Below are 101,568 nucleotides of genomic sequence, written 5' to 3'. Positions count from 1 at the left end.
TGCACTGCTTACACTTGTAGCATTGTCTCCCTCGACGATGCCCGTTCTTAGCGACTTGAGTTGAATTACATTGAGGACATTTCATTCTTCTATCATGCCAAACCAAGCATTACCCTTGCAGCAACGCCAAGTAGGAAAGAGGGTTTACTTAACTTTCCAAGGATAACTGAGCAAAGATAACTTGCGATCGCTAGTTAGCAGGAAATAGGGATTAATCCAAAGCTTGAACAGCCACAAAATGAGTAGTGTAAACACAACTGCCAGCGCAGTCATTCAAAAAAAGCAGACAAAATACTGCTGTCAGACACTAGTACGACCAAAAGCCCAAAGGGATTTGAGTCAACCGAATTAGAACATACTAACGTCAGTTGGAAAAAGCCGGAATAGATGAGGTGGTAATTCTTAATCTTGTGTAGAACGTACGCACAAAGTATTTCCTCCACGACATATCAAGTGAAATAAAATTTCAAGAGCTTGTTGAGACAAAGAACTAGAATTATATCAAAAACTTCCTCGAAAAATACTTAGAGAAGTAGAACTCAAACCATTAGCTTCATAAAGCTAATTGCCTACAGCATTTCAACCTAGTTCTTTCAGCTTGGTCTTGAGATTCTGATTTTTTGAGATGCAATTCTTCAGACTCCAACTCAGCCACGTGGCTGATATTGCGAGTTTCCTATTGTAATTAGATGAATTTTTAGAAATAAACCAGTCAAGCAACTAGTTCTTGATCTACCAGCGCTGCTGTTGAAGGTTAGTGTGATTGATACTAACCCTTACCCAGGAAACAAAACGGTTTCAAAATGTTTTCAACTCTTGTTGAATTTCTCATTCGATTAACTTTTATAGTCAAGTTTTTCTTTAACGAGAAGTTACTGCAAAAAACAACGAGCTTAGCGTAACCTTTTCTCTCTTGGATCAGCATATTTACGTAAGCAACTATGCTAAATGCTTCCTTTCATCAGTCATTTCACTTGATGAAAAACTGACTTGCTAGGGAACAATAATCGTAAATAACCAAAAATTAAGTAAAAGGCTTAAGCCTATGGCAATAAAAGATTTTCCAACTTCATTGCTTGCCTAAAAAGATATTTGAGCATCTAAATCTATTCAAACTACTTCAGATATCTAAACAGCAATTACCTCAGAAACAAGCTTCAACATCTTTTTCAACATTTATTTCAATAAGTCTTATGGGACAAGCAGAGTACTCTACTTGCCTCACAAAGTAATGTATCCGCTGCTGAAAAGAGACCGAGTTTCAGTTAACCTAATCAGCCATCCAGAGTAACCTTCAGGAAGCTACAATGCTCAACTCATCCATCCTCTTCATCGATGCTACGGTTAAAAACTACCAAGATCTTCTCTTTGGTATTGAACCATCAACACAGGTCTTTGTCCTAAATTCTGAAGAAGATGGGGTTCGACAAATCACTGATTTGTTTGCAAAGAATCCTGGGTGCAGCAACGTCCACATCGTCTCCCACGGTTCTCCAGGTTGCCTTTATCTTGGGCAGACACAACTCACCCTGGATACTCTCGATCGCTATGCTTGGGATCTAAAGACCTGGTTTACCTCCTTCCCTCTTCTCCCTTCCCCTCCCTCACTCCTGCTATATGGTTGTAACGTTGCGGTTGGAAATGCTGGGGCTGAGTTCATTGAGAAGTTGCACCAGTTCACTGGCGCGCAGATTGCAGCTTCTACGTCTCCCGTTGGTCATGCTTCGCTGGGTGGCACTTGGCAGCTTGACCACAAACTAGGACAAGTTCAAGCAACCCTCCCGATCGCCCCCTCCACGTTGGCTACCTATGAAGGAGTGTTAGCAGCACCTGTGATTAGTGACAGTATCACAATCACTCGCGCTGTTGATGAAGATAAAACTCTATCCATTACAGGAATTTCGGTTAGTGATGCGGATGCAGCAGACATCCAGACCATCACCCTCTCTGTTGCCCAAGGTCTCTTGAACCTCGCTTCAACCAGTGAACTAAGGGGAATTACAGGTAACAGCACAGGCAGCATTAGCTTCTCAGGTACGCTGTCTGCTGTTAATGCAGCATTAGCTGGGATGTCATACAAGCCGGGGCTAAACTACAGCGGTAATGAAACATTAGCCATTATAGTCAACGACGGAACTCAATCGGTCCTACGTAACGTGGCGATCGCTGTCACTCCAGTTAACGACACCCCAACCATTGCTCCATCCGGCATCAGTGTTGCAGAGGGAGGTAATAATTCCTTCAACGCTAGCAACTTTGGTATTGCCGACGTTGACAATGAAAATGTACAAATTATTGTCAAACTCGATAGCTTGCCTAGCAAAGGCTATTTAACATTCAACGGTAACTTTCTCGTAGTTGGTTCTACCTTTTCCTATGATCAGGTCGCTCAGTTACGATACGTGCATAGTAGTATCCAGACAACAGTACCAGGTGGAACGAGTGACGTTTTTACAATAACGGTTGACGATGGTGCAGGCGGAACTATTGGTGTAACGACCATTCCTGTCACGATTACTCCAGTTAACCAACTGCCCACAGTCAGCGGTACAAATACCCTATTTGAAGGAGAAACTAATCACCCGATCGCAATTTCCATTAGCGACTCAGACCAGACGGCTAGCAACTATACAGTTGAAATTCTCACTCTGCCTGTTGATGGCGTTTTGAAACTGGGGAGCAATCCCGTCATTGCTGGGCAAACGCTAAGTTCTGCGGATCTAGCAAATCTCACTTACAGCCACGATAGCAACGACGATAACTTTGGTAACCCTCCTCCCGATGGCTTTACTATCCGAGTGATAGACGACGGCGGTGGCACTGGCACTCCAGGTTCTACCACATCCACCGTTAGCCTCAATATTCAGCCCAACAACGATGACCCCGTTCTTGTTAGAAACACGGGACTACGTCTGAACACACTTTCAGAAGGTTTGATTAAAGTTATTACTCCTGCTGATCTAAGTGTCACCGATCCGGACTCACCAACTACCCAACTCACCTACACTCTCACTGCCGCACCTGACGCGGCGATCGGGGGACTAGAACGGTTTAACGGCACCAGTTGGGTAAGAATTGGTGTTGGTGCCAGTTTTACGCAGGATGATTTGAACAACAGTCGAGTTCGCTACGCATTCCACAAATCGTCTTCAGGTAATGAGGGTTTTGCCGATAGCTTTAGCTTTCAGGTTCGCGATGGGGAAATTCGTGAGTATCCCTCGACACGAGAAGGCGGCATTTGGAAATCAGATGGTTCTGCTCTACAAACCCTCACCTTCAACATTAATATTGATGTTCCAGCTACTGGAAGCGGTGGTACTGGTGGCACTCAAAACCCAACTGTTGTGGGTAATACCCCTCCAGTGATTGAGCTAAATAAGGGTCTTGCTAGTTTAAGTGAAGGTACCTCGACACTTATCACGAGTGCCCTTTTACGCGCAACAGATACAGATAACATCCCCAGTGCAATTGTTTACCGTATCACCGGTTTACCCAGCAGCGGTTCAATTCAACTCAATGGCACGTCACTTGGTTTATATGGCTCATTCACCCAGGATGATATCAACAAGAATCGAGTTACCTTTAATCATGCAGGCAACGAAGACTTTGATGATAACTTCCGCTTCACCGTTAGCGATGGTACTAATGTCACCTTTGAGCAAACCTTCACGATTGATATCACCCCAGTAAACGATGCGCCTACGGTTGCGACCAGTGGTTCGCCTTTTCTAGTTGAAGCAGGCACGCTAGTCATCAATAATTCCTATCTTTCACTCAGTGATGTTGATGGTACAGGTGAAAAATCAGGAATAGACTTTGCTACACCAAACTCGCTCACGTTTCGAGTTGTCACGCTGCCGACGTATGGGTCGCTGCAAGTTGATCAGGGCAGCGGTTTCGTGACAGTCACATCCGGCACAATCATCACCAAAGCGCAGCTAGACGGTGGAAAGCTGCTCTACATCCATAATGGAACTGAGAATTTTACAGATAGTTTCGCTGTCCAAGCAGACGACAACACAGGCACACCCAACAAACTCAGCACAATTCAAACAGTCAATCTCACCATTGCCTCCCTTAATGATAATCCTGCCTTCGCCTCCTCCACTTCATTAACAGTTGCAGAAGCGGGAAGCGGTATAATTAAAGGCTCAAATAGGGTGGCAGATAATGAGCCTCACCTGCTTTACACTGACCCTGACAATACCACAGTTCAGCGGCAGTATCGCATCACTGACGCGACTGATAATGGTACTTTGTTCCGCAACGGACAAGCGCTATCAGTAGGGAGTGTCTTTACCCAAGCTGATTTAGACAATAACCGTATCACCTATACTCACAATGGGTCAGAAAACTACACTGATGCATTTAAATTTACGGTGAGTGATGGTGGTGGTGCAGCAGTTCCTGGCAACTACACGATCGCTATTACGCCAACCAACGATGCACCTCAACTGGCTGTCCCCACTGCTCAGATTTTCAATACCGATACCCCACTGACGTTTAGCAATGCTAATGGCAATCGTATTACCGCCATCGACGTAGATTTGGATACGCTCAGTCCTGGCGAAACCGATGTTCTAAAGGTCACTGTTGACTTGCAAGCGGGTGGAACAACTTACACTGCCAGCACTTTGACCTTGGGTTCCATCTCTGGCTTAACGGTTACGGGCAGCAATGGTACTTTAGGTGGCACTGTAACATTTGAAGGAACAAAGGCAAGTATTCAGGCAGCTCTAGACGGCTTACAAGTACAGGTGCCAACGGATGAAGACCGAGTATTATCACTGGTGGTGACTGTTGATGACTTAAATAATGGCGGGCCTAATCCATCTCCATCTCCATCTGGATATAGCACGACCGTCACAAAGACCATTGCTCTCTTTACCAGTAATGATAACGATGCTCCAACTATTGCCTCTCCTGCAAGCGTTATAGCAACTGAAGATGTAGCGTTTGGCTTTACGGGTGGAAATGTTATTGCGATCGCCGATGTAGATGCCTTTACTTCCACAGTCAACACGGTCACGTTGAACGTGACGAAGGGTACTCTTACCCTTACAAATTCCAGTTTGATTACATCTGGCGCAAACAACAGTAGCACGATTACCTTAACTGGAAGCTTAAGCGCAATCAACTCGGCACTGATAGGTTTATCGTATAAGGGAAATAGCAATGTTAACGGTAGCGATACGCTAACAATCGTTGCCAACGACCAGGGCAACACGGGACTAAATGGTGGCGCAACCGATCCAAAATCAACGACTCAAACGGTCAACATAACTCTTGCCCCAGTCAATGATCAGCCTACTCTGGCAGCACCTACCGCAGTCCAGACAATTTCTGATACCAGCCCAAAAATCTTTAGTACTGCCAACGGCAACGCTATCACCATTGATGACATTGCTGATCTGCCACCTTACGGTTTAGATAACTTCACAGTTACTCTAAATGCGATCGACAGCACAACCAGTTCAGCCTATGGCATCCTCACAGCTGCTACTGGTTCCGGGGCAACCGTGAGTGGAGATGGCACAGCCAGTGTCACTATCACAGGAACAAAAGCTCAGGTAAATGCAACGTTAAATGGATTGGGCTACGCTCCTACCAACTATAACTCAGAGGCAACGGTCACTCTGGCAGTTGTCGTCAATGATACGGCGAACGGTGGACCCGGTGCATTAACCGACACCAAGAACATCACGATTCAGGTTAGCGATTTTAATGACCCACCTGTCATCACCAACCCGAATACCATAACCGCTACCGAAGAGCAATCATTTAGCTTTACAGGGACAAATCTCATTTCCTTGAGTGACCCGGATGATTTTGGCAAAACCCTAAGTATGACTCTGACAGTCGGTAAGGGAACTCTGGCATTCGGCACAATTACGGGACTAACCTTCACTAATGGCACCAACGGCAGTGCGAGCGTGACCGTGACCGGCACCAAAGCTGCACTCAACACGGCTTTATCTACACTGACCTATCAAAGCACTGTTAATGTCAATGGTTCTGATGCATTGAGTATCCTGGTGAATGACCTGGGCAATACTGGTGCAGGAGGAGCGAAAGCTGACAGCGAAACGGTCAACATCACAATTAATCCAATCAACGATGCTCCCACTCGAACCATCGGCGGTTCCGTTCCCTTTGGTACTGTCCCTGAAGATGCAGCACTGACTGGTACTTTAGTCTCATCCCTATTTGGCAGCAAGTTTGTTGACAACGTTGATCAGGTCACAGGGGGATCTTCCGCAAACAACTTTGCTGGAATTGCAATCACTAATAATTTGGCTACATCAGGCACTCAAGGTAGATGGCAATGGTCAACAGATGGCACCACTTGGAACAACGTTGGCACTGGAGTATCTACAACTGAGGCTCTTGTGGTAGCGGCAAACTCCTATTTGCGATTCCTTCCTAAGGCAAACTACAACGGAGCCGTTGGAAATCTATCTGTTCGCTTAATTGATGATTCTCAAGGATCTGTTGCATCAGGGAATATAGTCAATGTTGGATCTGGTGGCGGTACAACTCCCTATAGCAACAGCAATAATGCAATCAGCTTGACCACCAGTGTCACAGCAGTGAATGATGCTCCGATCGCCACTGGGTCGTCTACCTTAGCGGCTGTTAATGAAGATGCGGCATCTCCAGCCGGAGATACTATCACCAACCTGTTTACTACCAAATTTAGTGACAGTACCGACCAAGCTACGAACGGCTCTACTGCCAATACTCTGGTAGGGATAGCGATCGTCGGTAACACAGCAACAACTGAAGGTATTTGGCAATACTTTAATGGCACAACTTGGCAGGCTGTAGGTAATCCCAGTGCAACAAATGCTTTGATAGTATCAGCTTCAGATAAACTTCGATTCGTTCCGGCGGCTAACTATAATGGTGCAGTTCCTGCACTCAACGTGCATTTAATTGACAGTTCCACTGGAACTGTGACAACTGGAACGATCGTTAACCTAAGCGGAGGTGGCGCAATTGGAGGTACAACCCGCTATAGCGCCAGCACTGTGCCATTAACCAGCATCATCAACCCGGTTAATGATGCACCCACGTTTAATAATCTCGGTGGTTCTGTTTCGTTCACCGAAAACGGCACGGCGGTGATTTTAGATGCAGATGCGATCGCTAATGATATAGAACTTGGAGGACTAGATAATTGGAACGGTGCTAGCCTAACCTTGCATCGTCAAGGCGGGGTCAACAGTCAGGATGCATTTGGTAATAGTGGTACGCTCGGCACGTTGGCTCAAGGGTCTAGCTTCGTGGTAAACGGAGTCACCATTGGTACAGTTACGGCAAACAGCGGTGGCACTCTTGTTCTAACTTTTAATGCCAATGCGACTACTGTCCTAGTCAATAGCGCCCTTCAGCAAGTTACCTACCGCAATATAAGTGAAGGTCCATCCTCTTCGGTGGCGATCGCCTATACCCTCAATGACGACAACACAGGTGCCCAAGGCAGTGGTGGAGCATTGACTGCCACCGGAACAGTGATAGTCAACATCACTCCCCTTAGTGATGCTCCAGTAATTAGTGCTGGGGCAACGCTAGCTTACACCGAAAACCAAACAGCCCGAGTAGTTGACAATACTGTGACCGTGGCTGACGTAGATGACACCCAAATCAGGTCAGCAACCGTCACCATCAGCAATGGCTTCACTACAGGAGATGTGTTGGCTGCCGTTACTGGTGGCACTAACATCACAGCAAGTTACAACAGCAACACAGGTGTCTTAACGCTCTCTGGTACAGATACATTGGCGCGTTACCAGCAGGTTATGCGTTCAGTGACCTATCTCAACACCAGTGAAACTCCGACTCAAACAACAAACACTCGTACTGTCAGTTGGCAAGTTACAGATGCTAATTCCGATGGTGCTGGCGCTGCAACTAGTACACCTGTCACTAGCACAATTACCATCAATGCTTTGCCTGATTCAGTCAACGACACGTTCAGTACCAATGAAGATACACTACTAAGCGCTAGCGTTGCTGATGCAGATATCGGGGATGGCCCAGCTACCTATGCAGTAAGCAGCGCTCCTAGCCACGGTGTCCTCAACTTTAACCCGAACGGCAGTTTCACGTACACACCTAGCCCCGATTACAACGGTTCCGATAGCTTTACTTATCGGGTAACGGATGCAAATGGAGATATCGGAACGGCGATCGCCACCATCACGGTTAATCCAGTAGCAGACATTACCAATGACAACAGCACTACCAACGAGGATACTCCAGTCACAATTTCCGTGCTGGACAATGACACCTTTGCATCAGGAGCAACCGTTACAAGTGCCACCAACGGTAGCAATGGCAATGTAGTAATTAACTCTAATGGCACTGTCACCTATACGCCTAAGCCCAATTTCTTTGGGGCTGACAGCTTCACATACACCGTTATCTCCGGAGGTATGACCGAAACTACAACTGTCAATGTTACCGTGGATGCGGTTCCTGACCCCGTTAACGATACGTTTAGCACCAGTGAAGATACTCTTTTGAGTGGTAGTGTCGCTGATGCTGATGCAGGTGATGGACCAGCCACCTATGTGATAACAGGCGCACCTAATCACGGGGCTCTTAACTTCAATCTAGATGGCAGCTTTACCTACACGCCGAATCCGGATTTCAACGGTACAGATGCCTTCACTTATCAGGTAACGGATGCGAATGGGGATGTCGGAACAGCGATCGCCACTATCACGGTTAATCCTGTCACAGACATCCTCAATGACAGCAGCACTACTAACGAAGATACTCCAGTTAAGATTCCGGTACTGGGCAATGACAGCTTGGCATCAGGAGCCGCAGTCACAAGTGCCACCAACGGCAGTAATGGTAGTGTGGTCATTAACCCTGATGGTACTGTCACCTATACTCCTAAACCTGACTTCAATGGCAACGATAACTTTACCTACACCGTTTCCTCGGGTGGTGTGACTGAAACTGCAACTGTTAATGTCATAGTCAATCCTGTTGCAGACATCCTCAATGACAGCAGCACTACTGACGAAGACACTCCAGTCACAATTTCTGTTCTTGATAACAACAGCTTTGCATCAGGAGCAACCGTAACCGCAGTCACTAACGGCAGCAACGGCAGTGTGGTCATCAATCCCGATGGCACTGTCACTTACACTCCTAGACCCGACTTCAACGGCAAGGATAGCTTTACTTACACCGTCACGACCGTAGCAGGTAACACTGAAACTGCAACTGTTAACGTCACAGTGAGTCCTGTTGCAGATGTCCTCAACAACAGCAGCGCTACTAACGAAGATACTTCGGTCACAATTCCTGTTCTTGATAACGACAGCTTTGCATCAGGAGCAACAGTAACCGCAGTCACTAACGGCAGCAACGGCAGTGTAGTCATCAACCCGAATGGCGCTGTCACCTACACTCCTAAACCTGACTTCAACGGCAACGATAGCTTCACCTACACCGTTTCCTCGGATGGTGTGACAGAAACTGCAACTGTTAACGTCACGGTCAATCCTGCCACAGATATCCTCAACGACAGCAGCACTACTGACGAAGACACTCCAGTCACCATTCCGGTACTAGGCAATGACAGCTTTGCATCAGGAGCAACGGTAACTGCAGTCACCAACGGCAGCAACGGCAGTGTAGTCATCAACCCTGATGGTACTGTCACTTACACTCCTAAACTTGACTTCAACGGCAACGATAGCTTCACCTACACCGTTTCCTCGGGTGGCGTGACTGAAACTGCAACTGTCAATGTCACAGTCAATCCTGCTGGAGATATCCTCAACGACAGCAGCAGCACCGACGAGGATACTCCGGTTAAGATTTCGTTGCTAGGCAACGATAGCTTTACATCAGGAGCAACAGTCACAAGTGTCACCAACGGCAGCAACGGCACGGTTGTAATTAACTCTGATGGTACTGTCACCTATACGCCTAAACCTGACTTCAACGGCAACGATAGCTTCACCTACACCGTTTCCTCGGGTGGCGTGGCTGAAACTGCAACTGTTAACGTCACAGTCAATCCTGCTGTAGATATCTTCAACGACAGCAGCATTACTAACGAAGACACTCCGGTCACAATTCCTGTTCTTGATAACGACAGCTTTGCATCAGGAGCAACAGTCACAAGTGTCACCAACAGCAGCAACGGCAGTGTGGTCATCAACCCGGATGGCACTGTCACCTATACTCCTAAACCTGACTTCAACGGCAACGATAGCTTCACTTACACCGTCACAACCGTAGCAGGTAACACTGAAACTGCAACTGTCAATGTCACAGTCAATCCTATTGTAGATATCATCAGCGACAGCAGCAGCACCAACGAAGATACTCCAGTCATCATTCCCGTACTGGACAACGATAGCTTTGCATCAGGAGCCACGGTCACGAGCGTCACCAACGGTAGCAACGGCAGTGTGGTCATCAATCCTGATGGTACTGTCACCTATACGCCTAAACTTGACTTCAATGGCAACGATAGCTTCACTTACACCGTCACAACCGTAGCAGGTAACACTGAAACTGCAACTGTCAATGTCACAGTCAATCCTGCTGTAGACAGCATCAACGACAGCAGCAGCACTAACGAAGATACTCCAATCACCATTCCCGTACTGGGCAATGATACCTTTGCATCAGGGGCAACGGTAACCGCAGCCACCAACGGCAGCAACGGCACAGTTGTAATTAACTCTGATGGCACTGTCACCTATACGCCTAAACCTGACTTCAGCGGCAATGACAGCTTTACCTACACCGCCACAACCGTGACAGGTGACACTGAAACTGCAACTGTTAATGTCATAGTCAATCCTGTTGCAGATATCATCAGCGACAACAGCAGCACCGACGAGGATACTCCAGTTGTTATCCCTGTCCTTACTAACGACAGTTTTGCGTCAGGAGCCACAGTCACAAGCGTCACCAACGGTAGTAATGGTAACGTGGTCATCAACCCTGATGGTACTGTTACCTACGCCCCTAAGCCGAATTTTAACGGCAGCGATAGCTTTACCTACACCGTTACCTCCGGCGGTGTCACTGAAACTGCCACCGTTAATATTGCAGTGGATGCAGTTCCTGATCCCGCTAATGATGCATTCATAACCAGTGAAGATGTTTTAGTGAGTGACAGTGTCGCCGATGTAGATATGGGAGATGAACCAGCTACCTATACCGTAACGAGTGCACCTAGCAACGGAACTCTCAGTTTTAATTCTGACGGCACTTTCATCTACACACCGAACCCTGACTTCAATGGCACTGATGCTTTCACATACCAGGTAACAGATGCGGATGGAGATGCAGCAACGGCGATCGCCACTATCCTGGTCAAGCCCGTTGCTGACGCAGTTGGCGATAGTGGAGTTACTCAAAAAGGAAAGCCTGTCGTTATCAATGCTTCAGGAAACGATAGTTTCGAAAACAGTAATGCACTAATCCAAAGCATCACCCAAGGAAGAAATGGAACTGTTAGCATTAACCCAGATGGCACTGTCACCTACACTCCCAATGCAAGTTTCGTAGGCACGGATCGTTTTACCTACACTGTGAGCTCGGGAGGAGTAAACGAAACTGCAACCATCAGCATTCAAGTTTCCCCACCTCCAGGACCTATTCCCAACAACGGTTCATCTGGTCCAGATATCGTTATTGGGACTAATGGAGACGACATTCTCAACGGCTTTAGCGATATTGACATTCTTCGAGGACTTGGTGGTAACGACATTATTAATGGTGGTAGTAGCAGGGATGTCATGCGTGGAGATGATGGCAATGACATCCTCAATGGCGGTAGTGGCAATGATGATATGAGAGCAGGTACAGGAAAGGATATTCTCAATGGTGGTAGCGGTCAGGACTTGATGCTCGGTGGAACAGAGAATGATATCCTCAACGGTGGGCTCGGCAACGATCGCATCTATGGAGAAGCGGGTCAAGATACCTTAGATGGTGGAGATGGGCGCGATCGCCTCCATGGTGGACTTGGTAATGATACCTTGAGAGGTGGTCGTGGTGATGATCTGCTGACAGGTGGAGTGGGTAAAGATACCCTGACAGGTGGCCAAGGTCGTGATCAGTTTATCTATACCTCCGTCGGTGATTTTGGTGATGTCATCACCGATTTTGAAATTGTCAAAGATCGGATTAACTTCCGACCAATCCAAGGCATTCAATCCATGCGTGATCTTCGGTTTACTCAGAAAGGTGACGATACTTTACTGAAAGCCAACATCAACGGCAGCCTTAAAACTGTTGCAGTGCTTGAGGATGTCAACGCAAGTACACTCTCTCAAAGACATTTCATCTTCTAAACCGTTTTCTAGCGCTACACGCCTTGGCAAGGCGTTTATGTGAAAGTTCCTGTATCGCGAAAACTTCATACAAGAACGAGTTCCAAGTATGTGTAGCACCATACAAGTGTAGACCATACAAATTAGATAGAAAGGAAGGGAGAACTAAAGTCCTCCTTCCCTTTCTGTCTAGGTTTAAGGCGAGTTTATAGCGCAAGTGACAAATTTATCCATGTTCGTCGAACTGCATTCGTTCTGGTATAGGTCTAATTGCGCTGGGAACACTCAGGAAATGAGTGATATTCGTTATTACTCATCCCCTACCTCCTAAGCGAACTCCATCTACTGCAAATACACAGTCATGACACTCACAGACTATCTGTTTCTCACAGGACTTCTAGCCTCCGTTGCTGTTTCATTTCCAGCGATCGCCCAGACTCCAGAAACAGATATCTCTGAACCCGAAAGTGCCCCTCTGAGTGAAACAGGCTCTGCTGTGGATTTGATTATCCCATCTCGATTAGGGGTTGAACATTCGACATCGGGTGGAGGTTTTGACGGAGTGACTCAATTTGAGGGATTCATTCCGCTCAGACAAGATCCGGGGCAAAATATCACCTTTTTTGTTCCTCAGCTTCTGCTGGATAATGACGGCAATATCGGCGGTAGTTTATTGCTAGGGCATCGGTTTTACTCACAATCCCGCGATCGCATCTTTGGTGGCTATGTAGCATTCGATAGTCGTGAAACTCATAACAACACCTTTCATCAACTGGGATTAGGGTTAGAGAGTTTAGGTGAAACTTGGGATTTTCATATCAACGGTTATCTTCCGCTGGGAAACTCTCGTCAGTTGGCGGATGAACGGCGCTTCGACACAGGATTTGATATTTCAAGCGGGTTTGAGGAAAATCTTCTCGTATTATCAAGCCGCCGTGAACAACAAATTAACCGTCTGTATGAAGCAGCACTGTTTGGGCTGGATGCTGAGGCAGGGGTGAAATTGGCAGAGTGGGACGAGGGCAACGGTGACCTGCGCGCCTTTGGGGGAGTATATTTCTATGACGTTATAGGTACAGACAGCACATTAGGATGGCGTTTGCGCTTGGAAGCAAGACCCACTCAAAATCTCACGCTGGGTCTTGCACTGCAGAATGATGATATTTTTGGTACCAATATTGTTCTCTCTACCGGCTTGACCTGGCCCAGGGTTCGCCCCAGGGGTCCAATCACTGAAGTGGAAGATGTCCCAGCACGGCTGGGTGAAACGATCGTTCGCCTTCCTACCATTCCCATTGATGCTCAACAAGAATCAGAAACAATCGTTGATGAGTTCACCGAGCCATTGATGAATCCTGAAGAGGAACAACCCTATCGATTTGTGCATGTGACATTAGGGCGGCAAGCTCAAGGAGATGGGACTTTTGAGAATCCATTTGGCACGGTTGAGGAAGCATTAGAGGATACTCTCTCGGATGGAAACAACATTGTATACATCGAGGGAGGGAACAATCCAGATATTCCGGCGTTTACGATTCCAGATCGGGTTCGGGTACTTTCTCAAGGTCCAGTTCAGTTATTGGCTGGCCTACCCTTTCCGGGTTTCCCAGAAGCTCCTGCCCGGTTGCCTTTTTCTCCCGTCGTGAATTATGAGGATGGCATTTTAGTGCGTCTGCCATTTTCAGGAGATGGTAACTTTCCACGAATTCAAGATGCTGGAGCGACCGATTTAGTTGCGATGAGCGATCGCACCGTACTATCAGGTTTTAGAATTGCGAACGCCAGAGGCAATGCTGTTATCAGCAACCAAGCCGAGAATATTGAAATTCGGGACAATGCAATAACGAACGCAGGAGAGCGAGGCATTTTCCTAAATGAGGTGACAGGAAGTGTTGTCTTGTTTAATAACAGCATTACCGGATCACGGGGAGGCGCTGGTTCAGGACAAGGAATTCTGATTCGGAACTCAACTGATGGTGATGTGGAAGCCACCATCCAAAGCCATCAAATTGTAGATAATCGAGTTGCTATTGAAATTTCAGCCCTGGGAAATTTAACTCAAGGATTCGATCCACAGCAAATCGTTAACATTACGGACACGAATTTGCGTAATAGCGGAGAACAAGCACTGCTTGCGACAGCTAGCAATTCGGGGAATCAGCAAATTTTATTTAGAGATGGCAATATCTTGAACAGCGGTGCAGAGGGACTGCTGATTCAGGCAACTAACATAGGCTCTCAAGAGCTCATTCTGGAAAATAGCACTGTCAGAGGTAGTGGAGGAGATGGGATTCGCACACAGTCGGGTACACCTAATGGATTTTCTACAGCAGCTCAAGAAGTATTTATTCGTAGAAATCAAATCATCAACAATGGTGGAGACGGTATTTCCATTGAAAGTAACGAAGTTGCTGCTCAAGAACTAGCAATTGATGCCAACGTGATTCAGGGTAACGGAGGCGCTGGAATTCGTGGAGTAGCCAACAATCTCAGCTTTCAGGAATACGTTACTGATGCTGCCAATAGTTCTTTGGGGATCAGCAACAACGTCATATTGGGTAACGGAGATCAAGGAATTATCCTAACCGCTAATGACTCTGCAACATTAATTACTGATATTCAAGAAAATAGTGTGTCAGACAACATAACTGACGGCAATCCAGAAGTGGAAGTTACTGCTAGCTCAAGTACTACGGACGTATGTGTTGTCTTCAACAACAATACCAGTGCAACTGGCATCCGCTTAGATAACAATAGCTTGGGCGCTCCTGGACTTTTTGAGGTTGGCGATTTGCCTACTGTTTCATCTAGAAATATTGGAGAAGTGTTGGTGGAACCTAATTCATCAGTCTTTACCAACAAGGCTGGGGCTCCATCTTGCTTCAGAAACTAGCGCCTCAAAATTAAGCCAATCAGAACTAGTAGTACCTACCCCGCTTTAGCTGAAACAAAATTGCCATGTTTCTATTCTGGAATTAGTAGCGCTGAAAAAGTAGTTATTACTGTTGCAGTTTATGCAAGTTTTAGCTCATAGGAATAGTTGTCCCTCACACCATACCTATTACACCGGCTCGTTATTATAGATTTACTTTTCTGTTACGAGGGATAACTGACTCAAATGTGCCCGAAGTTGAAGCCCTAGTTAAGGGGGTAGGCAGAGCACGAAATGAAAGCTAGTGTATAAGAGGGCTATCAGGGTAAACGACCTAAGTCTTTGTATAGATGTTGGGTTCGTTGTTCTACCCGATACTTTATGAGTTCAAAGGGTTAGGTAGGCTAAGATAGCACAGATGTAAGAGTGGGCTGATTCTTTCAATATCTGTTTATTCCGGTTCTTTTAATTCTTGTACGGAATTCATCATTAGCTCTGAGTCCGTAGGATCGAAATCTTAAAAAAATCTTAAAAAGCCTTAAAATTAAGTGTGGTGTAGGTGACAGGAGGTTCAACGTGTTTCTAAGACTTGCGGAGCAGCATCGACAATTTGTCAAGGATTTGGTCATGAATCTTCAAGCTCTTGCGATTGTGCTTGAGCGACGGGGTTATTTGGCTTCCTGCTACACCTGTGGTGGGCAAATGAATAGTGCTTCTTTCATGGTTAGCTTAGGCAACGATCATTTGATTCGATTCCTAGTATCTGACTATGGGATCACTTGGACTGAGATGCGGGATGACCGGGAGCTCATGAAGCTAGAAGGTGCTGAAGCGATTAGCCAACTTCAAGAGCTAGCTAACCTTGTTAAGTATCAGATTGCCCCATCTGAGTACCGTCCGGCGATCGCCCAACCTTCTTAACTGAGCTTTCCCTGCCTACGATAGGTTTAGTCTAGCTGCGAGTTCGCCTCGTTTTAGATGATGGCGGGTAGATGATAACAACAGAGTTGCGTTGGTTCTACCCTGGTTCCTTACCCACAACGGTCGGAAACTGGTTTCAAGCCACCTGGGATCAGGCTATAGCGCCAATTGAGGTTCGTGAAGATCGATACTTGCAACTGCCCAAGTGTGAATACCTCAACTTAAAGTTGCGGCATGGGAGCCTGGAGCTAAAACTTCGACTCAAGCAACTTAGAACTTTACAGGTTGGGGATCGCTGGGTTGGTCAGGTCGAGGTTTGGCAGAAGTGGAGCTTGCAAGATTCTTCTGAACCCCTAGATTTAGCCAATGTAGAAGCAGAGGCGACCTGGATTAGCGTCGAGAAGGTGCGATCGCAACAGCAATATCAAACCTTTCCGACTCAGTCACCCAAAGCAATTTCCTTTGAGCAGCAGTCTGAGCAAGGCTGTAGGGTTGAATTAACGGAATTGAAGGCACAAGACGCAACTTGGTGGAGTCTGGCATTTGAGGCATTTGGCAATCCCAGCCAGCAATTCAACCAGCTTCAGGCTGTTGCTGAGCAGATTAACAATCCGCTTGCACCAACTCTAGACTTGCACCACTCTTATGCTTATCCTAAGTGGCTATTCAATATTCGTTAGTGATCCCTTAACCGAAGCTTAATGCTTCACTTACAATTTATCTACTGAACATTGATAAATTTGATACAAAATTGTGGGACTTTCAGAAACTAGCCTATTACTTCCAGCCGATGGAGCAGGGATTGTGCTCAGGCTGGGTCTAGCTATATTTGCGGGTGCTCTAATTGGGTGGGAACGAGAAGCCGCCGAAAAACCTGCTGGTTTAAGGACTCATATGCTAGTGAGCTTTGGCTCTGCTATGTTTGTGCTGACAAGCATTCAGACAGGAGCCGTTGAGCAAAGTGCTGACGTTCTTAGTCGAGTAATGCAAGGGGTGATTGCTGGAATAGGATTCTTGGGGGCCGGAGAAATTTTCTCAACGACTCGCTCTGACTCAGATCAAATTAGGGTTAAAGGGTTGACTTCTGCTGCTGCCATTTGGGTTTCAGCTTCTTTAGGAGTGGTAATGGGCTGTGGGTTGTGGCAGCTTGGGCTGTTAGGGGCAGGAATGACCTTTTTAATTCTTTGGGGTGTGAAGAAATTTGAGCGCTGATTTGCGACGCTATTAAATCTGAAAGAACAAATCATAGAGCGACAGCAGAATTTCTACGACGATCAGGACTACGACATACCATTCCACCCGAAGTCCAGTGTTGTGTTGGAGTAAATCTAGTACGGTTTCTGCGGTTCGAGAAATTAGCTCTAGCTTTCGCTCTAGGGCTAAATGGCGTTCTCGAATCTCGTATTCATTCTCTAAACGTAGATAGAGGCGCTCTAACTCTGGTGCATCCCAAAGCAGTTCTGGCTTATCAATAATTTCGACGCGACCAACAATTTTGTGCTGAATAGAGAGAGTTCTACCCAGTTGCCTGAGTAGTTCTTTGCCCCAGCGTTCGTTTCGGGTTGTACGTTGTAGGCTTTCAGCAAAAGGTTCAATCTGGTCAAAGACGCTAGCAGTGCCGACTTCATACTGAGCTAACACAACGCTTTTAGCCAAGATGTCAGCGACAATTTGCAGACGTTCGATCCCAAACTCTTGTAGCCAAATCATTCCATTTTCTACCCGTTCGGCTCCAACCTGCTCTAGGTGAAGGGTAGCTTCTTCGGTTTCGGGAGAGGAGAAGGGCTCAATGATAAAGGGTTGAAGCTGCGTGAGGAAGAAAGCTTCTTCGAGAGGGTCAAGCCCAAATAACACAACCGCTCCATAGCGGAATAAAGCAGCACAGCCGTGATCCCCGGCAGTTACGACTAGAGGGACGGTTGCGAGAGAGTCGGTGTTCTCTAAAGCTTTTAGCTCTAGACGTTCGCCTACAAATATGGCACGACCTTGAACGGATTCTCTATCGGTAAAGAGTACTTTTTGCATATAGGTTATAGTAAGCCTGCTGTTTATAGAAAGATGCAAGCCACTACTCACTTTAAGGAGGGGAAATCAGAAGCGATCGCCCATTTGTTCTGCGTTTCGCCTCAGATCAAGGTTCAGATTGGTAGTAGTCTCCAGGCTTAATTTCCCCGATCGTATCCTGATTTTTGTTGATACAGCCAGGTTTACGGGCATATTGACAGACTCTGGCCCATAAAGTCGCTCTACTGCCTGGTGAACCTGAAGAAAATAGCACTCTGTCTCCGCCAACGGCTGGCACTATTTTCACTCCGCAGACAGGGCAAGCTTGAGCTGTTTTTTCAGACATGGCTGCTGAATTAGGTCAACTTCAGAGACATTAAACGGTTTTGTATACCTTACAACAGCTTTTCAATCAATCCAAGCTTCAGGGATCTATTTGTTAATGTCCGATTATTAATCTCCGATCGCCTGACCTGCAATCCAGGCGGTTGTCCAGGCGCTTTGAAAATTGAACCCCCCGGTGACGCCGTCAACATCTAGTATTTCTCCAGCAAAGTAAAGCCCCGGGCAGCAGCGGCTTTCCATCGTCTTGAAGTCTACGTCCTTGAGGCGAATTCCTCCACAAGTGACAAATTCTTCTTTAAAGACGCCCTTTCCCCGAATTGGGTAGCGATTTTGAGTTAGTTCTTGAATAAGCTGGTTGAGCGATTTTTTTGACAGGTCTGTCCATCGAGCATCAGGCGCAATGTCTACAGTTGCAGTGAGATACTGCCATAGCCGCCGGGGAAGAGGGAGAGGACAGTTGGAGGCGATCGCCCGTCGAGGTTGCTCTGCCTTAGCTTTCAATAATTCTTGGCGCAACTGATCAGGATTGTGTTGCGGTAGCCAGTTGACCTGAAGGGTTGCCTGATATTGATGTTCGTACAAAGCTCTTGCTCCCCAGGCAGAAAGTTTTAGTACGGCGGGACCGCTCAATCCCCAGTGGGTGATTAAGAGCGCTCCGCTTTGCTCTAGGGGTTTGCTGTCTGGAATCAGTAGCTTTGTCTGGACAGGCTCGACCGATACGCCTGCCAGTTCTCGCAGGTGGAGATCAGGAATGTTGAAGGTAAAGAGAGAAGGGACTGGAGATTCGATTTTATGCCCTAAAGCCTTTGCAAGCTGATAGCCTTGGGGATTGCTGCCTGTTGTCAGGAGGAGGCGATCGCTGTGTAATCTTTCACCTGATTTTAGTTCCAGCTCAAACCCCGTCTCAGAGCGTGTAACAGCAACAGTAGAGACGCCTGTGTAGATTTCTACCCCAGACTGGCGAGCCGCTTGAGTTAAGCAGTCTACGACCGTAGCAGAATCGTCTGTTACTGGAAACATTCGCCCATCTGATTCAGTTTTAAGCTTGACCCCCCGTTTGGCAAACCAATCTACGGTATGGCGTGGCTGAAAGCGGCTAAACGCACCCCGTAGGGCTTTACCGCCCCTGGGATAATACTGCACTAGTAGTGCGGGATCAAAGCAGGCATGGGTAACGTTACACCGCCCACCTCCAGAAATGCGGACTTTGGTGAGCGTTTTACGACTGGCTTCTAGCAGCGTTACGCGAGCATGGGGATGGGCTTCAGCAGCGGCGATCGCTCCAAAAAAACCTGCTGCGCCACCGCCAATCACCGCAATTTTGAGAGAGGATGCCAAACCGTAGTTACCCGTTCATCTGACTTTCAAACCTAACCCCGAGATTCTAACGTTTGCGTAAGCCGGTCTAGTGCGGTCGTTAGTCTTTCTTGAGATACCACTACGGGATCAGTAGGAGTTGCTTCTGCTTCGGCAACTTCCTCTTGCCGCTTGAATTTTGCCAAAGCACGAATTGCTAGATAAATCACCAAGGCAATAATGATGAAGTCAACGATTGAACCTAAAAAACTTCCAATCAGAATCGCCTTCTCAGACCCTTCGACTCCAGGGGTACCCGGTACTAAAACAATTCTAGAGGTTCTCCAGTCTCCTCCTGGAATAGCGAGACTGATGATCGGCATGATTAAATCTTGCACAAAGGATGTGACAATCTTTCCGAACGCGCCACCGATGATTACAGCGATCGCTAAATCCATCACATTCCCTTTCAAAGCAAATTCCCGAAAATCTCTCAGGAATCCCCCAGCAGCACCTCTGCCTCTTCTAATTCCCATAGCTTTGCTACATTTACTTAAAAATTTGTAAATTCTCGTGCTTCTACGTACAATCTTCTCTGGACGAGTAAATTGAAGATCCTGTACAACAGGACATGCTACCAGCCTCATCTCAGCCAGAAACAAAATTTCCTCAATTCTTGATAAATTTCCCCTAAGGCGAAAGGAAGCCCATATTTGAGGGAATCCTGGTGAGGATATGGTGTCCAAAATGCTGTATTCTAATCACTCTCTCAGCTCTCGCGCTAGAGCGACGGTTAAACTTCCCAAGCGATTGAGCTTCCCAATCAACGAAAACTCAGGAAGATTTGAGCATGTCTATCGAGCAACTTCAGCCTGCTAATCCCCGTGATGTCAATGTGTATATGCCCTACTATCAGGGCAACAAGCGAGGTGCGTTGCCTCTAGCGATCAGCCTCTATCAGAGAGGGAGCTTAGAGGGATCACGCAAAATAGAAGGCGGTGAAAGTATTCCGTTTGTAGTCAGTTGGAATGTCTCGTCCTTGCCTGCTGATTTAACACGTTGTCGAATGCAGTTTGACGGTAATGCAGAGTTGAGCTACGAGTTGACCTTAGCAAACTTTGAGTTTGTCGATTTTTTAATTGATGTCATCATTAATTTCAAACGTTCTCGCTTAGCGGACTTTTCGCAGTCGTTCTACCGTAAGCTGTTGCGCTTAGACGATTAGCTAGCGATCGCAAATTCAGCAAACCCTTGATTTTGAGGGTGAGAAGTTCGATGATGTCGTGCCTCTCACCCTCAAAAATTGTGAGACTTGTGAAATAAGCACTGACTTCTTGTGATGTAATAGCTTGAAGTCCCTTCTATAGGCAGTTGGTTGAGAGCAGGTAGAGTGGGGCAAGCAAAACTGCCACTTAGAATGGAATCACAAAAGTCTGAATTTGAATAGGTTTTTAGAGGAGCGAGGGCGTGCCAAAGTCCACAAAATTTTTACTAGTTGGTTCAACAGAGGCTTATAGCGGCAAGTCAGCCACAATTTTAGGAATGGCTTATGGACTGCAAAGCAAAGGACTGGATGTCGCCTACGGTAAACCGCTAGGAACCTGCTTAAGTGAATCTCAAACCGATTCAATGGACGAGGATGTCCGGTTCATCAGCCAAACGCTGAATTTGCCGGAAAATCGCCTCCGCTCAACTCTGCTTACGCTAGACGAAGTCACAATTACCAAAAGAGTTTGTGCAGAAGACACGACCGACTACCAGTCAATATTGCAACGGTATTCTCAGTCTCAGGAAGAAGATTTGGTGTTGCTGGAGGGACCAGGAACTCTGGAAGAAGGCAGGCTATTTGATCTGTCCTTACCTCAAATTGCTCAAGCAATAGATGCAGCTGTTGTTTTGGTGGTTCGGTTTAACTCGATGCTGGCGGTAGATGCTTTGATTGCAGCCAAAGATCGGTTGGGCGATCGCCTCATTGGTACCCTGATTAACGACGTTGCTGCTGATCAGCTAGAAATTGTACAGACTGAGATTCAACCATTTTTAGAAGATCAAGGAATTGCAGTTCTAGGGGTGCTACCTCGTAACACTCTGCTAAAGAGCGTCAGCGTAGGGGAATTGGTGCATCAACTGAAAGCAGAAGTGCTGTGTCGTCCTGACCGAATGGACTTGATGGTGGAGAGCCTGACGATCGGGGCAATGAATGTTAATTCGGCACTCAAGTATTTCCGTAAAGCCCGAAACATGGCGGTGGTGACAGGAGGCGATCGCACAGATATTCAACTTGCAGCCCTGGAAACCTCCACACAATGCCTAATTTTGACCGGACATTTACCTCCTTCTGCAACCATTCTTAGTCGGGCTGACGACCTGGAAATTCCAATTCTCTCTGTAGATCTCGACACTTTGACGACTGTAGAAATCATTGATCGCGCTTTTGGACAGGTGAGATTGCAAGAACCGATCAAAGTGCAATGCATTCGGCACCTGATGGAAGAGCATTTTGATGTCGATCGCCTGATTGCAAAGCTAGGGCTGAAAACGGCTACAAGCATACAACCCTTAGCTCCCAGCTCTTGAAACTTGCTTAACGTTAAGGAAAAACAGGACTCAATTTGCCTGATCTAGAATAGAGATATTCGGTCTAGACTTGATCCCCAGGCAGTTTTTCTTGTTTTGTCTTGTCTTGTTGTCTGTGGTTTTGGGTTTTGACGGACTCAGCAGCAGATTCTAGAGGTATTGGCATGGGAGAGTTTTCTGGAGCGTTACGCCAGCAGGTTCTAAATTGGCTGGCAGACCACGTTCCTGAATCTCGACTGATTCACGTTTTGGCAGTAGAGCAAACGGCGATCGCTCTGGCCCAACAGCATGGATTGGATGTCAATAAAGCAGCCCAGGCAGGATTGATGCACGACCTAGCGAAATATTTCAAGCCACAAAAGCTGCTACAGATGGCGCAAACTGAAGGCTTATCGTTAGATCCAGTGGATCGGGCAAATCCTCACTTACTGCATGCAGACGTGGGGGCGATCGTAGCGCGGGATCAATTTGGCATTCAGGATGAGGAAGTGTTGCAGGCGATCGCCAACCACACGCTCGGCAAACCAGGAATGAGTCCGTTGAGCTGCATTGTTTTTCTGGCAGACAGTCTAGAACCTAGGCGAGGAAACACATCAGAACTCAACGCCTTGAGGCAAATCAGCCAGCAAGACCTGCCTCAAGCAGTTTGGATGACCTGTGATGCTTCTATCCAAGACTTGGTTGCTAAACATCGCCTAATTCATCCCCGTACAGTGCTGACTCGCAACTGGTTTTTATACAACGTTAAGCCAACTCAGTCTAAGCAACAGAGCTCAAGCACAGAGCCTATTCCACAGGTTTTAAGTGAATGAACCCTTGTACTTTTAGATGGAAGCTTAGTCAAAATAGATGTAATAGTGCTGATTGAATGACCTCAAAATTCCCGATTTATCCCTCTGTTCGTTTCACTATGATTTGACCAATAGAGACGAACCTTAAACAATTTACCTGTTCAACCATTTTTACGGAGTCGATCCAGTGAATCAGTCAACAGAGATGAAGTGCTATGGAGCCAAACGCAACGGTTTATTGACTTCCTTTGATGTAACACCACTCACGTTTTAACGAGTTGAGGAACCTAATTTTTAATGACAAATTACTCTAACGCCCGTCCAGTTTCGCCCGCTGTAGCAAATCCCGGTGCCGTCTACCAGCCTGTCACTGACGATTCTAGCCGAGAGCTAGCCCTGACAATCGCTCAAGCTGCCGATGATCGCAAAGGAGGCGATATCGTACTGCTAAAGGTTTCAGAGGTTTCTTATCTGGCAGATTATTTTGTAGTGGCTACAGGTTTTTCTAGCGCACAAGTAAGGGCGATCGCTCGTTCGATTGAGGATGAAGTCTCAGAAAAGTGGCACCGCTACCCCACCCAAACAGAGGGACAGACAGAAGGTTCCTGGGTGTTGTTGGACTACGGTGACGTTATTGCTCATATCTTCATGCCTGACGAGCGCGAATTTTACAACCTGGAGGCGTTTTGGGGACATGCAGAGCGAATCGATTTTGCACCGAATGGAGCGATGACCGATCAAGTAGAGGGCTGAGCACGAGTTAAAACTTTTCAGCAAAACTTAATTCATTCGTGCGTCTGTCCACTGACTCAGGTAGATTAAAAGCACAACTGCTTTTCAGTTTTGACTGCCCATCATCATGAAGTCTTCTGCTCCAGTCTGTCCGGTTCCTTTTGAACAGCAGCCGATTAACGAGTACCAGGATCTCAAAGAGTCCTGGTTCTTTCGGTGGGCAACACTCGACCTACGGAGCTATCTCCTTCCGATCGCCATTTTGTGGGGTTTGAGCTGGCTGTTCTCGGCTCCCGTTGCAGCAGTCAGCTTTCCGCTGGCAAAGTATCCGCTCCAGTTTGGGCTGAGCGGTGCAGCAGGGGCTAGCGTTCTTCCAGCGCTAGCTTTGCTGCGCCTTTACTTAGGCTGGATTTATGTGCGCGATCGCCTCTTAAAAGAAACGATCTTTTATGAGGAATCGGGCTGGTACGACGGGCAAACCTGGACAAAACCAGAAGAAGTGCTAAAGCGCGATCGCCTGATTGTGACCTACCAGATCCAACCTATTCTGCAACGGCTCAAGCGTACCTTTGGTTTATTGGCACTAGTCTTCCTCAGCGGCAGTTTCGTTTGGAACTTCCTGTAAATCAATTACATCCTCTTCCTCTGTGAAGTTTCCCCAAGCTGAAGCCGTTTCGGCTGCTCGTGGTACGGGACGAGTACTGATTTCGTAAACGGGACGAGATTCATCAGGAACTAATTCTAACTGGTGAGATGGAGGGCGACGCTGAGAGCGACGGCGACGCGAGACGTTCTCTTCGCTGGTTTCCTCTGCTACCACTTCATAAAGTCTTGCAAATTTTTGCGATTTTCCCTTTCGCAGCACTCGTCCCAAGCGCTGAATGTATTCGCGGGCTGATCCAGTGCCCGATAACAAAATGGCGACGCTAGCTTCTGGCACGTCTACCCCTTCGTTTAGGACATGAGATGCGACCAGGGTCTTATATTTGCCTTCGCGAAACTGCTGCAAAATCTCGTGGCGCTCCTTCACGGGTGTTTGGTGGGTCAGCGCCGGAATTAGAAACTCCTGGGAGATCCGATAAACTGTAGCGTTGTCGTTAGTAAAAATTAGCGTTTGGGCAGGATGGTGTTCTGCCAGCAGGTCGGCCAGAATTCGCAGTTTGCCTTCCGTACCCAGAGCGATCGCCTTTGCTTCTCGATGTGCCAGCATCGCCCTTCGTCCTGCCTGCGATTGGGCGCTTGCCCGAACAAACCGCTGCCAACCCTGAACGCTGCCCAGCCAAATATTCGAGTCCTGCAAAAAGGTGTTGCGGGTTTGAATTAAATGCTCATATCGATCGCGCTCTTGCTGCGACAGTTTCACCTTAACCTGAATAATTTCGTGATCCGCCAGTGCTTTACCTGCCAGATCTTCAGCAGTGCGATAGTAAATGACTGATCCCAGCAGTGTATCCAGGTCAGCGTGTCTGCCATCGGCGCGGTCGGGGGTCGCCGTTAAACCTAGCCGATACGGGGCGATCGCATACTCAGCAATCACCCGATTAAAGTCGCTCGGCAGGTGATGGCACTCATCACAAATCAGTAAGGCATAGCGATTGCCTAGGCTTTCGGCATGGATAGCGGCACTGTCATAAGTGGCAACAAGAATGGGAGTGCGATCGCGAGAACCACCCCCTAACAGCCCGACCTCGGCATCTGGAAACGCTGCAACCAGGTGAGCATACCACTGGTGCATTAAATCTAACGTTGGCACCGTGATCAAGGTTGTGCGAGGCGTTGCCTGCATCACCATTTGAGCCAGGTAGGTCTTTCCAGCCGCCGTGGGCAAAACTACAACACCCCGCCGTCCTGCAGCAACCCAGGCATCTAAAGCTTCTTGCTGGTGGGGGTAGGGCTCCATTTCCAGGCTAGGGGTAAGGGCGATCGCCGCAAATTCCTTTGCCTGGTCAGTAAATGGCGTACCCTCTGCCTGTAAGGTTTCTATCAAATCACGATATTGAATTGCCGGGAGACGAAACCGCTCAATCCGGTCATCCCACGTTGCGAAATCTACCCAGGCTTTGCCTCTGGGTGGGGGATGTAAAATCAGCGTTCCCCGGTCAAACTTAAGCGTAGGGGTACGAGCCATTTCACCTCTGTCTGCACCATTCCTCGCTATTGTATAGCTGTTGCTACTGTATAGCTGTCGCTACCAGGGTTACACCGTTTCTATATAAGCTGCATATTTTGAAGTGTGTCCCGCGTACGCGGACACACTTCAAAATATGCAGTCTTGAAGACATAACAAAATCAAAAGCGGTAAACGGGCAACGTGAAGTGAAAACAACTGCCCTGATTGGGTACAGAGTCTACCCAAATTTGCCCGTAGTGGGCTCGAATCACTCGTTGACAAAGCGATAGACCAATCCCATATCCATCCTTTGCCTCGTCCCGCTCTAGACGAAACCGGTCTTCAAAAATTCGTTCGCAGTTTTCATTCGGAATGCCTAAACCCGTATCACACACGCTGACTTGGATTTTTTGGGTAGTTCGATGCAAGATCGAAAGCTCGATTGAGCCGCCAGTTGGCGTATATTTGCTGGCATTGTCTAGCAGATTGATTAATACCTGTTGAATGCGATCGCGATCAGCATAAACTTTAGGCAAATCACTCGGAATATCCGTCGTAAGCTGCTGAGATTTAGCTTGAAACTGTCCCTTCAAATAATTCAAGACCTCCAGGCAAAGCGCCCCTAGATCTAGCTGCTGAGGCTGAATCTGAAACTCGCCACCCGTCCCTTTTGCTGCCTGAAGCACATCTGTAATCATCCGATCGATCGCCTTCGTTTGAGTCCGGGCGTGTCTGATGAGTTGAGCCGTAAGGGCAGGGGTTAGTCGGGGTGAAGCATGACCATTCTCCTTCGCTTCATTACCTAGCTCCAGCGTTTCCAGGGCAATTGAAGCGGCGGTTAGCGGATTTCGCAGATCGTGGGCCAACATCGCAATGAGTCGATCTTTGAACTGAAGTTGATCCCGCAGTTCTTCTTTTTCTTGCTTTAGTCGAAAAATCTCATCCGAAAGCTGAATAAACTCTGCTGAGTAAGCCACCGAGTCCAAAGTTTCGGATGCATTGGTTGGATTTAGATCATCTGATTCGCTCTGCTGAGGAATTGATTGGAAATCTGCAGCTTCTTCTACCGATCGTTGCCATCGCATCCACCAATGCTCTAACTGGGCTACAAGATTTGTTCCCGCTAAAGTTTGGCGGGGTTCAGGATGAATCTTGATTAGCGCTGGGGTCGCAACGAGCTTGAAATGCTCAGCCATGTGGGGTTGCTCTCCAACGTCTATGATTTGCAAATCAAACGCGTAGTTAGCTCGTAAATCCTTGAGATAGTGGCGAATCTGGCGGATCTTCTGATGAGAGCTAGGACGTTTGTCTACAAACAGCAAAAGCTGCAAAGACGTTTCAGGGCTAATAGGCTGTTTTGGCAATGCCTCCATGCAGTCTTGCTCAACAGTCAGGACAATAGAACAGTCAGTCGGGGCTAAAAATGCCAAATCGGTAGAAACCAGGTGTATTTCTACCCTGTACTTCTCCAAAGTAGCTATCTTTACTATATTTACAGATTATCTCTTTCTCAGCGCTGCTCAAGACAAAGGATTTAGGCGATCGGGCTGTACTACAGTAAATTTGCAGGCAAATAGGGACTTTGAACCGCCTTAGATAGCCCCTCCTGAATCTAGCAGAGTTCAACCAGGTCTTCCGTACTGGGTCTTCCGTACTGACGCAGAGAATAAGGTAAGTAAAACTATTAGAACTTATGTAACGGCTCTGAGGGGGCAAGGGCAATGAGAATCTTGGTTTTGGCGTGGGAATTTCCGCCCCGAATCGTTGGAGGCATTGCTCGCCACGTTGCTGAACTATATCCCGAACTGGTCAAGCTAGGACATGATATTCATTTACTGACTGTAGAGTTTGGTCAGGCTCCCCATTATGAAGTAGTCGATGGAATTAAAGTACATCGCGTTCCAGTAGCCCAAAGCAACGACTTTTTTCATTGGGTTGCCAACATGAATCAGAGCATGGGGCAACAGGGTGGAAAATTGCTTTTAGAAGAAGGAAAGTTTGAGATTATTCATGCCCACGACTGGTTGGTGGGAGATGCAGCGATCGCCCTCAAACACTGCTTCAAAGTTCCTTTGGTTGCCACAATTCACGCAACAGAGTTTGGTCGTCACAATGGCATCCACAACGATATCCAGCGCTACATTAGCACCAAGGAAAAGCTACTTGCCTACAACGCTTGGCGAGTCATTGTTTGCACGGACTACATGCGGCGTGAGGTCGAACGGGCATTAGAAACCCCTTGGGACAAAATCGATGTTGTCTACAACGGCATTTATCCAGAGAAAAAGCATCGACATCCCGATTTTAATTTTTGGCAGTTTCGCCGCCGCTTTGCCCGAGATGACGAAAAAATTGTCTATTATGTGGGTCGTATGACCTATGAAAAGGGCATCAGTGTGCTACTTAATGCTGCTCCTGAAGTCATTCACGCAATGGGAGGTGGCGTCAAAATCGTGATTGTTGGCGGCGGCAATACAGACAGCCTCAAGCAGCAAGCCTGGAACCTGGGCATCTCAAACAAATGCTACTTCACGGGCTTCATGTCAGAGGATGACCTGAACAAGTTTCAAACAGTTGCTGACTGCGCAGTTTTTCCTAGCCTCTACGAGCCATTTGGAATTGTCGCGTTAGAGAGTTTTGCTGCTCGTGTTCCGGTAGTCGTCTCTGATACAGGTGGGCTGCCAGAAGTCGTTCGCCACACCAGAACGGGAATCGTCACCTGGACAAACAATCCTGCTTCTCTGGCTTGGGGCATTCTGACAGTCCTGAAAAATCCAGATTATGCTCAGTGGCTAGTTGATAATGCTTACAAAGATTTAGCACAGCGGTTTAACTGGGCCAAGTTGGCAAAACAAACTGAAGCTGTTTATGGCAGGGTCTTACATGAGCGATCGCAAGTCACTTGGGCTTAAGCAAATCGACCTGGAGAAAGCTGAGCAATGAGTTCATCTTGCTTCTCGGTCATACAGTTAGCAAACCGCTTTGCCAGGGGTGGCAGAATTGCGAAAGGATTGCTGAAGCCAGCAAAGATATGCAAATGATTGTGTTCAGGAACGGGACCAATCAGTGGCAGGCGATCGCCACTAAAGGCAACCAAACAGCGGTGCCAGTTACCTGGTAAATCTTTTAACGCTGGCAAAAATTGACCAACTGCAGCCCGAATATCCGCTTCACTTTGAGCTGCATCAACCTGCGCCTGAGGATTCGTTAACGTGCGGCTGATTTGCCCGATCCTAATTCTGCCATCCACAAACTGAATCGCACCGGGATCAAGAATCGGGGGAGCAACCTCCTGGGTTTGTTGCTCCCACAGCGGAGCCTTTTCTAACTTGCCAGCCTCAGCCTCCATCTGAAACCGTTGGGTTTCGGCAGGCATGACCAGTGCCTGTAACTTGACATCAACAGATGGGGTCTCAATCAGTTCCGCATGGGTGAAATAGCAGGGTACGGTAACATGGGCAGTTTTGAGCAGGTTCCGACTCATTCCACCTGTACAAACAGCCACATTAGCGGCTGCATAGTTTTCCGCAGTGGTAGTTACAGTAACTTGCCCCTGAGACTCCTTTAGAGCAGTCACTTGAGCAATTTGCAGCGTTCCTCCGGCTCTAGTAAATGCTTGGGTGTAGGCCTTGACTAGCAAATCAGGCGCAACATTGCCATGCCGAACTGTAAGCGCAGCGGCGATCGCCTCCCGATTGAGCAACGGCTCTAAGTCACAAGCCGCTTCCGCATCCAGTAAGCTAGGCGGAATTGCAAAGCCACGATACGATGCAGCCACCTTCTGGGGATCACTGCCTTGGGCGATCGGCAAGAGCAAATCCAATTCTCTGAACTGAGTTTCACTGTCCAACTCAGCAGATAAATTTCGGTGAATTGCAATGCCCTCCTGGCACAGTTGACGAGTTAGCGGTGTCGTACCTGACCAGTAAGCGATACCGCCATAGCTATAGCGAGTTGCGTTCTCTGGGGTACTATGCTGTTCTAGCAGCAACACCGAGAATTTTTTGCTAGCTAGCTCATAGCTAAGCGCTGCTCCAACGAGTCCACCCCCAACCACAACCCAATCATAGGTTTTCATCGAATTCAGCCTTGCTCTTGAATAACCGCGTCTACTTCGACCTCAACTAACATTTCGGGTGTGGCTAGACGGCTTACCTCAACCAGGGTGTTGGCAGGACGAATCTTTCCAAAAAATTCGCAATGGGCTTTTGTCACCTGCTCAATGTCGTCCATGTTAATAACGTAAACTCTTGTACGAACGACATCCTGGAGGCTGCTATCTAACTGCTTCAGGGCAGCCTCAATCTTTTTGAGGACGTACACCATCTGCTCATAGGCGTCGTCGACGTGAAGAATTTGCCCTGTTGTATCAGCAGCAGTTGTGCCCGAAACGTAGATGAGAGAACCAACTTGGACAGCACGAGAATAGCCTGCGATCGCTTCCCAAGGTGTTCCTGTCGATATGTGTCTGCGCGTCATCTGCTAGCCGCCTTCAGCCATCAAGTAGGGTACTAGCAGCATGACTGATCTACAAAGTTGAATCAAGTCTTGGCCAAAACTATCTGAATTTGAGGATGACTTTGCTGAATTCACAGTTAGAATGGGCAAGATTAGCAAGTAATGTCCAACCACTCGCTCTACGCATCCATCTATGGGTATAAAAATCAATCGCGCTTATCTAGTAATTGCACTTTGTGGCATCCTGGGAGTCATTTTGGGAGGAACTGCTAGCCGAGCAGAACTCAACCAGTGTCTGACCGCTGAAGTGCCTACTAACAGTTGCCTAACCCAAGATCCTATCACTGAGACGATTGAAGGCATGGGTGTAGGGTTAGTTGCAGGAGCAGGAGCAGCCGTTGGTGCGACTTGGCAACAGTGGCGCAAGGATACTTAAACTGTAGCGGTAAACTAGCTGAGCTGCATGGACATCTGTGAGATGGATTTAAAAACAAAGCTGCGAGGATTCTTGACCCTCGCAGCGTGTTGTAATTCACAGACTATTCAGTTTTAAATGAATGGTTTCAAATTGGAACTGATATTTTGAGCTTTGCGGTTTAGAGCTTCCGGTACGCTGAACTATGCAGTTCTGCGAGTGAGCAAGCCCCACAGGAAGATCAAGATGATTGCTCCAACAACCGCGAAAGCGATGCTGGGGATAGACAAGGCCCCGGCTGCTGCGCCTCCGCCCGTTCCTAACAGTGCGTGACCGAGCCAGCCGCCTAATATAGCACCCAAGATTCCTAGACCAATGGTTGCGAAAATGCCGCCACCTTGATGTCCAGGATAAATTAATTTAGCTAACGCTCCAGCAATCAGACCTAAAACAACCCAAGCTAAGATTCCCATGTGATTCTCTCCTTAATAACCTTTGTGTTGATAAGCTTTTCTTGACCTAACGTGCCTATCCTATCGGTAAACTAAAAGTTCCTGCTTCTACCGCAGGAAATAATTAAGTAGATATAAAATTTCCAGGCTACTTTTATGCTGCGTATTCATATAGGTTGAGAGAGGTCGGTATCTCATAAAGATAGCTAGGTGAAACGGAAACTTTTGACCTTTTGGGAGTAAACAAAACTCCTCAGAAATGCAAATAGAAACAGAGATATCGCTGTAGCAATGCAGGTTAGAGCAAAAAATGGAGGCAGTCCTAAAGACTGCTTCCATTTTTTGCCTGAGCTTAAGTAACCAAAGCTATATTGCTATATTACAGATTCGAAATATTGATTTGGAGCAAAGAGATGTAAATTTCTCTATTCAAATTCATACTTCATTTGATTACCACTGTTGTGATATAAAGCTAAGCACTCTCAGGTGAATTCTGCATACTTGAGCAACTATTTAACAACAGCAGCTATAGTTCCTTGTGCTTCTAATAAGGCAGCGGCACGTAAGATTGAAGCTTCCTGGTAAGGGGCAGCAATGATTTGCACACCTAATGGCAAGCCGTTAGCTTGCTGAATGGGCACAGACAAGACTGGTAAACCGACGAAAGATAGTGGCTGAGTATATAACCCTAGATTAGGACGAGTTAAAACTTCCGCCCCATCTATAACCATTTTCTCTTGACCAATTAAAGGCGCAACACAGGGCGTTGTTGGAGCCACAATTAGATCTATGGTTTGAAAGATCTCCTGAAGGCGATCGCTATACCACTTGCGAAATCGCTGTGCCTGTACGTACCAACTGCCAGGAATCATTGTGCCTGCCAGAAAGCGATCGCGAGTTGCCGGATCAAAATCTTGAGGACGAGATTTAAGGTTAGCAAAATGCAGATTGCTGCCCTCACAAGCTGTGATTACGTAAGCAGCAGCTCTGGCCCGATGTGCTTCAGGAATGGTGACTCGCTGGCTGGACCCAAGCGCCTGAGCGACCTGTTCAACTGCGGCTAAAGTTTCTGGCTCAGCACCTTTGGCAAAGTACCCATCTGCAATGGCAATTCGCAATCCGTCAATACCTTTGTTGATTTGAGGCAAACAAGATTCTGGTGGGCGGGTAGTGCAAACCGGGTCACGGGCATCTGCACCTTGAAGCAGGTCAAACACAGCTGCAATATCGCGCACCGACCGGGCAAAAGGGCCGACATGATCAAAACTGTTGCAAAACAGAAACGCTCCAGCTCGTGATAACCGACCGTAGGTTGGTTTTAACCCCAAAATGCCGCACAGTGAAGCAGGCACACGAATCGACCCGTTGGTGTCAGAACCAAGGCTAATCGGCATCAATCCACCTGCAACTGCAGCGGCTGACCCTCCTGATGACCCACCGGCAATCCGGTTCAAATCATGAGGGTTGTGAGTTGCCCCGTAATGGCTGTTTTCGGTGACAAAACCATAAGCATACTCATCCATGTTGAGCGCGCCGACCAAGATTGCCCCGGCTTGCTTCAGTCTGGCAACAAGAGTCGCATCTTGGGTCGCAGGTGAATTTTCTCGGTTAATCTTTGAACCTGCTAGGGTCGTCAGTCCCTCAATATCAAATAGGTCTTTGACCGCAAAGGGAACTCCTGCCAGCACTCCCGGATCTTGACCAGCCGCGATCGCCTCATCTACCTGAATTGCACTGGCGATCGCCTGATCTGCCATTACGGTCGTGAAGCAATTGAGTGGATCTTTAGCTGCAATTCGCTCTAGCGCTGCGGAAACCACTGCTTTGGCGGTTATTTCACCCGATCGCACCGCAGTTGAAATGGCGATCGCATCCGCCTGTTCGAGATCCAACGTTTCGAGATCTAATGTCATGGTTGAAAAGGCTGGAATGTGGGTGCGGCAACGGTGTCTTCAGGCAAGGGAAATTCCAAAACAAGTTGGGCGATCGTGGCAATTCTGCTGAAATTATCAATAACTCCGGGGCGATGTTCGGGAGCGATTGGCAATTCTAGGGCGAGCGCCATCTGGTCAACATAGGCTGCTGGGTCAAATTCTGCCGAATCGAGCATTGCTTCTGTTCTGATGTAAAATTCACACACTTAGCCTTTAAGCATATATCTTAAGATTGGACTACGCCTGACGTTTTTATTACACTCCTGGAGTTTAACTAGTATCTAATAATGGAGCCTTTTGTTTTAACGGGTATTGCAATACTGTTAGTCATAACGGGTTTTTACGCCTGGTTTACTTATAGAATTCTGCGTGAACTTCGACAGGAAAATAACTTTTATAAAAACACAATTGAGAAGCAACTAAAAATTTCTGCTTTTCCTCATCTTTACTGCGATATGCAGTGTGATATTCATGAGAATGGCGTGAAGCTAGAAATTTATAATGTTGGCAATGTTCCTGCTTATGACTTACACATCAGCGCCATTGGAGCTTATACAGAAGAAGGGGTTGACATTGCTACTTTTTTGAGAAACTATGTGCAGCCGCGTTACCGAAAGTATCCGCTTCAGGCTGACAAAGTCGGCTATTACGGGATTCGCAGTAGTATTCGCTGCCCCATGCTGCCCTTTCAAAAAAGACTGGCGATCGCCCTGGGTTTGCCCCTGCGTCCAGTCGATATCTACGTAATGGTTCAATACCGTGAGATTTTAGGCGGCAATTACTATCAGGTCTATTGCTTTTCTGATTTGGATGAGAAAGGCAATTACAGAGCCAATATTTTAGAACCACAAGGATTTGAACCGATCGAAAGATTCCACTTCTATGATTTAGATGATGCAAACTTTTCGATTACTGACAAATCACTGCCCTATTACGTGAGTGACTTTATCGATCTGTGGAATCACTCTCTCTCCTATCGGCTTACGGTTCTCTACTCTGACGAGATGCTAAGCCATCAGGAAGTTCATGATGTTTGAGGTTCTCGTTAAGTTACTCATCTAGCTGCCGTTCGACAGAAGCCTCCATCGTGCTGGTAAGGTAATGACCTGCCATGACGCTGCTAGAGAGGCGGTATTTGTTGTCATCAAGCTGATGAAGCGCTTCAAATCCAGTACGGCGCTGCCGATCGCCTAGTACCCAATAGCGTTGCACAATTGATTCTGGTGCAATCCAGCCTTCCCCTTCTACTCGTCCTAAAAGGCTGTGCTGAAGTACAAATGTGTACTGACGCTCACCTACATTTAGCCGCCCGCGATACTGAAAGGCAATTTCTTCGCGCTCGGTCCCTGGAAACATCAGCTTGGTCACCATCGTGTACCAGTTGTCACGGCTCCAGGCGACTAGAATCTTTCCTTTGACAGAAACGGGCAACCCATCTCGGTCGAGCCAGTTTCCCTGTAAGGTCCAGCGTCCTGCCTCCATTAAAAAGGTATGAGCCACAGATCTAATTCCTATCTCCTACCTTGTGCAGCATAAATGCCGCTTACATGGCACTCTAACGGCATTTTATGTTATCACGCAAACCTTAAGCCACAAGGTGAAGTTCTCCTAAAGGTGTTGCATGTCTTGCACCTGTTACACCGGGTAGATTACCGGGAATGCCAAGATTACGCCAGTATGCTAGCACTGCAAAGGCGATCGCTTCCTTAAAATCTGCATTTAGCCCTGCTTCATCCGTAGTCAAGACCGAAATTTTGCCCAGTAGAGCTTGCAGCCGTTGCTTTAAGTACAGATTGCGACTGCCACCACCACAAAGCAGCACTTGATCGGGCATTTCTGGTAAAAAAGTCTGGTAGCTGTGAGCGATCGTCGCTACTGTCAGTTCGGTCAGGGTCGCGAGTAGGTCAGCAGGGCTGAGCCCATAGGGTTCTGCATCCAGGAGGCATTGGTTGAAATAGTCCCAACCAAACAGTTCTCGTCCTGTTGATTTGGGGGGCGACTGCTGGAAATAGGGATGTTCTAGCCATTGGTTGACTAGCGCCTCGCAAGGTTTACCCATTGCCGCCCATACTCCATCCTGATCGTAGGTTTGCTGCCCGTCTGAAAGGTGCTGCACTGCTAAATCTAACAGTGTGTTACCGGGGCCTGTATCCCACCCCTGAATGCCTTCAAATAGAACGGCTTGCTTCTGCGTAGCAGGAAGATACGTCAGGTTGCCAATGCCGCCGATGTTTTGAACACACCGACTATCAGTGGGATGGCTCAACAAACAGGCATCAATTCGAGAAACTAGAGGCGCGCCTTCCCCACCTGCCGCAATATCAGCAGCCCGAAGATTACTCACGGTAGGGATACCCGTGAGGTGGGCAATTACGCATCCTCTTCCCAGTTGCAGACTGTAGCCCAGCGAGATGGAGTTTTTTGCCCCTAAATCGACAGGGCGATGGTAAACCGTCTGACCGTGTGAACCAATTAGTTCTGCTTGGGGTTGGTTCACCTGAATTGAGAGAGCAGCTTGGGCAAATTGAGCGGCGATCGCATCATCCAATTCTGCTAGCTCCGCCATCGAGATAGCCTTGCCGCTACAGACTGAGAGAATCTGCGATCGCAACCCATCAGGGTAGGGGTACGTTGCTCCGGTAATTAGTGTTGCCTGCAAATCGAGATCTGTACCAGAGATATCTACCAGTGCTGCATCAATACCATCAACCGAAGTGCCGCTGATTAAGCCAATTACTCGTGTCATAGGAGACGGATCAAAAGTTTGGGTATGAGCGCTAGCATACCCGCACAGTCCTAAATTATTAGTCAGTGAAGCGTTGCTCTAAACAGGCAAGCGATCAATACAGCGATTAGAGCCAATCACGACCATGACCGAACCTTTGTACAAACGCATCACTGGGCTGGGGTTGATTTCAAATTTTTCGCCCTGACTGACGGCTAGCAGGTTTAGCCCATAGCGCGATCGCAGTTCTAACTCGGTGATCGTTCTGCCATCAAACTCTGCGGGAACGACCACCTCGACGATGCTATGGTCTGGGTCAAGCTCAAACCGATCCAGAATGCTAGGTTTGGTGAGCGATCGCGCTAAAGCACAACCCATCTCATGCTCCGGGAAAATCACATGATCGGCTCCAACCTTTCGCAGTAGCTTGTCATGAATTTCTGAAGAAGCCTTGGCGACCACATGAGATACGCCGTTTTCCTTCAAGTTCATTGTCGTGATCACGCTTTCCTCGACATAGTTGCCGATCGCCACAATCACCGTATCAAACTCAAAAATCCCAGCTTCTTTAAGGGCAGAGGGAGATGTTGAATCTAGCTGTATGGCATGAGCAGCTAGCTGATCGGTCAAAACTTGAGAGACTCGCTTTTCGTCAGAGTCAATCCCCAAAACCTCGTAGCCCAAACGATGCAATGAAGAACAAACAGCCCGTCCAAAACGTCCTAATCCAACTACTGCAAACTGCTTATTTGTAGTACGCAGGCTACGAAAGAAACTCAGAGAAGATAAATTCACAGATTGACTCCAGGGTTACTTATCCTAAGCCCCACATTTATTAATACAAGCAAGAGATATACCTTTCTAGGGTATCAAGATTCAGATGCACCAACATTAACCAACCAACAAGTTTTCCTCTGGATACCGAATCGCAGTGGGGTTTGGATCTCCCAAAATTGCTGACATCAAGAGCAAAACTCCAACTCGTCCGATGTACATTGTGGCGACTAAAACCAGCTTAGCAAAAATCGAAAGACCAGCCGTAATTCCAGTTGAAAGTCCAACCGTTGCAAAGCCTGATACGACCTCATATAGAACTAGAATAAAGTCTACATCTGGATCAGTAAATGTAATTAAAGCTGTCATTAAGATCACAGTGGTAGTTGATCCGACCAATACTCCGATTGCTTTTAGAATCAGGTTAATTGGCACTTGACGATCATACAAAACAACCTCTTCCTTTCCCTGCAAAATTGCTTTTGTAGAGCTAGTAAGAATACGCAAAGTCGTTGTTTTTATGCCGCCAGCAGTACCGCCAGGGCTGCCTCCTATAAACATTAAAGCAACTGTGATGAACAGCGCAGCAGTCGTCATTTCACCAATATTAATCGAATTAAATCCGGCTGTCCTAGGAACCACGGCCTGAAACCAGGCTGCCATAATTTTGGTAGCAAAATCCATAGAGCCAAGGGTCTCAGGATTATTTAACTCAGCCAAGAAAATTGCGACCGTCCCAACCAGCAAAAGTACAATAGTCGTACTAACAGCAACTTTGAAATTGAGAGAGATAATAATTTTATTAGGTCGCCTGAGTAGATGATCACGTAGCCAGAGATACATTTCAAAAATTGCCTCGTAGCCAATCCCACCAAAAATGATTAATCCTGGAATTACCAAATTTACTATTATTGATGATTGATAGCCGATTAAATTATCGCTAAACAAGCTAAAACCAGCGTTGTTCCAGGCACTAATACTGTGAAAAATAGACAGCCATAAAGCACGACCAAAATCATAGTCGCGCGAGAAAACGATTAAAAGCAGCAGCATTCCAGTAATCTCAAAGATTACTGTAAGCGCAATAACCGAGCGGATAACTTGAGTGCTACCTTGAATGCCAGGTCGGTCTAAAGCTTGCTGAATTGCAATCTTGTCTCGCAGTGCAAACTTGCGGCCCACTAATAGAAGCAGGAAAGTGGTTGCAGTCATGTATCCCAGCCCACCAATTTGAATTAGGGCAAGAATAAAGAATTGTCCAATTGGGGAGAAATAGGTTGCAGTATCAACGACGATGTGCCCAGTGACACAAACGGCTGAAGTGCTGGTAAATAGAGCAACAATGGGGTCATTCCAAGTTCCTTCACTGGTAGAGAAGGGCATGAGCAAAAGTAGAGTGCCAATGGCGATAACCGTAATGAATCCTAAGCAAATCGTTCTAGAAACTGTCATGGGCTAGTTTGTGACTAACAAAGGCTAAATTCGTTCAAATTCATTCAAGATAATAGTTGAATGCCCTTGTATAAAGATTACTCTCAACTGATGACTTCAACTCTACAACAGCAAATCCAGCAATTTTATGACGCTTCTTCAGGTCTGTGGGAGCAGATCTGGGGTGAGCATATGCATCACGGCTATTATGGCGCGGCGGGCAACGAACGCAAAGAGCGACGGCAAGCGCAAATTGACCTAATAGAGGAATTGCTGAAATGGGGGGAAGTTCGCGAGGCAGAGCAAATTCTGGATGTGGGATGCGGCATTGGCGGCAGTTCACTGTACCTAGCTGAAAAGTTTGGGGCGATCGCCACTGGCATCACGCTCAGCCCCGTTCAGGCAAATCGCGCCACCGAACGCGCCACCGCTGCTGGCATCAACGCTAACTTCCAGGTTGCCGACGCGCTAAATATGCCTTTTCCCGACCAGTCATTTGACCTGGTCTGGTCGCTAGAAAGCGGTGAACATATGCCCGACAAGACCAAGTTTTTGCAAGAATGCTATCGGGTACTGAAGCCAGGCGGACTGTTTTTAATGGCGACCTGGTGCCACCGTCCGGCTCAGCCGCCTCATTCACCACTCAGCCAGGATGAGCAAAAGCATCTAGCAGAAATCTACCGCGTGTACTGCCTGCCCCAAGTGATTTCGCTGCCAGAATATGAGGCAATCGCCCACCAGCTCAACTTTCAAAACGTCCGTACAGCAGACTGGTCTACCGCTGTAGCTCCATTTTGGGATATCGTGATCGACTCTGCTTTTACGCCTGCTGCCCTATTGGGCTTGCTTTTCTCAGGTTGGACAACGATTCAGGCAGCGCTCTCACTGGGACTGATGCAGCGGGGCTACCAGCAGGGCTTAATCAAGTTTGGCTTGCTCTGTGGCACTCGCTAGGCTAGGTTCGGTCTTTGAAACGATCCCCGAATTGCTTAAGATAAAGCCTGAATATCACTTGGGCATCCATGAGCCAGATTTCTCCGCAAGAATCCTCCATTTCTTCCCATCGTGCTGCAAAGTCAAACCTGGTTCAAAAACATGCCCCCTGGCTCTATGCCTTCTGGAAATTTTCCCGTCCGCATACAGTCATTGGCACTAGCCTCAGTGTTTTGGGGTTATACGCCATCAGTTGGGCAATCGGAAATGGGGAATGGCAAGCGGAAAGTGCATCGATTAGCGATCGCCTCCTGCCCCTGCTGTTTGCCTGGATCGCCTGTCTCTGCGGCAACATCTATATCGTTGGGCTAAACCAGCTTGAAGATGTGGCGATCGATCGGGTGAATAAACCTCACCTGCCGTTGGCATCAGGGGAATTTTCTCGGCGGGAAGCCTGGGCAATTGTGCTGGTCACGGGAGTGGTAGCGCTGGCGTTGTCAGTCTGGCAAGGTCGGTTTCTAGCAGCAATGGTATGGTCAAGCCTGGCGATTGGAACTGCCTATTCTCTCCCACCCATTCGTCTGAAGCGGTTTCCGTTCTGGGCTTCGCTGTGCATCTTCACCGTACGGGGGGCGATCGTCAATCTAGGGCTATTTCTGCACTTCAGGCAGCAGTTTGAAGGAATTGACGGAATTCCAGTATCGGTTTGGGCACTGACGCTATTTATTCTGGTGTTTACGTTTGCGATCGCCATTTTCAAAGATATTCCTGATCTGGAAGGCGATCGCCTCTACAACATTTCGACCTTCACCCTGCGGCTAGGACAGCAAACCGTGTTCAACCTGGCCCGCTGGGTACTAACCGTCTCTTATATAGCCATCATCCTCGTAGGTGCATTTCTGCCTTCCACAAATGCTGTATTCCTGATTGGTACACACCTCCTAACGTTGTTTGCCCTCTGGTGGCAAAGCTTCAAGGTAGATTTGAACGACAAGCAGGGCAAAAATGTAGCAGGCACACTCTCCTACACCGCTTTTTACCAGTTCATCTGGAAACTGTTTTTTCTAGAATATTTCATCTTTCCGATCGCTTGCCTGCTAGTTTGAAAGGTAGCCATCCCAGCAAGATAGAATCGAAGTGGATTTGACAAGCAAATATTAGTGTCAAAGTATAAAATTTCATCACGCTAGTTCAACAGCTTCAACAACTAGATCACGTAGATCACGAGAGGAGAGTCCCAACGCATGGGTAAAGTAGTCGGCATTGACTTAGGCACAACCAATTCAGTTGTAGCCGTTATGGAGGGCGGCAAGCCTGTTGTCATAGCCAATGCAGAAGGAATGCGAACTACCCCCTCTGTGGTTGGCTTTAGCAAAGAGGGCGAACGGCTAGTCGGTCAGATGGCCCGCAGGCAGACCGTGCTAAATCCACAAAACACCTTCTATGGCGTAAAGCGCTATATCGGACGCAAGTACACCGAACTGACTCCAGAATCCCGGCGAGTCCCCTACACCATTCGCAAAGACGAGTATGGCAACGTCAAAATCAAGTGCCCTCGCCTCCAAAAAGAATTTGCTCCCGAAGAAATTTCGGCAATGGTGCTGCGAAAACTGGCAGAAGAAGCCAGCCGTTATCTAGGTGAACCGGTTACGGGTGCAGTAATCACCGTCCCAGCTTATTTCAATGACTCTCAGCGACAGGCAACGCGAGATGCAGGGCGAATTGCCGGACTTGATGTAAAACGCATCCTGAATGAGCCGACTGCCGCCTCCCTGGCTTATGGCTTAGACAACCAAGAGAGCCAAACTATCCTGGTATTCGATTTGGGTGGTGGCACCTTCGACGTTTCTATCCTTGAAGTTGGGGATGGCGTATTTGAAGTAAAGGCAACTAGCGGTGACACGCAGCTTGGCGGCAATGATTTCGATAAAAAGATTGTGGATTGGTTGGCAGAACAGTTTTTAGAAACTGAGGGAATTGACCTGCGGCGGGAACGCCAATCCCTGCAACGGCTCATGGAAGCAGCCGAAAAAGCCAAAATTGAGCTTTCTGGAGTCAGTGTCACTGACATTAACTTGCCCTTTATCGCTGCTACCGAAGATGGTCCAAAGCATTTAGAAACCCGCTTAACTCGCTCTCAGTTTGAAGGGCTATGTGGTGATTTGATTAGCCGCTTGCGGCTGCCCGTCAAGCAAGCCCTAACCGATGCAGGGCTAAGTCCAGTACAGATTGATGAAGTGGTGTTGGTGGGCGGATCTACGCGCATTCCGCTGGTGCAACAGTTGGTGCGATCGCTCGTCGATAAAGAACCTAACCAAAACGTCAATCCTGACGAAGTAGTCGCCGTTGGTGCGGCAATTCAGGCAGGTATTCTCACTCAGGAAGTCAGAGATATTCTGCTGCTAGACGTTACTCCGCTGTCGTTGGGCTTAGAAACGATTGGCGGCGTGATGAAAAAACTGATTCCGCGCAACACCACGATTCCGGTTCGTCGCTCGGATGTTTTCTCCACTGCTGAGAATAATCAAACCCTGGTAGAAGTTCACGTTCTCCAGGGTGAGCGCGAAATGGCATCTGACAACAAATCCCTCGGACGCTTTAAGCTGATGGGCATTCCTCCAGCTCCTAGAGGCGTACCGCAAATTTCAGTCTCTTTCGACATTGATGCAAACGGCATCCTCCAAGTGACCGCCCTAGATAGAACCACTGGACGAGAGCAAGGCATCACCGTTCAAGGCGCTTCCACGCTGAGTGAATCTGAAGTCAACCGGATGATTCAGGAAGCAGAGCGGTTTTCTGCCTCCGACCGAGAAAGACGAGAGCGGGTGGAAAAACGGACCAAAGCAGAAGCACTCACCTTTCAGGCAGAACGTCAGCTTCGCGAAGTTGCCCTAGATTTTGGCATGCAGTACGCCAGCAACCATCGCCGTCGCATCGAAAACCTGATCCAGGAACTGCGAGAAAGCCTAGCGCAAGAAGATGATCGGGGTATCGACATTGCTCAAGCTGAGCTGCAAGACGCTCTGTATGAACTGCGGCGAGAAGTTTATCAGTACGCTAAAGAGCTGGATGAGGAGGATGACTTTTTCGGCTCCATCAAGCGCACCTTTACAGGCGAACGGGATCGCGATCCCTACGACCGTGATCCTTACGCCCGCGACCCCTATGCGCGCGATCCTTACGCTCGTGACCCCTACGCTCGTGACTCTTATAGTAGGGACAATAATTCCTATAACCGAGATAGTTGGGATCAAGATGATTGGGACGCGCCATCTCGCCCGCCCCGTCGCCCCTCCGACAACAATCGTCCCTCCTATGACAACAGTGGATATGGGACTGGCAGTGGTCGCTACAATGCCCCCGTTGATGATGATTGGGATGATGATGATGGCTGGTAGATGTGGCGATCAGCCAGGAGTTGAGAGAAGATGTATGATTAGTGACCCTATCTAATTCATATAGCCTGATTCTCTAAGCTGAATCGATTAAACCGTTGCAGCAGGTTTTCTGTTTGCCATCTACCCCCTCCCTTCTTTCAACCTTTATGGAACGTCATAGCGATCGCCAATTCACCTATGCAAAACTTTCGGAACTACTATGAGATTCTGGGCGTTCCCAGAGATGCAACGGTTGAAGAAATTAAAAAGGTATACCGCCGACTCGCACGGCAGTATCACCCAGACTTAAATCCAGGGGATAAGGCTGCTGAGGAAAAGTTTAAGGACGTAGGGGAAGCCTATGAAGTCCTGTCTGATACCAGCAAACGGGCGCAATACGATCAGTTCAGCCGTTTCTGGAAGCAGGGAGGCTTTCAGGGCAATACACCCCGCTCAAAAAGCTGGAACAACCGAGGGGGCGATCGCACTGCCACTCAAGAAGTCGATTTCAGCGATTTTCCTGACTTTAATAGCTTCGTAGACCAGCTTCTCAACCGCCGCGCGGATGCTTCTGGTGGAACGACCCGCAGCACCACGGCTCGCGATCCCTATCGTCCAGGAAACACTAAAACCGCTTATACTGTCACCTCATCTCGTCCTGGTCGCCGAGATGCTGAAGCACGCCTGAGCGTACCGTTAGACAAAGCCTATCAGGGCGGCAGAGAGCGAATTCGCTTGGAAGATGGGCGATCGCTAGAGGTCAATATGCCGCCTGGAATGGTCACAGGGCAGCGCATCCGGCTCAAAGGTCAGGGTGTATCTGGAGGTGACCTGTATCTCAAAATTGACGTAGCGCCTCACTCTTTCTTCAAAGTAGAAGGCTCAGACATCTTCTGCCAGCTTCCCGTCACCCCAGTTGAAGCTGTCTTAGGTGGGGCGATCGAGGTGCCCACGCTAGATGGTTTAGTGAAGATGATGATTCCCTCGGGCGTGCGGTCAGGGCAAAAACTGCGGCTGAGTGGCAAAGGCTATCCGCTTGACGGACGGCGCGGCGATCAAATCGTTGAAATCCAGATCATCGTTCCCAAGGAAGTCAGCCCCCAGGAACGAGATCTCTACGAAAAGCTGCGCCAGCTTGAAACCTTTAACCCTCGCGTCGGGCTATCTCTGTAACAATTGCGCTCAAGTCAACGTCGGAACTGCCATACCGCGCTGCACAGCAGGTCTTTGACCTACCGCTTCAACCCATCGCTTTAGATTAGGGTGGTCATCAAGGGTTAAGCCTTGAAACTCGTAGATTGCAACCCAGGGATAGGTTGCAACATCGGCAATGGAATAGTCACCACAGATAAACTCGCGATCTTGAAGCTGCTTGTCTAGTACACCATAGATCCGCAGCGTTTCTTTTTCGTAGCGTGCGATCGCATAGGGAATTTGCTCTGGCGCAAACTTACGAAAGTGGTTGAGTTGCCCGAACATCGGACCCACACCCCCCATTTGAAACATCAGCCATTGCAGCACCTCGTAGCGGCTCTTTGGCTCAGTCGGCATCAGCTTCCCCGTCTTTTCTGCCAGGTAAATCAAAATCGCGCCTGACTCAAAGATCTTCATACCCGTGTCTTGATCGACGATTGCCGGAATCTTGCTATTCGGGTTGACCGCCACGTACTCTGGCGTGAATTGATCATTCTTACGAATGTCAATGACATGAACGCTGTAAGGTAAACCAACCTCTTCCAGCATTACAGAAGCCTTGCGTCCATTTGGAGTAGTGAATGTGTACAAATCAATCATAAAGTCAGGTTTAACGAAACAATAAATCCACTGTAATGCGAATAGATTAAGGCTGCATTGTAGAAGTTTTACCCTTACGTCAGTAAAACTATCAGGAGAGGACTTCAGGGGAATATTAGGTGATAACACGAGTCGCCTAACTTCTTGGCATAAGCATTTGCCTTCAGATAGGAATAGAGAAAAGAAAAAGCTAGTAATTTGACGGTATTAGTTATTCTCTATTGCAGAATTATACTCACGTTTTACGCACAGAATACCTTCTCTTCTACGTGAAATCATCTGACAGAAAAGCTTTTAAGAAATTTGAGTGAAATTAGTATTTTACTCATTGCCGCTTCAATGTTTCATAAATAACCTTGAATCATGCAACATTTTCTGTGTTGTTATTCCCTATCAATTGGCTAGACCTTCTTTAGATTTACAAGTCCAAATTGATGGATCTAAAGCAATTCAAGCTTTAACTGCGTAAGTACTAAACAAGCAAAACGATGAAACTAAAATACATTGCAACTTGTGCTGGGCTGATAGCGAGCAGCGTTCTAGCCTTCTCTAATGCTCCAGCTCAAGCTTTTTCGTTCACGACCAATTTTTCGGGCAACAATCCCAAAGGCAACATTCTTCTAAACTCAGTTAAACTCACCGATGGAAGCGTGATTGACGATTTTGCCCTGGTTAATCGAGCTAACATCATCAGCAACGATCTATGGACAGGCGGAAATACTGGCGCTGCCAGCGCTGATATGGGAGATCAAGCAACGATTGGCACTCAGCAAGAGCGGCTTGACAACAACAGTGCAGTCGCGGCTCTGGGCAACCTGGACCTGAACAGCATTATCGATACTGAAGATTCAGGACGCTCGGTCATTGATGTTTTCTTCTCCTCCGCAGTAGACAACTTGTTCTTCTGGGAGAGAGGCATGAACAGTAAGCTAGACATTCAGGCGCTTGATGCCAGCGGAAGGGTGATTGGCAATCTGCTAACTTCCTATTCTGGACAATGGCAATACGCTGGATATGGCATCGATACGAAGGAAATTAGCGGCACTCAGCGAGTTGGCTCTTTGGGCATCAGTTTGGCAGACCTGGGAGTAGCCAGCCCAATCTTTGGAGTCCGTGTAGCTAGCCGAGGTGCTGCATACAACGGTCCGGATTGGAAAGTAGCAGGTTCAGCTACTTCTGTTCCTGAACCCGCTACTTTAGCAGGTTTGGGCTTGGTGGCAGGTGCGATCGCCACCTCTCGCCGCCGCAAAGCAGGCAATCCTGCTTAACTCGGTTCTTCTAGAAGTTAAGTGCCTGAGAAGGGGGTGGGACAAAGTCCCACCCCTTTTTATCTATCTCAAGAGTTTTGGCTTACAGCTTGTGGTGTAGGCACGCCAGCCGCCCCATTGAGTAATTTCAAGTTGGTCTTTGCAGAGAAAGGCTTCTCCAAGAACACCTAGAACCACTTCGCCATTGTCCAAACGAACCTTGCCAATACAAAGCCCGGGGGGTTCTTGTAGCAAAATCTGGCAAACGCCTGCGGGAGGAACTGCCCAGATTTCGACAGCGATCGCTGCTCCTCCTTCAGCAACTTTCATCATGGCGGGATGGCGATCGGCAATTGCCCAGAGCCGATAAGCGGGTTCTGTAGTGGTTTCTCGCACAAACTCAGCGCCCGCTTTTTGTAGATTTTGGTTTAATTCCAGTCCGCGCATCAGGGTGCCGTTGACTGCCAAGTAAATTTTCTTCATCTGCACCTAACCAACCGGAGTATTGACTAAATCCAAAGCAGCCTTGGGAGTATCCCAGCCCGTTCCTGCTAGTCCTTGTAAGACCGCAGCGGCGGGAGCAGTCCAGCCAACAATGCCGCCCTGAGCACAAACCATTTCTAGCGTGGCTTGCTTGAACTCAGGGAAGTAGCTCTCGGTGCAGTCTTCTATTAGCAGGCACTCATAGCCGCGGTCGTTGGCTTCTCGCATCGTGGTTTGAACGCAGACTTCGGTGGTTACACCAGTAATCAACAGATGAGTGATGCCTCGTTCCTGCAAGTGGGTTGCTAGATCCGTGTTGTAGAAAGCGCCCTTTCCTGGCTTGTAAATGATGGTTTCTCCTGAAACGGGTGCCAGTTCTGAAATGATGCCGTTTCCAGGTTCGCCCTTGATTAGGATTCGTCCCATCGGTCCGGGGTCGCCAATTTTGAGCGCAGCTTTACCCCGATTGAGTTTGGCGGGCGGACAGTCTGATAGGTCAGGCTGATGACACTCAATTGTGTGAAAGACGGGTAAGCGATACTGCCGAAATGCTGCCAGCAACTGTCTTAGCGTTGGTACGATCGCCTGCAATCGGCTGACATCATTTCCTAAAGCATCTCCGAAACCGCCTGGTTTCAGGAAATCTCGCTGCATGTCAATGATGATCAGTGCTACGCCAGTCAGAGGCAGTTCGTAATTGTAGGGTTTAGCGGGAATGGTGATCATAGGTTTCTTCTAATGTCCTGCCATGCTGCGTCCGATGGTGGCAAAGTCAGCTTGGGCGATCGCACTTTCATAAACGAATTTGCCGCCGCTGATCACGAGAATGCGATCGGATAGCTTCAGCAACTCGTCCAGGTCTTCGCTCACCAAGAGAACAGCGACTCCTCGATTGCGGGCTGCAACAATTTGACCGTGAATGAACTCGACAGCAGCAAAATCTAAGCCAAAACAGGGGTTGGCAGCCATCAGTAGTTTGATGTGATCAGCAGACAATTCCCTTGCCAAAACGGTCCGCTGCACATTTCCCCCTGAAAGATTGCCGACGGGCGTTTCAGGTGAGGGAGTTTTGACCGAAAACTGCTGGATTAAACCTTGAGCGGCTTGGTGCATGGCTTTCAAGATGAGCAAAAAGCCTTTTGCTTGGGGTGGACGGTCAAAGGTTCGTAGCGCCATATTTTCTGCCACGCTCATGTGAGGCACGCAGGCGTTACGGAGTGGTTCTTCTGGCAGAGCAAAGACTTTGTGTTTATACATCTCCCGCCGAGTGGCGTTGTAGGGTTCGCCGTTTACCCAAACTTCGCCGTTGGTGGCGGAGCGCTGTCCAGCTAGCACTTCTACCAGTTCTCGCTGTCCGTTGCCTGAGATTCCTGCAATGCCAACGATCTCGCCACTGTAAACGGTCAGGTTAACGCCTAAAACTGCTTCTAAGCCATTGTCTTTATTGGCGTGGATATCTTTGATTTCTAAAACGGGAACCGGATCGGGAGGGTCTGTTTTCTCGACGGGAGTGGGTTCGCGGCGATCGCCCATCATCATTTCGGACATATCGGAGACGGTCAGGTCGCGCACCATGCCATGACCCGCAAATTTGCCTTTTCGCAAAATGGTGACTTCATCAACAAAGGCCATGACTTCTCGGAATTTGTGGGAAATCATCAGGACGCTGAGCTTTCCGGCAGTCACCTGTTCGCGCAGCAAGCCCAGTACCTCGTCTGCCTCACCGGGAGTCAAGACGGAAGTAGGTTCGTCAAGGATGAGAATTTTGCTCTTGAGATAGAGCTGTTTGAGGATTTCTAGTTTTTGCTTTTGTCCGGCGGCAAGCTGAGCAATGGGAACATCCAGTGGCACTTGAAAGGGTGCCGTTTTCATGAAGGCATTAAGCTGCTCGTATTCAGCTTTCCAGTTGATCAAGTTCGTGCTATCAAAGCGAGACAGCACCAGGTTCTCAGCTACCGTCATGGCGGGGACGGAGGTGAAATGCTGGTAGACCATGCCAATTCCGTATTTGTGGGCATCGCGGGGGCTGGCGATCGCCCGACTCTGCTGATTGATCAATACTTCACCCGATGTGGGTGTGTAAAATCCCATGACGCACTTGACCAGGGTGCTTTTACCGGCTCCGTTTTCGCCCAACAGCGCGTGAAAGGTTCCCGGTTTGAGATGCAGGGAGACGTTATCTAGAGCAACCAGGCTGCCAAAGCGTTTGGTCATGCTGACGACTTCTAGCTCTGGCGGCTTTTCGATCTCAACGGTGGAAAGTTTTTCGGTTGCGGTTGTCATGGGTTTGTTTTCCTCAACAGCATGGGGTTGCCTGCTTCACGAACGGTGGAACTGAGCCGGGAATTAGGGCTTAGCATTCGGGCAGAGTTTGGATTGGGGTTGCAAGGATGCCTACCGAATGCTGCGCCCCTACGGGGTTTGGAGGGCTTCGATTAGGGCAGTGGAGGGGGCGATCGCACCAAACACGCCGCCTTGCATGGTCACCATTTTTAGGGCGGCAAGGTGGTTGCCGTAGTCGCTAGCTCCGGTGCAGTCGGAGAGCAGCAGGCATTCGTAGCCGCGATCGTTGGCATCGCGCATGGTGGTATGGACGCAAACATCAGTTGTTACGCCTGCCAGAATGATGTTTTGAATGCCTTTGCGCTGAAGCAACAGGTCTAGATCGGTAGCGTAGAAGGAACCTTTGCCGGGTTTGTCGATAATCGTCTCGCCAGGAAGGGGAGCCAGTTCAGGAATGATTTCCCAGCCCGGTTCGCCGCGCACCAAAATTTTGCCGCAGGGTCCGGGGTCGCCGATGCCTGCACCAATTTGACGCGATCGCCATTGTTTGTTTTCGGGCAAATCTGACAGATCGGGGCGATGTCCTTCGCGGGTGTGCATGATGTGAAAGCCCTTTTCGCGCATCACGCTTAGTAGCCGTTTGATTGGTTCAATTGGGGCACGGGTAAGGGAAAGGTCATAGCCCATCTTGTCTACATAGCCGCCGATGCCACAAAAGTCGGTTTGCATGTCGATGATCAGCAGCACGGTGTTGCCTGGACGTAGCTCACCGTTGTAAGGATAGGGGTAAGGTTCTGAGTTGACGTAAAGACCCATGATTCATGACCTCCTAAAGCCGGGTAGGTTGGGTGGAGCAAAGCGAAACCCAACGTTTGCAAAAGTTTGAGCTTGTTGGGTTTCATGCTTCAACCCAACCTACAGGGCTGACTAACCCAACACGTCGGCTGGAACTTCTTCGCCCCGGTAAGTGCGGGTTGGGGACGGGAAACCGCAGGAAGTACCGTCTGTGTGAACGACTTGTTCTTCCCAAGGGAGGCGGTAGTTGCCGTTCACCAAATCCTGCATATAGGTATAGGGGCAGTCTTGCGCTCCGCCTTTGACGGCGGTGTAGCCGCGATGCCCAAACTGGTAGATGTTATTCTCAACCGACCAATGATTTCGAGCTTCACGCACTAAGTCGGGGCGCAACTCGGCGGTGATAATCTCGTTGGGGCGGTGGCTACCCATTGCCAATGGAGTGCCATCAAAGTTGACGAACATTCCTTCGCCCATTGAGTCAAAGGTGCCGTCGGTGCCGCACATACAAACCGAAGCGGTGTACATCAGATTGCAAAAGGCGTTTGCCTGATTAGTGATGCGCCAGGAATGCCGAATTGGAGCAGTGTAGCCCGCTGTGCGAATCATGATTTCGGCTCCTTTGTAGGCACATTCTCGTGCCATCTCCGGGAACATACCGTCGTGACAGATGATTAGGGCGATCGCACTGCCATTTGGACCTTCACAGACTGGAATGCCGATATTTCCCGGCTCCCAGGGTTCTACAGGTACCCAGGGATGCAGCTTGCGATAGTAGAGCCGCAATTCACCTTTGTCGTCCAGAATGATGCCGCTGTTGTAGGGGTTGCCGTGTGGGTTGTATTCCATGATGGAAAAGCAACCCCAGATGCGGTTGTCCCGACAGGCAGTCTGGAACGCCTCAACTTCTGGACCATCCAACCGACACATAATCTCTGGATTGGTGTCCATTGATAGCCCGTGCAGAGCATATTCTGGGAACACCACCAAGTCCATCGTGGGCATATTGCGCCGAGCTTTGCCAACCATGTCGCAAACGCGATCGGTTTGCGCTGCCAGGTCATCGGGCGTAACTACCGTTGGCAGTTGCAGTTGCACCATGCCGAGAACTACGCCGTTAGGAGATTTGTTTAAGCCGCCAAGACCATTCATAGGAATAAGGAATAAAGGATGAGAGATGAAAGGTAAAACTTGTTCATTACTTGTTCCCAGGTTCTACCTGGGAATGCATTTAAAGTGGCTCTGCCACTTGATATCAGGAGGCAAAGCCTCCAGTTCTGCATTCCAAGGCAGAGCCTTGGAACGAGGTTGATTAGAAATGAGAGTTTGAGTTCGGCAAATGAGGGTTTGAACCCGGAGAATGGAGTCCTGAACTGGAGCGATGCTGTTCTAAACAAGAATGATGCAGTCTTAAACAGGAACGATGTCGCTTCAAACAAGAACAATGCTGTTCTGAGTGAGAATAATGCTGTTCTAAACAAAAACAATGCTGTTCTAAGTAAGAACGATGCTGTTTTGAACAAGAACGATGCTGTTCTAAACAGGAATGGTAGGGGTTTGAACTAGAACGGTGAGACTTTGACCTGAAATGCTGCAACCTTGAGCTTAAACAGCGGAACTTTGTAGACCATTTATAAGGTGCGATCGCCCTACACGATGTGCAACTAGATTCCTGGAAACCTTGGTTTCCTGTGGAGCAGGCATCTTGCCTGATTGATTTGGACGGGCAAGATGCCCATCCCACAAGAGGTTAGAAAAAGTTACACATTGCGTTCCCTTGTCCCTCCTAAGTATCTGTGCCCAAGGCACCTGGCGCACCGGACAGCGTGCGTTTTGGTGAACAGGTGATGATCATGACCAGCAAGGTCAACACATAAGGGGCAGCGTTGAACAAGTAATAGCCCTGCTCAATGCCGACCGACTGAAGTGCCGGTCCCAGTGCCTGAGCACCCCCAAACAAGAGGGAAGCCCAGAGACATTGAATCGGGTTCCAGTGAGCAAAAATCACGAGAGCGACAGCCATCAAGCCTTGACCGCTAGAAACCCGTTCGCTCCAGAGCCCGGGATAGTAGAGCGATAAGGAAGCTCCGCCAATTCCGGCTAAAAAGCTGCCTGCCACGACGCTGAGCATTCGCACCTTGAAGATGGAAACGCCCATTGCTCTAGCAGCTTCAGGGCTGTCGCCCACTGCCCGGATAAACAAACCCCAGCGAGTTGATTGAAAGAACCAGTGCATTAGGGGGGCGATCGCCACACCCAACAAAAACAAGGGGCTAATCTGTAATGCCGACTGCACAGGCGGCAAACTGCTCCAGGCTCCTAAATTAATCGTTGCCAGCTGTGGAGCAGACGGCTGAATGAATGGCTTTCCCAGAAAAAAGGCGATGCCGCTGCCAAAAATGATCATGGCAATGCCCACCGCAACGTCATTCACCCTAGGCTGCTGAGAAAGCCAACCGTGAATTAAACCGAATACCACGCCTGCGAGTCCAGCGGCAATCACGCCTAACCAGGGCGACCCAGTGAGATAGGAAATGGCGTAGGCGCTCATTGCACCCATCAGCAACGTTCCTTCTAAACCCAGGTTGATTTTGCCGCTCTTTTCGGTCAGACATTCACCCAAGCTGACAAATAGGAAGGGCGTTCCCCCGCGCATCATACCAGCGGCGATCGCCAACGGTACGCCCCACCAACCGAGTGCTTCTGTTGCCATTAGTAGAATCTCCTTATAGGTGTGGAGTTTGTAGAGACGCGATTAATCGCGTCTCTACAAACTCCAAATTCCTCACACCACCGCCGTAACTGCGGGTGTCGGTGGGGCCTTTACAATTGGCTCTTTGAAGATGGCAAACTTGCCGTAGAGCGATTCGCTAAACAGGACGACCAGGAAGACAAGCCCTTGGAAGACGAGAACGGTTGCGTCTGGGAGGTTGTGCGATCGCTGCAAAATGCCACCACTAGCAAGAATGCCGCCTAGCATGATAGACACGAGTGCCGCTGCTAGCGGATTGTGTCGAGCAATGAAGGCAACCAGAATGCCGCCATACCCGTAGTTGGCATTTAGCGATTCGTTGGCGCGACCGTGAACAGCTGCAACTTCAACCATGCCCGCCAAACCTGCACAGGAGCCTGCCAGGAAGCAAATTGCCATCGTTAGTTTGCCGACGGGCAGTCCGGCGATGCGGGCGGCGCGAATGTTTCCTCCCGCAGTTCGAGCGGCAAAGCCAAAGGTGGTGCGCTGAATCAGGAAGTAGGCGATCGCACAGGCAATCAGTCCGTAAATCAGTCCGTAGTGAATTCGAGTGCCAGGAATAGAACCCAACATATTGATTTCAGCAATCGGATAGGTGGAAGGCTTGTTGAGCGAACTGGGGTCGCGCATGGGACCACCGACTAAGTGGTTGAGCAGGGCGATCGCAATATAGTTCATCAGCAAACTGCTGATCGTCTCATTCACAGCGCGGTAGTGCCGCAATGCACCGACCGCACCAATCCACAAACCGCCCGCTGCCATTCCTGCCAGTGCCATACCGATCTGTACAACCGTAGGTGGGGCAGTAGACAGTGCCAATCCAGCCGCAACTGCACCCAAGCCACCCACGACTAATGCGCCCTCGTTGCCAATAATCACCAACCCTAGACGAGCAGGAAGCGCCGTACACAAGGCACTTAACATCAGCGGTGAAGCTCGAATCAGCGTATTTTGAAACGTGCTCCAACTGCCGAATGCTGCCTTCCAAATCGAGGCATATACGCCAAAAGGATTTGCCCCCGCAGCCGCGCAAAATGCGCCAAACAGGACGAGTGAAAAGGCTAAAGCGCCAACCGGAATGCAGATAGATTCCAGGGTTTTACGATGAGTGACCATGGTGAAAGAATGAGAGATAGGGGATGAGGGATGAAGGATAAGGGGCGATTAGCTAGCAACGCTACCAATCACCCCTTCGACTAGATAATTCATCTGCTCCAGCACAGGGTCTTGCTGCTTCAGCGATTGACTCGCTTCAACCACAACTGCGCCCGTGTTGTCCTTAATCTCACCGTTGTAAATCACCATACTGCCGTCCATAAAGGCAGCTTTGGCGGCTTCAGCATCCTGCTTTGCCTGCTCACTCACTGCTGGACCGTACTCTGAAAGCTTCCAGAAGCCCTCAGCCAAACCGCCCCGGAGGATATGAGGAATGCTGCCATCCATCAAGTTTTTGCCAGCGTGAATGTCTTCAGCGATCTTGGAATAAACGCTCGTCCAATCCCATTCAGCACCCGTGAGATAGCCCTTGGGTGCTAGAGCCGTTTGGTCAGCGTGATAACCAGAGGAAAAAATGCCCCGCTTTTCTGCGGTTTCCATCACCACTTTGGGGCTATCCACGTGGCAGGTGAGCACATCAATTCCCTGGTCAGCCATGCTGTTTGCAGCTTCTGCTTCCTTGACTGGCAGGGCCCAATCTCCGGTAAAAATAGCCTGCGTCGTCACTTCGGGTTTGACACTGCGGGCACCCAGCGTGAAGCTGTTAATGTTTCTGAGAACTTGAGGGATTGGCTTTGCACCGATAAATCCTAATTTTCCAGTTTTGGACGTGTGAGCAGCAACGATTCCAGCAATGTACTGTGCCTCGTCGATGTAGCCAAAGTAGCTAGCTACATTAACCGGATGCGTTCCTTCCTGGTAAAGTCCACCACAGTGAAAGAACTGTACGTCGGGATATTCTTCTGCCAGCTTGAGAATGTGAGGGTCAAAGTAGCCAAAAGATGTGGGGAAGAGGACAGTTGCACCGTCAATATCGATCATGCTTCGCATCGATTCCTCAACCGCAGTGGTTTCTGGAACGCTGGCTTCTTCAACGATCTTGACCCAATCAAAACTCTCTACAACCCCAGCTGCGCCTTCTGCGTGTGCCTGGTTGTAACCGTAGTCATCTTTGGGTCCAACGTAAATAAAGCCCATCGTAACTTGGTCTGTAGCACCCCCACCCCCCTCGGCTGAGCTGCACCCAGTGCCAAAACGAGCAGTAATGCCAAAAGCCGTCGTGGCAAGCAAGCCTCGAATGACTTGGCGGCGAGATAGGTGTAGAAGCTTTCTATTACTCACGGTTTCCTCTCTGGAAAAGGGACGGCTATGCTAGCGACAGGCTTAAACGTGCGTACCGGTGATGAGTGCTAAGCTACATCACTGACGTGAAGAATTAGGGAGAAAATCGGGAAGAAATCGGGAAGACGCTTAAACGTACTCAAATCCCTGATACTGGAGAAACCTCGTTTTTCAGTCGTCACTTTTGTTCGTCCAACGTTTGCCTAACTTGCTCTTTTTGCCAAGCCATGACTGAACTAGATTTGCTCATTCTGACGGTCTACATCATCTCGGTTGTGTATGTGCTCTATCAGGCGATCAATACGTTGGATGACCAGACGACCTTTCACTTTGATCGCACTACACTCGATCAGACTTTGGAGGAGAAAGAGCTAAGGGATTTGATTAATCTCAATTTCAGATTTGACGATCGCTACAAATTTGAGGAACAGCCCAAAAAGCTGTCAATGTCCCTGGAGAACAAATCGACTGACCAATCTTTTGAGGTGAATTGGGACCACAGTTCCTTGACCGATCACGAGGGGCGATCGCGCCGAGTCATTCGCCTCACCCCTGATAAGCGCTTCAACCTTTCTGAGCAGCAAGTCCCTAGCGTTGTGCCCCCTGGCAAAACCTTAAAGGAAGAGTTTACGGCTGAGGATATTCTCAAGATGAACATCGATGGCAGCTTGGAAACAGCCTCTCCAATCATTGATCTATTCGGAATTGAGAAAGCTGGCAAGAAGTCAGACAAGATGAAGAAACTCTACGCTGACTTTATGGAGCGCAAAGCAGACATTACCTTTTCGCTACGACTGGTGGTGAAGATGATTGACCTATCGGGTGAGGGAAGGAGCGATCGCTCCTATGTCTTGCCTGCCACTTTTCTGATCAAGAAAGTGCCGTGGTCAGACGCTCTTCCCTTCAATCCCAAAAAATAACCAACGCTACCAAACCCAATTTTCCCTATAACAGAGCAAATCCTTACGCCTCTCTAGCAAACCTCCCTAACCTTCTTCAGGCATCTACACAGAGATGTCTGAGTTCCGTTTGTTGACCAATACGCTTGACTCAGCCTTATAAAATAATTATAAATATCTAACAGACCTAATAAAAACAACTTTGTGAGTCTAGATTCGACAGATTATAAGGTAGTGCGAAGTCTAATGGATCAGGGGCGCATCACCTGGTCAGAGTTAGCTGGAATTTTAGAACTCTCTGCTCCTGCAACTGCTGAACGCGTTCGTCGCTTAGAGGAACGCAAAATTATTAAGGGGTATACCGCCCTAATCGACCCTGAAACCGTTGGCTGTGAGCTAACTGCGTTCATCGCAGTAACACTGGAGCATTCACATCGAGCTACTTTCTTGCAGCGAGTACAGGAATTAGCGGAGATTCAGGAATGCCATCATGTCACGGGTGAAGATGATTACTTGCTCAAAGTACGATGCCGCAACACGCGAGGCTTGGAGCAACTAGTCAGCGAAAACTTAAAAGGGTTACCCGGAATTTTGCGCACTCGAACCACCATCGTGCTTTCAACAACGAAGGAAACTCCTGCTTTGCCGCTCCAATTCCCAGCCGATTCAGAAACGGTTCAAGGGTAGGTATCAACGACGTGAGGGACAGGTAAAGTCCTTGAAACCTGGGTTCCCTATGGAGCAACGAAATGGCTGCTCAATGTAAGCGGGCAAGCCCATCCCACAAAAAACTTAGAAGAAATTGCACATTGCATCTATTAAGGAGACTTTAAAGCATGGACATTGGATTTTTAGGGCGAGGACTGATCCTTGGATTTTCCATCGCTGCACCCGTGGGGCCAATTGGTGTACTATGCATACGCCGCACCTTAACCGAGGGAATTGCCTCTGGCTTCTTGTCAGGTTTGGGGGCTGCAACGGCGGATGCAATGTATGGGTGTGTTGCTGGATTCGGTCTGACGTTTGTAGCCGATCTGCTAGTTGGACAAGCGCTTTGGGTTCGGCTGATTGGTGGTTTGTTTCTTTGCTATTTGGGAGTGAAGACAATTGTGTCTAAGCCTGCTGAATCAACTATTTCTGGCAAATCACGCAGCCTTTTTACAGCCTATGCCTCAACAGTTGTATTGACGCTGACCAATCCTGCTACTATTCTTTCGTTTGCAGCAGTGTTTGCAGGTTTGGGTCTGGCTAGCGCTGGCGGCAGCTACGCAGCGGCTGGAGTTTTAGTTTTAGGGGTGTTTTTAGGATCGGCGCTATGGTGGTTGCTGCTGAGTGGAGGAGTCAGTTTATTGCGACGACGGTTTACCTCAAATGGGTTGCAGTGGTTAAACAGAATTTCGGGTGCAATTTTGCTGGCGTTTGGTGCGATCGCCCTCAGCTTGAGAGGGTAAGCTAACAGTTTCAGGACATGGTTAAACTGCTGAGTCAACTCAAGTTGCGTCAAATCATTCTAAAAATAGTGCTTGGGCTATGTCTGTTTCTGGCGATTGGCTCAACCTCATTGTCTTATGCACTACCATCAGCCCTACCGTTAGCTCAAGCTGGGTCAGTGGAAAACCTACAACAGCAGCAACAACAGATTGAGCAAGAGCGGGATGACATACAGAGGGAGCGCGATCGCCTGCAAAATCTGGAACAGTCTGCTCAGGACAGATTGGGCGGCTTGCAGAATAACATTCGCACCACCGCTGCTCAGATTCAGCAGAATGAGGCACAGATTAAAGCCGCAACAGAGAACCTGAAGAAACTACAGGCAGAATTGGCGATCGCCGAAAAAGGCTTTCAAGATAAACAGCTTGGCACTGTCGCTCGACTCCGTTTCTTGCAGCGACAGCAGGGTGGTCAGGGTTGGGCAGTCTTGCTGCAAAGCAATAATCTCAACGAATTTCTCGATCGCCGCCGTCAACTCAAACTGGTCTATCAAGCCGATCGCCAAATTTTGGCTAACTTAAAAGCTCAATTTGACAACCTGAATCAGCGCAAACGCACCATTGAGCGCCAAAAGAATGATATTGCCTTATTGACCCAACAGCTTCTTGCCCAAAAATCTCAACTTGAAGCCCAGTCAAAAATTCAACAAGACCTGATTGCTCGCCTGCGCCAAGACCGCAATGCCCTAGAAGAAGCAGAAGCCCAGCTAGAAAGAGACTCCGCTACAATCGCCGTTTTGATTCGGCAGCGCCTTTCAATCCCGGGTCCAGTGGTTCGAGGTACGGGGCAATTCACCTATCCCTCGATCGGCATTGTGACTAGCAACTTTGGCTGGCGCGTTCATCCCATCCTAGGCTATCGTCGCTTTCACGCTGGAATTGACTTTGGCGCAAGTCACGGCAGCACAATTCAAGCTGCTGATGCAGGCGTGGTGATTTTTTCAGGCTGGTACGGCGGCTACGGCAATGCTGTCGTTATCAGTCACGGGGGCGACTTAACCACGCTTTACGGGCACGCCAGTGAACTTTACGTCAGCGAAGGACAAACCGTGCAGCAAGGACAGGCGATCGCCGCTATTGGCTCCACTGGATTTTCGACTGGACCTCATTTGCACTTTGAAGTCCGGCAAAACGGCGAACCCGTCAATCCCCTAGGGTTTCTCTAAAAATTTCATCTGCAAAATCACTAAAGCAGTACACTGCACAAAATACGTTGATCTGTCACGTTAGACTGGGGAATAATTTAGCTACAGCCTAGACCTGTGTTGCTCCTGCTTAAGACTCCGTGGCTTGCCTAGTTTTCAAGGTCTGCAATGCCCAAAATTGTCTCTGTTCACTCCCTCCGTCATGGCACAGGCAAATCTAACCTGGCTGCTAATCTAGCCGTTAGCATTGCAGAGCACGGACAGCGAGTTGGCATCATCGACATCGATGTGCAGGCTTCTGGAATTCACACTCTGTTCGGGCTTGACGAAGATCAAACTGATCATGCCCTCAACTACTACCTCTGGAGCAACGTAGGAATTCAGGAGGCGACCCAGTCACTCAGTCCACTCCTCAAGATTAACCACGGAGAAATAGCAGTGATGGGAGGAGGCATTTACCTCACTCCTTCTAACATCAAGATTAACGAGATGGCCCAACTGCTACAAGAGGGTTACGACACCAGTACATTGAGCCAGGGACTATTTGAACTGAGTCACCGTCTCAAGCTCGACTATTTGTTGATTGATACAAATCCTGAATCGAGCGAAGACACGCTGCTGGCGATCGCCCTTTCGGACATTCTGGTGCTAGTGCTGTGTTTAGACCAGCGGAACTTTCAGGACGTTGCGCTCACGCTGGATGTCGCTAAGAAGTTAGGAGTTCCCAAAATTCTGTTGGTTGCCAATCAGGTTTCATCTAAGTATCTCCAGCAAGACGTTAGGCAACAGCTTGAAAGAACCTACGGTCATCCCGTCGCAGCCGTTTTACCCTTCTCCCAAGAGTTGCTGACTTTAGCCAGCAGCGACATCTTTTGTCTGCGCTACCCCGATCATTCCTTGAGTAAAGATGTCAGAGCGATCGCCCAACAAATTACCAACATTGGCGAAACCAAACGTGCACATCTCCTAAAAGCCTGGTTAACCAAAGCGAACCCGACTGATAGAGTGTCTGACCCTGGCGTTTCTAATGTTTGATTTGCTGCTGTTGCCCGACGCTAAACGTCAGCTTATGAACTGGATCATTCGGCGGGGCAAAGCAACTTTATTAGACTGCGTGAACCATACCGGAAAGCCTGAAGCACTTGTCGAGACCATCTTAGAAAAACTGGTAAAGCAAGGACTACTACAATTCAGCCGGGTTGCGGATGACGGATACTACCAAGCTCGACTTGCCTCAGAAAAACAACGGTTACTGCCCAACCAGATTTGGGAAGTCTTAAAAGACAACACCCCTGAGTAGCTCCCTCGAACTATCCCAAAAAGCTAACCTGGCTTTCCGAATCTCGTTCAGCAGCGAATTTTTCGCTCTAGAAATGAAATTCTCAAATCCCGGACTACCTTTGCAGAAAGGTCGAGGGTGGCAGCTTAGTCTTGACCTGGAGAAGGTTCGCAATGGCACAACACTTTCTGAGTTTGATGGACTGGTCTACCGCAGATTTAGAGGAATTGCTAGACAAAGCAGCTTTTCTCAAGCAGGAACACTTCAGTACAGGACACCAAACCGTAATGCGCGGTAAAACGCTGGCATTGGTTTTTCAAAAACCGTCTCTGCGAACCCGTGTCAGTTTTGAACTCGCAGTTCAGCAGTTAGGCGGACATGCGCTCTATCTCTGCAAGGATGATGTGGACATGGGCGATCGCGAATCCATTGCCGATGTAGTACGAGTTTTAGGTGAATACGTTCACGGCATTGCAGCGCGAGTCAGCGACCATGAAAATTTGTTAGAAATGGCTGCCTGGTCGCCTGTTCCTGTGATCAATGCACTGACTAAATACAACCATCCCTGTCAGGCAATGGCTGATGCACTGACTATCCAAGAAGAGTTAGGGCGCTTGTCTGGGTTGAAGGTAGTCTACTTAGGTTCTAGCAATCAAGATACTGCCCGCTCCTTACTATTTGCAGCCGTTAAGTTTGGCTTTCAGCTCATTCTCAGCAGTCCTGAAGATTTTTGGATGGAAGCGGAAACAATCGAAATGGCGCGGGCGATCGCGGGTGATCAAGTCGTTCAGTGCATTTCAAACCCTGTTGAGGCAGTCCGAGGAGTAGACGTAATCTACACAGATTCTTGGGAAGGCATGGGTATGTGGGAAAAGGTAAGTGAAGCAGAAGCAACCCGACGTTTGGCTCTGTTTAGTCCTTACCAAGTGAACGATAGCCTCATGACTCATGCGCCTCAAGCCCTAGTCATGCACTGTATGCCTGCCAATCGGGGACAAGAAATTTCTGATGCAGCCGCAGATGGGGCACAGTCTAGACTGTTGCAGCAAGCCCAAAATCGAGTGCACGTCCAGAAGGCAATTCTCCTGCATTTAGTAGGCTGTACTGCTGCGTGAGGAAAGAAGAGACATACCTTGTCGTAACGCTTTGGCTGCTGCTGTTGAGTAATGCTTTAGCCTGTCAGGTCTCTGATGTGGTGGCCGTAAGCGGTTTTTTGAGCAGCGTTGGAGTCAACCAAATTCTGCTGGTTTGGCTGGTAGATATGCTGCTCACAATTCTGATTACGGGACTGCAATCCCTGGTCGTCGATCGGTTTAACCGGGTCAGTTTGATGGGCTGGATGAGCTGTGCCTATGTGCTGATGCTGGTTGTTTTGAGGCTATTATTTAGCCTTCAAGCACCCCGTTGGCTCAACTATTCGCTCCTCTATCTGCTTGCTGAGCAGCAGTTGCTTTTCTTTCCGCTGGTGTTTTGGATTCTGGCAAACGATCTGTTTGACATGGCGCAAACCAAACGGTTGTTTCCGCTGATTGCCACAGGTAGCTTTGTCGGACAAATCCTGGGGTTGGGGTTAGCGGCGATCGCTCCCACTCTCCTCACTCAACTTCAGCTAAAACCGGAAGAATTGCTCAGTTTGAATGCATTAGTTTATTTGGCTGCATTCCTATTAACTCAGTCGAGATTAAAAGGCATCAAATTTAGACAAGCTGCTCAAAAGCAAGAGTCAGCGATCGCCACTTTAACAGAAGCCTGGAGCTTTGTCCGAGAGGTATCTTCTTTTCGCTATTTGACGGTTGCAATTCTGGCAATTAACGTCTGCCTGACCGTATTTGAATTTCACTTTTTAGTTGTCTCTAATCACGTTTTTAGTACTGCTGATAGCTATCAGCGCTTCTACAGTTTGTATCGCTTAGGACTCACTCTTACGTCATTTGTTATTCAAGGGTTTTTCACGAGTTTCCTAATCAAGATAACAGGCTTAAAAAACGCGTTTTTTGCACTACCGTTAGCTCAACTAATCGGTACTTTTTCCATGATGCTTTTTCCAGGAATTGTGGGTGGTGTCAGTGGCTTTTCTTTGTCTAAGCTAACTCAATTTACTATTGATGAATCTGCTCGAAAGTCTTTTCAGGCATTTGTCCCTGAGGAACGTCGAGGCAGAGTCAGTATGTTTATGGATAGCTATCTATTTGCAATAGGTACTGTTATTGGTTGTCTAGCCATAGGCGTGATTGTATTACTTGGAATTCAATTTAATGTTTCGACTTATTTTTATGCTTATTTATGCATTGGATTGATTGCTTGTGGAGGGGCGATCGCCGCTATTATTAAAATGCGATCGGTATACGAAGAAAGCTTATTTAACTGGAGACTAAAACGACGGCAGCGAGGCAAAATCATCTTAGATAAGCTGAATCTTTAAAGCAGGGAGCTCAGAAAAGATTGGGGAATCTACCGTGAAATTAGGGAACGTAAAAACAGCAAAACAAAAATCTCAAAAATCTCATTTCATTAGCCTTCAGCTTAAAGTTTTAACAGGTTTCACACTAGTCTTTAGTCTTGTCTTTGCAGGTGCCTATTACTGGTTTTATCGATTTGCAACTAATTTTGCACTTGAACAAATTCGAGAAGATCTAGAAACCACGATGGAAGCTGCTGCAAGCGGCACAAGTACCGAAGATTTTGCTGCTCTGATTGACCAGGGCACACCTAGAGCCGACGGCTACAGCGATGATCCGCGCTACTGGGAACACGTCAACTGGCTAGCTCAGCTAGAAAGCATCGAACCTCGTGCCTACATTTACACCTATACCGCTTCTTCTACCCCCAACCAAATTGTATTTGTGGGCAGCGGCAGTGCAATTAACCGAAGAATCGACGGCGCAAAATTTCTGGAATCCTATGATGAACCGGAAGGAGGCATTCTACTGCAAGGGCTAACGGCTGAAATTTTTGATGCTGAGCCATTTACAGATGAATGGGGCACCTGGGTGTCTGGTGCAATTCCGTTGACCAACGGAGAGGGAAAACGGATTGGGGCGTTGGGCGTTGATTTTCGGGCGGATTATGTCTTACAGGTGCAGCAGCAAATTCGCGGGAGTGTTTTGATTGCTTTCACGACGACCTATGGAACGCTGTTTATCCTGGTTTGGGTTGTGTCTCGTGTTCTGACCCGACCCATTGTCAACCTCACCCAATCCGCAGAACGAATTGGGGAAGGAGACTACAGCCAGAGTTTGTCTTATCTTTCAGGAGAAAGGCAAGTTCGCGATGAAATCACAACGCTGGCTGAAGTATTTGAAATCATGGTTGGCAAAGTTCGTCAGCGTGAAGAAATTTTGAAACGCCAGGTTGCAGAACTCCGCATCGAAATTGATCAGACAAAACGCCAGAAGCGAGTCAAAGAAATTGTAGACACAGACTTTTTTCAAGATTTGCGAGTCAAAGCCCAGTCCCTTCGTAGGCGCAATCAAGATTTTGGTCCCGGCGCAACCTCAAATTCAGGTTTAGACCCTACTTCAGATTCCTCCTCAGATTCAGATCCAACAGTTCAATGATGGGAGAGCATAGCTTAAGAGCAGTTGAGCTTTTCCTCTATAGCTCGTGAACGCGGCTATACCAACGCAGCAAGATTTTTGCTAAGCGATCGGAGTCGTGGCGGACTTGTCCAGTGTGTTCGTCTTCAAGCATTACATTAGCGATTACAACGCGCCGACCTAACTGCATTACAGCTTCCCGGTCCAGGAAAACGGGATGGGAGCCTTCTTGGGCATAGCGAATCAACGATTGGGCAGAGGGTGTTTTCTTTTGTACGACGACTGCATCGAAAAGATGATGTCCGGCTGCTGCATCAATGGTGCGAATATGGTCGGAAACGGTGTAGCCCTGGGTTTCTCCAACTTCCGTCATGATGTTGCAGACATATACGCGCGGAACCTCACGTTGGGCGATCGCCTCAACAATTTCAGGCACCAGCAAATTGGGGATGATGCTGGTGTAAAGGCTCCCCGGACCCATGATGATATAGTCTGCTTCCCGAATCGCTTGAAGCGCTTTAGGCAGAGCAGGCGGATTGGAAGGAGTGCAGCCAATTTTAACAATCTTGCCTTGGGCTTCAGTGATATGAGATTCGCCTTCAATTCGCCGACCGTCGGATAGCTCCGCCCAGAGCCGCACATCGCTCAGGGTTGCCGGAAGCACCTGCCCCCGTACTGCTAGCACTTTAGAACTGGCGGCGATCGCCCTTTCTAAATCGCCCGTCACCTCACTCATGACCGTCAAAAACAGATTGCCAAAGCTATGACCCACCAGCCCATCTCCAGCCCTAAACCGATATTGAAATAGCTCAGTCAACAGCTTTTCTTCATCTGCCAGGGCTGCTAGACAATTGCGGATATCTCCCGGTGGCAGCACGCCGATTTCTCGTCGCAGGCGTCCCGACGATCCCCCATCATCTGCAACAGTCACGATCGCTGTAATGTTGGCACTGTAGATCTTTAGCCCTCGCAGTAAGTTAGATAGCCCAGTGCCGCCGCCTAACACGACAATTCTGGGACCACGGTTTAACCGCCGGTGGGTCATTAGTACATCAATCAGTTCCTCATCCCCTTCTGGCATCAACACCTGGGTAATTGATCCCAGGCTGCGCGTTTGTCCCCAAAAGATAAACAGAATGCCAATTGCTATGGCGATCGGTCCACTGACATAGCTGGGAAAGAATGTGGTGACAGTTTCTAAAAAATCTGAAATGAATCGCCCAATGTAGAATACCGGAGTTCGGTTCGTCCAAATGGCTAAACCTAATCCCGTCAGCAGAACACCGCTAGCACTGACCAACAACCATCGTTTGACAAACAACCCTGGTGCTAGCCACAAAAACCATCGACTGAATCGCACCGGAGCACGGTGGCGCGATTCATATCTGATCGCCTTTAAAGCTTGTTTCAGTAAACCAAATGACATTGCTGATCACGGGCAAGGTTAGGAAAGTCGACCAAAAACTTCTATTGATTGCTGCCCCTATGCTGGTATAGCTCATCTACTAGAGTCAAGGCAGATATCAAGTCCTTTACGTTAAATTAGATACACCATTCTCAGAATGAAAGTTGCAAAACTGTAATGCTTCCAACAAAGCTATATTTTGAGGGTTAAGCCGCCAGTAAAAAGGCATCAAGGCTGAATTCAAAGCTGAATTACAGTTCAAAGTTGACTAGGTTACATTGGTTTGCTCAATCTGGTTTTGAAATGTGTGCCACTTATGCAATCTGGACGCTAAACCCTAGACTTTGAATGAACTAGAGTTCAGAGTCTAAGGTCTAGAGTTTAATATTTTTTAGTTCCCTTGACCTGCCTCTCATTACGCTATGGCTGAGCCGTTAATTGAACTGAAGGGAGTTAGCAAGTCTTTCGGTAATAACGTAGTCCTCGATCAGGTTGACCTAACTATCTACCGGGGTGAAGCTCTGGCGGTAATTGGGCCCTCTGGCACAGGCAAGTCTACGATTTTACGAATTATTGCTGGACTGTTAGCCCCTGATTCGGGTGAAGTATTTGTTCAAGGACAGCGGCGGAAAGGGCTAGTTGATGATGCTCAAGATCCCATTGGGATTGGCATGGTGTTTCAGCAGGCAGCCTTGTTTGACTCGCTAAGTGTAGATGAGAATGTCGGCTTCTTGCTATATCAACATTCCAGGCTACCACCCCGCCATATTCGAGAATTGGTCAACCAAAAACTAGAGATGGTGGGTTTACCTGGAATTGGCGATCGCTACCCAGCAGAACTTTCTGGCGGAATGCGAAAGCGCGTCAGCTTTGCCCGAGCAATCATGGCAAACCCAGAGAGACCTTCCGATACACCTGAAGTATTGCTCTACGACGAACCGACGGCCGGACTTGACCCCATCGCCTCGACCGTGATTGAAGACCTGATTCGCGATCTCCAATCCAAGTCAGGTGGGTGCACTACCTATGTAATGGTGACACACCAGGACAGCACAATTCGGCGGACAGCTGACCGGATTATATTCCTCTACAAGGGAAAAGTGCAGTGGGCGGGAGCTGTTAGTGAAATTGATTCCACCAAAGACCCTTTGGTGCGGCAATTCTTTAGTGGCAGCATACATGGTCCGATTCAGGTGGTGGGTTAAAGAAGTCGGTTAATCTGTTATGAGCATTCATTCTGGCGTTTGCCGTGTACTGCAAATTGGGTATTGCTGTATAGATAGGATGAATTTGACCAGGTCGATGGAATCCTTACCTGCAAATTCATGTCAAATTGAGCAATGCCGCAAATCGTTTTGAGGAGAAGTCATGCGATCGCGAACGATACGAGAAGGCTCCGTCGGATTATTAATCCTGGTGGGGTTAGGGCTATTTGGGCTGTTGGCACTGTGGATTCGCGGTTTAAATCCGGGAAGTCGTAGCTATCAGGCGATAGTAGAATTCCCCAATGTGGTTGGAATGCAGGCAGGTGCGCCTGTCCGGTATCGGGGTGTGGTAGTTGGCAAAATTCTGTCGATTCAGCCTGGTCCAAATGCAGTTGCGGTAACGATTGAGATTACATCTGCCAACCTGTTGATTCCCAGTGATGTGCTGATTGAGGCAAACCAGTCAGGCTTAATTGGCGAAACCTCCGTTGATATGACCCCGCTTGAAGAACCTTCTGCTGCCGTGATTGCAACCACTCCGCTGGATGCTGATTGTGATAACACAGTCATTATTTGTAATGGCGATCGCCTTCAAGGCAACGTCGGCGTTAGCTTTGAGGCACTGATTCGCTCTACGGTCGAGTTGACCAATTTGATCACTGACCCGGTGTTTTTTGGCGAAATTCGCACCCTGACTCGCAACACCTCAGAAGCGGCGGCGGGGGTTGCGGGATTAACACGGCAAGTTTCGGGGCTAACCCGCTCGGTCGAGCGGGATTTAAACAGGCTAACCACTTCGGCTGCGACTTCAGCTAACTCGGTCGGGCAAGCTGCTAACCAAATTGGCTTAACGGCTGCTCAAGTTAGCGTTTTGCTGACAGACAACCGCTCCATTTTAGTTAGCACTCTGGGTAACTTGAACCAGGCCAGCAGCCAACTTCAGCTTACAGTCAGTCGGCTTGCTCCTGCGATTGAAGAGGGAGAGCTGCTTCAAAATCTGGAAGTTCTCTCTGCTAATGCAGCCGAGGCTTCGGCTAATTTGCGCGATCTGACTGGTGCAGTAGGTGATGCTGATAACATTTTGCTCTTGCAGCAAACGCTAGATTCTGCCCGTGCTACGTTCCAGAATACTCAAAAGATTACTGCTGACTTGGATGAATTGACGGGTGATCCAGAATTTCGCCAAAACATTCGTGACCTAGTTGATGGGTTGAGCGGTTTGGTTTCCTCAACTCAGCAGTTGCAACAGCAGACCGCTGTGGCTCAAGTTTTAGAACCTGCTGCGATCGCTGTTGAGTCTGACGACCTTGCCCCAACTGACCGTCTAGCTGTAACGATGCCAGAATCAGTTCGTCTGACCTTGCTCAATTCCCAACAGGCTAGAATGCGCCCCTATACTGTCACCAATTCAGCCACCCACTCAACGGAGGTGACACCAGAAGTCCCGGCTTCGGCTCCGGTGGAGTAGGTCATTTGGATAACATCTCATTCTGATTGGCGCTGGCTGGAGAGTAATTGATAGGCGGCAGTAAAGTCTTCAGCGATGATTTGAATTTGGCTGGGATCACTAAATCCTTGAGCGCGGTAGCGGCGAATTGCTTCTAGGGCAGCTTGATTGCTCAGCAAAGCAAGATCTGCTCCGTTCCAACCTTCAGTTTGGCTGGCCCAATCGGTGAGGGTTACATTGGTTAGGGGGCGATCGCTATTGTGAACCCGGAGAATGTCGAGTCGATTTTCTAAATTGGGTAAGTCTACTTTAAGTTGCAAATCTAACCGTCCAGCTCGCAGAAGAGCTGGATCAAGGGCTTCAGGGCGGTTAGTTGCGCCAACGAGCAACACATTGGGGCAGCCCTGTAAGCCATCGAGTTCAGTGAGGAGTTGCCCCACAACGCGATCGCTCACTCCCGAATCTCCGGCATAGCTGCCGCGTGCTGGAGCTAATGTATCAATTTCATCCACAAACACGACACAAGGTGCGGCTTGTCTTGCTTTGGTAAATAGTTCGCGCACTGCCTGCTCTGCTGCACCGACCCAGCGACTCAGCAGTTCTGGCCCATTAACTGCAATAAAGTTAGCTCTGGCTTGAGAGGCAACGGCTTTAGCAAGAAGGGTTTTGCCCGTGCCTGGAGGTCCCCATAGCAAAATTCCGCGCGGGGCTTTTGCACCTGTCTGCTGATAAAGTTCGGGATAGAGCAGCGCCCCTTCAACAGACTCTTGCAACGTCTGTTTAATGGTCTCCAGTCCGCCAATTTGTTCCCAAGAAACTTCGGGAGACTCGACCTCGACGGAGCGCAAAACTGACGGTTTCACCTGCTTGATCGCCTGAAGCAAATCCTGCTGATTCACAGTCATTGTCTCTGGAATTGGGGCTTCGAGAGACGGAACCTGACGACGTAGGGCAGTGTAAGCAGCTTTTTGACAAACGGCTTTGAGGTCAGCACCGACTAAACCGACTGAGAGATCGGCGATCGCCCCCAATTCCACCGACTCGTCCAATGGCATCGACCGAGTCAGAATTGTGAGAATTTCTAAGCGTCCTTCTCGGTTGGGCACCCGAAACTGCACTTCTCGATCAAGTCGCCCTGGACGACGTAATGCCGGGTCAAGGTAGTCAGGGCGATTCGTAGCAGCGAGGACAATGACTCCTTTAGTTTGGGCAAATCCGTCCATTAGCCCTAAAAGCTGGGCAACCAAACGCTTTTCTACTTCCCCTTCAACCTTGCTGCGATCGGGCGCAAGGCTATCGATTTCGTCAATGAAAACCAGGCAGGGAGCAGAGCGGGCGGCTTTCTCAAAAATACCTCTGAGCCGAGCTTCGGCTTCTCCGTAGTATTTCCCAATTACTTCTGGACCGACGATGGCAATGTAGTTTACGCCCAAATCTTCTGCCAGGGCACGGGCTGTCAAGGTTTTGCCAGTACCCGGAGGTCCAACTAGCAATACGCCTCGGGTTGGTTCTAATCCTAGCTTTGCCAACAATTCGGGGCGCTTCAAGGGAAGTTCAACTAGCTCTCGCAGTTCTTGCAAAACTTCAGAGAGTCCACCGACTTCTCGCAGCGAGGCTGTAGCAGCAGGAGATTGAGGATCAGCAGGCGGCGTAACGACGACTTCATCGGTCTGGGTGGAAGGAGTTCTACTGGCAGATGGATTTACGCCAATTCCACTTCTGGGAATATTGCCCTGACGCGGAATGCTGCTGAGGGTGCGGGAGTTGATTTGCACGTCAGCTTTTAGTTCGCCTTTCTCCATCTTTTCTTCTAAAGCTTTAGCTAGTTCTAAAAGCTGCTCAAATCCCTTAAAGAAGTCACTCATCAGTTCCTCTCTGTTTTCCCAACTGATCCCAATGGTTTAGTCATCCCAGGTGGATGGGCATTTTAACGATGCAGGCTTTGGGTAAAAGGAATGCACCAGTACGACAGACTACGGTTGGCAATGTTTAGCGGTAAGGGCGGAGTGGGGAAAACGACGCTTTCCTGCGGGTTTGCTCGTCGCTGGGCGCAGCAGTTTCCCGATGAGCAAATTTTGTTGGTTTCGACTGATCCAGCTCATTCGCTGGCAGACGTTTTGTTGTCGCCAGTTGGAGATGTGCCGCGATCGCTTCCAGATTTGCCGAACCTTCAGGTGAGAGCGCTAGATTCTCAGTCCTTACTTCAACAGTTCAAAGCAGACTATGGCAAGGTTCTAGAGCTTTTGGTGGAGCGGGGCAGTTTTGTTCAAGGTGAAGACCTCAGCCCAGTTTGGGATCTAAGCTGGCCTGGACTAGATGAACTGATGGGTATTTTGGAGATTCAACGGCTACTGCGGGAACGAGTCGCCGATCGCATCGTGGTAGATATGGCTCCCAGCGGGCACACGCTGAACCTGTTTGAGCTAATGGACTTTTTAGATGGTTTCTTAGAAGCAATGGATTTGTTTCAGGAGAAGCATCGCGTCATCAGCCAAACGTTTGCAGGGCAGTATGTGCCCGATCAGGCAGATGCATTTTTGGTAGACATCAAGGCAGATTTGGCAGCAGGGCGGCAGCTTTTGCAAGATCAGCAGCAAACAGCTTGCCTGGTGGTGGCGATCGCCCAACCGATGAGTTACCTGGAAACTCAGCGATTTCTCACAGCCTTAGAAAAGCTGCAAATTCCGGTTGGTGGGCTATTTGTAAACCACATTCTGCTGGATGCCGACGAGCGCGATCGCTATGACGAACAGCAATTAGTTCTCAGCAAATTTCAAGTGGTTCAACAGTTCCCTATTTTCACAGCACCTCACCAAGCTAAAGAACCTGTTGGTACGGTTGCTCTGGATCAACTGATAGCCCGGATTCAGGAATTCCATCAGCAGGACATTAAGCACACGGGTGAAGCAAAACCGGCACCATTACCCCAACAAATTCCGCCTGGTTTCAGTGACTTTCTGGTAGAAGGACGGCAGCTAATTCTCGTAGGCGGCAAGGGTGGGGTAGGAAAAACAACGGTAGCAGCGGCGATCGCCTGGGCAATGGCTGAACGTCACCCTGACCGAAGTATTCGAGTTGTTTCGATTGATCCTGCCCACTCCTTGGGAGATGCACTAGGTGTGCAGTTAGGACATCAGCCTGTTGCCTTGAGCTCTAATCTCAGTGGGCAAGAAGTCGATGCAGAACAAGTTCTAGACCAGTTTCGAGCAGATTACCTGTGGGAACTGGCAGAAATGATGAGCGGCGAGACAGGTGACGACGACCTAAAAATTGCGTATGGACCTCAAGCATGGCGACAGATCGTGTCTCAAGCCTTGCCTGGAATCGATGAAATGCTGTCACTGGTGACAGTAATGGAACTGCTGGAACAAAAGGCACAAGACTTGATTATTCTAGATACTGCGCCAACAGGTCATCTACTGCGGTTTCTAGAAATGCCGACAGCAATGGCAGACTGGCTTGCCTGGATCTTTCGTCTGTGGCTCAAATATCAGGACGTAGTAGGGCGCACAGAACTAATGGGACGGTTGCGATCGCTCCGTCAACGGGTGATGCAGGCGCAAAAACGGCTGAAAGATCCTAAATACACTGAATTTATTGGGGTACTCCAGGCACAGTCAGCGATCGCTGCCGAAACCCAACGACTCACGCAGGCTTTAGATAATCTGGGCGTTCAGCAGCGTTATGTCGTGCATAACTGTTATCAAGCTGGGGAAGAAATTGCGGTTGAAGGATTTGAGGGGAGGGGCGATCGCCTAACTTTTGTTAAGCTGCCCCTGCTACCCCGTTCTATTGATGCCCTTGAACAAATCAAACTTGCCTCAAATCTGCTGTTTTAGAGTCTCCAAAATCTGCTAATTTTTCTCCCTTCCACCCGTTTTTACTCATTCCTAAGTTCTACTTGGAAATGCCGTTAAAGTATCTCTGTCACTGGTTTTCAGGAGGTAGCGCCACCAGCTCTATATGCTAAGGAGGAGCCCCGGAACAAGTTTTGTATTCTCTAAACTCACTACTTCAAGGTTCACTTATGTTCATAAAGTTCAGTGCATGATTCAGCTCGATTCAAGATACTCTAGATCAAACTGTGGCAACTTCAATCTGTTGCCTGGTTTAGAATCTATTCTTTTACGCCTCATCCAGACATTCAAGCGGGCACAGACGATTTGAAGTAGGGCTATGACAAATTCTTACACCAGTGAGATCAAGACCTCCAGCTTTGCACCCCCCTCTGATTCAAGACAGCGGGTCGGCCAATTTTTGCGAGATCTACAAGATCAGATTTGCCAAAAATTAGAAGAAATAGACGGTGAAGGAACTTTTCAGGAAGATGCCTGGACGCGCGAGGAAGGTGGCGGCGGTCGTTCTCGTGTGATGAAAGCAGGCAGGGTGTTTGAGCAAGGTGGTGTCGGCTTCTCAGAAGTTTGGGGAAAGGATCTGCCGCCCTCGATTTTAGTGCAGCGCCCAGAAGCAGCAGGGCACGGTTTCCATGCGATGGGCACCTCAATGGTGCTGCATCCACGTAATCCTTACATTCCTACAGTTCACCTCAACTACCGCTACTTTGAGGCAGGACCGGTTTGGTGGTTTGGTGGTGGAATCGACTTGACTCCCTACTACCCGTTTGCAGAAGACGCAGCCCATTTCCACCAAACGATGAAGCAGGCTTGCGATCAGCATCATCCAGAGTACTACCCAACTTTCAAGCGTTGGTGTGACGAATATTTTTATCTGAAGCACCGTCAGGAGACGCGGGGAGTCGGCGGTATCTTTTTTGATTACCAGGATGGGCGAGGTAAGCTTTATCACGGTCCCAATGCCAGCGGACCAGCAGCAGTCTACAGTGATGCGTTAGAAGAAATAGCGCCGCGCAACTGGGAGCAGTTGTTCAGCTTTGTGCAGGATTGTGGACACTCTTTCTTACCTGCCTACATTCCCATCGTGGAGCGGCGGCAAGGAATGGAGTATGGCGATCACCAGCGTCAGTTCCAGCTTTATCGGCGGGGTCGCTATGTCGAGTTCAACCTGATTTACGACCGAGGTACGATCTTTGGGCTACAGACCAATGGACGCACCGAGTCTATTCTCATGTCCCTGCCCCCAATGGTGCGCTGGGAATATAGCTATCAGCCAGAGCCCGACACGCCCGAAGCAGAACTTTACGAGAGATTTCTAAAGCCTCAAGATTGGGCTAGCTGGTCGCCTGATAACCACTAACGTTCCACTAAGGAAATAAAACTTCACGTTTTTGAGTGTGAAGGCGTAAGGGAGTGAGGGTTATCCAGCACTCCCTTATTTCTTTGTTCTCCTAATTCCCAAACGAGTTAACCTGCTACAGGAGGGATAGTAACTCGTAGGGGTGGGTAATCTAGGGGTTGTGGTGCAGCCAATTGCGGCTTAAGCATCCTGGATTTAGCGAAGCACTGATACATAGCTGCTTAATCAGACCCGACTAGAATGGACACAGTTCTGCGACGGAAGAGACTAGGTGTGTCTACCCTCTCTGGATATGGTTCCGGAACTGGTATTCTGAGGGCGATCGCATGAGTAGTGCATATCTCTAAATCTTGCTTTGGGGTTTCTTGAGGCTTAGAACACCTGAGAACCTGATACTGCAATTCCTAAAAAGAGGGCAATAATTCACGTGGAGCAGACAACACACACCACCCAAGACGGTAAAACGATCATCCTTCTGACCCCAACAGGACGGTTAGATATCACAACGGCGTGGCAGTTTCGACTCAAGCTACAGGAGTGCATTTCTAGATTGAGTCCACACGTGGTTGTAAATTTAGGACACGTTAATTTTATTGACAGTTCGGGCTTGACTTCTCTTGTAGCAGGAATGCGCGATGCCGACAAGGTGAAAGGCAGCTTCCGCATTTGTAACGTTCATCCCGAAGCCAAGCTTGTCTTTGAGGTGACGATGATGGATTCAGTTTTTGAAATTTTTGATACAGAAGCAGAAGCCCTGGAAGGGGTTCCTCGCGGTATTGCCAGCTAAATTAGCAGCATTTTTAGCCAGTTTTTGCCTGAGCATTAGCCTCAGCATTGCTTGGCAAACTAGCCGCTACACGAGACAATAGGATCAAGTTATCTTTAAAATTTCTTGTGAACAACGTCCGCACTGTCTCCGATACCAAGCGAGCTTTCTACAATACTCACACTCGCCCAATTAACTCCATCTACCGCCGAGTTGTAGAGGAGTTGATGGTAGAAATGCATTTGCTTTCCGTCAATGCGGATTTTCATTATGATCCCATTTACGCACTAGGTGTAGTTAATGCATTTGAGCGATTTATGCAGGGCTACCGGCCGGAAAACGACAAAGTTTCTATTTTTAACGCGCTCTGCCAATCCATCGGCAGCGACCCTCAAACCTATCGGCAAGATTTTGAGCGGTTGCAGTCAGAAGCATCTGGTCTGTCCTTGGATAACCTGATGGGTCAGCTTAAGCAGTCTGAAAACTCCGAGGCAGGTAGTCTGACGGGACAATTTCGGGCGATCTCCCAAAACCCCAAGTTCAAATATAGTCGTCTATTTGCGATCGGCTTATATACCCTGCTAGAACGTGTAGATTTTGACCTCGTTAAAGATGAAAAGCGGCGAAATGAAGCGATTAAGCAGGTTTGTGATGCACTAAACTTGCCTGAAGAGAAAGTGCAAAAAGATCTGGAACTTTATCGCAGCAATCTAGAAAAAATTGCTCAAGCCCAGATCGTCATGGAAGATATGCTCAAGGCAGACCGGAAGAAGAAGGAAGAGCGAGCCAAAGCAAAGGATGCAGTTGCCGCTCCTCCCAGCAATTCTCAGGAACCGACGTAAGACACCTTAATAGATAAATCGTGAAGGGCACTCCAGAAGGGTGCCTTTTTCGTTGCCTATTTTCAGACTTCTGCAGAGCGATTCCGAGCATCCAGGAACTGAAGCTGCTGATACAGCATTTCAATTTGAGGAATTTTTGCTCCGGCTTGTTGGGCGCTATCGAGTGGATTCCCAAAGATGGCTTTGATTTCCAATGGACGGCGCTCGTCATAGTCAATTTTCATGCTAGTGCGGTAGGGTTTCATTTTTGCCGTGTGATCCAGCATTTTTTGAACGTAGCTGTCAGGGAGCGATCGCCCACACGCCCCAGCAGCTATCTGCACTTCTCGCATTAGCTGCTCTGCCAAACTCTGCACGACCGGGTTTGCCATCATTTCCTCAGTCGTGGCATCCAGCACAACCGAAAGCCCATTAAAGGGGATATTCCACACGAGCTTCTGCCAGCGTGCTAGAAACAGGTCTTCCGTTAGCTCAATTGGAATATTGGCTTGTCGAAAATCTTCTGCGATTTCAGACATGCGCTGTGTGATGCCGCATGGCTGATTGTTGGCTGAATACTGCCCCAGCACAATTGCTCCATAGTCCAAATGGTGAATGTGACCGGGACCAACTTTGTTGGAGCAGATGAAACATAGCCCACCCATGACCTTCTCCGCGCCCACAATTTGAGCGACCTCGGCTTCAACCCCTAACCCGTTTTGCAACACTAGCACCGTACTATTTTCGCCGACTAAAGGCGGCAAAAGCTGAGGCAACAGGTGATTTTGAGTTGTCTTTAAAGCAATCACAACTACATCACAAGGCGGCATTTGCTCAACACTGGCATAGGCGTTCACCTGGGGCAGCTTAAAGTCACCTTGCACTGAATCGATGGTCAGTCCATGGTGGCGAACATGCTGGTAGTCACTTCGCAGCAAAAAGTGCACTTCTGTCCCCAATTGCTGTAGCCGTGCGCCATAAAACCCGCCTAACGCTCCTGTCCCCAAGATGGCGTAGCTGCGATTGGATTTAGAGGTGTTTAGAAGAACCATCGCGACATTCTGTTAGAAGAAATCCTGTTTGATTTGAAAAATTTTTAGAAATTTCAGGAAAGGACTTTGATTTATTTGTTTAGTTTTCAATAAGTGGGTGCAGATGATTAGACTCAACACTTCGCTTCTGAAAAATGCTACTTCAGCTTTATTGAGTTTCGTTCCAGCTATCTAGACCGATTTACATAGAACTGATTCACGACCGTTCGACAGTTGCGTCTTAGCTAAACTCACTCAGGACATATCATGCTCCATCTTCCTCCAGAACAGCAGCAGGGATTCTATCGCTACAGTCCAGTGGGGTTGAAACAGCGTGGCCCTGCACGATTGTTTGCCCACATCGGTGAAGATGGGGCACTGGGCTACGGATTAACTCGAATTTACCAGAATTTAATTGAGCAAGGACGTGTTTCACCACCGTTGAACCTGCTGATGCAGTGGCTTGAATCAACGGTTCAAAAAACTGGTCAGCAGGTGGATAGATTGAGTACATTGCTGGCGGATGTAGAGTTTCTACATTCCGATTGGCTCAACTGGACATTGCCACCTGGAGAAACGTTTAACAGCAACTATGTGCGCAAACGCCTCGAAATGGGTCAGGCGTTAAAAGCTGCCAGCAAAGCCGCGATCGCCGATCGCCTACAAGATGCTTCCCCTTCAAAAGATGCGGGGCCTGGTAGCGAACGGCAGCGGTTACGGTTCTATACAGAACTAGAACAACGGTGGCAGCGAGAACGCCCAAAGGTCAGTTTCATTCACGCTAGAGATGGGGAATTAAGCGATCGCGAGTTTGCCCGTCAGCGTTTGGCAGGGACAAATCCGATGATTTTGCATCGTATTCAAGAAGCAGACCGGGAGCGACTGCAAGCCTGGGCAACCCAAGACTACTCAGTAGCAACCGAGAAAAATGTGAATTTGCTGGATGCAGCTGCTCAAAATCGCCTGTTTTTGGCAGATTATCCCCTATTTGAAGATCTCACTTCAACCGATCTTCAGTTGGGGCGCTATGTAGGAAACCCACAGGCTTTGTTTTACGGCACTGAGCAGGGACTTTACCCAGTCTTAATTCAATTAGAGTCGGGCAGCAAATGGGTAACTCCAACTGCGGTGGCAGATGATTGGATGCGGGCAAAGCTCTATACCCAAGCGGCAGACATGACGCATCACGAGCTAATTGACCACTTGTGTAACACGCATTTGTCAATGGAGGCGTTTGCGATCGCCACCTCCCGCCAGCTTCCAGTTGGTCATCCGCTGTATCAGCTTCTGCGGCCGCATTTTCGCTTTTTACTAGCGATCAACACACGCGGCAATACGCTGCTGCTAGCCGAAGACGCTGCGATCGAAGACCTGCTAGCTCCAACGCGAGAAGCCTCAGTCAGCCTGATCAATCAGTCTTATCGGCAGCGCTCGTTTACCGACGGGGCACTTCCTTATGACATTGCCAGACGAGGGCTAGAGCCAGAGTTTTTGCCTGACTTTGCTTACCGCGATGATGCTCAGCTTTTGTGGGATGCGATCGCTACTTATGTCAGCAGCTACTTACAGCGCTATTACCGTGATGATACTGCTGTTTTGCTTGATCCCTACCTGCAAGCTTGGGCAGCGGAATTGGGACAGCCTTTGAGCGATCGCCCCCTTTCCGAATTTCCTGAACTGCCAGACTGGATACCGGCTGAATTTGCTGCTAAGACAGGAATTCAGGTTGATACGTTGCCCGATTATCCTCGCGTGCCTAACTTTCCAGCAGCGACCAGTGCTAATCAGCGTCCAGGAGAAATTCAAGGGCTTCAGCAGCTCATTGAGATTGCTACGCAGATCATTTTTACCTGTGGGCCCCAGCACGCGGCGGTGAATTTTTCTCAGTTTGACTACGCGGGGTATATGCCTAATGCACCGCTGGCGACCTATGCTCGCCCCGATGCAGCGGTGAAGCTAGAAGAAGTTTTACCTCCTGTAGACCAGGACTTAAATCAGATGGAGTTGACCTTCGCCCTCAGCGGCATTATTTGGGGACAATTGGGTGATTCAAAACTGATTCAGTACGAGGAAGAAGGCGATCGGCAAATCCTGCACCAGTTTCAACTCAAGCTGAAAAGCATTGAGCAAGAAATTCAGCAGCGCAACCAGCAGCGGATAAATCGGGACGGGGTAGATTATCCTTATCTACTGCCGTCGAGGATTCCCAATAGCATCAACATCTAGGGAATTGCGCGTTGGAAGAACGTAATCTGTAGCCCCAAAACCTGTAGAAGCGTAGCATTCGGGCAAAAATTCTCGGTTTGTTTCAGAGTTTACTTGCCGAATGCTGCGCCCTTACACAAGACACTCCTCATTCAAACACCCTTTAAGGGTTAGGGACGAGGGATTTTGGGTCGCTAACTGCCCCAGCATCAGAAGTTGAGGGTTCTAAGCTGTCCAAAATTTCTAGCATCTCCCGCTCAAAAGCAACCTGGGCGCGATTGGTTCTACCGCCAATGTAGAATTTTCCGGCTTCTTCTAATGCCCAGATTTGGGAATGGGAAATGTAGCTCATCAACACACTGATCATGAGTAAACCGAAACCTGTGTAAACAATTGGAATACCAGGATCAGCTTTGATCTGTAAGCCTGTGCTACCCACAATTTCGGCGATCGCCAATGTCACACCATTCACTTCGGTAGACATTCCCTGACGCACGGTTGAGAGCAACTTGCCCTCTGTGTCGTAAAGCAGCAGTATGCCTTGAAGATCTTTTGCCAGAACGGATACACCCTCACTCAGATCAGGCTTTGTCGGAATCCAGGTGCCCCAGACACGACCACCGCCATCTGTACCAATCTCTACCATTGGCAGTTGCAGGATTGGGCTTTCGTTAAGCCGAATGCGAACTGCGGCAATTCCCCAGTCTGCCTGGTAGAGCGTTACACCCTCATGACGCAGCGGTTCGTTGACGTGAATCGTTTTACGCTGAATCTCTTCGTCTTGATCGTTCAGAACAGAGAGATCGGAGTAAAACTGGTCAATCTTGCCCTCGGGGGTGTAGTCGATCCAAAAGCGATTGACCCGTACTGACCAATCCTGAGGAATTTGCGCTCTTGCCCAGGGCCCAGCGTCAAAAATATTCTGAATCCGAAACGTTTCGCCGCTCGGCACCATTTCCTGAGCGAAAAAGCCTGTCATTGCGCCCACGATCGCCCCTAGCAAAATCAGGATCATGCTGGCGTGAACGATAATGGGTCCAATCCGTCCAACAATGCCCCTATCGGCATAAAGCGTGTTATCCCGTCGAAAAACTCGGTAGCGGCGTTTTTCAAGCAACGGGCTCAGTTGCTTGATCGAAGCGTGATCAAGTTCTGCACTTAGGGCAAATTTTTCAAACTGACGAGGTTTGGTGTAAAAATTCCAGGTGCGGGAAAACCAGCGCAGCGCAGGAATTTGCCGCTGAAAGGTGCAGGTAATGAGGCTGGAGCCAAACAGAATGAGCAGCGCCAAAAACCACCAGGTGCGGTAAACGTGGTCTAGCCCCAGAGTTAGTAAAACCTTCCAGGTGAGGAAGCCAAACAGAGCTGGGTCTTCTGGGTAGTTTGCCTGGTAAAACTCTAGGGATCGTCCCTGCTCAATGACGGTGCCAGTGATGCTAAAGACGGCGATCGCCAACAGCAGGGCGATCGCCAGCCGCAAATCTGCCAACAGCGGAAACAATTCTCGCTTGAGATAACGCTGTGGGATCGCAGTCCAATTGGTTGAAGGATTTTCTGAAGTCATGAATTAAGCTCTTAAATTCCGGCTGGAAAAAACCGGAACAGCAGGGAGAAAACACCAAACCCAACTAGCAACGCACCGCTTGCCGGAGTAATCCAGCTTGACCAGCGGCGCAGTTCTAACAACTTTTTGATTGAGGCAGTGAAGGTGCCTGCTAAAACCAGTGGGGTGACGTAACCCACGGTATAGGACAACAACAATACACCACCCAAAACAGGATCTTTTGTCTCAGTCACCCAGGCCAGCAGCGTAATCAAAACTGGAGTGCTACAGGGAGAAGCCACTAATCCAAACGTTAGACCAATTAGGTAAGAACGAACGCCTTCGGGCAAATCCTTGGAGATCCAATCCATCCTGCCCCAGTTCGGCAATTGCAGCGGTAAAGCCTCCAGCAGGTTTAGCCCCATAAGAATGGCGATCGCACTCACCACAATTGGCAGCCCCACCCCAACCTGACCATACACACTGCCCAAACCCGCTGCCACAATTCCCAGTCCTGCTAGTGTCGTCGCCAAACCTAGCGCAAACCAGGTAGACTGCGTTGCTGCCTGAATTCGACTTCTGGCTTCATAGCCGCCGATATAGCCAATCGTAATGGGCAGCATTGACAGCATACAGGGAGTCAAACTGGTTAACAGACCTGCCAGAAAGATGATTCCGACGCTCGTCACAGTTAGGTGCGACAACTGATTTGCTACCAGGGTGTCAGCAAAGTTTCCTAACTCGTATAGTCGAGTCTGTAGGGTTTCCAGCATAGTTTGAAGATGGCGGAGCGATCGAATCTACTGTTAGACGTATCTTCATCTTATCGGAGGCGGACTGTAGAAATGGCGATCGCCCTCTAACCATCGCTCAAGCACCGGGCAGACTACCTCGCTGCCGCCGATGACGCCGATGGTCAAGCGAGACCACTTTGGCCTCACTGCCTTCACGGGCAATGCGAATGAGCAGCCCTGCCAGCAGCAAACTGGCAATCATTGAATTTCCGCCATAGCTAAAAAATGGAAACGGTAAACCTGTCGTGGGCAGTGCGCCCGTCGCCACGCCAATATTGAGCAGCGATTGCCCAATCAGCAGAATTACAGTTCCGATCGCCACCAGTCGGTGAACCGGGTTAATTGCTTTTAGCGCCACCTTTAAACCCAGCGTGGCATAGGCTGCTAGCAGCAGCAGCAGTAACATACTGCCGATGAAGCCAAATTCCTCAGCGTATACAGCAAAAATAAAGTCAGTATATTGGATCGGCAAATAAAATAGCTTTTGTTGAGATAGCCCAAACCCAGCTCCACCAAAGCCACCCGACCCGATCGCCATCAAACTTTGGGTAAGCTGATAGCCGTTTCCCATCGGGTCAGCCCAGGGATTGAGAAACGACATAATTCGCTCTCGCTGATATTCCTTGATGCTGACACTGACAATTGCCGCTGCGAGTCCAGCGATCGCCGTTGCTCCTAGATAAAGGTAGGGCAACCCTGCTGCCAGCGCCACCAGCCACAACACCATACCGCAGAGCGCTGCTGTACTCAGGTTGGGCTGAAGCAAAATACCAGCCACAACCGCCGCAAAAATGCCTAACCACACCAAGCGAGTGGAATTAGATAGTCGTTCCCACTGCCCAAACACACGGGCACTTTGAAGCACCAAGAATGGCTTAATAATTTCAGAAGGTTGAAGTAGTGCATATGATCCCAGCGAGATCCAACGATTAGCCCCATTGATGCTGGTACCCAAGCCTGGAATGATGGTGAGCAAGATTAGTCCCAATAGCGCTATTAAAATCCAGTCGGCTGCTGCCAAGACGTAGCGCAGAGGCGAGTGCACCAACACGCCAAAGCCAACCAACCCAACCGCGACCCAAATGATTTGCCGTTTGAAGTAATACAGCCCATCACCAAAGTCCGCATCCGCAACCGCATAGGATGCAGAAAACAGCATCACCAGTCCGACAAACAGCCACAGAAAAGTCAGCCATCGCAGTAGCCGAGCTTCTAAAGCCCATTCTTTTACAGAAGAGTCCAATAGCGGAATTAGATATCGAAGATTCACGCAGCTCAACGGGTCATTTAAACAAGTTGCCTATAACAGTAACGCAAGAGTGATTCAAGGAACATGGAGAGCGGATGCTAGGGGCGATCGCGAAACACAAACTTGCACAAATTCTAAAAAAATTCCTGATGGAGTACCCCATCTGGGAATAAAGGAATGGTAGATGCACCCTGAATTAATCCCTGGCTTCGTGCTGGGGATTTTTTTTGCTTGTGAAGTAAGGTTGACCACTCCCATTGATTCACACTTCTGACAAATTAATTTGTCACGCAACGAACCGGTATACCTCAGCTTTCGGCTGCCAAAACTTGAGGCACGATCGCCGTTGGCTCCTCGATCGCCAGCTTTCTCTTATTAAAAGTCAGCTTATGGTCTACCAGGTCAATGAGGATTGTGTCACCTTCGATAAACGTGTTCTCTAAAATCTTGGTGGCGATCGGATTTTCCAACTCTTTTTGGATCGCTCGCTTCAACGGACGTGCTCCATAAACCGGGTCAAAGCCCACTTCAGCGATGTAATTTTGGGCAGTTGGCGTTAGTTCTAGCGTGATTTTCTGGTCTGCTAGCAGACGGTGAATCCGCTGAAGCTGAATGCCAACAATCTGCCGCAGCTCTTCTAACCGCAGCGGGTGGAAGAGAATGATGTCATCAACACGGTTCAGAAATTCAGGACGAAAGTGCGATCGCAGTGCATCGGTCACCCGCTTTCGCATCAGTTCATACTGCGAATCATCTCCTGATACATCCAGAATGTGATCGCTGCCGATGTTACTCGTCATCACAATCACCGTATTTCTGAAATCAACCGCTCTCCCTTGAGAGTCAGTAATTCGCCCGTCATCTAACACCTGTAGCAAAATGTTGAACACGTCTGGGTGTGCTTTCTCCACTTCATCCAGCAGCAGCACCGAGTAAGGGTGACGGCGAATCGCCTCTGAAAGCTGCCCTCCTTCCTCATAGCCCACATAACCCGGAGGCGCACCCACTAAGCGTGAAACAGAATGCTTCTCCATGTATTCCGACATATCAAGCCGCACCAGCGAATCGCCAGTGTCAAACAGAGATTCTGCTAACGCCCGCGCCAGTTCAGTTTTACCAACTCCCGTTGGACCCATAAATAGGAAAGAACCAATCGGACGACCCGGATCTTTCATCCCAGCCCGCGCCCGTCGAATTGCCGCTGCTACTGCCTCAACCGCTTCCTGCTGGCCCACTACCCGCTCATGCAGGTAAGTTTCAAGCTGCAACAGCTTTTGCCGCTCAGACTCCATCAGGCGGTTCACAGGAATGCTTGTCCACTTTGCCACGATCTCAGCAATGTCAGCTTCAGTCACCTGCTGCTTAAGCAAAGAAGAACCACGTTCTTGAATTTCAATCAGCGTTGCTTCTTTTGCCTCTAGTTCGCGATGCACGACTTCCAGCCGCCCATATTTCAACTGAGCTGCTGTATTCAGGTCGTAGTCTCGCTCCGCCTTCTCAATCTGCCGTCGCAGCTTTTCCTCTTCTTCGCGCAGGGCATTGATTTCATCTTTCATCTGCTTCTCAGATTCCCACTGAGAATTCAGTTTTTGCTGCACCTGCTTCAGTTCACTGATCTCGCTCTCAATTCGCTCTAAGCGATCTTTGGCAGCACGATAAGCAACCACGATGCCCGGAGATTGTCCTTCCTTCTGCAAAGAAAACTGTTCCATCTCAAGCTGCATGATGCGCCGATCAATGGTTTCTAGCTCCTCTGGTTTTGAGGTGCTTTCCATCTTGAGCTTGGCAGCAGCTTCATCTACCAAATCGATCGCCTTGTCAGGTAAGAAGCGATCGCTGATATAACGGTCAGACAGCGTTGCCGCAGCCACTAGAGCACTGTCAGAAATACTCACTTCATGGTGCTTTTCATACCGTTCTTTCAAGCCTCGCAGAATGGAGATTGTGTCTTCCACGCTGGGTTGACCGACATAAACCTGCTGAAAACGTCGCTCCAGAGCCGCATCTTTTTCAATGTGCTTGCGGTATTCATCTAAAGTCGTCGCCCCAATGCAGCGCAGTTCACCCCGTGCCAACATCGGCTTGAGTAAGTTACCTGCGTCCATCGTGCCCTGGCTTGCCCCTGCCCCCACAACGCTATGCAGTTCGTCGATGAATAGAACGATCTGACCATCAGAGTTCGTCACTTCGCGCAAAACTGCTCGCAGCCGATCTTCAAATTCTCCGCGATACTTCGCTCCAGCAATCAGCGAACCCATATCTAAGGTAATCAGGCGACGGTTTTTGAGCGATTCGGGCACATCTCCTTTAATGATGCGCTGGGCTAACCCTTCGGCGATCGCCGTCTTTCCGACTCCCGGCTCCCCAATCAGCACTGGGTTATTTTTGGTGCGACGAGACAGAACCTGCACCACGCGACGAATTTCCTCGTCCCGACCAATTACCGGATCAAGCCTATCTTCCTTTGCCTGCTCAGTCAGATCCCGTCCATATCTTTCCAATGCGTCGTAGCGCCCTTCCGGGCTTTGATCCGTCACTCGCTGGCTACCGCGAACAACTTTGGCAGCAGCTTCAAGCTGTTTTGGATCTAGGTTAATGTTTCTGGGAAAGCGACGATTGACCCGCTCATATTCTGCCATCCCCAGCAGCAAATGCTCAACTGAGATAAACTCATCCTGCCAGGTTTGCCGCGCTGCCTCAGCCCGGTCTAACATCAAATCTAGGCTGCGCCCTAAATAAAGCTGCGCGTTTTCTGAAACCTTAGGTTGACGTTGGGCAAAGGTTTCTAGCTGTTGCTTGAGCGCATTCGGGTCAAGATTTGCCCGCTGCAAAATTGTGTGGGCTAACCCTTCTTGCTCTAGAAGGGCGATCGCCAGATGTTCAACCTCTAGCTGTTGGTGCTTGAAGCGACGAGTAACATCCTGGGATTTCACAATTGCTTCCCAGGCTTTCTCAGTGAATTTGCTAGGGTCAGTGGGCTGCATGTTCTAAAGAAATTCCGTCGAAAAACCATATTCTCAGCGACTTTAGTATAACAATCTGGGCGGCTTAATCCTGTAAGCCGCTCTACCAGAATCCATCGCTTTACTTCAATTATTTCAGGTGTTGCTGATTTGGCGTGAATTTGTGCGACAAGTCAGCCCGTTCCTTTTAGGAATCAGTGAATCTACGAGCGGCTGTGAAATTACTCCTTTCCCACTAAAAAATCAGGGATGTACCCTCGGGCGCGGCGTGCATCCCTGGTCTTTTAGTCCCTAATCTGTGACCAGGAAGGGAGTAGGTGGAAAATTTCATTCAATCTTGACTGATTCTACAAGCAGCTTTATCAGAGTGTGGGGAATACTGGGAGGTGAAATGGCGAGTTCTCTGTTTCCTCAACTTGCTTTGTGCCTTCTCGCTCACCCCTTTCAATGCCCTGTTGATCAGTTTTGCTTCTGGTTCGTCGTGCGCTAACCCGTACATCTACGCCTGACAACTTTAGAAAGAATTGCTGCACTCGATTCAATTTGCCTCCGGGCGAATGCTGCGCGGTTCTTTCAGGGCATTAATTGAAAATCACTTTCTGCAAAACATACTTACTTATGCTGGGACAAACACTTGGTGGGCGATACCAAATCAAACGCCATCTAGGTGGGGGAGGATTTGGACAAACCTATCTCGCTGAGGATTTACACTTGCCCGGAAATCCTGAGTGCGTCGTCAAGCAACTCAAGCCCAAAGTGACCAGCGATGAGGCATTGCAGTCTGCCAGACGCTTGTTTGATCAAGAGGCAAAGGTGCTGGATGAATTGGGTAGCCACGACCAAATTCCCAGGCTTTTTGCTCACTTTGAGGAAAATCAAGAGTTTTACCTGGTTCAAGAACTGATTGAAGGAGTGGTGCTGAGTCGAGAGTTGAGGGCAGGTCGGGCTGTAGAAGAACCTGAGGTCGTTGCTTTACTGCAAGATATTCTCACAACGCTAGAGTTTGTTCACCAGCAGCAGGTTATTCACCGCGACATCAAGCCTTCTAATTTGATTCGACGGAGCAGCGATCGCAAAATCGTCATGATCGACTTTGGTTCGGTCAAACAAATTAGCTTTCAGGAGTTGGGCGCAGATCTCTCTACTGTGACGATTGCGATCGGCTCATCAGGCTATATGCCTAACGAACAGATGGCTGGCAAGCCTCGCTTTAGCAGCGATGTTTATGCAGTTGGAATGGTGGGGATTCAAGCACTTACAGGTTGCTCTCCGGCTCACTTTAGGGAAGATCCCCGCACAGGTGAAGTTATTTGGCGCGAGAAAGCTCAGGTTAGCCCAGAGTTGGCAGACATCTTGGATGTAATGGTGCGCTATGACTTTCGCCAGCGCTATCAGTCGGCGGCAGAGGCACTAGACGTTCTCAAAGATTTAGTGACTCCCCATCACACTACAGTAATCTTGCCGACCGTCCGGTCGGTGAGTTTAGATGGATATCTGCTCTGGTTTGAGCGGGGAGATGAACTATTTCAGCAGCAGCGATATACCGAAGCGGTTGCCAGTTACGACAAATTCATTCAAGCAGTACCCGACGAATACCTGGTGTGGTTTAAGCGGGGTATGGCACTAGAACATTTGCATCAGTATGAAGAAGCTGCAATATCCTACGAGCAGGTCACGAAACTGCAACCTGGAGATTATCTTGCCTGGTTCAAGCGAGCCAAAGCGCTAGAACATTTGCAGCGCTATGAAGAAGCTCTAGCAGCCTATGACAGAGTAATCAAGATTCAGCCTGATAACTACTGGGCTTGGCACGATCGGGGTAGGGTTTTGGAGGATTCAGAACAGCATGAAGACGCTGTGACTGCTTACGATCGCGCTGTTCAACTGAAGCCTGACTTTCAGCTTGCGGTTGAGAGCCGCAAACGGGTTTTGAGCCAGCTTAAGCGGGTTGATCAGCTTTATCATTTGCAGCACTACGAGGAAGCAGTTGCTTCTTGCGATCGCTCTATTCGTGACCAACCAGACGATTCCCTCGTTTGGCTAATGCGAGGGATGGCGCTAGAAAATCTGCATCGCTACGAAGAAGCAATCATGTCCTATGATCGCGTGGTGCAAATCCAGCCTGATGATCACGTTGCCTGGTTTAAGCGGGGCACAGTTCTGGAATACCTTCAGCAGAATCAGCAGGCAGTGATCTCCTTTGATCGTGTGGTGCAGCTTCAACCCGATAACTACTGGGCCTGGCACGAGCGAGGCAAAATTTTGGAAACGATGCGCTGCCATGAGGAAGCGATCGCCTCCTACGACAAAGCTTTGCAGATTAAACCCGATCTTCAGTCCGCCTTGGAGGGACGTAAACGACTGCTGGGTCAGGGGCAAGTCAAGCAACAGTTGGATCAATCAGAGCTGGAGCAGGTAAACCAATGGCAGCCCTCCCAGCTACCTCCCATAACGGGATACCCCGAAACCAGTGGAGTGCAGTGGGGGGCGATCGCCAGCGAATCTTTCGATGAGCCTAACCGATTCAGCTTTACTCCAGCTCTGACCTCCCCTAACGGCAACAATGGCTTTTGGGGGCAAACCTAAAGCAACTAATCCTGTTGCATCCTGTTGCAGAAAACTATTCTGATTCTTCTGATTTTTGAGCAGGTGCTTGGAGTTGAGTTAGATCTGGCAATTCCAGCAGTTCTTTCTGGGTTTCTTTGAATTCTACAGGTAGCGATAGGGGCTGAGGTTTATCTAGCCAGCAGCTCGATACGGGCAAGGTTTGCTCCAGGTCATCCAACGGTCTAGGAATTACCATCACCGCGTGGAGTTCTCCAATTCGCTCGGCTTCGTGCATTCCGGCTTCTACGGCGATCGCCACATCTGCAACTCGACCGCGAATAATTGCAGTACATAGCCCTTCGCCAACGATTTCATAGGCCGCAAACTGCACATCCGCAGATTTAAGCATCATATCGGCAGCACCAACCATTGCCGGAAAACCTCGCGTTTCCAGCAAACCGATTGCCTGATTGCTCAGGCGATTGTGTCCCCGATTTTCTACAATTTTTGCCAAACGACTACCAATTGGCAGCACCGCATCCAGATTAGGCATAGGGCGCGGAATGATTGCCTTAGAAATGAGTTGACCGAACTGTTGAGCAGTTTCTGCACCAATCTCAACCGCGATTCGCACATCTGAAATGCCGCCTCGAACGACAGCCGTGCAGTAGCCGCTGCCAATCTTTTCGTAACCCACCAGTGTTACGCCAGACGACTTCAGCATCATGTCTGCCGTACCGACAATAGCGGGAAAGCTACGAGTTGAAACCAACCCCAAAGCTCTGTTTTTGAAGTCCTTTGGCTGTCCTATTGATCTCGCCAGGACTGACCCCCCATCCTGCACATTCATTTGTGACCTCCATTCAGGGCATATCGTGCGCTATCATTCTGGGGTTTTGCCATTGGAAGACTGGTTTTCAGGGGGTAAATCATCTAAGGAATGCCTACTAGGGAAAAGCGCAATGATCAACTGAGTCAATGCGGTTTTTCCATAGATGGGTACACTTGCAGCAGTAGCGAGAGCCGATGGTGAGTGAACCGGAGCAGTTTCAGCAGGCTGAGGAGGTGAAACCTGAGTTGATGCTGTCTCTGCGTGAGGAGGTGAAGCCTCAGCTGGTACCGATTCCGTCTGGGTTATAGAACGGCTAGGATCTCCAATTAAAGAACCAGCCTGAACGACCTGCTCAGGCTCAATGGAACTATTGAAAATAGTAACCTTAGAACCGATACAGGCATTTGCTCCTATCCTACCACTGCCAAATAGAAGGACGCTTGCCCCCAAGCTAGCGCCCTCCTCAATCTCTAAGTTTCCCTGATTAACGTGTAGGACCGTTCCCGCCCCAATGCAAACTCCTGCTGCGATAACAATCTGGCTGTCCGCGTCAGCTTGAAGCAACACACCAGGAGCAATCACCGCACTGGGATGTATCGTGACGTTGCCACTTACACAAAAGTGGACATCGCTGATGGGTCGCAGGGGCGGCAAACGCATTGGAAACAAGAACCTCTAACAAATATGCAAGGTCTAAAGCAAAGCTATTTGCCAGGTCTTTGGATGATAGTTTCTGAAACTCGTCGTTTGGAAGCCGTATCGATGCCATACAGACGGACATATTCACCGCTGTGTTCAGCTAAGCAGATTTCTAAAGCGGCGATCACATCTAACGCATGAATTGTTGAAATAGCCGAACAGCTCTTCCAAGAACTCGTCTGGAAGCGACGCGCATCTGCATATTCAACGCCAACCCGATATCCCTGAGACAGCAGCTGATTGACTTGTTGCACTATGTCTGAGGCAAGGCTCCCTCCTGATGGGGCGAACGCTCCACCGTTTACACTGCTATAACCGTTTGTCGATGCAGCAGGCGGTGTGTAGGATCGACTTGGGGCAGAACCAACAGAATTACCGTTATCGCCAGGTCTTTGAACAATCAATTCTGACACCCGACGCTTAGCACGGGTGTCAATGCCAAACATACGTACATATTCACCACTATGTTCAGCCAAGCATCCTTCCAGAGCAGCGATCGCATCCGATTCACGACTTGCTTGAATCGGCGAACAAGTTTGCCAGGAACTCGTTTGGAACCGACGCGCATCTGCATGTTCGGTGCCAATGCGATAGCCCTGAGCCAAAAGCTGACTCACCCGCTGTACAACCTCAGAACTTAAGCGATTGCTTTTAGCTGACGAATAGTTCTGAGTGCCATAGCTTTGGCTGCTAGAGTTGCTGCTGGAGCTACTGGGGGTGTAATAGTTACTGCTACTGCTACTGGATGAGGCAGTTGCTACCTTATCGCCGGGCCTTTGAACAATCATCTCCGAAACTCGGCGCTTAGATTGAGTATCAATCCCGAATAGTCGGACATATTCACCGCGATGCTCAGATATACAGGCTTCTAGACCAGCAAGCACATCAGCTTGACGGTTGGACTGGATGGGAGCACAGCTTTTCCAGGAACTCGTCTGGAAGCGGCGGGCATCGGCGTGTTCCATACCGATGCGGTAACCCTGAGCCAAGAGTTGACCCACCTGCTGCACGACTTCAGAACTTAGGCGATCGCTTTGCATTTGACTTTGATTATGGCTATTACTATGGTTTTTACTCGATCCGTTTCCGTTAGCGTTGCTAGATTCATAAGTCTGCTCCAACTCAGTGCGAATTGAAGCAATACAGGCAATATTCTCAGCACACCGATAACCCGACCGAAGAGCATCATTAATCCCAACAACATGGTGGGCGAATTTAACATCAACCGACTCCACTTCGGGCAACCGGTCTGCCTGCTGTTGTGTCGTGATGATTGATCCAGAAGGAACATATCGGCCAGGTGGAATCTCTACATCTTGAATCAGCGCGTGCATCATCACGATGCAACCATCGCCAATACGAGAATTAAAGATTGTAGAGCGAAACCCAATGAAGCAGTCATCTCCTACATAAGCTGGTCCATGAATCAGCGCCATGTGGGTGATAGAAGTGTCTTTCCCAATCCAAACAGAGTAGTGTTTTTGGTCATCTCCAATAACTCGCCCCTGCTCTAGACCATGAATGACCACGCCATCTTGAATATTGGTTCCTTCGCCTACATAGAAGGGGCTGCCCTCATCCGCTCGAATAGAAGTTCCTGGAGCGATCAGCACATCGGCACCAATAGACACATCTCCAATAATGTTGGAGAAGGAATGAACGTATGCTGTCTCATGAATCCTGGGCTGAGCCAGGCTCTTTGACCAGGGAGTGGGAGGAGCAGCAGAACCATGAACGACCATGATGAATTTCTCCTGACTGAAAAGAGCGATACCGCAAGTCAACTAAAATCAGCTTGCTTAGCAAAGAAAAAAGATTGATCTGAGATTCAAGCCGTAACAGCAGAGGGAGTTGGCACTCAAAAGACTTGACCGTTGGCAAAATCTGTAAATGACTCACCCCTGGCTTATCTCGACCTCCTAAAGCTTTTGCAAGACAGTAACCGACCCTAGAAAAGCTTGTTGGGCATCGCTCAGCCTGGACTCTAAAGCAGAATTGAGAATTTAACGATCTTGATCGCGTTTGCTATAAAGGAGTCGATTGTCAACGCTGACCGTATCAATAATTCCAACTACTAAAGCATCTAGAGGACGGGTTTCGCTGCCAGGAGCCTGGCGCGCAGCACTTCCACGACTCACCAAAACCCATTCATCAATGCCTGCCCCAACACTATCAGCAGCTACCTCATACTCCGGCAAGGGTTGCCCTTCCTCGTCTAGGAACTGCAATAGTAAGAATTTGACTCCTCTGAGGCTAGGTTCTTTTTGATTACTGACAACAGTGCCACAAACTTTAGCAATCTGCATTATGAAGTTATGGACGGTTGAGAGGACGGATACCGCTGACGCTTTCCCGGAATGCCTCAACTGCTTCGGTGTAGCGGATGGGGAGGACATATTCCAGGTTTTCATGGGGACGGGCAATGATGTGAGTGGAGAGGACTTGTCCACCGTTCACTCGCTTAACGTTGTCAACCCCGGCTGCCACTGAAGCCTGCACTTCAGAAACGTCGCCTCGCACAATTACAGTGACGCGACCACTGCCAATCTTTTCGTACCCAACTAATGTAACTCTGGCAGCTTTCACCATCGCGTCTGCTGCTTCTACTACAGCGGGGAAGCCCAAAGTTTCTACCATTCCAACTGCGATCGCCATCGTATTCTCCCTTCCAAGTTTTAGTTTTTGAAAAACAAACCTTTTACAATTTAAGCGGTCTGAAACAATCCTTCAGAAGCTTAATTTAGAAGTTCAATTATGTTTAATTGAACCGCTTACCTTTGACTCTTAATTAACTTCGAAATTGCTCTACAGCCTCTGTATATCGAATTGGCAGAACATATTCAAGGTTTTCATGTGGACGGGCAATAATATGAGTAGAGAGAACCTCTCCCCCATTTACCCTCTTAACAGATTCCACGCCAGCCGCAACAGAGGCTTGCACTTCGGAAACGTCGCCTCGCACAATTACAGTGACGCGACCACTGCCAATCTTTTCGTACCCAACTAACGTAACCCTAGCAGCTTTCACCATCGCATCTGCTGCTTCTACCACAGCAGGAAAGCCCTTCGTCTCAATCATTCCAACAGCAATTGGCATTAGTCATCTCCCGCAAAGAAGAATTTGTTAATAAATACAGTTCTTAACTGAAAATTTGGACGGAGAGCCCGATTTAATTTTCAGAAAAGCACCTTTAGAGTTCCCAAGCTTAAGAATACAGGGGATGTCTTTACTTTGACAATATAAAGCAGAATGATTATCTTTAATAAAAAATATAATCCCGACTTATCTTGTAAGCACAATTGTTGAACAATTGCAAGGAATGTAATTCAAAGGAGTCAGAAAATAGCTGAACTCCACCTCTTGTATTCTTCAAGTGAAAGTATCAAGCAGCAAGTGGAAAGGTTCTAGACTGAATTAAAAGGCTTATTTATGAGATTTTATAATACCACCGATAAGTACAGGCTTATTCAGATGGATTTCACTCCTCAACATTAGGTTGAAAAGCTCAACACTAATTCAAACCACTTATAGAATTGCAATGTTGTGAGTTTTTTGTCATATTTCGGTTGAGTCCCAAAGGTGCTACGCTCTTTACTAGGAGCAAGGTCTGTAGACGTTGAGCCTAAATACATGTGGGCTGAGGAAAGCTTTGTTTTTCCTTTACGACCGAACATTTGGTGAAAACTACTTACAAAAATCCTTTGTTGCAGTTTTGTCACAATTATTATTCTGACTTAAACGAGTCTTTTAGATTTGCGGTCTGGAGCGATCGCACTTAGCTTCGGGCACAAGCTCTAAAATTTACTTAGCTCATTTAGACCCTAGCGCTTTAATTTAAGGACGATCGTGATGTCTCAGTTCCTGATCCAGACAAGCTGGTGGGTACCTGGGTACGGTCTTATCGGTGCCCTGTTGACATTGCCCTGGTCAGCAGGACTGGTTCATCGTACAGGTCCTCGCCCTGCAGCCTATTTCAACCTGTTAATGACGGCGTTGGCCCTGATCCACAGCGGGGCGTTACTTCAAGCCGTTTGGAATCAGCCGCCTCAGCGTCTCCTGATTCCTTGGCTCAAAATCCTGGATCTGGATTTGTCTTTCACTTTAGAGATCTCTGTGATCAGCGTTGGTGCTGCTATCGTCATCACAGCGTTGAGCTTCTTAGCACAGTTTTTTGCTCTGGGGTATTTGGAGAAAGATTGGGCTTTAGGTCGCTTTTATGCACTGATGGGTTTTTTTGAGGCAGCTATGAGCGGCATCGTATTGAGCGACTCGCTGTTTCTCAGTTACGCGCTGCTGGAGATGTTAACGTTATCGACCTACTTATTGGTTGGTTTCTGGTACGCTCAACCCCTGGTTGTGACAGCTGCTCGCGATGCGTTCTTGACTAAACGAGTGGGAGACTTGCTGCTGCTCATGGGTGTGTTGGTCGTGTTTACACTTGCCGGAAGCTTGAACTTTTCGGATTTAGAAACGTGGGCTCAAACCGCGAATTTAGCACCCTTGACTGCAACCCTGCTTGGTTTGGCTTTGATTGCCGGTCCGACTGGTAAATGTGCCCAATTTCCATTAAATCTGTGGCTCGATGAGGCGATGGAAGGACCTAATCCGGCATCGATTCTGCGGAATTCAGTCGTCGTTGCCTGCGGGGCCTTTGTGCTGATCAAACTTCAGCCTATTCTGGCAATCTCTCCGATTGCCCTGACTGCGCTAATGATTTTAGGCACAATGACGGCAATAGGAGCTTCTCTGGTAGCAATCGCCCAGATTGACATCAAGCGGGCTCTATCTCATACGACGAGTGCTTACCTGGGGCTAGTGTTTTTGGCGGTGGGAATGCAGCAGACTGATCTAGCGCTGCTGTTTTTGTTTACCCACGCGATCGGCAAAGCACTGCTGTTCATGAGCATCGGCTCTGTAATTCTGACCACCAACACTCAAGATTTAACTGAGATGGGAGGGCTTGCTGGTCGAATGCCTGCTACCACGAGCAGCTTTGTGGTGGGAACGTTCGCCTCCATTGGGTTACTGCCTCTAGGCAGCCTTTGGTCAATGCTGGAATGGGGGGATAGCTTTTGGAGTTCTCCCTGGTTAGTTGGGGTACTGCTGCTGGTCAATGGATTAACAGCCTTTAACCTGACCCGCGTGTTTGGTTTGGCATTCTGGGGTGAACCGCAAATTAAAACGCGACGGACTCCTGAAGTGCCTTGGACAATGGCTGTACCAATGGTGTCGTTAGTCATCATCGCGCTGTTGGTACCTGTGATGCTGCTTCAGTGGCATTTGCTGCCTGCTCTGGAAAACATCAATCTTCTGCTGGTGCTTCTCTTAATTTCATCGGGTATCGTGGGCTGTGGGTTAGGAGGATTCATTTATCTCAATTCGGGTTGGGCAAAGCCTGTCAATCTAGTTGGAAAGCCGATCAGAGATACCCTGGCTTACGACTTTTGGATAGAAAAAGCTTATCGCTTAAGCGTTGTTTTAGGAGTTGTTCAGGGGTCAAGACTGACTGCTTGGCTTGACCGCTATGTAGTAGATGGCATGGTTAACCTGGTTGGGGTGGTTTCTTTGTTTACGGGCGAAAGCTTGAAGTACACCATTTCTGGGCAGTCGCGTAACTATCTGCTAACCGTTTTTGTGGGAGTGATACTCACCTTCATAGCGCTGGTTTGGTCTTTTCACTTTCCTTATTCCATTGCCCAAAGTTTATTTGGACATTAGGTTAGGAGAGTTAATTGACGAGAGGCTGGTCATCTTGGCGTTGAATTGTCTAGGTTGAGCTAAATGCAGGGGTTTAAGGAGTAGCTTGTACGATGTTGAGTACCTTGATTTGGGCACCCGTTTTGGGAGCTACTGTAATTGCCTTTTTACCTCAGTTTTCCAATTCTGAGCGGGCCCGTCAGGCTGCTCTGGCGATCGCCATCTTTACTTTAGGATGGACTGTTTTTCTCATTACTCAATTTGATATCAGCAATGCAGGCTTGCAGCTTCAAGAGACGCTCCCCTGGGTTGAGCCGTTAGGGTTAACTTACCGCTTGGGAGTGGACGGGCTGTCCCTTCCGCTGGTCGTGATGAATAGCTTCCTGGTCGTGATAGCTATTTATAGTAGCGATCCAAAAATTAACCGTCCCCGACTTTACTATGCCCTCTTCCTATTGCTGGGGTCCGCCGTAGCAGGTGCATTTCTAGCTCAAAATTTGCTGCTATTTTTCCTGTTTTATGAGCTGGAGTTGATTCCTCTGTACCTGCTCATCGCCATCTGGGGTGGTGCAAGACGGGGATATGCAGCGACTAAGTTTTTAATTTACACCGCGACCTCTGGCATTTTGATTTTGGCTGCGTTCTTTGGGCTGACTCTGCTCACAGGCGTATCCACGTTTGACTATGCGGCTTTACAATCCCAAGCTTTGCCGCTAGGAACGCAAATCATTCTGTTAGTGACGCTGCTGGTCGGTTTTGGCATCAAGATTCCGCTAGTGCCGCTGCACACCTGGCTGCCCGATGCTCACGTTGAAGCTTCTACCCCAACATCAGTTCTTTTGGCAGGTATGCTGCTGAAATTGGGCACCTATGGGTTGCTGCGTTTTGGCTTAGGGCTGTTTCCTGAGGCTTGGCGAGTTTTGGCTCCCTGGTTAGCAGCGATCGCTGTCGTCAACGTTCTCTACGGCTCTTTTGTCGCGATCGCCCAAACCGACATGAAGAAAATTGTGGCCTATAGCTCGGTGGGTCACATGGGATTCGTGATTCTAGCCAGTGCCGCTGCCACGCCTTTGAGCATTTTGGCGGCAGTTGGGCAGATGGTTAGTCACGGGTTAATTTCAGCCCTTTTATTTCTGCTGGTTGGTGTGGTTTATTCCAAAACGGGAACTCGTGATGTCACCGTCTTGCGGGGACTGTTAAACCCAGAGCGCGGTTTGCCCCTAATCGGTAGTCTGATGATTGCAGGCGTAATGGCAAGTGGGGGGATTCCCGGGATGGTTGGGTTTGTCGCCGAATTTGTTGTTTATCGCAGCAGTTTTTCGGTCTTCCCAGTACAGACTTTGCTTTGCGTGCTAGGAACAGGACTAACAGCGGTTTACTTCTTGAACCTGGTAAACCGAGCCTTTTTTGGTAGACTGCCTGAGAATTTAGCAAACTTACCTCGTGTTTACTGGCGCGATCGCTTACCGTCAGTTGTGATGACAGTCTTAATCATCTTCTTGGGGTTGCAGCCGAGCTGGTTATATCGCTGGAGTGAAGGAACCTCTGCAGCTCTGGGTAGGCTGACACCAAGCCCCGCCATCAGTCACATGGCTCCATTACCCCTGATTGAAACTGTAGCTGTCAACCCACCTGAAATTGAACTAGTCTCCACACCTGCCTTTGAAAACTTTCAGCATTCAGCTTTATCCTTAGAGTAGAAATAAACTTCACCAATCTTTCCTGCCCCCAGTTGATTCGAAGATTGGCACTTAAACTGCGATCGCCCAATAGCTTTTTAAGAGAATAGCTTTTTAAGAGAAACCTAATGGTAAGTCTGACTCAGCAACCTTCTACCCACCCCCTAGCAGACATGATTCATTGTCTGGAATCAGGAGGGGCTCTATTACCTGACTCCCCCGACAATGTCTTAGAGGTAGTCGGCGTGTTGAAAAGCTACGGAGTTGTGTTGGACGCTTATTCGCGTAATTTAATCTACATCGCCGAGCAACAGTTTCTCGTTTTATTTCCTGCCTTTAAGTATTTTGATGGCGAAGTTTCGCTCAAAAAGCTGCTGCGACACTGGTGGCACGATCGGATCAACTACGAATATGCAGAATACTGCATGAAAGGGATGCTGTGGCACGGTGGCGGCGGCTTGGATGACTACCTGGATTCTGCTGAGTTTAGTCGACGAACTGAGGCAGCGATTCAAGCCAAAGTTGGTGGCACTCCAATGCAGTTGCTACATAAGCTATTTTCTAACTTTTTGCCAGAGCAAGTGCGGCAACTAGCTTATTACAGTGGTCTGGGACAGTTTTGGCGAGTGATGAGCGACATGTTCATAGACCTGTCTGATCTCTATGACCAGGGAGAAGTTCAGACGATCGCCGATGTCGTAGCTCACATTCGTGATGCTTTAGTTGAGGCAGCTGCGCTGCCCATCACCTATGCCGTCACAATCAAGGGGCAAACTTACGAGATCATTCCCAAATCGGTCGGGTTAACTTTTCTGGCGGATACAGCTCTCCCCTACGTCGAGGCTGTCTTTTTCCGATCGTTTCCCTTCTTTGGCACTGTCTCCTACAATGCCCAAGCCCACCAAATTTCAGAAAAGCCGGGTGACTTCAGCTATGGAGCACTATTTGCTGACCCTTTACCCATAGGTAGCGCTGGCATTCCACCGACCTTGCTGATGCAAGACATGCGGCACTACTTGCCTGGCTATCTGCATGATTTTTACATGCAGGGGTTGCGCGGGGAAGATGACCTGCGAGTCAAAATTTGCATCAGCTTCCAAAAATCGATGTTTTGTGTCACCACTGCAACCGTTTTAGGGCTGATGCCACACCCGCTTGACACAACTGACCCAGTGCAGCGTCAGGAAAACCGAACTCATCTAGAGAATTGGATGGATCGCCTTCTAACCTCTCGCTTAGCTGATGTCCAGAGCGAATAAAGTTGGGCAAGCGCTACTGAGCAGAGCGAGCCGATATAGCTTCTGGGGATGGTTCCATTTGCCCTGATGCTGCTAAAGCAGATATTGAGGGCTGTTCTGGAATGGACTTCACCATCGGCACGGGCATGTGTTTCATCTCCCAGGCTTTCAGCAAAATTAGATATTCATAAAACGCTTGGAGTGTACACCAAGCAAGACCTGATCGCCCATCCAGGAAGCCACCCAAAAAAATATACATGTACACAAAGCGAACCAGCGGACGGAACGGAACACGCAAAGACAAATCTTTTAGTGCTCGACGACGCTCGACTTCTGAAGCTCCAAATAATAGCTTCTGCCAATCAACTTTTCCCTGCTCAAGCTGATGCAGCGTCTCAGCTGCTTCATCGGTGGAGTAGCGGTTGTGCTTGTCAATCCAGCGGCTCAAGCCTTTGCTACACGTATAGTGAGGGTAGGTTTCTCGTAAGAATCCTGTAGAACCTTCAGAAACTTCACGCTCGGTGTGCCCATAGTCAGCAAACCACACTTTGCCGTGTCGCAGTAGCCGAAGCTGATAGCGCGGATATTGAGTGCTGCGACGAATCCACTTGCCCAGGAAGATAACTCGTTCAGCCACGTAATAGCCAACGTGTTTGTCACTCTGGATTACCTGCAAACATTCCTGAAACAGGTCCGGAGTCATTCGTTCATCGGCTTCCAGAATGTATACCCAATCGTGCTTGGGGGGAAGCGATTCCAGCATCCAGGTTCGCTGTTTGCCATGACTTTCAAAGGTGTGCTGTACGACTCTTACGGGGTAGCGGTTAGCGATTTCAACGGTGCGATCGCTACTGTAAGAATCAACAACAATTACGTCGTCCGAAAGTAGAGCCGACTCAATACAGTCAGCAATATCAATCTCTTCGTTGTGAGTGAGGATGTAGATCGTAAACATAGTGTCTAACGGTTCAAGCTGAAACGGACGTCAGGCAGAACACACCCCACTTCTGGCAAAATTGGGTAGAAAATTGGCAGAGAGTCAAATTCAGCCTGCTCGATTAGGTTGCCCTAATGCCCTTAAGCCTGACCAGCCAATAATGATGTAGCCAATCGCCAACAGCAAACTGCTGATGCCAATTCGCAATCCTGACTTGAGGGCTTCAGTCCTAGCGGTGCGAAGGGCATCTTCTCGGCGAGTACCAATCTCAGTCTCAAATTGAGTTCGCAGTTCACCAACTCGCTGCTCGATGTACTGGTCTAAAGCTGCTGGATCATCCCTAAACTGCCGCAATAGCTCCGCCTGCTGCTCAGGAACCTGCCCAGAGGCGATCGCCTGCTCCAGCAAATCTTCATTCTCTAGAAGCTGAACAATCTGCTGACGCTGCTGCTGCACCTCAGCATTGAGCCGAGTGCCCAGTTCAGTCTGCGCTTGGTCAGCTTCCTGAGCGATCTGTGCGAGCGATTGCTGACTGTCAATGCGAACATTGTTAAGGTGCAGAGGAAAGATGAGTAGATACAGTAGCCCTAGAAGGCAAGACAGCACCAGTGCCCAAAATTGAAGCGATTGCCAGCTTTTTTGTTTTTGAGGAGCGGTACCCAGATCACTGCCGACCCAAGAGCCAGTCAATAGCAGCGCGATGCCAATCATGGGAATGATTCCCCGATCTACTACTTGCGTCGTGAAACTCAGAAGCCACTGAGTACTGCCATCTCCACTGAAGTTGTAGGGCATTGGCAGAATGATCATGTCTAGCAGGGAAGCTAGAATCATGACTATACCGACGGTTTTCAGTGCTAAAGAAACGAGTGGCGAGAGTTGGCGGCGATTAATCGCTTTGGGTGAACTCATAATAAATTTACGTTGCTGTCCGTTTCAAATTTAAGCGGGATAGTACCCAGCTTAGGATACCAACCAAAGGGGCACTACAGACCACGCTAATCTTGAAGGCAGGGAGTTGGGCTAAGGAATGCTTACGAGTTCACCAGACCTGTCGTAGCCGGACAAAGTCCTTCAACTTGAAAGGTATCTAACTTCTAATATGCCCCCAGAAAATCCTGCCTTAAACATCATGTTCCTCAGTTGACACCTGAAAACCGGAGAGGTAAATGCAATATCTTTCAGCAAGGATGACTAATTCCCAATTAGCTCCTGCTAGAGATGTGACAAAGGCTTGGTAGGGGCACAACACACTGCCTTTAGCCTTCACGCTGTTTGCCTAATAGGTTGCAGAAATCACTACAAAAGCAGGTGAATAGTAAAGATCCTGGCAAAAAAATTGGCATTTTGCACCACTCCGATACAAAATATACGGAAAAAATACATTTTCGGATGTGACAGCTTGAGCAAAATCTGGCGCAGGTCGGGTACGAAACTAGTTTGGGAAAAGGTAGTGAACAACAACTGGAGTCGCGAGTCCCTTTAACAGTTGGTCTCGACGCTGCCAGGTGCAGCTTTGTAAAACCTTTTCAACGCTCGTGTCTTGCATCAGAGCTTCTGTAACGGCAATGTTGTTGCCCTGATTAGTTGCTTGAACTCTAGCCGCCGTATTGACTGTAATACCGAAGTAATCTGGGCGATCGTTGAGAGTGACGCTAATGCAGGGTCCAACATCGATACCGATTTTAAGGATGAGCTGATCTTCTAAAGGTAAAGAGAGTTGCTGGTTGAGGAGGACAATTTGTTGGTGCATAGCGATCGCTGCCCTTAATGCATCAACAGGCGTAGTGAACGCCCCCATAACCGCGTCGCCGATAGTTTTGACAACAACCCCATTGTGCTCGTTTACAAGCTGAAATAGCAGATCAAAGTGTTTTCGTACCAGATCATAGGCTCTAGAGTCACCCCGACGAGAATAGAGCGCCGTTGAACCTGCCAAATCTGTAAATAGAATTGCGACTCGGCGAATCAGCAAGCTTTCGTTGGGTGGGATGGTTTCGCGGGGAAACAAATCGCGAAACGCCTGTAAGGTCAGCATTCGGTGTCCTGATACGACTCCGTAGCGGCGATCCATCCGAGTTCGAAATTCTGGATCATCGGCTTCGGGTTCCAGTTTGCGGAGCCGTTCGTCAATGCTAAAGGTGACACGAACCTGCTCATCAGCATCCGTCTTGTGAACGTGGTTGCACGCAGGGCAAGTATGAAGCGATCGCAAATCACTGAGATGCTTAGGGCGAAAATCGAGTCCATGACAAGCAGGGCATTCAATTTCCCAGTTGAGTGTAACGATTCCTTCTTTAAGGGCAATAACCAAGATCTGCAGCATTTCTCGTTCGGGGAGCCGCAGATGGGTTGCCAACAGGCGAGGATTTGCTCGATAAAGTTCGCGTCCGGGTTGCTCATCCAGAAGGTGAGCCAATTTCTCTTGAATTGCCGGATCAACAGCGTAGTTATCCAGGACTGCAACCGCTTTAGCAATAACTTGTTTGCGTACTTTGTGAAGCTTTAGCACTGCCCGTCTAATCTCCGTTGGAAGGGATTTTGGTAGTGCGCCCTGATCGAACTCCGTGAAGATGCTTAGAGAAATACTGAGATGCTTTTTATTCTACTGGGGACTGCGAGTCGTTGAAATGAGCAAGTAGCGCTTTGTGACAGGTTGAGACAGAGCGGCTCTCAGCAGATAAACTCCTGCTAGGTTAGGGCTATGGCTGTTAGAAGTGCAGGTAATCTCAAACTTACATCTGTAACACGAGTACGCTGTGCTAGTTTAGCTGTAATTTTTGGAAAGAAAAACTTGTTTCGACTAGCAAGCCGGTCAGGGCGCATTCTAAAACTGATTGAAAGGGTTAAATTCTGATGAGTAGAAAGGTAGAAGTTCTGCCTGACCGAAGCGCAATTGTGCAGCGATCGCTTGAGCTCGTTCTAGCTAGTCTGCAAAACGCTTTAGCAGAGCGAGGTCAGTTCACGATTGCCCTAGCAGGTGGCAGTACGCCAAAACCTCTATATGAGGCGATCGCCAGCCAAGACCTGCCCTGGGACAAAATTCATGTGTTTTGGGGTGACGAACGGTATGTTCCTGCTGACCATCCCGACAGCAATGAGGGCATGGCTCGTCATGCCTGGTTAGATCAGGTAGCAATTCCTCCTGCCAATATTCATCCCATCCCAACCGATGAAGCTGACCCTGCGATCGCTGCCCAAAAGCACGAACGCCAGCTTCAGGAATTTTTTCAACTCGGAGCAGGAGAGTTTCCGGCACTGGATGTGGTGCTGTTAGGAATTGGAGACGACGGGCATACCGCTTCTTTGTTTCCTCATACTGAAGCATTGACTGTGCGCGATCGCTTAATCACCGTTGGGAATAAGGATGGACAACCGCGCATCACCTTTACCTACCCTCTGATTAATCAAGCGCGTACCATCATTTTTCTAGTAACGGGTGCTAACAAGCAAAATGCGCTAGCGCACATTTTGGCTGAAACCGGAGACGAAACAACTTATCCGGCTCGGCTAATTCAACCGCAAGGGCAACTTTGGTGGCTACTCGATCAAGCAGCAGGTGAGAGCCTTGACCCATCGCTGCTTGCTTCGGTGTAGAACTTTTTGATTTGATCAGCAGGTTTTTGCCAAAGCGACTCAGAAAGCGACAAAATGGGAATCTGGGGTGGCGTAGGCAAATTTAATTGCTCCTATCGGTTCAGTTGAATTTATCGATGAACTTGTAGAGTAAAGTTGAAAATTCCCTGTTCAGAAGCTGGCACTCCTTTAATAATGTCGATAGAGCGAGAAATGGCATGATTGTCTGTCCTAATTGCAATCACCAAAACCCGGATGGGGCTGTTCAGTGTGAGGCCTGCTATACGCCTCTGCCCATGATGATGAATTGCCCGAATTGCAGCTCGACCGTACAGGCAGATGCCAGCTTTTGTGGGCAATGCGGCTTTAATCTGCGAACGGCTGCGGGCAAAGAGGCTGGGGCCGTAGAGCCACCTCCGACCGTAGCCCCTAGTTTTGAAATTCCTGATTTGCTGCCTGCAGAGCCACTAGTGGAGCCAGAGCCCTTGATGGCGAGTGTGTCCCATGCTGAGCCAGAAGCAGGCTCAGGCGTTCATTCTCCTGATCCAGTCCCTCCTGCTCCTGTCTCTGAGGGGCAGAATGTTGCCCATTCAGCACCGCCACCACCGCCGCCACTGCCACTGCCAGATCCTTCGGCTGATTTCAAAACCCAGCTTCAAATTCAGTCGGCGCGTTTGCTACATGTGCAGACGAATGCAACGATTGAACTGCCTCAAAATCTATCGGTAATTCATTTAGGTAAACCAAACGATCGGATTCCCCCCGATGTGGATGTTTCCGGATTTCCGAATTCTGAAATTGTTTCTAGAATTCATGCAGATATCCGGGTCGAAGGAGGGATTTACTACATTGAAGATGTGGGTAGTTCAAATGGAACCTACATTAATAATGCCCCACTGCCTATTGGCAATCGCCATCGATTGCGCTCAGGCGATCGCATTGCTCTAGGAAAGGGCGATCGCGTTACCTTTTTGTTTCAGCTTGCTTGATCCAAACTGAAATATTGGTTATGAATAGTCGAATAATTTGTCATTGATAAAGGCAACTCTTAGTCAAAAACTCTTTGCTTTGGTTTTGAGCAAAGCAGCGTAGCATAATAGAAAGTTTCAAATTGGAAGCTTAGCGTTCTCCCGTTTATTCCAGCCCTTCTCAGACTCCAAGTTGCCAGTGTGATTACTCTTTCTCTTTTACATCCACTTAAGCAAATCCCAG

Annotated in this window: 83 protein-coding genes (1 of these 83 cut by a window edge); 42 read left to right on the top strand and 41 right to left on the bottom strand. The window is 48.6% G+C overall.

Annotated elements, in window-relative coordinates:
* On the bottom strand, positions 1-85 hold an 85-nt coding region (locus tag H6F93_RS35700; protein WP_524537882.1), incomplete at its 3' end, for a transposase-like zinc-binding domain-containing protein.
* A 1,222-nt stretch (positions 86-1,307) separates the two neighbouring features.
* Here H6F93_RS35700 and H6F93_RS07900 point away from each other — a divergent pair.
* The 5 genes from H6F93_RS07900 to H6F93_RS07880 all read left to right on the top strand — a co-directional run bounded on the left by H6F93_RS07900 (position 1,308) and on the right by H6F93_RS07880 (position 17,325).
* The gene (locus tag H6F93_RS07900; protein ID WP_190679987.1) at positions 1,308-12,341 is read left to right on the top strand and encodes a tandem-95 repeat protein; all 11,034 of its coding nucleotides are present in this window, start codon (positions 1,308-1,310) and stop codon (positions 12,339-12,341) included.
* A 340-nt stretch (positions 12,342-12,681) separates the two neighbouring features.
* Positions 12,682-15,213 carry a right-handed parallel beta-helix repeat-containing protein gene (locus H6F93_RS07895; RefSeq protein WP_190679986.1) on the top strand — a complete coding sequence of 844 codons (2,532 nt, stop codon included), beginning with the start codon at positions 12,682-12,684 and terminating at the stop codon, positions 15,211-15,213.
* 555 nt (positions 15,214-15,768) lie between these two features.
* Positions 15,769-16,113, top strand: a complete 345-nt coding sequence (locus H6F93_RS07890; RefSeq protein ID WP_190644577.1) for a DUF1815 family protein — start codon at positions 15,769-15,771, stop codon at positions 16,111-16,113.
* A gap of 71 nt (positions 16,114-16,184) precedes the next feature.
* Entirely contained in the window at positions 16,185-16,793 is a 609-nt protein-coding gene (locus H6F93_RS07885; protein ID WP_190679985.1) for a hypothetical protein, read from the top strand.
* A gap of 73 nt (positions 16,794-16,866) precedes the next feature.
* A complete protein-coding gene (locus H6F93_RS07880) occupies positions 16,867-17,325 on the top strand; it encodes an MgtC/SapB family protein (protein WP_190679984.1) in 459 nt (152 codons plus the stop codon).
* Between the two features lie 12 nt (positions 17,326-17,337).
* On the opposite strand, the gene H6F93_RS07875 is transcribed toward H6F93_RS07880, so the two are convergent.
* The 4 genes from H6F93_RS07875 to mscL all read right to left on the bottom strand — a co-directional run bounded on the left by H6F93_RS07875 (position 17,338) and on the right by mscL (position 20,294).
* Positions 17,338-18,138, bottom strand: a complete 801-nt coding sequence (locus H6F93_RS07875; protein ID WP_190644580.1) for an RMD1 family protein — start codon at positions 18,136-18,138, stop codon at positions 17,338-17,340.
* 106 nt (positions 18,139-18,244) lie between these two features.
* Positions 18,245-18,463 (bottom strand): NblD family protein, encoded by a 219-nt coding sequence (gene nblD, locus H6F93_RS07870; RefSeq protein WP_190679983.1) that lies wholly within the window; start codon positions 18,461-18,463, stop codon positions 18,245-18,247.
* A gap of 107 nt (positions 18,464-18,570) precedes the next feature.
* Positions 18,571-19,800, bottom strand: coding sequence for a BaiN/RdsA family NAD(P)/FAD-dependent oxidoreductase (locus H6F93_RS07865; RefSeq protein ID WP_190679982.1), 1,230 nt, complete (start codon positions 19,798-19,800; stop codon positions 18,571-18,573).
* A gap of 32 nt (positions 19,801-19,832) precedes the next feature.
* Positions 19,833-20,294 carry a large conductance mechanosensitive channel protein MscL gene (gene mscL / locus H6F93_RS07860; RefSeq protein ID WP_190679981.1) on the bottom strand — a complete coding sequence of 154 codons (462 nt, stop codon included), beginning with the start codon at positions 20,292-20,294 and terminating at the stop codon, positions 19,833-19,835.
* A gap of 314 nt (positions 20,295-20,608) precedes the next feature.
* Here mscL and ebsA point away from each other — a divergent pair, with 314 nt between their 5' ends.
* From ebsA to H6F93_RS07835, 5 genes are all read left to right on the top strand, one after another.
* On the top strand, positions 20,609-20,983 hold the full coding sequence (gene ebsA, locus H6F93_RS07855; protein ID WP_190644584.1) for a type IV pilus biogenesis protein EbsA: 375 nt from the start codon (positions 20,609-20,611) through the stop codon (positions 20,981-20,983).
* Between the two features lie 242 nt (positions 20,984-21,225).
* Positions 21,226-22,335, top strand: a complete 1,110-nt coding sequence (locus tag H6F93_RS07850; RefSeq protein ID WP_190644585.1) for a DRTGG domain-containing protein — start codon at positions 21,226-21,228, stop codon at positions 22,333-22,335.
* Between the two features lie 164 nt (positions 22,336-22,499).
* The gene (gene yqeK, locus H6F93_RS07845) at positions 22,500-23,147 is read left to right on the top strand and encodes a bis(5'-nucleosyl)-tetraphosphatase (symmetrical) YqeK (protein ID WP_190679992.1); all 648 of its coding nucleotides are present in this window, start codon (positions 22,500-22,502) and stop codon (positions 23,145-23,147) included.
* A 276-nt stretch (positions 23,148-23,423) separates the two neighbouring features.
* Complete coding sequence (gene rsfS / locus H6F93_RS07840; protein WP_190679980.1) at positions 23,424-23,879, top strand: ribosome silencing factor; 456 nt, start codon at positions 23,424-23,426, stop codon at positions 23,877-23,879.
* A 106-nt stretch (positions 23,880-23,985) separates the two neighbouring features.
* A complete protein-coding gene (locus H6F93_RS07835; protein WP_199313544.1) occupies positions 23,986-24,483 on the top strand; it encodes a CGLD27 family protein in 498 nt (165 codons plus the stop codon).
* Here the strand turns inward: H6F93_RS07835 and H6F93_RS07830 are convergent.
* Entirely contained in the window at positions 24,442-25,986 is a 1,545-nt protein-coding gene (locus H6F93_RS07830; RefSeq protein WP_190679979.1) for a DEAD/DEAH box helicase, read from the bottom strand. The genes H6F93_RS07835 and H6F93_RS07830 overlap by 42 nt on opposite strands.
* A gap of 161 nt (positions 25,987-26,147) precedes the next feature.
* Positions 26,148-27,440, bottom strand: a complete 1,293-nt coding sequence (locus H6F93_RS07825) for a histidine kinase (protein ID WP_524537913.1) — start codon at positions 27,438-27,440, stop codon at positions 26,148-26,150.
* Positions 27,441-27,689: 249 nt separating this feature from the next.
* Here H6F93_RS07825 and H6F93_RS07820 point away from each other — a divergent pair, with 249 nt between their 5' ends.
* Positions 27,690-28,880: a glycosyltransferase family 4 protein gene (locus H6F93_RS07820; RefSeq protein WP_190644588.1), complete on the top strand. Its 1,191-nt coding sequence runs from the start codon at positions 27,690-27,692 to the stop codon at positions 28,878-28,880.
* On the opposite strand, the gene H6F93_RS07815 is transcribed toward H6F93_RS07820, so the two are convergent.
* Complete coding sequence (locus H6F93_RS07815) at positions 28,877-30,046, bottom strand: NAD(P)/FAD-dependent oxidoreductase (protein WP_190679978.1); 1,170 nt, start codon at positions 30,044-30,046, stop codon at positions 28,877-28,879. The two genes, H6F93_RS07820 and H6F93_RS07815, sit on opposite strands and share 4 nt — an antisense overlap.
* Positions 30,047-30,051: 5 nt before the next feature.
* The gene (locus tag H6F93_RS07810) at positions 30,052-30,447 is read right to left on the bottom strand and encodes a RidA family protein (protein ID WP_190679977.1); all 396 of its coding nucleotides are present in this window, start codon (positions 30,445-30,447) and stop codon (positions 30,052-30,054) included.
* A gap of 172 nt (positions 30,448-30,619) precedes the next feature.
* Between H6F93_RS07810 and H6F93_RS07805 the strand changes: the two genes are divergently transcribed.
* Positions 30,620-30,862: a hypothetical protein gene (locus H6F93_RS07805; RefSeq protein WP_190644591.1), complete on the top strand. Its 243-nt coding sequence runs from the start codon at positions 30,620-30,622 to the stop codon at positions 30,860-30,862.
* Positions 30,863-31,044: 182 nt separating this feature from the next.
* Here H6F93_RS07805 and H6F93_RS07800 read toward each other — a convergent pair whose 3' ends face one another.
* The 3 genes from H6F93_RS07800 to H6F93_RS07790 form a co-directional block, all read right to left on the bottom strand.
* Positions 31,045-31,314, bottom strand: a complete 270-nt coding sequence (locus H6F93_RS07800; RefSeq protein WP_190644592.1) for a GlsB/YeaQ/YmgE family stress response membrane protein — start codon at positions 31,312-31,314, stop codon at positions 31,045-31,047.
* A 488-nt stretch (positions 31,315-31,802) separates the two neighbouring features.
* Positions 31,803-33,206: an AtzE family amidohydrolase gene (locus tag H6F93_RS07795; protein ID WP_190679976.1), complete on the bottom strand. Its 1,404-nt coding sequence runs from the start codon at positions 33,204-33,206 to the stop codon at positions 31,803-31,805.
* The gene (locus tag H6F93_RS07790; RefSeq protein WP_190644594.1) at positions 33,203-33,403 is read right to left on the bottom strand and encodes a DUF4089 domain-containing protein; all 201 of its coding nucleotides are present in this window, start codon (positions 33,401-33,403) and stop codon (positions 33,203-33,205) included. Before H6F93_RS07790 ends, H6F93_RS07795 begins: the two co-directional genes overlap by 4 nt.
* Before the next feature lie 111 nt (positions 33,404-33,514).
* On the opposite strand from H6F93_RS07790, the gene H6F93_RS07785 reads away from it, so the two are divergent.
* Positions 33,515-34,264, top strand: coding sequence for a hypothetical protein (locus tag H6F93_RS07785; protein ID WP_190679975.1), 750 nt, complete (start codon positions 33,515-33,517; stop codon positions 34,262-34,264).
* A 13-nt stretch (positions 34,265-34,277) separates the two neighbouring features.
* On the opposite strand, the gene H6F93_RS07780 is transcribed toward H6F93_RS07785, so the two are convergent.
* The 4 genes from H6F93_RS07780 to H6F93_RS07765 form a co-directional block, all read right to left on the bottom strand.
* Positions 34,278-34,727 carry a hypothetical protein gene (locus H6F93_RS07780; RefSeq protein WP_190644596.1) on the bottom strand — a complete coding sequence of 150 codons (450 nt, stop codon included), beginning with the start codon at positions 34,725-34,727 and terminating at the stop codon, positions 34,278-34,280.
* 85 nt (positions 34,728-34,812) lie between these two features.
* Positions 34,813-35,973, bottom strand: a complete 1,161-nt coding sequence (locus H6F93_RS07775; protein WP_190679974.1) for an anhydro-N-acetylmuramic acid kinase — start codon at positions 35,971-35,973, stop codon at positions 34,813-34,815.
* 78 nt (positions 35,974-36,051) lie between these two features.
* A complete protein-coding gene (locus H6F93_RS07770) occupies positions 36,052-36,747 on the bottom strand; it encodes an NAD-binding protein (RefSeq protein WP_190679973.1) in 696 nt (231 codons plus the stop codon).
* A gap of 96 nt (positions 36,748-36,843) precedes the next feature.
* On the bottom strand, positions 36,844-38,178 hold the full coding sequence (locus H6F93_RS07765; RefSeq protein ID WP_190679972.1) for a TrkH family potassium uptake protein: 1,335 nt from the start codon (positions 38,176-38,178) through the stop codon (positions 36,844-36,846).
* Positions 38,179-38,268: 90 nt separating this feature from the next.
* Between H6F93_RS07765 and H6F93_RS07760 the strand changes: the two genes are divergently transcribed.
* From H6F93_RS07760 to H6F93_RS07745, 4 genes are all read left to right on the top strand, one after another.
* Complete coding sequence (locus tag H6F93_RS07760; RefSeq protein WP_190679971.1) at positions 38,269-39,111, top strand: methyltransferase domain-containing protein; 843 nt, start codon at positions 38,269-38,271, stop codon at positions 39,109-39,111.
* Positions 39,112-39,179: 68 nt separating this feature from the next.
* Entirely contained in the window at positions 39,180-40,196 is a 1,017-nt protein-coding gene (locus H6F93_RS07755) for a homogentisate phytyltransferase (RefSeq protein WP_190679970.1), read from the top strand.
* Between the two features lie 138 nt (positions 40,197-40,334).
* On the top strand, positions 40,335-42,488 hold the full coding sequence (gene dnaK / locus H6F93_RS07750; RefSeq protein WP_190679969.1) for a molecular chaperone DnaK: 2,154 nt from the start codon (positions 40,335-40,337) through the stop codon (positions 42,486-42,488).
* A 177-nt stretch (positions 42,489-42,665) separates the two neighbouring features.
* Positions 42,666-43,640: a DnaJ C-terminal domain-containing protein gene (locus H6F93_RS07745; protein WP_190644602.1), complete on the top strand. Its 975-nt coding sequence runs from the start codon at positions 42,666-42,668 to the stop codon at positions 43,638-43,640.
* 9 nt (positions 43,641-43,649) lie between these two features.
* Here the strand turns inward: H6F93_RS07745 and H6F93_RS07740 are convergent, their stop codons facing one another.
* Complete coding sequence (locus tag H6F93_RS07740) at positions 43,650-44,261, bottom strand: glutathione S-transferase family protein (protein WP_190679968.1); 612 nt, start codon at positions 44,259-44,261, stop codon at positions 43,650-43,652.
* A gap of 488 nt (positions 44,262-44,749) precedes the next feature.
* Between H6F93_RS07740 and H6F93_RS07735 the strand changes: the two genes are divergently transcribed.
* Complete coding sequence (locus H6F93_RS07735) at positions 44,750-45,529, top strand: exosortase-dependent surface protein XDP2 (protein ID WP_190679967.1); 780 nt, start codon at positions 44,750-44,752, stop codon at positions 45,527-45,529.
* Between the two features lie 63 nt (positions 45,530-45,592).
* On the opposite strand, the gene H6F93_RS07730 is transcribed toward H6F93_RS07735, so the two are convergent.
* The 5 genes from H6F93_RS07730 to H6F93_RS07710 all read right to left on the bottom strand — a co-directional run bounded on the left by H6F93_RS07730 (position 45,593) and on the right by H6F93_RS07710 (position 50,221).
* Positions 45,593-45,991, bottom strand: coding sequence for an allophanate hydrolase-related protein (locus tag H6F93_RS07730; RefSeq protein WP_190679966.1), 399 nt, complete (start codon positions 45,989-45,991; stop codon positions 45,593-45,595).
* Positions 45,992-45,997: 6 nt separating this feature from the next.
* On the bottom strand, positions 45,998-46,717 hold the full coding sequence (locus H6F93_RS07725; protein ID WP_190679965.1) for a cysteine hydrolase family protein: 720 nt from the start codon (positions 46,715-46,717) through the stop codon (positions 45,998-46,000).
* Between the two features lie 9 nt (positions 46,718-46,726).
* The gene (locus H6F93_RS07720) at positions 46,727-48,274 is read right to left on the bottom strand and encodes an ABC transporter ATP-binding protein (RefSeq protein WP_190679964.1); all 1,548 of its coding nucleotides are present in this window, start codon (positions 48,272-48,274) and stop codon (positions 46,727-46,729) included.
* Between the two features lie 129 nt (positions 48,275-48,403).
* Entirely contained in the window at positions 48,404-49,090 is a 687-nt protein-coding gene (biuH, locus tag H6F93_RS07715; RefSeq protein ID WP_190679963.1) for a biuret amidohydrolase, read from the bottom strand.
* 111 nt (positions 49,091-49,201) lie between these two features.
* Positions 49,202-50,221, bottom strand: coding sequence for a formamidase (locus H6F93_RS07710; protein ID WP_190679962.1), 1,020 nt, complete (start codon positions 50,219-50,221; stop codon positions 49,202-49,204).
* Positions 50,222-50,305: 84 nt separating this feature from the next.
* On the opposite strand from H6F93_RS07710, the gene H6F93_RS07705 reads away from it, so the two are divergent.
* Entirely contained in the window at positions 50,306-50,635 is a 330-nt protein-coding gene (locus H6F93_RS07705) for a hypothetical protein (RefSeq protein ID WP_190679961.1), read from the top strand.
* Positions 50,636-50,855: 220 nt separating this feature from the next.
* Here H6F93_RS07705 and H6F93_RS07700 read toward each other — a convergent pair whose 3' ends face one another.
* The 3 genes from H6F93_RS07700 to H6F93_RS07690 form a co-directional block, all read right to left on the bottom strand.
* Entirely contained in the window at positions 50,856-51,782 is a 927-nt protein-coding gene (locus H6F93_RS07700) for an ABC transporter permease (protein WP_190679960.1), read from the bottom strand.
* A 72-nt stretch (positions 51,783-51,854) separates the two neighbouring features.
* Positions 51,855-52,937, bottom strand: a complete 1,083-nt coding sequence (locus H6F93_RS07695; RefSeq protein WP_190679959.1) for an ABC transporter permease — start codon at positions 52,935-52,937, stop codon at positions 51,855-51,857.
* 48 nt (positions 52,938-52,985) lie between these two features.
* A complete protein-coding gene (locus tag H6F93_RS07690) occupies positions 52,986-54,158 on the bottom strand; it encodes a BMP family ABC transporter substrate-binding protein (protein WP_190644613.1) in 1,173 nt (390 codons plus the stop codon).
* Between the two features lie 227 nt (positions 54,159-54,385).
* Here H6F93_RS07690 and H6F93_RS07685 point away from each other — a divergent pair, with 227 nt between their 5' ends.
* From H6F93_RS07685 to H6F93_RS07645, 9 genes are all read left to right on the top strand, one after another.
* Positions 54,386-55,078 (top strand): hypothetical protein, encoded by a 693-nt coding sequence (locus H6F93_RS07685; protein ID WP_190644614.1) that lies wholly within the window; start codon positions 54,386-54,388, stop codon positions 55,076-55,078.
* Positions 55,079-55,261: 183 nt separating this feature from the next.
* Positions 55,262-55,744 (top strand): Lrp/AsnC family transcriptional regulator, encoded by a 483-nt coding sequence (locus H6F93_RS35075; protein WP_347277260.1) that lies wholly within the window; start codon positions 55,262-55,264, stop codon positions 55,742-55,744.
* A gap of 149 nt (positions 55,745-55,893) precedes the next feature.
* Entirely contained in the window at positions 55,894-56,508 is a 615-nt protein-coding gene (locus tag H6F93_RS07675) for a LysE family translocator (RefSeq protein WP_190679958.1), read from the top strand.
* Positions 56,509-56,525: 17 nt separating this feature from the next.
* Positions 56,526-57,713 carry a murein hydrolase activator EnvC family protein gene (locus H6F93_RS07670; protein WP_190679957.1) on the top strand — a complete coding sequence of 396 codons (1,188 nt, stop codon included), beginning with the start codon at positions 56,526-56,528 and terminating at the stop codon, positions 57,711-57,713.
* Positions 57,714-57,860: 147 nt separating this feature from the next.
* Complete coding sequence (locus H6F93_RS07665) at positions 57,861-58,727, top strand: MinD/ParA family ATP-binding protein (RefSeq protein WP_190679956.1); 867 nt, start codon at positions 57,861-57,863, stop codon at positions 58,725-58,727.
* The gene (locus H6F93_RS07660; RefSeq protein ID WP_190679955.1) at positions 58,720-58,992 is read left to right on the top strand and encodes a hypothetical protein; all 273 of its coding nucleotides are present in this window, start codon (positions 58,720-58,722) and stop codon (positions 58,990-58,992) included. The genes H6F93_RS07665 and H6F93_RS07660 overlap by 8 nt, the downstream gene beginning before the upstream one ends.
* A gap of 152 nt (positions 58,993-59,144) precedes the next feature.
* Positions 59,145-60,086 carry an ornithine carbamoyltransferase gene (gene argF / locus H6F93_RS07655; protein WP_190644619.1) on the top strand — a complete coding sequence of 314 codons (942 nt, stop codon included), beginning with the start codon at positions 59,145-59,147 and terminating at the stop codon, positions 60,084-60,086.
* Positions 60,083-61,393 (top strand): hypothetical protein, encoded by a 1,311-nt coding sequence (locus H6F93_RS07650; protein ID WP_190644620.1) that lies wholly within the window; start codon positions 60,083-60,085, stop codon positions 61,391-61,393. The genes argF and H6F93_RS07650 overlap by 4 nt, the downstream gene beginning before the upstream one ends.
* Before the next feature lie 34 nt (positions 61,394-61,427).
* Complete coding sequence (locus H6F93_RS07645; protein ID WP_190679954.1) at positions 61,428-62,528, top strand: HAMP domain-containing protein; 1,101 nt, start codon at positions 61,428-61,430, stop codon at positions 62,526-62,528.
* 37 nt (positions 62,529-62,565) lie between these two features.
* Here the strand turns inward: H6F93_RS07645 and H6F93_RS07640 are convergent, their stop codons facing one another.
* Complete coding sequence (locus H6F93_RS07640; protein ID WP_190679953.1) at positions 62,566-63,933, bottom strand: gluconeogenesis factor YvcK family protein; 1,368 nt, start codon at positions 63,931-63,933, stop codon at positions 62,566-62,568.
* Between the two features lie 401 nt (positions 63,934-64,334).
* Here H6F93_RS07640 and H6F93_RS07635 point away from each other — a divergent pair, with 401 nt between their 5' ends.
* Entirely contained in the window at positions 64,335-65,117 is a 783-nt protein-coding gene (locus H6F93_RS07635) for an ABC transporter ATP-binding protein (protein WP_190644623.1), read from the top strand.
* A gap of 163 nt (positions 65,118-65,280) precedes the next feature.
* Complete coding sequence (locus H6F93_RS07630) at positions 65,281-66,585, top strand: MlaD family protein (protein ID WP_190679952.1); 1,305 nt, start codon at positions 65,281-65,283, stop codon at positions 66,583-66,585.
* Between the two features lie 17 nt (positions 66,586-66,602).
* Here the strand turns inward: H6F93_RS07630 and H6F93_RS07625 are convergent, their stop codons facing one another.
* A complete protein-coding gene (locus H6F93_RS07625) occupies positions 66,603-68,429 on the bottom strand; it encodes an AAA family ATPase (protein WP_190679951.1) in 1,827 nt (608 codons plus the stop codon).
* 90 nt (positions 68,430-68,519) lie between these two features.
* On the opposite strand from H6F93_RS07625, the gene H6F93_RS07620 reads away from it, so the two are divergent.
* The 4 genes from H6F93_RS07620 (at position 68,520) to psb29 (ending at position 73,386) form a co-directional block, all read left to right on the top strand.
* Positions 68,520-70,403: an ArsA family ATPase gene (locus H6F93_RS07620; RefSeq protein ID WP_199313543.1), complete on the top strand. Its 1,884-nt coding sequence runs from the start codon at positions 68,520-68,522 to the stop codon at positions 70,401-70,403.
* 337 nt (positions 70,404-70,740) lie between these two features.
* Positions 70,741-71,778 carry an oxygen-dependent coproporphyrinogen oxidase gene (gene hemF, locus H6F93_RS07615; RefSeq protein ID WP_190679950.1) on the top strand — a complete coding sequence of 346 codons (1,038 nt, stop codon included), beginning with the start codon at positions 70,741-70,743 and terminating at the stop codon, positions 71,776-71,778.
* A 427-nt stretch (positions 71,779-72,205) separates the two neighbouring features.
* Positions 72,206-72,565 (top strand): STAS domain-containing protein, encoded by a 360-nt coding sequence (locus tag H6F93_RS07610; protein WP_524537912.1) that lies wholly within the window; start codon positions 72,206-72,208, stop codon positions 72,563-72,565.
* Positions 72,566-72,672: 107 nt separating this feature from the next.
* A complete protein-coding gene (gene psb29 / locus H6F93_RS07605) occupies positions 72,673-73,386 on the top strand; it encodes a photosystem II biogenesis protein Psp29 (protein ID WP_190644627.1) in 714 nt (237 codons plus the stop codon).
* Positions 73,387-73,448: 62 nt separating this feature from the next.
* Here psb29 and H6F93_RS07600 read toward each other — a convergent pair whose 3' ends face one another.
* On the bottom strand, positions 73,449-74,417 hold the full coding sequence (locus H6F93_RS07600) for a putative 2-dehydropantoate 2-reductase (RefSeq protein WP_190679949.1): 969 nt from the start codon (positions 74,415-74,417) through the stop codon (positions 73,449-73,451).
* 246 nt (positions 74,418-74,663) lie between these two features.
* On the opposite strand from H6F93_RS07600, the gene H6F93_RS07595 reads away from it, so the two are divergent.
* Positions 74,664-76,622, top strand: coding sequence for a lipoxygenase family protein (locus tag H6F93_RS07595; RefSeq protein ID WP_190679948.1), 1,959 nt, complete (start codon positions 74,664-74,666; stop codon positions 76,620-76,622).
* 142 nt (positions 76,623-76,764) lie between these two features.
* On the opposite strand, the gene H6F93_RS07590 is transcribed toward H6F93_RS07595, so the two are convergent.
* From H6F93_RS07590 to clpB, 4 genes are all read right to left on the bottom strand, one after another.
* A complete protein-coding gene (locus tag H6F93_RS07590) occupies positions 76,765-78,165 on the bottom strand; it encodes a cytochrome c biogenesis protein (protein WP_190679947.1) in 1,401 nt (466 codons plus the stop codon).
* A gap of 11 nt (positions 78,166-78,176) precedes the next feature.
* Entirely contained in the window at positions 78,177-78,917 is a 741-nt protein-coding gene (locus H6F93_RS07585) for a cytochrome c biogenesis protein CcdA (RefSeq protein WP_190679946.1), read from the bottom strand.
* 97 nt (positions 78,918-79,014) lie between these two features.
* The gene (locus H6F93_RS07580) at positions 79,015-80,208 is read right to left on the bottom strand and encodes an FtsW/RodA/SpoVE family cell cycle protein (RefSeq protein ID WP_190679945.1); all 1,194 of its coding nucleotides are present in this window, start codon (positions 80,206-80,208) and stop codon (positions 79,015-79,017) included.
* Positions 80,209-80,495: 287 nt separating this feature from the next.
* Positions 80,496-83,171: an ATP-dependent chaperone ClpB gene (clpB, locus tag H6F93_RS07575; RefSeq protein ID WP_190679944.1), complete on the bottom strand. Its 2,676-nt coding sequence runs from the start codon at positions 83,169-83,171 to the stop codon at positions 80,496-80,498.
* Between the two features lie 597 nt (positions 83,172-83,768).
* Between clpB and H6F93_RS07570 the strand changes: the two genes are divergently transcribed.
* Entirely contained in the window at positions 83,769-85,736 is a 1,968-nt protein-coding gene (locus H6F93_RS07570) for a serine/threonine-protein kinase (RefSeq protein WP_190644635.1), read from the top strand.
* Positions 85,737-85,770: 34 nt separating this feature from the next.
* On the opposite strand, the gene ccmO is transcribed toward H6F93_RS07570, so the two are convergent.
* The 6 genes from ccmO to H6F93_RS07540 all read right to left on the bottom strand — a co-directional run bounded on the left by ccmO (position 85,771) and on the right by H6F93_RS07540 (position 90,325).
* Positions 85,771-86,547, bottom strand: a complete 777-nt coding sequence (gene ccmO, locus H6F93_RS07565) for a beta-carboxysome assembly protein CcmO (protein ID WP_190644636.1) — start codon at positions 86,545-86,547, stop codon at positions 85,771-85,773.
* A 33-nt stretch (positions 86,548-86,580) separates the two neighbouring features.
* On the bottom strand, positions 86,581-87,189 hold the full coding sequence (gene ccmN, locus H6F93_RS07560) for a beta-carboxysome scaffolding protein CcmN (protein ID WP_190644637.1): 609 nt from the start codon (positions 87,187-87,189) through the stop codon (positions 86,581-86,583).
* 44 nt (positions 87,190-87,233) lie between these two features.
* Complete coding sequence (ccmM, locus tag H6F93_RS07555) at positions 87,234-88,970, bottom strand: beta-carboxysome scaffolding protein CcmM (RefSeq protein ID WP_190679943.1); 1,737 nt, start codon at positions 88,968-88,970, stop codon at positions 87,234-87,236.
* Positions 88,971-89,231: 261 nt separating this feature from the next.
* The gene (gene ccmL, locus H6F93_RS07550) at positions 89,232-89,534 is read right to left on the bottom strand and encodes a beta-carboxysome shell vertex protein CcmL (RefSeq protein WP_190644639.1); all 303 of its coding nucleotides are present in this window, start codon (positions 89,532-89,534) and stop codon (positions 89,232-89,234) included.
* A 7-nt stretch (positions 89,535-89,541) separates the two neighbouring features.
* Positions 89,542-89,883 carry a carbon dioxide-concentrating mechanism protein CcmK gene (locus H6F93_RS07545; RefSeq protein ID WP_190644640.1) on the bottom strand — a complete coding sequence of 114 codons (342 nt, stop codon included), beginning with the start codon at positions 89,881-89,883 and terminating at the stop codon, positions 89,542-89,544.
* 133 nt (positions 89,884-90,016) lie between these two features.
* Positions 90,017-90,325: a carbon dioxide-concentrating mechanism protein CcmK gene (locus H6F93_RS07540; protein ID WP_190644641.1), complete on the bottom strand. Its 309-nt coding sequence runs from the start codon at positions 90,323-90,325 to the stop codon at positions 90,017-90,019.
* Positions 90,326-91,078: 753 nt separating this feature from the next.
* Here H6F93_RS07540 and H6F93_RS07535 point away from each other — a divergent pair.
* The 3 genes from H6F93_RS07535 (at position 91,079) to cupB (ending at position 95,864) form a co-directional block, all read left to right on the top strand.
* The gene (locus H6F93_RS07535) at positions 91,079-92,947 is read left to right on the top strand and encodes an NAD(P)H-quinone oxidoreductase subunit F (RefSeq protein ID WP_190644642.1); all 1,869 of its coding nucleotides are present in this window, start codon (positions 91,079-91,081) and stop codon (positions 92,945-92,947) included.
* A gap of 92 nt (positions 92,948-93,039) precedes the next feature.
* The gene (locus H6F93_RS07530) at positions 93,040-94,626 is read left to right on the top strand and encodes an NADH-quinone oxidoreductase subunit M (protein WP_190644643.1); all 1,587 of its coding nucleotides are present in this window, start codon (positions 93,040-93,042) and stop codon (positions 94,624-94,626) included.
* Positions 94,627-94,733: 107 nt separating this feature from the next.
* Positions 94,734-95,864, top strand: coding sequence for a CO2 hydration protein CupB (gene cupB, locus H6F93_RS07525; protein ID WP_190644644.1), 1,131 nt, complete (start codon positions 94,734-94,736; stop codon positions 95,862-95,864).
* Between the two features lie 13 nt (positions 95,865-95,877).
* On the opposite strand, the gene H6F93_RS07520 is transcribed toward cupB, so the two are convergent.
* The 3 genes from H6F93_RS07520 to H6F93_RS07510 form a co-directional block, all read right to left on the bottom strand.
* Positions 95,878-96,798, bottom strand: coding sequence for a glycosyltransferase family 2 protein (locus tag H6F93_RS07520; RefSeq protein WP_190679942.1), 921 nt, complete (start codon positions 96,796-96,798; stop codon positions 95,878-95,880).
* Positions 96,799-96,888: 90 nt separating this feature from the next.
* Positions 96,889-97,692, bottom strand: coding sequence for a hormogonium polysaccharide biosynthesis protein HpsJ (hpsJ-B, locus tag H6F93_RS07515; protein WP_190679941.1), 804 nt, complete (start codon positions 97,690-97,692; stop codon positions 96,889-96,891).
* A gap of 523 nt (positions 97,693-98,215) precedes the next feature.
* Positions 98,216-99,292, bottom strand: coding sequence for an adenylate/guanylate cyclase domain-containing protein (locus tag H6F93_RS07510; protein ID WP_190679940.1), 1,077 nt, complete (start codon positions 99,290-99,292; stop codon positions 98,216-98,218).
* A gap of 344 nt (positions 99,293-99,636) precedes the next feature.
* Here H6F93_RS07510 and pgl point away from each other — a divergent pair, with 344 nt between their 5' ends.
* The 3 genes from pgl to H6F93_RS35070 form a co-directional block, all read left to right on the top strand.
* Complete coding sequence (gene pgl / locus H6F93_RS07505) at positions 99,637-100,377, top strand: 6-phosphogluconolactonase (protein WP_190679939.1); 741 nt, start codon at positions 99,637-99,639, stop codon at positions 100,375-100,377.
* A gap of 197 nt (positions 100,378-100,574) precedes the next feature.
* The gene (locus tag H6F93_RS07500) at positions 100,575-101,345 is read left to right on the top strand and encodes a double zinc ribbon and FHA domain-containing protein (protein ID WP_190679938.1); all 771 of its coding nucleotides are present in this window, start codon (positions 100,575-100,577) and stop codon (positions 101,343-101,345) included.
* Positions 101,346-101,525: 180 nt separating this feature from the next.
* Positions 101,526-101,568: the 5' end (the start) of a protein kinase domain-containing protein gene (locus H6F93_RS35070; RefSeq protein WP_190679937.1), read on the top strand. Its footprint extends 1,433 nt past the window's final position; 43 of the gene's 1,476 nt are visible here — the first part of the coding sequence; the start codon lies at positions 101,526-101,528; its stop codon lies beyond the right edge, outside the window.

This window comes from Leptolyngbya sp. FACHB-671 (assembly GCF_014695745.1).
In the GTDB taxonomy this organism is placed as follows: Bacteria; Cyanobacteriota; Cyanobacteriia; order Elainellales; family Elainellaceae; genus JAAUTN01.
Note: the sequence above shows the minus strand (reverse complement) of the source record. Positions and strands in the feature narration are given on the sequence as shown.

Excerpts from the sequence above, each read along its gene's own strand:
- H6F93_RS07885 (WP_190679985.1), top strand. The coding sequence starts at position 16,185 with ATGATAACAACAGAGTTGCGTTGGTTCTACCCTGGTTCCTTACCCACA.
- H6F93_RS07640 (WP_190679953.1), bottom strand. The coding sequence starts at position 63,933 with ATGTCATTTGGTTTACTGAAACAAGCTTTAAAGGCGATCAGATATGAA.
- H6F93_RS07520 (WP_190679942.1), bottom strand. The coding sequence starts at position 96,798 with ATGTTTACGATCTACATCCTCACTCACAACGAAGAGATTGATATTGCT.
- H6F93_RS07810 (WP_190679977.1), bottom strand. The coding sequence starts at position 30,447 with ATGACGCGCAGACACATATCGACAGGAACACCTTGGGAAGCGATCGCA.
- H6F93_RS07730 (WP_190679966.1), bottom strand. The coding sequence starts at position 45,991 with ATGAAGAAAATTTACTTGGCAGTCAACGGCACCCTGATGCGCGGACTG.
- H6F93_RS07660 (WP_190679955.1), top strand. The coding sequence starts at position 58,720 with ATGTTTGATTTGCTGCTGTTGCCCGACGCTAAACGTCAGCTTATGAAC.
- H6F93_RS07805 (WP_190644591.1), top strand. The coding sequence starts at position 30,620 with ATGGGTATAAAAATCAATCGCGCTTATCTAGTAATTGCACTTTGTGGC.
- ebsA (WP_190644584.1), top strand. The coding sequence starts at position 20,609 with ATGTCTATCGAGCAACTTCAGCCTGCTAATCCCCGTGATGTCAATGTG.
- H6F93_RS07595 (WP_190679948.1), top strand. The coding sequence starts at position 74,664 with ATGCTCCATCTTCCTCCAGAACAGCAGCAGGGATTCTATCGCTACAGT.
- H6F93_RS07630 (WP_190679952.1), top strand. The coding sequence starts at position 65,281 with ATGCGATCGCGAACGATACGAGAAGGCTCCGTCGGATTATTAATCCTG.
- ccmM (WP_190679943.1), bottom strand. The coding sequence starts at position 88,970 with ATGGTCGTTCATGGTTCTGCTGCTCCTCCCACTCCCTGGTCAAAGAGC.
- H6F93_RS07685 (WP_190644614.1), top strand. The coding sequence starts at position 54,386 with ATGACTGAACTAGATTTGCTCATTCTGACGGTCTACATCATCTCGGTT.
- H6F93_RS07760 (WP_190679971.1), top strand. The coding sequence starts at position 38,269 with ATGACTTCAACTCTACAACAGCAAATCCAGCAATTTTATGACGCTTCT.
- H6F93_RS07765 (WP_190679972.1), bottom strand. The coding sequence starts at position 38,178 with ATGACAGTTTCTAGAACGATTTGCTTAGGATTCATTACGGTTATCGCC.
- H6F93_RS07775 (WP_190679974.1), bottom strand. The coding sequence starts at position 35,973 with ATGACACGAGTAATTGGCTTAATCAGCGGCACTTCGGTTGATGGTATT.
- H6F93_RS07570 (WP_190644635.1), top strand. The coding sequence starts at position 83,769 with ATGCTGGGACAAACACTTGGTGGGCGATACCAAATCAAACGCCATCTA.
- H6F93_RS07635 (WP_190644623.1), top strand. The coding sequence starts at position 64,335 with ATGGCTGAGCCGTTAATTGAACTGAAGGGAGTTAGCAAGTCTTTCGGT.
- H6F93_RS07835 (WP_199313544.1), top strand. The coding sequence starts at position 23,986 with ATGAAGTCTTCTGCTCCAGTCTGTCCGGTTCCTTTTGAACAGCAGCCG.
- H6F93_RS07620 (WP_199313543.1), top strand. The coding sequence starts at position 68,520 with ATGCACCAGTACGACAGACTACGGTTGGCAATGTTTAGCGGTAAGGGC.
- H6F93_RS07585 (WP_190679946.1), bottom strand. The coding sequence starts at position 78,917 with ATGCTGGAAACCCTACAGACTCGACTATACGAGTTAGGAAACTTTGCT.
- H6F93_RS07745 (WP_190644602.1), top strand. The coding sequence starts at position 42,666 with ATGCAAAACTTTCGGAACTACTATGAGATTCTGGGCGTTCCCAGAGAT.
- H6F93_RS07900 (WP_190679987.1), top strand. The coding sequence starts at position 1,308 with ATGCTCAACTCATCCATCCTCTTCATCGATGCTACGGTTAAAAACTAC.
- H6F93_RS07875 (WP_190644580.1), bottom strand. The coding sequence starts at position 18,138 with ATGCAAAAAGTACTCTTTACCGATAGAGAATCCGTTCAAGGTCGTGCC.
- mscL (WP_190679981.1), bottom strand. The coding sequence starts at position 20,294 with ATGGGAATTAGAAGAGGCAGAGGTGCTGCTGGGGGATTCCTGAGAGAT.
- H6F93_RS07830 (WP_190679979.1), bottom strand. The coding sequence starts at position 25,986 with ATGGCTCGTACCCCTACGCTTAAGTTTGACCGGGGAACGCTGATTTTA.
- H6F93_RS07545 (WP_190644640.1), bottom strand. The coding sequence starts at position 89,883 with ATGGCGATCGCAGTTGGAATGGTAGAAACTTTGGGCTTCCCCGCTGTA.
- H6F93_RS07535 (WP_190644642.1), top strand. The coding sequence starts at position 91,079 with ATGTCTCAGTTCCTGATCCAGACAAGCTGGTGGGTACCTGGGTACGGT.
- ccmL (WP_190644639.1), bottom strand. The coding sequence starts at position 89,534 with ATGCAGATTGCTAAAGTTTGTGGCACTGTTGTCAGTAATCAAAAAGAA.
- H6F93_RS07820 (WP_190644588.1), top strand. The coding sequence starts at position 27,690 with ATGAGAATCTTGGTTTTGGCGTGGGAATTTCCGCCCCGAATCGTTGGA.
- H6F93_RS07725 (WP_190679965.1), bottom strand. The coding sequence starts at position 46,717 with ATGATCACCATTCCCGCTAAACCCTACAATTACGAACTGCCTCTGACT.
- H6F93_RS07785 (WP_190679975.1), top strand. The coding sequence starts at position 33,515 with ATGGAGCCTTTTGTTTTAACGGGTATTGCAATACTGTTAGTCATAACG.
- H6F93_RS07735 (WP_190679967.1), top strand. The coding sequence starts at position 44,750 with ATGAAACTAAAATACATTGCAACTTGTGCTGGGCTGATAGCGAGCAGC.
- H6F93_RS07675 (WP_190679958.1), top strand. The coding sequence starts at position 55,894 with ATGGACATTGGATTTTTAGGGCGAGGACTGATCCTTGGATTTTCCATC.
- cupB (WP_190644644.1), top strand. The coding sequence starts at position 94,734 with ATGGTAAGTCTGACTCAGCAACCTTCTACCCACCCCCTAGCAGACATG.
- ccmO (WP_190644636.1), bottom strand. The coding sequence starts at position 86,547 with ATGAATGTGCAGGATGGGGGGTCAGTCCTGGCGAGATCAATAGGACAG.
- H6F93_RS07530 (WP_190644643.1), top strand. The coding sequence starts at position 93,040 with ATGTTGAGTACCTTGATTTGGGCACCCGTTTTGGGAGCTACTGTAATT.
- H6F93_RS07755 (WP_190679970.1), top strand. The coding sequence starts at position 39,180 with ATGAGCCAGATTTCTCCGCAAGAATCCTCCATTTCTTCCCATCGTGCT.
- H6F93_RS07800 (WP_190644592.1), bottom strand. The coding sequence starts at position 31,314 with ATGGGAATCTTAGCTTGGGTTGTTTTAGGTCTGATTGCTGGAGCGTTA.
- H6F93_RS07670 (WP_190679957.1), top strand. The coding sequence starts at position 56,526 with ATGGTTAAACTGCTGAGTCAACTCAAGTTGCGTCAAATCATTCTAAAA.
- H6F93_RS07500 (WP_190679938.1), top strand. The coding sequence starts at position 100,575 with ATGATTGTCTGTCCTAATTGCAATCACCAAAACCCGGATGGGGCTGTT.
- H6F93_RS07540 (WP_190644641.1), bottom strand. The coding sequence starts at position 90,325 with ATGCCAATTGCTGTTGGAATGATTGAGACGAAGGGCTTTCCTGCTGTG.
- H6F93_RS07895 (WP_190679986.1), top strand. The coding sequence starts at position 12,682 with ATGACACTCACAGACTATCTGTTTCTCACAGGACTTCTAGCCTCCGTT.
- biuH (WP_190679963.1), bottom strand. The coding sequence starts at position 49,090 with ATGGGTCTTTACGTCAACTCAGAACCTTACCCCTATCCTTACAACGGT.
- hemF (WP_190679950.1), top strand. The coding sequence starts at position 70,741 with ATGACAAATTCTTACACCAGTGAGATCAAGACCTCCAGCTTTGCACCC.
- H6F93_RS07665 (WP_190679956.1), top strand. The coding sequence starts at position 57,861 with ATGCCCAAAATTGTCTCTGTTCACTCCCTCCGTCATGGCACAGGCAAA.
- H6F93_RS07590 (WP_190679947.1), bottom strand. The coding sequence starts at position 78,165 with ATGACTTCAGAAAATCCTTCAACCAATTGGACTGCGATCCCACAGCGT.
- yqeK (WP_190679992.1), top strand. The coding sequence starts at position 22,500 with ATGGGAGAGTTTTCTGGAGCGTTACGCCAGCAGGTTCTAAATTGGCTG.
- H6F93_RS07700 (WP_190679960.1), bottom strand. The coding sequence starts at position 51,782 with ATGGCAACAGAAGCACTCGGTTGGTGGGGCGTACCGTTGGCGATCGCC.
- H6F93_RS07625 (WP_190679951.1), bottom strand. The coding sequence starts at position 68,429 with ATGAGTGACTTCTTTAAGGGATTTGAGCAGCTTTTAGAACTAGCTAAA.
- H6F93_RS07795 (WP_190679976.1), bottom strand. The coding sequence starts at position 33,206 with ATGACATTAGATCTCGAAACGTTGGATCTCGAACAGGCGGATGCGATC.
- hpsJ-B (WP_190679941.1), bottom strand. The coding sequence starts at position 97,692 with ATGAGTTCACCCAAAGCGATTAATCGCCGCCAACTCTCGCCACTCGTT.
- H6F93_RS07600 (WP_190679949.1), bottom strand. The coding sequence starts at position 74,417 with ATGGTTCTTCTAAACACCTCTAAATCCAATCGCAGCTACGCCATCTTG.
- nblD (WP_190679983.1), bottom strand. The coding sequence starts at position 18,463 with ATGTCTGAAAAAACAGCTCAAGCTTGCCCTGTCTGCGGAGTGAAAATA.
- H6F93_RS07740 (WP_190679968.1), bottom strand. The coding sequence starts at position 44,261 with ATGATTGATTTGTACACATTCACTACTCCAAATGGACGCAAGGCTTCT.
- H6F93_RS07815 (WP_190679978.1), bottom strand. The coding sequence starts at position 30,046 with ATGAAAACCTATGATTGGGTTGTGGTTGGGGGTGGACTCGTTGGAGCA.
- rsfS (WP_190679980.1), top strand. The coding sequence starts at position 23,424 with ATGACAAATTACTCTAACGCCCGTCCAGTTTCGCCCGCTGTAGCAAAT.
- pgl (WP_190679939.1), top strand. The coding sequence starts at position 99,637 with ATGAGTAGAAAGGTAGAAGTTCTGCCTGACCGAAGCGCAATTGTGCAG.
- H6F93_RS07710 (WP_190679962.1), bottom strand. The coding sequence starts at position 50,221 with ATGAATGGTCTTGGCGGCTTAAACAAATCTCCTAACGGCGTAGTTCTC.
- argF (WP_190644619.1), top strand. The coding sequence starts at position 59,145 with ATGGCACAACACTTTCTGAGTTTGATGGACTGGTCTACCGCAGATTTA.
- H6F93_RS07790 (WP_190644594.1), bottom strand. The coding sequence starts at position 33,403 with ATGCTCGATTCGGCAGAATTTGACCCAGCAGCCTATGTTGACCAGATG.
- H6F93_RS07720 (WP_190679964.1), bottom strand. The coding sequence starts at position 48,274 with ATGACAACCGCAACCGAAAAACTTTCCACCGTTGAGATCGAAAAGCCG.
- H6F93_RS07695 (WP_190679959.1), bottom strand. The coding sequence starts at position 52,937 with ATGGTCACTCATCGTAAAACCCTGGAATCTATCTGCATTCCGGTTGGC.
- ccmN (WP_190644637.1), bottom strand. The coding sequence starts at position 87,189 with ATGCGTTTGCCGCCCCTGCGACCCATCAGCGATGTCCACTTTTGTGTA.
- clpB (WP_190679944.1), bottom strand. The coding sequence starts at position 83,171 with ATGCAGCCCACTGACCCTAGCAAATTCACTGAGAAAGCCTGGGAAGCA.
- dnaK (WP_190679969.1), top strand. The coding sequence starts at position 40,335 with ATGGGTAAAGTAGTCGGCATTGACTTAGGCACAACCAATTCAGTTGTA.